Annotated in this window: 112 protein-coding genes, 2 tRNA genes and 1 pseudogene (1 of these 115 cut by a window edge); 57 read left to right on the top strand and 58 right to left on the bottom strand. The window is 68.5% G+C overall.

Annotated elements, in window-relative coordinates:
• The 5 genes from FL625_RS08455 to FL625_RS08435 all read left to right on the top strand — a co-directional run.
• On the top strand, nt 1–337 hold the 3' portion of the coding sequence (locus FL625_RS08455; protein ID WP_149588220.1) for a hypothetical protein. The gene continues 29 nt to the left of window position 1, outside the view; the window shows 337 of its 366 coding nt (coding positions 30–366); its start codon lies beyond the left edge, outside the window; its stop codon occupies nt 335–337.
• A 94-nt stretch (nt 338–431) separates the two neighbouring features.
• Nucleotides 432–1811, top strand: a complete 1380-nt coding sequence (locus FL625_RS08450; protein ID WP_149588219.1) for a PepSY-associated TM helix domain-containing protein — start codon at nt 432–434, stop codon at nt 1809–1811.
• A gap of 118 nt (nt 1812–1929) precedes the next feature.
• On the top strand, nt 1930–2433 hold the full coding sequence (locus tag FL625_RS08445) for a copper chaperone PCu(A)C (RefSeq protein WP_149588218.1): 504 nt from the start codon (nt 1930–1932) through the stop codon (nt 2431–2433).
• A 58-nt stretch (nt 2434–2491) separates the two neighbouring features.
• Nucleotides 2492–2992, top strand: coding sequence for an SAM-dependent methyltransferase (locus FL625_RS08440; RefSeq protein ID WP_149588217.1), 501 nt, complete (start codon nt 2492–2494; stop codon nt 2990–2992).
• Between the two features lie 63 nt (nt 2993–3055).
• Nucleotides 3056–4264, top strand: a complete 1209-nt coding sequence (locus FL625_RS08435) for an NAD(P)/FAD-dependent oxidoreductase (RefSeq protein ID WP_149588216.1) — start codon at nt 3056–3058, stop codon at nt 4262–4264.
• 5 nt (nt 4265–4269) lie between these two features.
• On the opposite strand, the gene FL625_RS18075 is transcribed toward FL625_RS08435, so the two are convergent.
• The 6 genes from FL625_RS18075 to FL625_RS08410 all read right to left on the bottom strand — a co-directional run bounded on the left by FL625_RS18075 (nt 4270) and on the right by FL625_RS08410 (nt 9164).
• Entirely contained in the window at nt 4270–4425 is a 156-nt protein-coding gene (locus FL625_RS18075) for a hypothetical protein (protein WP_160147756.1), read from the bottom strand.
• A gap of 223 nt (nt 4426–4648) precedes the next feature.
• Nucleotides 4649–6367, bottom strand: a complete 1719-nt coding sequence (gene metG / locus FL625_RS08430; RefSeq protein WP_149588215.1) for a methionine--tRNA ligase — start codon at nt 6365–6367, stop codon at nt 4649–4651.
• Between the two features lie 97 nt (nt 6368–6464).
• A complete protein-coding gene (locus tag FL625_RS08425) occupies nt 6465–7004 on the bottom strand; it encodes a cytochrome b (RefSeq protein ID WP_149588214.1) in 540 nt (179 codons plus the stop codon).
• A gap of 1 nt (nt 7005) precedes the next feature.
• On the bottom strand, nt 7006–7575 hold the full coding sequence (locus tag FL625_RS08420; RefSeq protein WP_149588213.1) for a YceI family protein: 570 nt from the start codon (nt 7573–7575) through the stop codon (nt 7006–7008).
• Nucleotides 7576–7658: 83 nt separating this feature from the next.
• Entirely contained in the window at nt 7659–8411 is a 753-nt protein-coding gene (locus FL625_RS08415) for an SDR family NAD(P)-dependent oxidoreductase (protein WP_149588212.1), read from the bottom strand.
• A gap of 114 nt (nt 8412–8525) precedes the next feature.
• Nucleotides 8526–9164, bottom strand: a complete 639-nt coding sequence (locus FL625_RS08410) for an ImuA family protein (RefSeq protein WP_149588211.1) — start codon at nt 9162–9164, stop codon at nt 8526–8528.
• 98 nt (nt 9165–9262) lie between these two features.
• Between FL625_RS08410 and FL625_RS08405 the strand changes: the two genes are divergently transcribed.
• Genes FL625_RS08405 through FL625_RS08395 form a run of 3 tightly spaced genes read left to right on the top strand, consistent with a single transcriptional unit; the run spans nt 9263 to nt 11412 of the window.
• On the top strand, nt 9263–10303 hold the full coding sequence (locus FL625_RS08405) for an aldo/keto reductase (protein ID WP_149588210.1): 1041 nt from the start codon (nt 9263–9265) through the stop codon (nt 10301–10303).
• Between the two features lie 57 nt (nt 10304–10360).
• A complete protein-coding gene (locus FL625_RS08400) occupies nt 10361–10933 on the top strand; it encodes a hypothetical protein (protein ID WP_149588209.1) in 573 nt (190 codons plus the stop codon).
• A complete protein-coding gene (locus tag FL625_RS08395) occupies nt 10921–11412 on the top strand; it encodes a lipocalin/fatty acid-binding family protein (RefSeq protein WP_149588208.1) in 492 nt (163 codons plus the stop codon). Before FL625_RS08400 ends, FL625_RS08395 begins: the two co-directional genes overlap by 13 nt.
• 78 nt (nt 11413–11490) lie before the next feature.
• Here FL625_RS08395 and FL625_RS08390 read toward each other — a convergent pair whose 3' ends face one another.
• A complete protein-coding gene (locus tag FL625_RS08390; protein ID WP_149588207.1) occupies nt 11491–12348 on the bottom strand; it encodes a helix-turn-helix transcriptional regulator in 858 nt (285 codons plus the stop codon).
• 144 nt (nt 12349–12492) lie between these two features.
• Between FL625_RS08390 and FL625_RS08385 the strand changes: the two genes are divergently transcribed.
• Nucleotides 12493–13449, top strand: coding sequence for a fatty acid desaturase (locus tag FL625_RS08385; protein WP_235019359.1), 957 nt, complete (start codon nt 12493–12495; stop codon nt 13447–13449).
• Here the strand turns inward: FL625_RS08385 and FL625_RS08380 are convergent.
• A pseudogene (locus tag FL625_RS08380) lies at nt 13369–13979 on the bottom strand (NUDIX hydrolase). The gene FL625_RS08385 and the pseudogene FL625_RS08380 overlap by 81 nt on opposite strands.
• Nucleotides 13972–14364 (bottom strand): DUF983 domain-containing protein, encoded by a 393-nt coding sequence (locus FL625_RS08375; RefSeq protein WP_435532704.1) that lies wholly within the window; start codon nt 14362–14364, stop codon nt 13972–13974. The pseudogene FL625_RS08380 and the gene FL625_RS08375 overlap by 8 nt, the downstream one beginning before the upstream one ends.
• Before the next feature lie 206 nt (nt 14365–14570).
• Here FL625_RS08375 and FL625_RS08370 point away from each other — a divergent pair, with 206 nt between their 5' ends.
• Genes FL625_RS08370 through FL625_RS08355 form a run of 4 tightly spaced genes read left to right on the top strand, consistent with a single transcriptional unit; the run spans nt 14571 to nt 16592 of the window.
• On the top strand, nt 14571–15092 hold the full coding sequence (locus tag FL625_RS08370; RefSeq protein ID WP_149588204.1) for an EF-hand domain-containing protein: 522 nt from the start codon (nt 14571–14573) through the stop codon (nt 15090–15092).
• 42 nt (nt 15093–15134) lie between these two features.
• On the top strand, nt 15135–15743 hold the full coding sequence (locus tag FL625_RS08365) for an RNA polymerase sigma factor (protein ID WP_149588203.1): 609 nt from the start codon (nt 15135–15137) through the stop codon (nt 15741–15743).
• On the top strand, nt 15733–16071 hold the full coding sequence (locus tag FL625_RS08360) for a hypothetical protein (RefSeq protein WP_149588202.1): 339 nt from the start codon (nt 15733–15735) through the stop codon (nt 16069–16071). The genes FL625_RS08365 and FL625_RS08360 overlap by 11 nt, the downstream gene beginning before the upstream one ends.
• 5 nt (nt 16072–16076) lie before the next feature.
• On the top strand, nt 16077–16592 hold the full coding sequence (locus FL625_RS08355) for a periplasmic heavy metal sensor (protein ID WP_149588201.1): 516 nt from the start codon (nt 16077–16079) through the stop codon (nt 16590–16592).
• 10 nt (nt 16593–16602) lie between these two features.
• Here the strand turns inward: FL625_RS08355 and FL625_RS08350 are convergent, their stop codons facing one another.
• A complete protein-coding gene (locus tag FL625_RS08350; protein WP_149588200.1) occupies nt 16603–17991 on the bottom strand; it encodes a diguanylate cyclase in 1389 nt (462 codons plus the stop codon).
• Between the two features lie 153 nt (nt 17992–18144).
• Here FL625_RS08350 and FL625_RS08345 point away from each other — a divergent pair, with 153 nt between their 5' ends.
• The 3 genes from FL625_RS08345 to FL625_RS08335 all read left to right on the top strand — a co-directional run bounded on the left by FL625_RS08345 (nt 18145) and on the right by FL625_RS08335 (nt 20800).
• The gene (locus FL625_RS08345; protein WP_149588199.1) at nt 18145–18423 is read left to right on the top strand and encodes a DUF3572 domain-containing protein; all 279 of its coding nucleotides are present in this window, start codon (nt 18145–18147) and stop codon (nt 18421–18423) included.
• Between the two features lie 24 nt (nt 18424–18447).
• The gene (locus FL625_RS08340) at nt 18448–19140 is read left to right on the top strand and encodes an HAD family hydrolase (RefSeq protein ID WP_149588343.1); all 693 of its coding nucleotides are present in this window, start codon (nt 18448–18450) and stop codon (nt 19138–19140) included.
• A 103-nt stretch (nt 19141–19243) separates the two neighbouring features.
• The gene (locus tag FL625_RS08335; RefSeq protein WP_149588198.1) at nt 19244–20800 is read left to right on the top strand and encodes a trimethylamine methyltransferase family protein; all 1557 of its coding nucleotides are present in this window, start codon (nt 19244–19246) and stop codon (nt 20798–20800) included.
• 331 nt (nt 20801–21131) lie between these two features.
• Here FL625_RS08335 and FL625_RS08330 read toward each other — a convergent pair whose 3' ends face one another.
• Together FL625_RS08330 and FL625_RS08325 are read right to left on the bottom strand one after the other, a co-directional pair.
• Entirely contained in the window at nt 21132–21578 is a 447-nt protein-coding gene (locus FL625_RS08330; protein WP_149588197.1) for an SRPBCC family protein, read from the bottom strand.
• Nucleotides 21575–21925 (bottom strand): ArsR/SmtB family transcription factor, encoded by a 351-nt coding sequence (locus tag FL625_RS08325; protein ID WP_149588196.1) that lies wholly within the window; start codon nt 21923–21925, stop codon nt 21575–21577. The genes FL625_RS08330 and FL625_RS08325 overlap by 4 nt, the downstream gene beginning before the upstream one ends.
• Before the next feature lie 170 nt (nt 21926–22095).
• Between FL625_RS08325 and FL625_RS08320 the strand changes: the two genes are divergently transcribed.
• From FL625_RS08320 to FL625_RS08295, 6 genes are all read left to right on the top strand, one after another.
• Nucleotides 22096–23382, top strand: coding sequence for a lipoprotein-releasing ABC transporter permease subunit (locus FL625_RS08320; protein ID WP_149588195.1), 1287 nt, complete (start codon nt 22096–22098; stop codon nt 23380–23382).
• A complete protein-coding gene (locus tag FL625_RS08315; protein WP_149588194.1) occupies nt 23375–24049 on the top strand; it encodes an ABC transporter ATP-binding protein in 675 nt (224 codons plus the stop codon). Before FL625_RS08320 ends, FL625_RS08315 begins: the two co-directional genes overlap by 8 nt.
• A gap of 56 nt (nt 24050–24105) precedes the next feature.
• Nucleotides 24106–24498, top strand: coding sequence for a c-type cytochrome (locus FL625_RS08310; protein ID WP_149588193.1), 393 nt, complete (start codon nt 24106–24108; stop codon nt 24496–24498).
• 238 nt (nt 24499–24736) lie between these two features.
• Nucleotides 24737–26467, top strand: a complete 1731-nt coding sequence (locus FL625_RS08305) for a DUF4153 domain-containing protein (RefSeq protein ID WP_160147755.1) — start codon at nt 24737–24739, stop codon at nt 26465–26467.
• A 95-nt stretch (nt 26468–26562) separates the two neighbouring features.
• Entirely contained in the window at nt 26563–27114 is a 552-nt protein-coding gene (locus FL625_RS08300) for a heme NO-binding domain-containing protein (protein WP_235019358.1), read from the top strand.
• Between the two features lie 15 nt (nt 27115–27129).
• Nucleotides 27130–28104, top strand: a complete 975-nt coding sequence (locus FL625_RS08295; RefSeq protein WP_235019357.1) for a GGDEF domain-containing protein — start codon at nt 27130–27132, stop codon at nt 28102–28104.
• Nucleotides 28105–28108: 4 nt separating this feature from the next.
• Here FL625_RS08295 and FL625_RS08290 read toward each other — a convergent pair whose 3' ends face one another.
• The 10 genes from FL625_RS08290 to FL625_RS08245 all read right to left on the bottom strand — a co-directional run bounded on the left by FL625_RS08290 (nt 28109) and on the right by FL625_RS08245 (nt 36318).
• On the bottom strand, nt 28109–29167 hold the full coding sequence (locus tag FL625_RS08290; protein ID WP_149588189.1) for an ABC transporter ATP-binding protein: 1059 nt from the start codon (nt 29165–29167) through the stop codon (nt 28109–28111).
• Complete coding sequence (locus FL625_RS08285; RefSeq protein ID WP_149588188.1) at nt 29164–29970, bottom strand: ABC transporter permease; 807 nt, start codon at nt 29968–29970, stop codon at nt 29164–29166. Before FL625_RS08285 ends, FL625_RS08290 begins: the two co-directional genes overlap by 4 nt.
• Nucleotides 29960–30823: an ABC transporter permease gene (locus FL625_RS08280; RefSeq protein ID WP_149588187.1), complete on the bottom strand. Its 864-nt coding sequence runs from the start codon at nt 30821–30823 to the stop codon at nt 29960–29962. The genes FL625_RS08285 and FL625_RS08280 overlap by 11 nt, the downstream gene beginning before the upstream one ends.
• A gap of 130 nt (nt 30824–30953) precedes the next feature.
• A complete protein-coding gene (locus tag FL625_RS08275) occupies nt 30954–32168 on the bottom strand; it encodes an ABC transporter substrate-binding protein (protein ID WP_149588186.1) in 1215 nt (404 codons plus the stop codon).
• A gap of 89 nt (nt 32169–32257) precedes the next feature.
• Nucleotides 32258–32332 (bottom strand) — tRNA-Glu (locus FL625_RS08270).
• 43 nt (nt 32333–32375) lie between these two features.
• Nucleotides 32376–33170: a lytic murein transglycosylase gene (locus FL625_RS08265; RefSeq protein WP_268815770.1), complete on the bottom strand. Its 795-nt coding sequence runs from the start codon at nt 33168–33170 to the stop codon at nt 32376–32378.
• 111 nt (nt 33171–33281) lie between these two features.
• Nucleotides 33282–33356 (bottom strand) — tRNA-Glu (locus FL625_RS08260).
• A 69-nt stretch (nt 33357–33425) separates the two neighbouring features.
• The gene (gene recJ, locus FL625_RS08255) at nt 33426–35165 is read right to left on the bottom strand and encodes a single-stranded-DNA-specific exonuclease RecJ (RefSeq protein WP_149588185.1); all 1740 of its coding nucleotides are present in this window, start codon (nt 35163–35165) and stop codon (nt 33426–33428) included.
• Nucleotides 35166–35322: 157 nt separating this feature from the next.
• The gene (locus tag FL625_RS08250) at nt 35323–35799 is read right to left on the bottom strand and encodes a c-type cytochrome (protein ID WP_149588184.1); all 477 of its coding nucleotides are present in this window, start codon (nt 35797–35799) and stop codon (nt 35323–35325) included.
• Nucleotides 35800–35859: 60 nt separating this feature from the next.
• Nucleotides 35860–36318 carry a cupin domain-containing protein gene (locus tag FL625_RS08245; RefSeq protein ID WP_149588183.1) on the bottom strand — a complete coding sequence of 153 codons (459 nt, stop codon included), beginning with the start codon at nt 36316–36318 and terminating at the stop codon, nt 35860–35862.
• A 106-nt stretch (nt 36319–36424) separates the two neighbouring features.
• Between FL625_RS08245 and FL625_RS08240 the strand changes: the two genes are divergently transcribed.
• Nucleotides 36425–37351 carry a LysR family transcriptional regulator gene (locus FL625_RS08240; RefSeq protein ID WP_200833912.1) on the top strand — a complete coding sequence of 309 codons (927 nt, stop codon included), beginning with the start codon at nt 36425–36427 and terminating at the stop codon, nt 37349–37351.
• Nucleotides 37352–37364: 13 nt separating this feature from the next.
• On the opposite strand, the gene glpX is transcribed toward FL625_RS08240, so the two are convergent.
• The 6 genes from glpX to FL625_RS08210 all read right to left on the bottom strand — a co-directional run bounded on the left by glpX (nt 37365) and on the right by FL625_RS08210 (nt 43252).
• Nucleotides 37365–38330, bottom strand: a complete 966-nt coding sequence (glpX, locus tag FL625_RS08235; protein ID WP_149588182.1) for a class II fructose-bisphosphatase — start codon at nt 38328–38330, stop codon at nt 37365–37367.
• Nucleotides 38331–38401: 71 nt separating this feature from the next.
• Nucleotides 38402–39691, bottom strand: a complete 1290-nt coding sequence (locus FL625_RS08230) for a homoserine dehydrogenase (RefSeq protein ID WP_149588181.1) — start codon at nt 39689–39691, stop codon at nt 38402–38404.
• A gap of 64 nt (nt 39692–39755) precedes the next feature.
• A complete protein-coding gene (locus FL625_RS08225; RefSeq protein ID WP_149588180.1) occupies nt 39756–39992 on the bottom strand; it encodes a hypothetical protein in 237 nt (78 codons plus the stop codon).
• Nucleotides 39993–40078: 86 nt separating this feature from the next.
• Entirely contained in the window at nt 40079–40687 is a 609-nt protein-coding gene (locus FL625_RS08220; protein ID WP_149588179.1) for a TadE/TadG family type IV pilus assembly protein, read from the bottom strand.
• A 4-nt stretch (nt 40688–40691) separates the two neighbouring features.
• Nucleotides 40692–41237 carry a TadE/TadG family type IV pilus assembly protein gene (locus FL625_RS08215; RefSeq protein ID WP_149588178.1) on the bottom strand — a complete coding sequence of 182 codons (546 nt, stop codon included), beginning with the start codon at nt 41235–41237 and terminating at the stop codon, nt 40692–40694.
• Nucleotides 41234–43252: a TadE/TadG family type IV pilus assembly protein gene (locus FL625_RS08210; protein ID WP_160147753.1), complete on the bottom strand. Its 2019-nt coding sequence runs from the start codon at nt 43250–43252 to the stop codon at nt 41234–41236. The genes FL625_RS08215 and FL625_RS08210 overlap by 4 nt, the downstream gene beginning before the upstream one ends.
• A gap of 352 nt (nt 43253–43604) precedes the next feature.
• Here FL625_RS08210 and FL625_RS08205 point away from each other — a divergent pair, with 352 nt between their 5' ends.
• From FL625_RS08205 to FL625_RS08175, 7 genes are all read left to right on the top strand, one after another.
• Complete coding sequence (locus tag FL625_RS08205) at nt 43605–45035, top strand: Glu/Leu/Phe/Val family dehydrogenase (protein WP_149588176.1); 1431 nt, start codon at nt 43605–43607, stop codon at nt 45033–45035.
• Between the two features lie 84 nt (nt 45036–45119).
• Nucleotides 45120–46142 carry a glycosyltransferase gene (locus FL625_RS08200; RefSeq protein WP_149588175.1) on the top strand — a complete coding sequence of 341 codons (1023 nt, stop codon included), beginning with the start codon at nt 45120–45122 and terminating at the stop codon, nt 46140–46142.
• Nucleotides 46143–46264: 122 nt separating this feature from the next.
• A complete protein-coding gene (locus FL625_RS08195; protein ID WP_149588174.1) occupies nt 46265–47515 on the top strand; it encodes a sarcosine oxidase subunit beta family protein in 1251 nt (416 codons plus the stop codon).
• Between the two features lie 173 nt (nt 47516–47688).
• Nucleotides 47689–47952 carry a sarcosine oxidase subunit delta gene (locus FL625_RS08190; RefSeq protein WP_149588173.1) on the top strand — a complete coding sequence of 88 codons (264 nt, stop codon included), beginning with the start codon at nt 47689–47691 and terminating at the stop codon, nt 47950–47952.
• Entirely contained in the window at nt 47949–50858 is a 2910-nt protein-coding gene (locus tag FL625_RS08185) for a sarcosine oxidase subunit alpha family protein (protein ID WP_149588172.1), read from the top strand. The genes FL625_RS08190 and FL625_RS08185 overlap by 4 nt, the downstream gene beginning before the upstream one ends.
• A complete protein-coding gene (locus tag FL625_RS08180; RefSeq protein ID WP_160147752.1) occupies nt 50851–51396 on the top strand; it encodes a sarcosine oxidase subunit gamma in 546 nt (181 codons plus the stop codon). The genes FL625_RS08185 and FL625_RS08180 overlap by 8 nt, the downstream gene beginning before the upstream one ends.
• Before the next feature lie 94 nt (nt 51397–51490).
• On the top strand, nt 51491–52678 hold the full coding sequence (locus FL625_RS08175) for a DegT/DnrJ/EryC1/StrS family aminotransferase (protein ID WP_149588170.1): 1188 nt from the start codon (nt 51491–51493) through the stop codon (nt 52676–52678).
• A gap of 180 nt (nt 52679–52858) precedes the next feature.
• On the opposite strand, the gene FL625_RS08170 is transcribed toward FL625_RS08175, so the two are convergent.
• From FL625_RS08170 to FL625_RS08155, 4 genes are all read right to left on the bottom strand, one after another.
• Nucleotides 52859–53806 carry a LysR family transcriptional regulator gene (locus FL625_RS08170; protein ID WP_149588169.1) on the bottom strand — a complete coding sequence of 316 codons (948 nt, stop codon included), beginning with the start codon at nt 53804–53806 and terminating at the stop codon, nt 52859–52861.
• Nucleotides 53807–53809: 3 nt separating this feature from the next.
• The gene (phaR, locus tag FL625_RS08165) at nt 53810–54364 is read right to left on the bottom strand and encodes a polyhydroxyalkanoate synthesis repressor PhaR (protein WP_149588168.1); all 555 of its coding nucleotides are present in this window, start codon (nt 54362–54364) and stop codon (nt 53810–53812) included.
• Nucleotides 54365–54597: 233 nt separating this feature from the next.
• Complete coding sequence (locus FL625_RS08160; RefSeq protein WP_149588167.1) at nt 54598–55047, bottom strand: Phasin; 450 nt, start codon at nt 55045–55047, stop codon at nt 54598–54600.
• Between the two features lie 157 nt (nt 55048–55204).
• Nucleotides 55205–56995, bottom strand: a complete 1791-nt coding sequence (locus tag FL625_RS08155) for a PHA/PHB synthase family protein (RefSeq protein WP_149588166.1) — start codon at nt 56993–56995, stop codon at nt 55205–55207.
• Nucleotides 56996–57088: 93 nt separating this feature from the next.
• On the opposite strand from FL625_RS08155, the gene phaZ reads away from it, so the two are divergent.
• On the top strand, nt 57089–58357 hold the full coding sequence (gene phaZ, locus FL625_RS08150) for a polyhydroxyalkanoate depolymerase (RefSeq protein ID WP_149588340.1): 1269 nt from the start codon (nt 57089–57091) through the stop codon (nt 58355–58357).
• A gap of 84 nt (nt 58358–58441) precedes the next feature.
• On the opposite strand, the gene FL625_RS08145 is transcribed toward phaZ, so the two are convergent.
• Together FL625_RS08145 and FL625_RS08140 are read right to left on the bottom strand one after the other, a co-directional pair.
• Entirely contained in the window at nt 58442–59185 is a 744-nt protein-coding gene (locus FL625_RS08145; RefSeq protein WP_235019367.1) for an alpha/beta fold hydrolase, read from the bottom strand.
• 135 nt (nt 59186–59320) lie between these two features.
• Nucleotides 59321–60118: an alpha/beta hydrolase gene (locus FL625_RS08140; RefSeq protein ID WP_149588164.1), complete on the bottom strand. Its 798-nt coding sequence runs from the start codon at nt 60116–60118 to the stop codon at nt 59321–59323.
• Between the two features lie 164 nt (nt 60119–60282).
• Here FL625_RS08140 and thrS point away from each other — a divergent pair, with 164 nt between their 5' ends.
• The 6 genes from thrS to FL625_RS08110 all read left to right on the top strand — a co-directional run bounded on the left by thrS (nt 60283) and on the right by FL625_RS08110 (nt 65229).
• The gene (thrS, locus tag FL625_RS08135) at nt 60283–62229 is read left to right on the top strand and encodes a threonine--tRNA ligase (RefSeq protein WP_149588163.1); all 1947 of its coding nucleotides are present in this window, start codon (nt 60283–60285) and stop codon (nt 62227–62229) included.
• A 188-nt stretch (nt 62230–62417) separates the two neighbouring features.
• Entirely contained in the window at nt 62418–62720 is a 303-nt protein-coding gene (locus FL625_RS08130; RefSeq protein WP_149588162.1) for a BufA1 family periplasmic bufferin-type metallophore, read from the top strand.
• A gap of 54 nt (nt 62721–62774) precedes the next feature.
• Nucleotides 62775–63623 carry an MNIO family bufferin maturase gene (gene bufB, locus FL625_RS08125; protein ID WP_149588161.1) on the top strand — a complete coding sequence of 283 codons (849 nt, stop codon included), beginning with the start codon at nt 62775–62777 and terminating at the stop codon, nt 63621–63623.
• Nucleotides 63620–64351, top strand: coding sequence for an HvfC/BufC N-terminal domain-containing protein (locus tag FL625_RS08120; RefSeq protein WP_149588160.1), 732 nt, complete (start codon nt 63620–63622; stop codon nt 64349–64351). The genes bufB and FL625_RS08120 overlap by 4 nt, the downstream gene beginning before the upstream one ends.
• Complete coding sequence (locus FL625_RS08115; protein ID WP_149588159.1) at nt 64348–64887, top strand: DoxX family protein; 540 nt, start codon at nt 64348–64350, stop codon at nt 64885–64887. The genes FL625_RS08120 and FL625_RS08115 overlap by 4 nt, the downstream gene beginning before the upstream one ends.
• Nucleotides 64888–65022: 135 nt before the next feature.
• Nucleotides 65023–65229 (top strand): cold-shock protein, encoded by a 207-nt coding sequence (locus tag FL625_RS08110; RefSeq protein WP_149588158.1) that lies wholly within the window; start codon nt 65023–65025, stop codon nt 65227–65229.
• On the opposite strand, the gene FL625_RS08105 is transcribed toward FL625_RS08110, so the two are convergent.
• Both FL625_RS08105 and FL625_RS08100 read right to left on the bottom strand, forming a co-directional pair.
• A complete protein-coding gene (locus tag FL625_RS08105; RefSeq protein WP_149588157.1) occupies nt 65226–65552 on the bottom strand; it encodes an arsenate reductase family protein in 327 nt (108 codons plus the stop codon). The genes FL625_RS08110 and FL625_RS08105 overlap by 4 nt on opposite strands.
• Before the next feature lie 109 nt (nt 65553–65661).
• Nucleotides 65662–66054 (bottom strand): DUF2177 family protein, encoded by a 393-nt coding sequence (locus tag FL625_RS08100; RefSeq protein ID WP_149588156.1) that lies wholly within the window; start codon nt 66052–66054, stop codon nt 65662–65664.
• A gap of 112 nt (nt 66055–66166) precedes the next feature.
• Between FL625_RS08100 and FL625_RS08095 the strand changes: the two genes are divergently transcribed.
• The gene (locus FL625_RS08095; protein ID WP_200833911.1) at nt 66167–66748 is read left to right on the top strand and encodes an REP-associated tyrosine transposase; all 582 of its coding nucleotides are present in this window, start codon (nt 66167–66169) and stop codon (nt 66746–66748) included.
• Nucleotides 66749–67071: 323 nt separating this feature from the next.
• On the opposite strand, the gene thyX is transcribed toward FL625_RS08095, so the two are convergent.
• Nucleotides 67072–67977 carry an FAD-dependent thymidylate synthase gene (gene thyX / locus FL625_RS08090; RefSeq protein ID WP_149588155.1) on the bottom strand — a complete coding sequence of 302 codons (906 nt, stop codon included), beginning with the start codon at nt 67975–67977 and terminating at the stop codon, nt 67072–67074.
• A gap of 86 nt (nt 67978–68063) precedes the next feature.
• Between thyX and FL625_RS08085 the strand changes: the two genes are divergently transcribed.
• A complete protein-coding gene (locus FL625_RS08085) occupies nt 68064–68492 on the top strand; it encodes a VOC family protein (RefSeq protein ID WP_149588154.1) in 429 nt (142 codons plus the stop codon).
• Nucleotides 68493–68532: 40 nt separating this feature from the next.
• Here FL625_RS08085 and FL625_RS08080 read toward each other — a convergent pair whose 3' ends face one another.
• From FL625_RS08080 to bchF, 15 genes are all read right to left on the bottom strand, one after another.
• A complete protein-coding gene (locus FL625_RS08080) occupies nt 68533–68979 on the bottom strand; it encodes a c-type cytochrome (RefSeq protein ID WP_149588153.1) in 447 nt (148 codons plus the stop codon).
• An 89-nt stretch (nt 68980–69068) separates the two neighbouring features.
• Nucleotides 69069–70283, bottom strand: a complete 1215-nt coding sequence (gene hemA, locus FL625_RS08075; RefSeq protein ID WP_149588152.1) for a 5-aminolevulinate synthase — start codon at nt 70281–70283, stop codon at nt 69069–69071.
• Between the two features lie 14 nt (nt 70284–70297).
• Nucleotides 70298–71095 (bottom strand): putative photosynthetic complex assembly protein PuhE, encoded by a 798-nt coding sequence (gene puhE, locus FL625_RS08070; protein WP_149588151.1) that lies wholly within the window; start codon nt 71093–71095, stop codon nt 70298–70300.
• A 94-nt stretch (nt 71096–71189) separates the two neighbouring features.
• On the bottom strand, nt 71190–72290 hold the full coding sequence (acsF, locus tag FL625_RS08065) for a magnesium-protoporphyrin IX monomethyl ester (oxidative) cyclase (protein ID WP_149588150.1): 1101 nt from the start codon (nt 72288–72290) through the stop codon (nt 71190–71192).
• The gene (locus tag FL625_RS08060; protein WP_149588149.1) at nt 72287–72583 is read right to left on the bottom strand and encodes a hypothetical protein; all 297 of its coding nucleotides are present in this window, start codon (nt 72581–72583) and stop codon (nt 72287–72289) included. Before FL625_RS08060 ends, acsF begins: the two co-directional genes overlap by 4 nt.
• Nucleotides 72584–72594: 11 nt before the next feature.
• Complete coding sequence (gene puhC / locus FL625_RS08055; protein WP_149588148.1) at nt 72595–73059, bottom strand: photosynthetic complex assembly protein PuhC; 465 nt, start codon at nt 73057–73059, stop codon at nt 72595–72597.
• Between the two features lie 9 nt (nt 73060–73068).
• On the bottom strand, nt 73069–73707 hold the full coding sequence (puhB, locus tag FL625_RS08050; RefSeq protein WP_149588147.1) for a photosynthetic complex putative assembly protein PuhB: 639 nt from the start codon (nt 73705–73707) through the stop codon (nt 73069–73071).
• Nucleotides 73708–73771: 64 nt separating this feature from the next.
• Nucleotides 73772–74536 (bottom strand): photosynthetic reaction center subunit H, encoded by a 765-nt coding sequence (gene puhA, locus FL625_RS08045; RefSeq protein ID WP_149588146.1) that lies wholly within the window; start codon nt 74534–74536, stop codon nt 73772–73774.
• Between the two features lie 17 nt (nt 74537–74553).
• Complete coding sequence (locus FL625_RS08040; protein WP_149588145.1) at nt 74554–75987, bottom strand: PucC family protein; 1434 nt, start codon at nt 75985–75987, stop codon at nt 74554–74556.
• Nucleotides 75984–76652, bottom strand: a complete 669-nt coding sequence (gene bchM / locus FL625_RS08035; RefSeq protein ID WP_149588144.1) for a magnesium protoporphyrin IX methyltransferase — start codon at nt 76650–76652, stop codon at nt 75984–75986. Before bchM ends, FL625_RS08040 begins: the two co-directional genes overlap by 4 nt.
• Entirely contained in the window at nt 76652–77554 is a 903-nt protein-coding gene (gene bchL, locus FL625_RS08030; protein WP_149588143.1) for a ferredoxin:protochlorophyllide reductase (ATP-dependent) iron-sulfur ATP-binding protein, read from the bottom strand. The genes bchM and bchL overlap by 1 nt, the downstream gene beginning before the upstream one ends.
• 121 nt (nt 77555–77675) lie before the next feature.
• Nucleotides 77676–81260, bottom strand: a complete 3585-nt coding sequence (locus tag FL625_RS08025) for a magnesium chelatase subunit H (RefSeq protein ID WP_149588142.1) — start codon at nt 81258–81260, stop codon at nt 77676–77678.
• The gene (gene bchB, locus FL625_RS08020) at nt 81250–82803 is read right to left on the bottom strand and encodes a ferredoxin:protochlorophyllide reductase (ATP-dependent) subunit B (protein ID WP_149588141.1); all 1554 of its coding nucleotides are present in this window, start codon (nt 82801–82803) and stop codon (nt 81250–81252) included. The genes FL625_RS08025 and bchB overlap by 11 nt, the downstream gene beginning before the upstream one ends.
• A gap of 181 nt (nt 82804–82984) precedes the next feature.
• The gene (locus tag FL625_RS08015) at nt 82985–84256 is read right to left on the bottom strand and encodes a ferredoxin:protochlorophyllide reductase (ATP-dependent) subunit N (RefSeq protein ID WP_149588139.1); all 1272 of its coding nucleotides are present in this window, start codon (nt 84254–84256) and stop codon (nt 82985–82987) included.
• A complete protein-coding gene (gene bchF, locus FL625_RS08010; protein ID WP_149588138.1) occupies nt 84253–84750 on the bottom strand; it encodes a 2-vinyl bacteriochlorophyllide hydratase in 498 nt (165 codons plus the stop codon). Before bchF ends, FL625_RS08015 begins: the two co-directional genes overlap by 4 nt.
• Nucleotides 84751–85161: 411 nt before the next feature.
• Between bchF and FL625_RS08005 the strand changes: the two genes are divergently transcribed.
• From FL625_RS08005 to idi, 8 genes are all read left to right on the top strand, one after another.
• Nucleotides 85162–85917, top strand: a complete 756-nt coding sequence (locus FL625_RS08005; RefSeq protein ID WP_235019356.1) for a hypothetical protein — start codon at nt 85162–85164, stop codon at nt 85915–85917.
• On the top strand, nt 85901–87307 hold the full coding sequence (gene ppsR / locus FL625_RS08000) for a transcriptional regulator PpsR (protein ID WP_235019355.1): 1407 nt from the start codon (nt 85901–85903) through the stop codon (nt 87305–87307). Before FL625_RS08005 ends, ppsR begins: the two co-directional genes overlap by 17 nt.
• Nucleotides 87308–87394: 87 nt before the next feature.
• Entirely contained in the window at nt 87395–89062 is a 1668-nt protein-coding gene (gene bchE, locus FL625_RS07995; RefSeq protein WP_149588132.1) for a magnesium-protoporphyrin IX monomethyl ester anaerobic oxidative cyclase, read from the top strand.
• Entirely contained in the window at nt 89062–89637 is a 576-nt protein-coding gene (gene bchJ / locus FL625_RS07990; RefSeq protein WP_149588130.1) for a bacteriochlorophyll 4-vinyl reductase, read from the top strand. Before bchE ends, bchJ begins: the two co-directional genes overlap by 1 nt.
• A gap of 120 nt (nt 89638–89757) precedes the next feature.
• Entirely contained in the window at nt 89758–90657 is a 900-nt protein-coding gene (gene chlG / locus FL625_RS07985) for a chlorophyll synthase ChlG (RefSeq protein WP_149588128.1), read from the top strand.
• On the top strand, nt 90654–91940 hold the full coding sequence (locus FL625_RS07980) for a BCD family MFS transporter (protein ID WP_149588126.1): 1287 nt from the start codon (nt 90654–90656) through the stop codon (nt 91938–91940). Before chlG ends, FL625_RS07980 begins: the two co-directional genes overlap by 4 nt.
• 2 nt (nt 91941–91942) lie before the next feature.
• Nucleotides 91943–93121: a geranylgeranyl diphosphate reductase gene (locus FL625_RS07975; RefSeq protein ID WP_149588125.1), complete on the top strand. Its 1179-nt coding sequence runs from the start codon at nt 91943–91945 to the stop codon at nt 93119–93121.
• The gene (gene idi, locus FL625_RS07970; RefSeq protein ID WP_435532702.1) at nt 93112–93681 is read left to right on the top strand and encodes an isopentenyl-diphosphate delta-isomerase; all 570 of its coding nucleotides are present in this window, start codon (nt 93112–93114) and stop codon (nt 93679–93681) included. The genes FL625_RS07975 and idi overlap by 10 nt, the downstream gene beginning before the upstream one ends.
• 16 nt (nt 93682–93697) lie before the next feature.
• Here the strand turns inward: idi and bchO are convergent, their stop codons facing one another.
• From bchO to crtA, 4 genes are read right to left on the bottom strand one after another with little or no spacing between them, the layout of a single operon-like run.
• Nucleotides 93698–94585, bottom strand: a complete 888-nt coding sequence (gene bchO / locus FL625_RS07965; protein WP_160147751.1) for an alpha/beta fold hydrolase BchO — start codon at nt 94583–94585, stop codon at nt 93698–93700.
• Between the two features lies 1 nt (nt 94586).
• The gene (locus FL625_RS07960) at nt 94587–96239 is read right to left on the bottom strand and encodes a magnesium chelatase subunit D (RefSeq protein WP_149588123.1); all 1653 of its coding nucleotides are present in this window, start codon (nt 96237–96239) and stop codon (nt 94587–94589) included.
• Nucleotides 96239–97288, bottom strand: a complete 1050-nt coding sequence (bchI, locus tag FL625_RS07955) for a magnesium chelatase ATPase subunit I (RefSeq protein ID WP_149588121.1) — start codon at nt 97286–97288, stop codon at nt 96239–96241. Before bchI ends, FL625_RS07960 begins: the two co-directional genes overlap by 1 nt.
• Entirely contained in the window at nt 97285–98007 is a 723-nt protein-coding gene (gene crtA, locus FL625_RS07950) for a spheroidene monooxygenase (protein WP_149588120.1), read from the bottom strand. The genes bchI and crtA overlap by 4 nt, the downstream gene beginning before the upstream one ends.
• Nucleotides 98008–98140: 133 nt before the next feature.
• Here crtA and FL625_RS07945 point away from each other — a divergent pair, with 133 nt between their 5' ends.
• Genes FL625_RS07945 through tspO form a run of 3 tightly spaced genes read left to right on the top strand, consistent with a single transcriptional unit; the run spans nt 98141 to nt 101278 of the window.
• Entirely contained in the window at nt 98141–99721 is a 1581-nt protein-coding gene (locus FL625_RS07945; RefSeq protein WP_149588119.1) for a phytoene desaturase, read from the top strand.
• Nucleotides 99718–100725, top strand: coding sequence for a 15-cis-phytoene synthase (crtB, locus tag FL625_RS07940; RefSeq protein ID WP_149588118.1), 1008 nt, complete (start codon nt 99718–99720; stop codon nt 100723–100725). The genes FL625_RS07945 and crtB overlap by 4 nt, the downstream gene beginning before the upstream one ends.
• Before the next feature lie 55 nt (nt 100726–100780).
• Complete coding sequence (tspO, locus tag FL625_RS07935; protein WP_149588117.1) at nt 100781–101278, top strand: tryptophan-rich sensory protein TspO; 498 nt, start codon at nt 100781–100783, stop codon at nt 101276–101278.
• Nucleotides 101279–101308: 30 nt separating this feature from the next.
• On the opposite strand, the gene crtC is transcribed toward tspO, so the two are convergent.
• Nucleotides 101309–102172, bottom strand: a complete 864-nt coding sequence (gene crtC / locus FL625_RS07930; protein ID WP_290426958.1) for a carotenoid 1,2-hydratase — start codon at nt 102170–102172, stop codon at nt 101309–101311.
• Entirely contained in the window at nt 102139–103704 is a 1566-nt protein-coding gene (crtD, locus tag FL625_RS07925; RefSeq protein ID WP_149588116.1) for a 1-hydroxycarotenoid 3,4-desaturase CrtD, read from the bottom strand. The genes crtC and crtD overlap by 34 nt, the downstream gene beginning before the upstream one ends.
• A gap of 106 nt (nt 103705–103810) precedes the next feature.
• Here crtD and FL625_RS07920 point away from each other — a divergent pair, with 106 nt between their 5' ends.
• From FL625_RS07920 to pufQ, 7 genes are all read left to right on the top strand, one after another.
• Complete coding sequence (locus FL625_RS07920) at nt 103811–104674, top strand: polyprenyl synthetase family protein (protein ID WP_149588114.1); 864 nt, start codon at nt 103811–103813, stop codon at nt 104672–104674.
• Complete coding sequence (locus tag FL625_RS07915; RefSeq protein WP_149588113.1) at nt 104671–105783, top strand: methyltransferase; 1113 nt, start codon at nt 104671–104673, stop codon at nt 105781–105783. The genes FL625_RS07920 and FL625_RS07915 overlap by 4 nt, the downstream gene beginning before the upstream one ends.
• Nucleotides 105784–105912: 129 nt before the next feature.
• Entirely contained in the window at nt 105913–106848 is a 936-nt protein-coding gene (bchC, locus tag FL625_RS07910; RefSeq protein ID WP_149588112.1) for a chlorophyll synthesis pathway protein BchC, read from the top strand.
• Nucleotides 106845–107846, top strand: coding sequence for a chlorophyllide a reductase iron protein subunit X (locus FL625_RS07905; RefSeq protein ID WP_149588111.1), 1002 nt, complete (start codon nt 106845–106847; stop codon nt 107844–107846). The genes bchC and FL625_RS07905 overlap by 4 nt, the downstream gene beginning before the upstream one ends.
• A gap of 117 nt (nt 107847–107963) precedes the next feature.
• Nucleotides 107964–109406, top strand: a complete 1443-nt coding sequence (gene bchY / locus FL625_RS07900; RefSeq protein WP_149588336.1) for a chlorophyllide a reductase subunit Y — start codon at nt 107964–107966, stop codon at nt 109404–109406.
• Nucleotides 109406–110887: a chlorophyllide a reductase subunit Z gene (gene bchZ, locus FL625_RS07895; RefSeq protein ID WP_149588109.1), complete on the top strand. Its 1482-nt coding sequence runs from the start codon at nt 109406–109408 to the stop codon at nt 110885–110887. The genes bchY and bchZ overlap by 1 nt, the downstream gene beginning before the upstream one ends.
• Nucleotides 110884–111117: a cytochrome PufQ gene (pufQ, locus tag FL625_RS07890; RefSeq protein WP_149588108.1), complete on the top strand. Its 234-nt coding sequence runs from the start codon at nt 110884–110886 to the stop codon at nt 111115–111117. The genes bchZ and pufQ overlap by 4 nt, the downstream gene beginning before the upstream one ends.
• Nucleotides 111118–111151: the final 34 nt, after the last annotated feature.

Genomic DNA, 111151 nt, shown 5'->3' with positions numbered 1-111151 from the left:
CCGCATGGTGCTGCTTGCCCTGGTCACGGTGGCCCTCGTGGCGACCGGGTTCGCGCATCGCATGCCCGCCCCCTCGGACGAGGCTCTGGCCTTCCTGATCGCCAACGGCGCGACGCCGGCCGACTTCTGCGCCGACGACCTGGACGGGGACGGCGCGCGCGATCCGCATTGCCTCGCCTGCCAGATCGCCGGATCGGCCGACCTGCCGCCCCCGGCGCAGATGCGGATCGACCTGGAACTGGCCTTCCACGCCGCGGTCATCGCCCCGCTGGAAACCCGTGCCCTGACCCGGGCGCGCGACCCGGCGCACCGACCCCAGGGCCCGCCCGTCGCCTGAGCGCGGCGTCCGGCCTTCCCCACGCCGCCTTTCCGTGCCGCCCGCGAGGCCCCTGCGGCCCCGCGGTACCTTCACGCATTGCAAAGGCAGACCCATGTCCACAGCTTCCGACACCGACAGCGCGCGGCCCGTGAACCGGCTCTATTTCGCCGTCTGGCGCTGGCATTTCTACGCCGGTCTCTATGTCATCCCCTTCCTGCTGATGCTGGCCGTGACCGGCCTCGTCATGCTCTGGATCAGCTCCACCAGCGAACTCCACGGCAAGCGTGCCCGCATCCAGCCGGGCGCCGCGCCGCTGCCGGTCAGCCAGTTGCAGGTCGCGGCAGAGGCCGCCGTGCCGGGCGCCCATGCCGTGCAGTACATCGCGCCGATGGGCCCCGACCGGGTGGCCGCCTTCGCCGTGGCCAGCGGAGACGAAAGGACCGGCGTCACGCTGAACCCCTATACCGGCGAGGTGGTCGAGACCTTCCCCTGGGCCGGCTGGTACGACCTGGCCAGCGACATCCACGGCACGCTGCTGATCGGCGATCTGGGCGACCGGCTGATCGAGGCGGCGGCGAGCCTTGGCCTGTTGCTGATCGCGACCGGCCTCTACCTGCACTGGCCCCGCAACGGCGCAGGATGGCGGCAGGCGCTGACCCCGCGGCGCGAGGGCGGACGCGGCTTCTGGAAGGCGCTGCACGGGGCGGTCGGGCTGTGGATCAGCCTGATCCTCGTGGTCTTCCTGGTCTCGGGCCTGAGCTGGGCCGGCATCTGGGGCGGCAAGTTCGTGCAGGCCTGGAACACCTTTCCCGCCGAGAAATGGGAGGCGCCCCTGTCGGATGCCACGCACGCCAGCCTGAACCACGGCGCGGCCAGGGAGGTGCCCTGGACGCTGGAGCAGACGCCGCTGCCGGCCTCGGGCAGTCTGGCCGGGACGGCGGCGATCGTCGGGCCCGTCACCATCGACAGCGTGACGGCCTTTGCCGACAGCCTGGGCTTCGACCGGCGCTACCAGCTGAACCTGCCGGACGGCGAGACGGGCGTCTGGACCATAAGCCATGACAGCATGTCGAACGACGGCCCCGATCCCTCGGCCGACCGGACGATCCATATCGACCGTTACACCGGCAATGTCCTGGCGGATGTGCGCTATGCGGACTATTCGGCCTATGCCAAGGCCATGGCCTGGGGCATCGCCTTCCACGAGGGCGACCTGGGCGCCTGGAACCTGGCGCTGAACACGGCCTTCTGCCTGGCGTTGATCCTGGTCTCGGTCTCGGGGCTGGTGATGTGGCTCAAGCGCAGGCCGGCGGGCGTCCGGCTGGGCGCGCCGCCGCGGCCGGCGGAGATTCCCTATGCCAAGGGCGCGCTTCTGGTCACGCTCGCCCTGGCGCTGGCCTTCCCGATGCTGGGGCTGACGCTGCTGGCGGTCATCCTGCTGGACCTCGCGGTCCTGTCCGCCCTGCCGCCCCTGAAGCGGATGGTGGGCTGATGCATCCCGTGGCCCGAGCCGCGGGAGGCGTCCCGCGATCCCTCTCGGGCCGGAACTGGCCCTGCGCGGCCGCGCGCCGCGCAGGGCCCCTTTTCCCTTTCAAACCGGAGAGAACACCATGAAACCTATCCTGTCCCTTGTCGCCGCTCTTGTCCTGGCTGCCCCCGTCCTGGCCCATGAGATCACGGCGGGCGATCTGCAGATCATCCACCCCTACATTCCCCAGCCCGCCGCCAGCGCCAAGGCGGCCGGCGGCTTCATGGCGATCGTCAACAACGGCACCGAGGCCGACCGGCTGATCGGCGTCGAATCCGACATGGCGATGAAGTCGGAAGTGCACGAAAGCAAGGTCGATGCGAATGGCGTCGGCACCATGACCCATGTCGAGTTCATCGAGATCCCGCCCGGGCAGACCGTGAACCTGGAGCGCGGCGGCTATCATGTCATGTTCATGGGGCTGAAGGAAAACCTGACCGAAGGCGAGATGCGCAAGGCCACGCTGATCTTCGAGAAGGCCGGCCCGGTCGAGGTCGAGTTCCAGATCGAGGCGCCGATGGGCATGGGCGACATGGGGCAGTCCGGCATGGACCATTCGCAGATGGGCCACGGTTCGGGCGGCTGAGCCTTGCGCCGGGGGCTTTTGCGCCGCAGCATGCGGCAGGATGGCGGAGGCCCCCGGAATGACTGACACCCCTGCGGATCGGCCCGCGCGGCCGGGCGAGGTTGCGCTGGGCTTCGACCCGGCGCTTGCAGCCGATGACGCGCGGCTGGGCTTCATCGGCCGGCTGCGCAGCCCCTGGTCGCGCGGCAACTGCCCGAAGAACCTGCGCGCGGCGCGGGAGGCGGGCGGGGAGTTCAGGGTGGAGATCGACCCGCCGTTCCGTCCCGGTCTGGCCGGTCTGACGGCGGGGCAGGCGGTGATCCTGCTTTACTGGACGGGCGGGGCGCGGCGCGACCGCATCGTGCTGCATCCCGACCATCGGGCAGAGCCGACGGGGGTCTTCGCGCTGCGCGCGCCCAGCCGGCCGAATCCGGTCGCGATCGGGGTGGTGCGGATTCTGGACATCGATGTCGGGGCGGGCGTCCTGACCGTCGATGCGCTGGATGCCTTCGACGGCACGCCTCTTCTGGACATCAAGCCCTGGCTTCCCTCGGTCGATGTCCCGCCCGGCCCCGGCTGACGGCGGATTTACCCCGCCTGCGCCCTGCGCTAGACCAGACGCCAGGGCGAAAGGCGGGCGAAGATGCAGGGATTTCGGACGGAACCGAGGCATGACAGTTATGACGTGGTCATCATCGGCGGGGCGATCATGGGATCTTCCACCGCCTGGTGGCTGACCGAGCTGGGCTTTCCCGGTCGCGTGCTGGTGATCGAACGCGACCCCAGCTATGCGAAGGCGGCGACGGCGCTGAGCTTTTCCTGCATCCGCCAGCAGTTTTCCACCGAGCTGAACATCCGCATCTCGCAGTTCGGGGCCGAGTTCGTGCAGTCCTTGCGCGCGCGGATGGGGGGCGACGAGCGGGTGCCGGAGCTGAAGATCCAGAACTTCGGCTATCTCTACCTGGCCGACAGCGAGGAGTTCGCCCGCGTGCTGCGCACCAATCAGGCGGTTCAGGCAGCAGCGGGGGCGGGGACGCGGCTGCTGTCAAGGGATCAGATCGCGGCGGAATTCCCGTTCATGACGGTGGACGATCTGGTCCTCGGCAGCCTGAACACGCGGGACGAGGGCTATTTCGACGGCTACACCGTCTTCGACTGGTTCCGCCGCAAGGCGCGCGAGCGGGGGGTGGAGTATCTGGCCGACGAGGTGACGGGGCTGGACGTTTCGGGCGCGCGGATAACGGGGGTGCGGCTGGCCTCGGGGCGCCGGGTCGGTTGCGGGATGGTGGTCAATGCCGCGGGGACGCGCGGGGCCAAGGTCGCGGCCATGGCGGGGATCGCGATCCCGATCGAGCCGCGCAAGCGGTTCAACTGGGTGCTCCAGGCGGAACGACCGCTGGACCGGCCCTTGCCCTTGACCATCGACCCCACGGGCGCCTTCGTGCGCGAGGTGGGGGGCGGCACCTACATGGCGGGCGGCCATGCCGAGGTGGACCCGGCGGTGGATTTCGACGACTTCACCATGGACCCCGATCTGTGGCTGGATCACATCTGGCCCGCCATCGCTACCCGGATCCCGGCGTTCGAGGCGGTGAAGGTGGTCAACGAATGGGCCGGGCAGTACGACTACAACCTTCTGGACCAGAACGCGATCACCGGGCCGCACCCTGAGGTGACGAACTTCCTGTTCCTGAACGGCTTTTCCGGCCACGGCCTGCAACAGTCGCCCGCCATGGGGCGGGCGACGGCCGAGTGGATCCTGCATGGGGACTACCGTGCGCTGGACCTGCGGCCGTTCCACTATGACCGCATCGCCGAAGGACGGGCGATGGTCGAGGCGGCGGTGATCTGAGGGCGCTACTCGGTGTGCAGAAGGGCGGTCGGGGACTGGACGGCGAAGATGTCCTTGGGCGCGAAAACGAAGACCAGGACACCCACATACACGGCAAGGAACAGGGCAACGGCGGCATAGTTTCTGGCGGGACGCCTTCGCGTCGGCAGAACTTGTGTCATCTCGGCTCTCCTTGACTGGGCAGACAGTCTGGCAGCGGTCCGATCGGGCAGCGAGTCGGGTCCGATGTGGAAACAATACCACCATGGCGTGTGGTGTGGCGCCCTAAGTTTTCGGGCTCGGCGGAATTCTGTCCCTGATCTGGCCGCCAAAGGCGGAAAACCGCCCGTCAGATGGCGGTTTCTGCGGGTGCGAACGAAATCTGTTCTGCCCTGCGGCGCGACCTCAGGCGCGGATGCCGGAGAAGCGCGCCTGCCAGTCGGCGCGCTCCTCGTCGGTGATCTTGCGGAAGAGGTTCTCGGGCACGGTGAAGGCATGGCCGGGAGCCAGGGTCCGCATCGCGGTCGAGGTGTCTTCCGGCCAGGTCCAGTCCTCGGACCCCACGGCCTGCATCATCGTCGCGGCGGCGTCGGGGATGAAGGGCGCCGAGAGCACGGCATAGACCCGGATCAGGTTCAGCGCCAGGCGGACGATGGCCTGGGCCTGGTCCGGGTCGGTCTTGACCACCGACCAGGGCGCGGCCGATTGCAGGTATTCGTTGCCGATGACCCAGATCGCGCGCAACTCGGCGGCGGCCTTGCGCACCTCCATCTCCTGCATGAAGCGGGTGTAGTCGGCGATCCGCGCACCGAGATCGGCGATCAGCGCGGTCTCGAGCGGGCCGAACTGGCCCCCCGCCGGCACTTCGTTGCCAAATTTCGAGACGGCGAACTTGGTGACGCGCGAGACAAGGTTGCCGAGCACATCGGCAAGATCCTTGTTCACGCTGGTCTGGAAGTTTTCCCAGGTGAATTCGCTATCCGAGGATTCCGGCGCATGCGACAGAAGCCACCAGCGCCAGTAATCGGCGGGCAGGATCGACAGCGCCTGGTCCATGAACACGCCGCGGCCCTGGGAGGTCGAGAACTGGCCGCCGTCATAGTTGAGGTAGTTGAAGGACTTGAGATAATCGACCAGCTTCCACGGCTCGCCCGAGCCGAGGATCGTGGCGGGGAAGGACAGGGTGTGGAAGGGCACGTTGTCCTTGCCCATGAACTGGTAATAGATCACGTCGGACGCCCCCTTGTCGGTGCGCCACCAGCGTTCCCAGGCGGCATCGTCCAGCCCGTGCGCATCGGCCCATTCAGCGGTGCCGGCGATGTACTCGATGGGGGCGTCGAACCAGACGTAGAAGACCTTGCCCTCCATCCCGGGCCAGGGCTGGTCGCCCTTCCTGACCGGGATGCCCCAGTAGAGGTCGCGGGTGATGCCGCGATCCTGCAAGCCGTCGCCGTCGTTGAGCCACTTCTTCGCAATCGAGGTGGTCAGGATCGGCCAGTCGGTCTTGCTGTCGATCCAGGCCTCGAGCTTGTCCTTCAGCGCGCGCTGCTTGAGGTAGAGGTGCTTTGTCTCGCGGACTTCCAGGTTGGTGGAGCCCGAGATCGAGGAGCGCGGGTTGATGAGGTCGGTGGGATCGAGCTGCTTGGTGCAGTTCTCGCACTGGTCGCCGCGGGCGGCCTCATAACCGCAGTTCGGGCAGGTGCCGGTGATGTAGCGGTCGGGCAGGAAGCGGTTGTCGTCGATGGAAAATATCTGCTTTTCCACCACTTCCTCAATGAAGCCGTTCTCGGCCAGCTTGCCCGCGAAATGCTGGGTAAGGCGATGGTTGCGCTGGCTGGATGACCGGCCGAAATGGTCGAACGACAGGCGGAAGCCTTCGGCCAGCTTCTTCTGCACCTCGTGCATCTCGGCGCAATATTCCTCGACCGGTTTCCCGGCCTTGGCGGCGGCGAGTTCCGCCGGGGTGCCGTGTTCGTCGGTGGCGCAGATGAACATGACCTCGTGCCCCATCGCCCGGTTGAAGCGGGCGAAAAGGTCGGCGGGCAACTGGGAGCCGACGAGGTTGCCCAGATGCTTGATGCCGTTGATGTAGGGAATGGCCGAAGTGATGAGGATGCGTGCCATGTCTGCGCCTTCCTTGAGTCCGGCGCTGATGTATCGCAACCGGGCGCAAAGGGCCAGCGGTGGGGCGCCCAAGAATTTTCGGCGAAAATTCTTGGGGTCAGGCCCGACCCTTCAGCATGCGGGTCAGGGTGCCGTCGCCCGCCATCTCGCGCCTGAAGGCGCCGAGCATGTGGATCGTGACAAAGGCCATCAGGAGTTTCGTCAGGATGTCGTGCAGGCGGAACCAGAAGGCCTCGGCGGCTTCGGAGGGTTCGACGAGGGCGGGGACGGTCCAGCGGTCGGCGATCATCACGTCGATGCCTGTGGCGGAACTGCCGGCCCAGCCGGTCAGCGGGATGGCAAGGAGAAGGGCGTAGATCGCCCAGTGCGCGGCGCGGGCGGCCCAGAAGGCGGGCCCGCGCGGGCCGAGCGGCGGGGGCGGCGGGCTGACGAGATGCCAGCCGATGCGGGCAAGGATCAGGGCGAGGACGGCGAAGCCCAGCGTCTTGTGCAGGCCGTAAAGCCAGAGCGTGGACAGGCCGGGTTCCAGATCGGCGATGCGCAGGCCAAGCGCAAGCTGGGCGATGACCAGAAGCATCGTCCCCCAGTGCAGGACCCGGGTGACAAGGCCGAACTCGGCGGGGCCGTTCTTCAGCATGTCAGCCCTGGGCGTCGATGCGGGCGGTGATGAGGATGCGCACCTCGTCGCCCACCATGTCCGACCAGCCCGTCGCGCCGAAGTCCGAGCGGTTGACCTTGCCGGACAGCCTGACGGTCAGATGGTCCAGTGCGTCCGGCGCGCTGCCCTTCGGGCGGGACAGGCGGGCCTGCAGCGTGACCCGCTTCGTCACCCCGCGGATGGTCAGGTCGCCGGTGACCTCGGCCGCGTCGCCGGCGCCCTTGACCGAGGTCGAGGTGAAGGTCATCCGGGGATGCGCCCGCGCGTCCAGCACCTTTGACCCCTTCAGGGCCTGGGCGGCGAAGGGAAAGCTCGCCTGTGCGCCCGTCACGTCGAGGGCCACATCCACTGTGCAGTTCCTGACATTGGCGAAGTCGAGCCTGAGATCGGCCCTTTCGAGCGGGATGGAGCCGGTGATGAGGTCCGGGCCGAAGTCGGTCTCGAAGGCGACGGTCGAGGCGGCGGGGTCCATCCTGTAGGCGACGGTCCCTGCCTGAAGCGCCGGGGCAAGCCCGAGGGCGATCAGGGCGACGAGTGCAAGGCGGCGCATGGATATCCCCCCGGTGCTCAGTTCGATGCTAGCACCAGAGGGGGATCGGCCTATTCAACCTGTCGTGCGCAGCCTTGTCGGCGTCATTGGGCGCAGTAGCCGCCGTCCACCAGATGATAGCTGCCGGTGATGAAGCTCGCACGGTCGGACAAGAGGTACTGCGTGAGATCCGCCACCTCTTCCGGGCGGCCGAGGCGGCCGATGGGATGGGCGCCGACCAGCGCCTCTTTCGCGCTGGGTGGCAGCGCGCCGAGAAGGGGCGTGTCGATGAAGGCCGGACCGATCGCGTTCACGCGGATGCCCCGGGCCGAATATTCCAGCGCGGCGGCGCGGGTCAGGCCAAGGAGGGCGTGCTTGGCCGCCGTGTAGGCCGAGGCATTGGCGAAACCGACGGAGCCCAGGATCGAGGCGATGTTGACGATGGCCCCGCCGCCGGCCTCGAGCATCCGGGGGATGGCGTAGCGCATGCCGTAGAAGACGCCGTTGAGGTTCACGTCCAGCACCCGGTGCCAGCCGTCGAGGGGGTATTCCCCGGTGGGCAGGAGCGGGCCGCCGATCCCGGCGTTGTTGACCAGAAGCTGCAGGCCGCCGCCCCAGGCGACGGCTTCGGCGACAAGGCCTTCGACGGTGGGCGCATCGGCCACGTCGCCGCCCGTGGCGCGCGCCTGTCCGCCGGCCTGGGCGATGGCTTCGGCGACACGCTGGGCGGCGTCGCGGTTCAGGTCCTGGACGAGGACCCGGGCGCCGCTGGCGGCAAGGCCCCTGGCGATGGCCTCGCCGATGCCCGAGCCCGCGCCGGTGACGAGGGCGGTCTTGCCGGGGAAGGTGATGTCCATGGTCGGTCCTCCGTTCTGTCTGGGATGCGGGGAGGATGGCATGGATGGCCCGGTCGGTCCCTGATCCGTGTCAGGCCTGCGCGCGCATGGCGCGGGTTCCGCGAGGACCGGGGATCAGACCTCTGCCAGGGGGCTGGGCTCCAGCGTTTCGCTGCCGGGGCCGAGGCGCAGCGACCAGCTGGCGGGCGGCAGGAGACGGGCGCGCAGGCGGGTGAGGGTGAAGCTGTCCTCCTCCCACCACAGAAGCGCGCGGCTGGGGGCGGGGGCCATGTGCCAGCGGCTTTCCACCCCCTGCGCCCCGCCCCGGCCGGGCAGGAGGATCAGGCCCAGCGGTGCCGGCCCCCCCTCGCGCCGGGCGGCCTCGGATCCGGCCCCGGCGGCCAGGTGCAGGCGGCGGGTGGGGGTCAGGGCGGGGGGTGCCAGGAGTTCGGCCACGACCAGCGGGGCGGCGCCCGAGCGCAGCGCCTCTTCCGCGGCCCAGAGCAGGCCCTCGTCCCGGTCGGCCTGCACCAGGATCAGCCGGGCCGGATCGGCCAGCGGCTGCAACCCGGCCGCGTTCAGCCGTTCGGGCAGCCAGCCGGGGCGGATCCAGACCACGGGACCCCGGGTCTTGCCCACGATCCGCGCGGCCAGCTGGATCCGCGAGGGCCCGCACAGCTCATGCACCCGGCCCCGGCGCAGGGTCAGCGCGCCGAACAGGGGGTGCAGGTCGCGGGCCGGATCGGCGGCCTGGTGCTGGATGGGCAGACTCATGCGGAAAAGGTAGAATGTTCGCGTAATGTTCTCAAGTCCGGGCCTTTGCCCTGTTGCCGAACCGCCCTAGCCTTGTGGCAACGAAAAGGAATCCCCCGATGCAGAAGCTGACCCTGGGCAAGACCGGCCTGACCGTTTCCGAACTGTGCCTCGGCACCATGACCTGGGGCACCCAGAACACCGAGGCCGAGGGGCATGCCCAGGCCGACATGGCGGTGGACCATGGCGTGACCTTCTGGGACACGGCCGAGATGTATCCGGTGAACCCGGTCCGGGCCGAAACCGTGGGCCGGACCGAGGAGATCATCGGCAGCTGGCTGGCCAGCCGGGGCGGCCGCGACCGGCTGGTGATCGCGACCAAGGTCGCCGGCAAGGGCCAGATCATCCGTCCGGGAGAGCCCACCACCGGCGCCACGCTGCGCGCGGCCTGCGAGGCGAGCCTCCGCCGCCTGCAGACCGACTACATCGACCTTTACCAGCTGCACTGGCCGAACCGGGGCAGCTATCACTTCCGCCAGTCCTGGAGCTATGCGCCGACCGGAATCGACAAGGTCGCCGAGACGGCGCAGATGACCGACTTCCTGACTACGGCACAGGCGCTGGTGGCAGAGGGCAAGGTCCGCGCCTTCGGCCTGTCGAACGAGACCGTCTGGGGCGCGGCGCGCTGGCTGCACCTGGCCGACACGCTGGGCCTGCCGCGCATGGCCACGGTGCAGAACGAATATTCCCTGCTGTGCCGGCAGTTCGACACCGACTGGGCGGAACTGTCCATCGTCGAGGACATGCCGCTTCTTGCCTTCTCGCCCCTGGCCACGGGGCTCCTGTCGGGCAAATATGCCGGGGACGTGATCCCCGACGGCTCGCGCCGCAGCCTGAACCCGGACCTGTCGGGGCGGATCACGCCGCGGGTGTTTCCGGCGGTGGCGGCCTATCTGGGGATCGCGGCGCGGCATGGGCTCGACCCCTGCCAGATGGCGATTGCCTTCTGCCGGACGCGGCCCTTCACCACGATCCCGATCATCGGGGCGACGACGCTGGACCAGCTGCGCACCAATATCGGCGCGGCTGCGGTCACATTGTCGCGAGAGGTGATGGACGAGATAGCGGAAACCCACCGGGCCCACCCCGCACCCTACTGACGGGACTTGCGGCGCGGGGCGGTTCGGGGCACTTCTTCCCGCGAACCGGAGATCCCGATGCCGCGTCCCCTGTCCCTCGCCGTTCTGATGGTCTGTGCCGCGACGCTTTTGTCCGCGTGCCAGCTGACCGGGGCAAAGGGGCCCGCGGCTGCCGGGCAGGACGTGACGGCCAATGCCGTGACCGGCGACCCGATCGAGGTCAAGGCGCTGGACGCCCCGCCGGCGGCGGGGGGCGCGGCCGCAACGACTGCCACCGGCACCGGCACGCAGGCCGCTGCGCCGGGCCCGGCGGTCGCCCCGGCTGATGCGGCGGCTCCGGCACCTGCGGCGGCAATGGCGGAGCCGGCACCCGCGCCGCAGCCAGAGCCGGTCGCCCCCGCGTTGCCGGCCAAGTCCGAGGCGCAGATCGCCTGCGAGAAGAAGGGCGGTGCCTGGTACAAGATCGGATCGGGCGAGAAACGCGCCTGCGTGCGGCCGACGAAGGATTCCGGCAAGCGCTGCGAGCGGGAAAGCCAGTGTGAGGGGGTCTGCCTGGCCAGGTCCGGCACCTGTTCGCCGTTCAAGCCGATGTATGGCTGCAACGAGATCTTCCAGGACAACGGCGCGCGGGTGACCCTGTGTCTCGATTGAGCCTTGCCTTCGCGCTGGTGCTGGCGGCCTGTGTCGCAAGGGCGCCGGCACCGACCGCCTTTCGCGCCGCAGAGGCGCCGATCTGGTCCGCGGCGGCCTTCCAGCCCGCCCAGGTCGCCGGCACCTGGCGGCAGGTGGCGACGTTCCAGCCCGAGGGATCGGCCTGTGGGGCGGGGTCGGTGACCATCACGCCCGAGACGGCCGGCCTGCGCCTGGACGGGACGCTTTGCCTGGCCGGGACGGCGCAGAAGGTGTCGGGCCTCGCCCCGGTCACCGGGCCGGGCCGGATCCGGGTCGGGGGCGAGGAGTGGTGGATCCTCTGGGTGGATACCGGCTATCGGACCCTGGCGATCGGCACGCCCTCGGGACGGTTCGGCATGCTGCTCGACCGGGGCGCCATTCCGGCCGACCGCCTTAAGGCCGCGCGCGAGATCTTCGATTTCAACGGCTATCGCACGGCGGCGTTGACGGCACTCTAGGCACCGCTCGTCGGTCGCTGCGCCCCTCCTCGCCGGGCGGACCTCCGCGACGAGGCAACGAAGTCGGCCGAGGAGCAGTCAGCGGACCCGCTCGAGAAGTTTCCGCAAATGACCACCCATGTCCCGGGCGCCGACCGCCGCCTCGCGCACCAGAAAGTCGAAATGCTGGGTGATCGTCTCGATCCGCGCGCTGTCGCGGAAGGCGAGATAATGGCGGCCGAGGTAGATCACCGCCAGCAGCGGCCCGAAGATCGTCACGGGTGCCGAGAAAAGCCGGCGCGCGTCGAAGAGGCAGACGCGCAGCGACGGATAAAGCTGGTCGCACAGCGTCATCAGGTGGACAAGCTGCGCCCGCCGATGCTCGGCTGGAAGTCCCTCGTAATAGCCCGTCGCGGTGGCGAAGGCTGTCAGCTCGTGCAGGGGCAGCGCGATCTCGTAATCCGACCCCGATGCGCGCATCCAGCGCAGGCGGTCCTCGAAGGCGCCGATGGCCTGTTCCGCCGTGCGGCCGAGCTGCGGCTCGTATTCCCATTCGACCACGGCGCGGGTCTTGAGCATGTCGGGCAGGGTCGCGGGGACATGGCGGATCTTGTAGCCCGCCGCCTCCTGGTGCCACGCGAAGATGCGTTCGTCGATCAGCGCCCGCGGCGCCTCGGTCAGGGTCAGCGATGCGGCGAGCAGGTCCGCGATGGGTTCCGGGCGCCCGGACAAGCCAAGAAGCCAGTCGGCGCTGATCCCCAGGGCGCGGGCACAGTCGGCCGCAAGCTGCGCATTGGGCAGCCGCTTTCCCGGTTGCAACAGCGCCGAGATCGTCGAGCGGTCCGCCCCCGTCTGCCGCGCCAGTTCCGCCTGGGTGATCCCCCGGGCCGCCATCGCCTCGGCCAGGCGAGTGCGGAACTGGGCCGCGCGGTCGCGTTTGTCGACTTTTTCCAGCATATGTCGTGTTTCCAAAACAGATGTCGTATGAAGTTGACGATACTCCGAATTCACGGCAGATGGTGAAAACGTTAGCGTCACATGGACGTTACCTAGCCGAGGACCGCCGTGCCCACCGCGACCCGGGCCACAGAATGGCCGACCGTGATCCTGTTTGTCGCGACCTATGCCCTCTGGGCGGCGGGAACCACGCTTCTCTGGCCATTGTCGCCCGTCCTGGCCCTGCTGGTCACCGGCATCGCCATCGCTCAGCTGTCGTCGTTGGCGCACGAGGTGCTGCATGGCCATCCGTTCCGGTCGCAGCTTCTGTCCGAGGCGCTGGTCTTTCCTGCCACGGGGCTGGTCATTCCCTACCTGCGGTTCAAGGATACCCACCTTCAGCATCACAACGACGCGGCGCTGACCGATCCTTACGACGATCCGGAGTCGAACTACCTCGATCCCGCGGTCTGGGCGCGGTTGCCGCGCGCGGCGCAGCTGATCCTCCGGGCGAACAACACGCTGGCGGGGCGGGTTCTGATCGGGCCGCTGGTCGGCACGGCGGTCTTCCTGGCGCAGGATCTGCGTCTGGCGCTGAAGGGCGACCGGCGGGTGATCCTGGCCTGGGCGCTGCACCTGCCGGGGCTGGCGCTGGTCATCGGCTGGCTCCGGGCGGTGGGGCAGATGCCGGTCTGGGCCTATCTGCTGGCCGCCTACATCGGGACCGCGCTGCTGAAGATCCGCACCTTCCTGGAGCACCGCGCGCACGAGGCGGCGCGGGCGCGCACGGTCATCATCGAAAGCCGGGGCCCGCTGAGCCTTCTGTTCCTGAACAACAATTTCCATGTGGTCCACCACATGCACCCTTCGGTGCCGTGGTATCGGCTGCCCAGCCTCTATGCCGCGCGGAAGGAGCACTACCAGCGCCGGAACGAGGCCTACGTCTATCGCAACTATGCCGAGATCATCCGCCGCTACCTGTTCAAGGCGAAGGACCCGGTCCCGCACCCGATCTGGCCGGTCTACAAGGGCGCGATGGGCTCAGACGAGGCGGCGGAACTGCGGGGTGGCGCCGGAATTGTCGAAGAACGGCACGCCGGGCTGGTCACCGCCCGCCACTAGCGCCGCGACCTCGGCCAGCACGACCTCGGTGATGAAGGGCAGGTCCAGTGCGCGCGCCTGCGGCAGGGGCAGCCAGCGCAGGTGAGACAGCTCGCCGGAGGCGGCGGAGAAGTCGTCGCCGTCGCCCTCCGGCCCTTCGGCATGGGCCACAAGGAAGCGCGCGTCGAACCGGCGGCTGCGGCCCGGCGGTGTGATCGCGCGGAAGACGAAGCGCAGCGAGGGGCGGTCCAACGCGGCCAGGTTCAGGCCGGTTTCCTCGGTCAGCTCGCGCAGGGCGGCCGCGACGATGGCGCCGGGCGGGGGGGGGCGTCCTCGGGAACCATCTGGCTCAGCCTTCTGACGCTATCGGGCGACAGGAACCCCTGGCCTGCGGAAGGGAGATCCTCGGGATCGACGCGACCGCCGGGGAAAACGAATTTCGACGGCATGAACACGGCGCCTTCGCCGCGCTGGCCCATCAGCACCTGCGGTCCGTCGCTGCTGTCGCGCCAGAGGACGACTGTCGCCGCCGGGCGAATCGGTTCAGTCATGCGGGGCCGCGCCGAAGCCGTGCATGCGGTTGGCCCATTGCAGTGCCACCAGCACACCCTTGAGGCGGGGCAGCAGGTAGAGCGACAGGGCCACCGTGCCGATGGTGAAACCGACCGCCAGCACCAGCGGCTCGGGCCGCCACTTGGTGTAGGTGAACAGCAGGATCGGTGCCAGCAGGTGGCCGACGATCAGGATGGTCAGATAGGCAGGGCCGTCATCGGCGCGGTGGTGGTGCAGTTCCTCGCCGCAGACCGGGCAGGCATCGCGCACCTTGAGATAGCCGCGCAGCATCGGCCCCGCGCCGCAGTTCGGGCAGCGGCGGCGCCATCCGCGCAGGAGCGCGGGTTTCAACGGGCGGTCTTCGGGCGTGCTGGTTTCGGTCATTGTCATGAGTGCGGTCCTCGGCTCCCGGGCGGGGTGGCCGGGTGCGGTGGACAATAGCGCCCTGCGCGGATGCTTCACAGGGGAAAGGTCGGTCCTGTGTCCGCGTGTCGCATATTCCCGCGACTTCCCGCGACGGAATGGCGAAGTCTTGCCGTGTGACTGTGCAGAAGGGGCCGACAGGCGGCCCCGAGGCAGGAGATGATCAGATGAACGCAGCGCGCAAGACCACTTTCGCACTTCTGGCCCTGACCGGTGCCTTGGCGGCTTCGGCAGCCCTGGCAGACCGTGGCATGGGCGGAATGGGCGGAATCGGCGGCATGGGTGGACCCGGCGGCCGGGGCGCCATGATGCTGGAGATGTTCGACGCCATTGACGCGAACAAGGACGGCAAGATCACCCAGGACGAGATCGCCGCGCACCGGGTGGCCGAGTTTGCCGCCGCCGACACCAACGGCGACGGTCAGCTTGGCTCCGAGGAGCTTCAGGCGCAGATGCTCAATCAGATGATGGCACGCCGGGCCTCCCGGATGATCGAGAACATGGACGCGGACGGCAACGGATCGCTCTCTGCCGACGAGATGCGCGAGGGTCCGCTGTCGGCGAACTTCGCCCGGATCGACACCGACAATGACGGCGCGATCTCGAAGGAGGAAGCGCAGGCCGCAGCCGAGAAGGTCGGCAAGCGCCGGGAAGGGCGCCGCCACATGATGGGCGGCACCGACAACTGACGCCTTTCCCCGCGACAGGTGCCGGGTTAGACCAGACGCAGGATGACAATGGCCTTCGATGCAGGCGGTGAGCTCTCGGACGAGGCGCTGATGGTGCTCTATGCCAATGGAGACCGCCACGCAGCACTTGCCCTCACCCGGCGCATAACCCCGCGCGTCCTGGCCTATGCAGCCCGGCTTCTGTCCGGAGACCGGGCCGAGGCCGAGGACGTGGCGCAGGAGACCATGCTGCGCCTGTGGAAGGTCGCCCCCCAGTGGCGGCAAGGCGAGACTCGGGTGACGACCTGGGCTTACCGGGTCGCCACCAATCTGTGCATCGACCGCCAGAGGGCGCGGGGTCGCAGGCGGCAGACGGCGCTGGAGGATGCACCCGAGGTTGCCGATGCCTCCCCCAACGCGGAAGGCCGCTTGCAGGAAGCCGGGCGGATGCAGGCGCTGGAGGCGGCGCTGGCCGAGCTTCCCGACCGGCAAAGGCAGGCGGTGGTGCTGCGGCACCTCGAAGGGATGACCAACCCCGAGATCGCGGCGATCATGGAGATCGGGGTCGAGGCGGTGGAAAGCCTGACGGCACGCGGCAAGCGCGCGCTGTCGGCGGCACTATCGGGCCGGAAGGAGGCCCTTGGCTATGAGGATGACGGACATGCAGGATGATGATCTGGACCGTCTGCTTTCGGCGGCGGCGTCCGCACCCGTCCGGCCCACGGACGCGCTGATGGAGCGGGTCTTGGCCGATGCGCTGGCGCTGCAGCCGGCACCGGCCACGCTGAGGCCCGGTCCCGCCCGTACGCGCCCGGGGCTGCTGGCCCGGATCGCCGCCGCGATCGGCGGGGGGCCGGTGCTGGCCGGCCTGGGCAGCGCCGCGATATTCGGGCTGGCGCTGGGCTATCTCAGCCCGACGACCCTTGATTACCTGACAGGATCCACCGTCGATGCGGCGGAATTCTTCCCCGATGCCGATTTCCTGACGACCGAAGGCTGACCGCGATGACCGAGCAACCAGGCCCCACCCAAGAGCTTTCGACGCCGCCGCAGCCGCCCGAGCCGCCCGGCTCCGGCGGCTCGCGCTGGCTGAAGCTGGCGCTGGCCGTCTCGGTCGCGCTGAACCTGGCCGTGGCGGGGCTGGCTCTGGGCGCCTGGCTGGGCGACGGGCCGCGCAAGGGCATGCCGCGCGATCTGTCCTTCGGTCCCTTCACCGAGGCGCTGAGCGACAAGGACCGCCGCGCGCTGCGCCGCGACCTCATGGGGCGGCTGGGCGAGTTCCGCACCTCGCGCGAGGCGGCGCGTGCCGAGTTCACCGGGCTTCTGGCCGCATTGCGGGCCGATCCCTTCGACCCCGAGGGCCTGAAGGCGGCACTGGCCGCGATCGAGAGGCGCAACGCCGAGCGGCTGGAAATGGGCCGCAGCCTGATCGAGAAGCGCCTTGTCGAGATGACGGTCGAGGAACGCCGGGCCTTTGCCGACCGGCTGGAACGCGGGATCCAGCGCCTGCCGAAGCCCTGAGCGGCGACGGTCAGGCCGCGCTGAGCCGGAAGGTCACCTGGTTCCGTCCGGCACCCTTGGATTCCAGGAGCGCGAGGTCGGCCTGTTCCACCAGCCCCTCGATCCCGAAACTGTCCGGACCGGCGGTCCCTGCGACCGCGACGCCGATCGAGACGGTGACCCGCAACGCCTCGCCCGAGTCGATGCGGATCGGCTCGTCGTCCATCACGTGGCACAGCCGCTCGGCAACCGCGCGCGCCATGGGCATGCCGGTGCGGGGCAGGATGGCGAGGAACTCCTCGCCGCCGATCCGCGCCAGAACGTCGGTGTCGCGCAGGTTGGCGGTCAGGCGGCGTGCGACCTCGATCAGCACCTGGTCGCCGGCCGCATGGCCGTAAAGGTCGTTGACCTGCTTGAAGCGATCAAGATCCATCACCATGACCGCGAAGGGCGCTCCCTCTGCCCGCGCCCGCTCGGCCACGGCGGTCAGCTGCGGGGCGGCGAAGCGGCGGTTGTAAAGCCCGGTCAGGGGGTCGCGCATCGCCAGGCGCAGGCCATCCTGCATCCGGGCGCGCTGCCGGTCGGAATGGCGCTTGCGCCGCAACAGACCTCGCGTGCGCAGCACCAGTTCCTCGGCGGATACTCCCGGTCCCATGGCATCGTCCGCCCCGAGGTCGAAGGCCATCGCCGCCTCGTCCCCGGCGCCGGCCGGGCCGACCACGCAAACCGCCGCATGGCGCGTCGCCTGGTGGCTTTTCAGCTCCGACAGAAGCCGCAGCGTTGCCGACGGATTGCGGCCATCGTCCTCCAGGACATAGACCTCCGGCAGCGTATCGCGTCCGGCGCGCCGGGCGATCTCGGCCAGGGCCTCGCCGCGCGAGAGCACCACCAGCCGGTCGCGCAGGCGCCCGGCCAGCGCCTCGCGCAGGGTTTCGCCGGTCTGGTGCTGTGGCGTGACCAGGGCGATCGTGGCCTGCGGTTCGAAGACGGCAGAAGCCTCGGCCAGCCCTGCCATCGCCAGGGCGTCCGGCGCGGGAAAGTCGCTTTCCGCCTTGAGGCGCAGAAGGTTGCGCAGCCGCGCCAGAAGCACGCGTTCGTTGGCGGGCTGCTCCATCACGTCGTCGGCCCCGGCCGCGAAGGCCGCCAGACGCTCCGCCGCCGTGCCGGTTGCCGTCAGGGCGATCACCGGAATGTCGCCGCAGGCCGGGTCGCGCCGCAGCCGTTGCAGCACCTCCAGCCCCGAGATGTCGGGCAGCCCCAGGTCGAGAAGGATCAGGTCGGGCCGATGGTCCTGCACCATGGCAAGGCAGGTCGCCCCGTCCTGGGCAAGCGTGACCTCGTAGAAGGCGGCGGAGAGCCGAGCCTGCTGGACGATCCGGTTCGAGGCCACATCGTCAACGATGAGAATCCGTGCGCTCATCTTCCTTGCCGTCTTGTCCATCGCCGTGATGCGGGACAGTCTGCGTGCAAGAAGGTTAAGAAATCCTTTAACACGCCCGGTAAGGTCCTGCCCTGGCGGAGCCGGACGCCAGGGAATGATCGCGAGGCGTGTTGGATGGGGGACCATGCAGGTATGACGCCGGAGAATGCGCAGGTGCTGGCCTTGCAGGCACTGGCCTGGATCGCCTCCGAGGACCAGGTCCTTCCCCTCTTTCTGGCCGCGACCGGCGCCGGGCTGGCCGATCTGCGCGCGCAGGCGGCCGAGCCGGAATTCCAGGGGGCGGTGCTGGATTTCCTCTTGCAGGATGACGCCTGGGTGGTTGCCTTCTGCGACCGTCACGGTCATCCCTACAGTGCGCCCCTCGCCGCGCGCCTGGCCTTGCCGGGCGGGGCCGAGACGCACTGGACCTGACCCTTGATCCTGGATGCACCCGCGATGATTGATGGCCTCCTGTTCGACAAGGACGGAACCCTGTTCGACTTTCGGGTCAGCTGGGGCCGCTGGGCCGGGGACTTTCTGGCTCGGATCGCCCGGGACGCGGGTCACGCGGCGCGGCTGGGACAGGCCATCGGCTTCGATAGCGCCACCGGCAGCTTTGCGCCGGACAGCCCGGTCATCGCCGCGACGGCCGCCGACATTGCCGCAGCGCTGGCAAAGGAGTTGCCGGGTCTGACGGTGGCCGAGCTGACCGAGCGCATCGACGCCAGCGCCGCGCAAGCGCCGATGTCCGAGGCGGTGCCTTTGCGTCCCCTGCTCGAGGGCCTGCGTCGCAAGGGTTTGCGGCTGGGACTTGCGACGAACGATTCCGAAGTGCCGGCACGGCAGCACCTGGCCAACCACGGCATCACCGACTGTTTCGACTTCATCGCCGGCTACGACTCGGGTCATGGCGCCAAGCCGGGACCCGGAATGTGCCTGGCCTTCGCGCGGGTCACTGGCCTCGCGCCCGCGCGGGTGGCGATGGTGGGCGACAGCCGGCACGATCTGGAGGCCGGGCGTGCGGCCGGGATGCGGACCGTCGCGGTGCTGACAGGCATCGCCCGGCGGGAGGACCTGGCGCCGCATGCCGACGTTGTCCTGGGCGATATCGGCGAGATTCCGGGCTGGCTCGCCGGTCTTGGATACTGACGATCTCGGGCCAAGAGCAAAAGCGACGCTTTTTTGTCGCGAACGCGGTAACGCCCGACGCTTCGCTTTCGCATCTTCGGACAGGCACAACGGAGATGCAACGATGACCGATGAACCAGTCCGCAGGAAGCGTGCCGGGGGCCGGGCCGGGATGAAGGTCCGTGCCGGGACCGCGGTGATCGATCAGATGCCTTGGCGGATCCCGGTCAACCCGGACGCTCCGGTCGAACCGCTGGATGCCGAGGGGGTGCAGCGGATCCACAAGACCGCCATGCGGATCCTGTGCGACATCGGGATCGAGTTCCTGAACCCCGAGGCCGTCGAGCATCTGCGCAAGGCGGGCTGCATCGTGAACGGGACCAACGTCCGGATGGACGAGGATTTCGTGATGGAGATGGTCGCCCGCGCGCCCGAGACCTTCACCATCACGCCTCGCAACCCCGAGCGGGAACTTATCATGGGCGGCAGGCACATGCTGTTCGTGAACGTGAGTTCCCCGCCGAACGCCTGGGACATGGAGCGCGGCAAGCGGTCGGGCGACTTCGAGACGTTCAAGGAATTCATGAAGCTGACGCAGTATTTCAACTGCATCCACATCGCGGGCGGCTATCCGGTGGAGCCGGTGGACATCCATGCCTCGGTCCGGCACCTCGACTGCCTGTATGAAAAGCTGACGCTGACCGACAAGGTCGTCCATGCCTACAGCCTCGGGGCCGAGCGGGTCGAGGACGTGATGGAGATGGTCCGCATCGCGGGGGGCCTTACGGAGAGCGAATTCCAGGCGAAGCCGCGGATGTACACCAACATCAACTCGGTCAGCCCGCTGAAGCACGACTATCCGATGCTGGACGGCGCCATGCGGCTGGCGCGGCGCGGGCAGCCGGTCGTGGTGACGCCCTTCACCCTGGCCGGGGCCATGGCGCCGGTCACCATGGCGGGGGCGGTCGCGCTGTCGATCGCCGAGGCTTTGGCGGCGATCGCTCTACTCGAATACATCGCGCCGGGCTGTCCGGTGGCGATCGGTACCTTCACCTCGAACGTCGACATGAAGTCGGGCGCGCCGGCCTTTGGCACGCCGGAATACATGCGGGCCACGCAGATGACGGGGCAGCTGGTGCGGTTCTACGGCGTGCCGATGCGGGCGTCGGGGGTCTGTGCGGCGAACGTGCCGGACGGGCAGGCGATGTGGGAGACCTCGAACAGCCTTTGGTCGGCGGTCCAGAGCCGGACCAACATGGTCTATCACGCGGCGGGCTGGCTGGAGGGGGGGCTGATCGCGAGCCCGGAGAAGTTCATCATGGACTGCGAGGTCCTGCAGATGATCCAGCGCTATTTCGAGGAGGCGACCTTCGCTACGCGGGACGAGGACCTGGCCTTCGAGGCGATCCGCGAGGTCGGGCCGGGCGGGCATTACTTCGGCATCCAGCACACCCAGGACCGCTATCAGCACGCCTTCTACGCCCCCTTCGTATCGGACTGGCGGAACTATGAGGCGTGGCAGGCCGATGGGGCGGTCTGGACGGTGGAGCGGGCGCACCGGATCTACAAGCAGATCCTGGCCGAGTTCGAGGCGCCCGAGATGCCGGGGGACCGGCTGGAGGAGTTGCTGCGGTTCGTGGCGCGGCGGAAGCAGGAGGGGGGCGCGCCCACCGATTTCTGAGGTGTCCACGGTGGACAAACGCGGATGGTCTTTTGGAAACAAGGACTTGGCCGCGGACGTCAGGGATTTGTCAACCATGTGATCCGGGGCCATCCCGGGTGCCCCCCCATCCCCATCCCCTCCCCACGAGGGGGAGGGGAGGCGTCCTGACGGTCGAGGTCCGGTGCGGGGCAGGCGGCGGCGGAAGGGTGCGCCTGCGGCGCAAGCCTGTTGTCTCGCCTCTGGCCGTTCCGGCCAACCGGCTCGGGTGCCTCCGGCGGGAGTATTTGGGAAAAGGGCAAGGGATGGGGCGAGCCTTCCGGGGTGCCGGAAGGGCGGGGGCGGCTGGCGGTCAGGCGGGGAAGGTCAGGTCCTCGATGCGGGCGTAGACCTCGGCGAGGCCGTCGGTGAAGCCCTGTGCGATGGCCTCGGCCCGGGCGGCGGCGTCGGGGTAGCGGAGAGTGACGGTCATCCTGGTTCCCGAGGCTTCTGGCGCAAGGGTGGTGGTGACGGTCGGGCCGCGGCTGGTGTCGCCGTTGAAATGTTCGACATGGACCATGCGGTGCGGCGGGTCGGCTTCGAGGACGGGGCCGGAGAAGAAGAATTCGGGCCAGTCGTAGCGGAAGCTGCCGCCGGGTCGGGCGTCCATCCGGCAGCCGGTCAGGTCGGGCGAGAGCCATCGGCGGATCAGGGCGGGTTCCGTCAGCGCGCGCCAGACCGTCGCGGGGGGATGCGCGAAGCTGCGGCGGAGGACGATGTCGGTCTCTTCCTCCAGCGCAAGGCGGGTGTCGGGGGTCATTCGGCTGTTCCTTTCGCAGGGGTTTCGTCGGGCTGTGGCAGGCTGTCGAGCAGGGTATCGAGGCGCTGGAACCGATCTTCCCAGAGCGCGCGATACTGGCCGAGCCAGTGCCAGAGCTGCGCCATCGCGTCGGGTTTCAGGCGTCGGGGGCGGGCGGTGCCGGCGATGCGCGTCTCGATCAGGCCGGCGTCTTCCAGCACCTTCAGGTGGCGGCTGATGGCGGGCTGCGAGATGGCGAAGGGGCGGGCGAGGTCCTGGACCGTGGCCTCGCCCATTGCCAGCCGGGCCAGGATGGCGCGGCGGGTCGGGTCGGCGAGGGCCGCGAAGGGGGCGTCGAGGTCGGGCATCGGAGCCTTTCTATTTAACGAATCATTTATATAACGAAATGTTGAAAAAGGAAAGCCCGCGCTGGCCGGCCGGAAACCGGCGCCGTAGCGGGGCCTGCCTTGACCTTTCCGCCCCTGTCCCGCAGGTTGCCGGGCACCTCAACGATGACCCGGACCGGGCGAAAAGGCAGATGGCACAGAGCACGGCGCCCTTCTCGGGCTTTGAATTCATGATCGCCTGGCGCTATCTGCGCGCGCGGCGCGCCGAGGGCGGGGTCAGCGTGATGACCTGGATCAGCCTGATCGGCATCACGCTGGCGGTCTTTGCGCTGATCCTGACTCTGGCGGTCAGGGCGGGGTTCCGGGCGGAGTTCGTCGATACGATCCTGGGCGCGAACGCGCATGTGACGGTCTATTCGTCGGGCGTGGTGGGCGAGGACGGGCAACTGATCCGCGGCTTTGTCCAGCCCGACGCGATGGCGGCGGCGATCGCGAAGGTGCCTGGGGTGACGCGGGCGGCGCCGCTGATCAAGGGCAAGCTGATGGTCTCGGACGGCGAGGACACCACCGGGGCCGAGGTCTATGGCATGCTGCCCGAGGATTTCGCCGCGATCCCGCGCATCGGGGCCGGGTCGGGCGCCATCGGCGACCTGGCGCGCTATCCCGAGGGCATCGCCATGGGCTCCGGAATCGCGCGCGAGCTGGGCGTCACCGTGGGCGACCGGGTGCGGCTGATCTCGCCCTCGGGCGTGCGGACCGCGATGGGGACGACGCCGCGGGTCAATGCCTACGAGGTCGTCTACATCTTCACCGCCGGCCGCTATGACATCGACACGACGCGCATCTACATGCCCTTCGCCGAGGCGCAGAGCTTCTTCAACAAGGAGGGGCGCGCGGACGAGATCGAGGTCATGGTCGAGAACCCGGACGCGATCGAGAGCTATGGCCCGGCGATCCTGGAGGCGGCGGGGCCGGCGGCGATGCTGTGGACCTGGAAGGACAGTTCGGGGGCGTTCCTGCGGGCGCTCGACATCGAGGACAACGTGATGTTCGTGATCCTGTCGGTCCTGGTGCTGATCGCCACGATGAACATCGTCTCGGGGCTGATCATGCTGGTGAAGAACAAGGGCCGCGACATCGGTATCCTGCGAACCATGGGGCTGACGGAAGGTTCGGTCCTGCGGGTGTTCTTCATCTGCGGGGCCTTCACCGGGGTGATCGGGACCATCGCGGGGGTGGTGCTGGGCTGCGTCACCGCGCTGAACATCGACCAGATCATGAGCTTCATCAACTGGCTGAACGGGGCCGAGGTCTGGGATCCCTCGATCCGGGGCATCTATTCGCTGCCGGCGAAGTTGCAACTGAAGGACGTGCTGGCGGCGGTGGCGCTGTCCCTGGGCCTGTCCTTCGTGGTCACGCTTCTGCCCGCGCGGCGGGCGGCGCGGATGAACCCGGTGGAGGCGCTGCGCTATGAGTGAGATGCTGCGGCTGGAGGGGATCACCAAGGGCTACAACCGGGGCAAGCCCTCCGAGGTCATCGTGCTGCGCGGGGTGGACCTGGCGGTGGCGCCGGGCGAGGTGGTGGCGCTGGTCGCGCCTTCGGGGGCGGGGAAATCGACGCTCTTGCACATCGCGGGGCTTCTGGACGTGCCGGACGAGGGCCGGGTGCGGCTGGACGGGCGCGAGATGGGGGGCCTGTCCGACCGGGCGCGGACCGAGGCGCGGCGGGGCGAGGTGGGGTTCATCTACCAGTTCCACCACCTGTTGCCGGAGTTTTCGGCGCTGGAGAACGTGGTGATCCCGCAGCTGGCGAACGGGGTGGCCAGGGCCGCGGCCGAGGCGCGGGCGCGCGAGCTTCTGGAAAAGGTCGGCGTGGGGGCGCGGGCCGGACATCGGCCGGCGGCCTTGTCGGGAGGCGAGCAGCAGCGGGTGGCCTTCTGCCGGGCGCTGGCCAATGCGCCGAAGCTGCTTCTGGCCGACGAGCCGACGGGGAACCTGGATCCGGCGACCTCGGACCAGGTGTTCGGGGTCTTGATGGATCTGGTGCGGCAGACGGGCCTGTCGGCGCTGATCGCCACGCACAATCTGGAGCTTGCCGCGCGGATGGACCGGGTGGTGCGGCTGGCGGGCGGCAGGGTGACCTGAATCAAGGCAGCCGGGCACGCGCCCAGCGAGGCTGCCGGCGAGCGAGGGAGGAAAGCATGCGGCTTGTTCTGCTGGTGGCGGCGCTGGGTCTGGCGGCCTGCGTCGAAAAGGAGCGGGTTCCGACCGGGGCCGAGGATTTCGCGACCTATTGCGCGGCCTGTCATGGGGCGGGCGGCAAGGGAGACGGGCCGGCGGCCGCGGGGCTGGACCGCAAGCCGGCGGACCTGACGCGGATCGCGGCCCGCAGTGGCGGGGCGTTTCCGGGCACCCGGGTGATGGCGAAGATCTGGGGTTACACGGGCGGGCGGAACGGCGCCTCGCCGATGCCGCAGTTCGGGCCGCTGTTGCAGGGGGAGCTGGTGCCCTATGACGGCGGCGACGGCATCGCCACGCCGACGCCGGTGCGGCTGGTGCAGATCGCCGAGTATCTGAAGACCTTGCAGGAGTGAGACGGCGGCGCCTCGCGAGACGGCTCCCCGGCCGGCGGAACCGCCGCGTCGCGCGGCAGGGTCCGAGGTCTCTGGCGGAAGCCCCCGGCGGGAGCATCTTCGGAACGGGATCCACGGCCTCTGACCGCAGGCAGGCCAGCCTGCACCCCGGCAAGGGGCTTGGCAACCGGACGGAAATCCTGACTATGCCGCCCCAAGGCCGGAGCCAATAACCGGCGGCAGGATGCAGGAGGTGCGGATGACAGGGCAGATTGCGGCGCGGTTGCAGCTTGCCGTGGCGGGCGCCCTTGGCGGGGCGCTTCTCTGGGCGGCGGCAAAGGCGGCGGGGCGGGGCTGGATCGGGGATTACCCCGCGCTGATCCTGATCGGCGCCCTGATGACGCTGTTCGCAGCGCTTCTCGGCATGGCCGGGCCGCTTGGCCTGGGACGGGCCCTGCCGCGCGCCACGGGGCTGGCGGTCGTGCTTGCGGGGCTTCTGGCGCTGAGCATGCTACGCTATGCGACCCCGGACGAGTTCCTGCGCGGCGGGCTGCCGGTGCTTGCGGCATTGACGGTGGCAGGCCTGCCGGTTCCGTTCCTGATCGCAGCCGCCAGGACGGGCTGGCGTGACTACCCGGCGCTGTTCCTGGAAGCCTGGTCGGTGGTTTTGCGTTTTGCCGCCGCGGTGGCGTTCACCGGGCTGGTCTGGCTGGTGATCTACCTGTCGAACGAGGTCCTGCGGATCGTGGGGATCAACGTTATCGGCTCGCTGCTGCGCCAGGAGCTTGTTGTCATGGTGGTGAGCGGCGCGGTGCTGGGGCTGGGCATGGCGGTGATCCATGATCTTGCCGACCTGTTGTCGCCCTATGTGGTGCTGCGCCTGTTCCGGCTGTTCCTGCCGGTCGTGCTGGCGGTTATGGTGGTCTTCCTGGTCGCCCTGCCGTTCCGGGGTCTGTCGGGGCTGGCCGGCGATCTCTCTCCGGCGCTGCTGCTCCTGACGCTGGTGGGCGGCGGCATCGCGCTGGTCTCGATCGCGGTCGACCAGTCGGACGAGGAGGCGGCCGGAAGCCCGGTGCTGCGCCGTTCGGCGCAGGCCATGGCGATCATCCTGCCGGTCCTGGCCGGCCTTGCACTGTGGGCGATCCGGCTGCGGGTGGCAGAGCATGGCTGGTCGCCCGACCGGGTCTTCGTGGCGCTGGTCGCCGGCCTCGGGGTTGCCTATGGCCTGGTCTATGCCCAGGCCGTGCTGCGCGGCGGGCCGTGGATGGAGCGGATCCGGCAGGGCAACATCAGGATGGCGCTGGTGGTCATCGCGCTGGCGGCGCTGTGGCTGACCCCGATCCTGAACGCCGAGCGCATCTCGGCGCAAAGCCAGCTGGCGCGGTTTCTTGACGGTCGGACCCCGGTCGAGGCGCTGGATGTCCAGGCCATGCGCGGCTGGGGCAAGCCGGGTGCCGAGGCTGTGGCGGTGCTGGAAGCGAAGGCGAAGGAACCGGGGCAGGAGATGCTTGCCCGGCTCTTGACCGGCGAGACGCTGGGGCCCGACGAGGCAGAGCAGGACACCCTGCGCGCGGCGGTGGCGGCGGCGCTGCAGGTGCAGCCGGCCACGGCCACGGGCACACGGGACACGTTCCTCGACGCGGCCGAGGCCTACATGCTGCGGGACTGGAACCAGGTCTGTGCCGCCGCATCCGACCCGGCAGGTCCGGCGTGTCTGATGGTCGTGGCGGACCTGATGCCCGTGCTGCCCGGCGAGGAGGCGGTGCTGTTCCTGCGGCGCGGCACCGACTATGTCGAGATCCTGGGGCTGCACCTCGGCCCCGACGGGCGGGTGGTGCAGCGTGGCGTGTCTCGTCCGGACGGTGGCTACTTCAGCGCAACCGAGGCGGCCGATCTGATGCGGGCCTACCAGGACAGTCCTCCGCCCGTGACGCCGGCCCTGCTGAACCAGCTCGGCACCGGCGAGACAGGGTTGATGATTCAGCCGTGACCCGGCGCGGATGGAGGTTCCGTTAAGACATGCGCGCTACTGTGGCTGCGAATCCGTCTGCGAGGTCGGGAATGGATGCGCTCTTGCTGCGATCCGTGCAGAACTATGTACTGGATACCTTCGGTGAGGCCCGCTGGAAGGACATCTGCGATGCTGCCGGTCAACCGGGCCCGACGTTCGAGCCGATGCTGCGCTATCCGCCGGGCCTTGCCGACCGGATCGCAGAGACCGCCGCAGAGGTGCTGGGCCGCCCTGTCCATGCGATCTGGGAGGATGTCGGAACCTATCTGGTGACGAGCCCCGCGCATGAAGGGGTTCGCAGGCTCTTGCGCTTTGGCGGGGTCTCGTTCAGCGACTTCCTGCATTCGCTGGAGGAACTGCCGGGCCGTGCGCGCCTGGCGCTTCCGGATCTGGATCCGCCCGAAATCCTGCTGAGCGAGGTGGGTCCCGACCGGTTCGAGCTGCGTTGCCGGTCGAAGCTGAAGGGGATGCCGCGCGTGCTGGCCGGCATGCTGATGGCCATGGCAGACGACTACGGGGCCCTGTGCCTGATCGAGGCCGGCAAGGACGAGGTCGTCACGATCTCGGTGCTTGACAGCCGGCACTCGCGCGCCCGTGCCTTCGACCTGGCCTTCCCGGGGCGCTGAGCGATGCGGCGCGACTTGACCGGTGCGCGACTGAAGATCGACAGCATCACGCTGGCGCGGTTCATGCCCATGCATCTTCTGCTGGGGGCGGATGGCTGCGCCCAGAGCGTCGGCCCGACGCTGGCGCAGGTCCTGCAGGACAAGGCGAGGCTCGGCACCCCGTTCGAGGAGATGTTCGAGGTGCGCTCGCCCGGTGGCGCGGTGACCGTGCACGAGGTTCTGGAACGGGCCGGGCATCGGTTCCGGCTATGGACCAGGACGGAAAGGCGCTGCGGTCTGCGCGGCCATGGCCAGAGCCTGCCCTGGGACGGCCGGATCCTGTTGAACCTGACCTTTGTCGATCCGGTCGGTGCGGTGCGCGACCACGGTCTGACCGATGCGGATTTCGCGGCCACCGACATGGCGACGGAAGTCCTGTTCCTGGCCGAGGCCACTTCCGCCGTCACGCGCGAGCTGAAGGGGCTGAACCTGCGGCTGGAAGGCGCCCGGATCGCGGCCGAGGAAGAGGCGATGACCGACCCCCTGACCGGTCTGCGCAACCGCCGGGCGGTCGATCTGATCCTCGACCGCCTGTGCGCTGCGCGGTCGAATTTCGGCCTGATGCACATGGACCTCGACCATTTCAAGGCGGTCAACGACACGCTGGGCCATGCGGCGGGGGATTTCGTCCTGGAACGCGTGGGCCGGATCCTGCGCGATCAGCTGCGGTCCGAGGACTGCGCCGCGCGGATCGGCGGCGACGAGTTCGTGCTGATCGTCGCGGGGCGTTCGGAGGCGGCGACGCTGAAGGCCATTGCCAATCGGATCATCGCGCGGGTGGGCGAACCGATGGAATTCGCGGGTCATGCCATCCGGGTTTCGGCCAGTATCGGCATCGTCCGGTCGGCGAACTGTCCCTCCGCCGAAGCCGCACAGGTGAGCGCCGCCGCGGATCGCGCGCTCTATGCGGCGAAACACGCGGGCCGGGGGCGGGCTGTCCTGGCAGACTGAGGCGTCACTCCCCGCCGGTTGCCGCCCGTCCCCGGGGCACGACCCACAGCGCAGCCGGGGGCAAGGAGATCGGCACCCTTGATCCGGGGGAGAGGGCGCGGCCGGCATCGGGAGCGACGAGAGCCTCTAGCGCCACGCCCTGCACGGTCAGGTCGATCCGGGTCTGGGTGCCAAGGAAGGTTGCCGCGCGGACCTCTGCGCCCCGCTGGTTCGGGCCGGGGCCAAGCCGGATCGCTTCGGGCCGGATCGTCAGGAGGCCCGGGCCCTCTGCGGCCGCGAAGGCCAGTTCCAGCGCCCCGAGCGCACAGTCGAACCGGCCTTCGCGGACGCTGCCGGGAAGGAAGTTCACCCCGCCGAAGAAGCGCGCCACCGCCTCGGAGGCAGGGCGGCTGTAGAGGGCCTCGGGTGGTCCGTGCTGGGCGAGCCGGCCGTCAAGCAGAAGCGCGATGCGGTCGGCAAGCGCCACCGCCTCGGCCTGGTCGTGGGTGACGACGAGGGTGGTGATCCCGGTCTCGCGCTGGAGGTCGCGGATCAGGCCGCGCATCTCGTCGCGCAAGGTGGCGTCGAGGCTGGAGAGCGGTTCGTCGAGGAGCAGCACCGCGGGTCGCAGGACCAGCGCCCGGGCCAGCGCGACGCGCTGGGCCTGGCCGCCGGACAGTTGTGCGGGCCTGCGGTCGGCGAGGTCCGACAGGCGGACGCGGGCCAGCATCGCGGCAACCTCGGCGGAAATCCGGTCGGGCGGCAGCCCGCGCATGCGCAGGCCGAAGCCAACGTTTCCCGCCACCGTCAGATGCGGGAAGAGGAGCGGGTTCTGGAACACCATCGCCACCCCGCGCCGTTCCGGCGGCAGGTCGCGGATCGAACGGTCGTCCAGCCGGATGTCGCCGGCATCGGGGGCGATCAGGCCGGCGATCAGCTTCATCGTCGTGGTCTTGCCCGACCCGGACGGGCCGAGGAGCGCGGTCAGGCTGCCGCTTTCCACGGTCAGGTCCAGCCCGTGCAGCGTGGCCGGGCCGCTGCGGGCGTAGGTCTTGGCCAGCCCTGCGAGCGTCAGCCGGGTCATGGCCGCAGGCCCTGGGTCAGCGCCGCACCGCGGCCGGTCACCTGGCGGGCGGTCAGGATCAGGACCAGAACCCCCGGCAGGATGTAAAGCAGCGCGATGGCGCCGGCGATGTCGTTCCGTCCGGCGCTGGAGAAGCTGAAAAGGAGAAGCGGGAGCGTCTGCACCCTGCCGCCGCCGATGGCGAGCGTCAGCAGGTATTGCGACCAGGAGACGAGGAAGGCGAAGAGGCTGGCGGTCAGGAGGCCGGGCAGGATCGCGGGCAGGGTCACGGCGCGGAACGCCCGGAAGGGCGTGGCGCCGAGGGTGCGGGCCTGGGCCTCGAGGTCGGGGTCGAGGCGCGAGAAGACCGCGGCCATGACCAGGGTCATGTAGGGCAGGACCGGGATCAGGTGGGCGAGGATCACGCCCGCGACCGTGCCGGTCAGCCCGAGGCGGAGGAACAGGCCGTGCAGGCCGAAGACCACGGCGATGGAGGGCAGGACGGCGGGGGCGAGGAGGAGCAGCGTGACGATGCCCTTGCCGCGGAAGCGGTAGAGCCCCAGCGCCCGGCCGGCCGGCACGCCGACGAGCGCGGCGAGGAGCGTGGTGGCGAGCGCGATCAGCGTGGTCAGGGCGAGGCTTGCCAGCACTCCCGACGCGGGGTCGAGCGCATGCGCCCAGGCCCGGCCCGACCAGGCCTGCGGCAGAAGCGCGGGAAAGCGCCAGCCCTGCGCCACCGACCAGAGCGCGAGCGGCACCAGCGGCAGGATCAGGAAGCCGGCCAGCGCGAGGCCGGCAAGGAGACGCAGCCGGTCAGCGCGCATCGTGCCCCCCCTGCCGCAGGCCCCGCGCGACGAGGGCCAAGAGCGCAAGGCCGATCGCGGCGATGACGATGGCCATGGCCATGGCCTCGGGCCGCAGGGTCAGGTCGGTGTCCGTCCAGGCCTGCCAGGCGAGCACCGGCAGCGCCTTGGGCGCGTGCTGGCCGAGGACCAGCGGCACCTCGTAGGCGCCGAAGGCGAAGGCGAAGACCAGCGCCGAGGCGGCGGCGAGGCCGGGCGCCAGCATCGGCAAGAGGACATGGCGGAAGGCCTGCCAGCGGGTCGCGCCGAGCGAGCGGGCGACAGATTCGTGATCCTCGCCAAGGGTTTGCAGGTTGGCGAGCAGGATCAGCGTGATGAAGGGCACCTCTTTCCAGACGTAGAGCAGGATGATGCCGATGGCGAAGGGGTCGTTCACCAGCGCCGGAAAGTCCGCCGGCCCGGCGATCAGCCCGCCGGCATGGGCAAGCCGGGCGAAGGCGCCGGATTGCGACAGGAGGTAGAGGATGCCGATGGCGCCCACCACATGCGGGACGGTCAGGTTCAGCTGGACGAGGAAGCTGATGAGGGCGCGGCCGGGGAAGCTCTGCCGCAGGAGAAGTGCGGCGCCAAGCGCGAGGAGGGCGGAGAGGAGCGTCGAAGCGGTGGCGATCCAGAGCGAGAGGCCGAGCGAGGCGAGAAAGCCGGGCGAGGCCAGGATCGCGGCATAAGCGGCGAGGTCGGGGTCGGTCATCCCCAGCGCGGGGAGATAGCGGAAGGAACGCAGGAGCGTCAGGCCAAGCCCGGTCAGGAACAGCCCGCCCAGCACCAGAAGCGCGGGAAGAAGGAGCAGGGCGGTGCGGGTGCGGTCGGTCAAGCGGGGCCTCTCGAAGGGTCGCGGCAGCTTGCGTCAGGGCGGGGCGGCGGGCAAGCGGGCGGCTCGTCCCGCGCCTGCGGCTTGTCCTCGCGCGGGCGACGACGCGCCAGAGGCGCAGGAGGAGCGGCCGTCAGTTGCCGACGTTCTCCGCCCAGCCCTTCTCCAGCGCCTCGAGCCAGTCGGCCTGCAATTCCGGCAGCGCGGCCTTGGCGAGGTCGGCGGCCGGCACGACCGAGGGATGTCCCTCGATCGCGGCGAAACCGGCCTGCACCTCGGGCGAGGTGCGCGCGACAACGATCGCGGGCGCGGCGCCCCAGACCTCGGTCTTGGCTTTCTCCAGCTGCGCCTCGCCGGACAGAAGCAGGTTCTGCACCACCATCGCCGCCGCCTTGCTCGGCGAGTTGAACGGGATCAGCGTGTAGTTGGTGTTGCCGATCGTCCCCGAGGCCAGCCCGAAGGAGCGCGTCGTCTGAGGCCAGGTCCCCGCCTGCACCGCCAGGCCGAACTGCGCGGGATCGTAGTTGAAGCTGAAATCCACCTCGCCATTGGCGAAAAGCTCGTTCAGCTGGGTGACCGTCGTCGGATAAGTCTGCCCCGCGCGCCAGAGGAAGGGCTCGATTTCGTTCAGGATCTCCCAGGTCCGGGCCGAGACCTCGTCGAAGGTGGCGGGATCGAAGGGGCCGATCAGGCGGTCGGGGCCGCCGGCGGCGTGGATGAAGACATGGCGCAGGAAGGCCGAGCCGGTGAAGTCGGGCGGCGCGGGATAGGTGAAGCGGCCGGGATGGGCGCGGATCCAGTCGAGAAGCGCGGCCATGTCGGCGGGCGGTTCGGGGACCACGGCGCTGTCATGGGCAAAGGCGAACTGGACGGTGTTCCAGGGCACCTCGCAGCCGTCCACCGGCACGCCGAAATCATTGGCGATGGCGGGATTGTCCCAATCGACCAGCGCATTGTTGGGCAGAAGCTCGGCATGGCCGCAGAAGGCGAGGCCCCCCTGCTTCATCGAGCGGAAGTTCTCGCCGTTGATCCAGATGAGATCGACGCTGCCCGCATCGGTGACGCCGGCCTCCTTCTCGGAGAGGATGAGGTTGACGATCTCGGCCGCGTCTGTGATCGGCACGCGGTTCAGGGTGATGTCGTGTTCGGCCTTCAGCCGGTCCGCGACATAGCCCGAGACATAGGCGTTGATCTGGTCCGACCCGCCCCACATGAACCAGTTGACGGTGCCGCCGCGGGCCTGGGCCTCGATCTCGTCCCAGGACATGGCCTTCAGCGCCTCGCCATCGGCGGTGTCGGCCAGGGCGGCGGACGAGAGCAGGAGAAGGGTGGTCAGGATGCGCAGCATCGGGGGCCTCGGGTTGCGGTGTCGCACGCATAAGAGCCGGGCCGGCCGGAAAATCCAGTCACATGGCCGTAGGCGGGTTGTAACGGAAGTGGCAGCCCGTAGGGGAGTCGAACCCCTCTTCCCAGGTTGAAAACCTGGTGTCCTAACCGATAGACGAACGGGCCACTGGCGCGCCAGATAGCCGCCGGCGCGGGGGAGTGCAAGGGGTCAGCCGTCGATCTGCGCGCCCATGATGGCAATGGCCTGCTGATAGACCTTGGCGGCGTTCCATTCCTTGATCACGGCAAAGTTCGGCTCGCCTTCCTGATAGCCCTGGCCGGGTTTCCAGCCCTTCTGGCGCAGGTAGTTGGCGGTGGTGGCCAGTGCGTCGGCCTGGTTGTACAGGTCCACCCGGCCGTCGCCGTTGCCGTCCACGCCATACTTGTAGGCATTGCCGGGCAGGAACTGGGTATGGCCAAGCTCGCCGTGCTTGGCCCCGATGGTCTTGGCCGAGATCATGCCCTTGTCCACCATCTTGAGCGCCCCGATCAGATGCGGGCGGAAGAAGTCGGAGCGGCGGCAATCGTAGGTCAGCGTGGCGATGGCCGAGACGACATTGGTGTCGCCCATGAAGCCGCCGAAGCCGGTCTCCATCCCGTGAATCGCGATCAGCACCCCGGCGGGCACGCCGTAGGCAGCTTCGAGGCTCTGGTAGAAGCCGGCGTTCTTGGCCTTGCGGCTGCGGCCCTGCTTGACGATCGTGTCGGCGCCGCGGACGCTCAGGAACTTGTCGAGGCTGTACTTGAAGCTTTTCTGGTTGCGGTCCGCCCCGATCGTGGCCTTGGAATAGGAGGTCGCCATCAGGGCGTCGATGCCGCGCTTGCCGACCCCCTCCGCCTTGGCCTCGGCCGCCATTTCGGCCTTCCAGGCCTCATATTCGCCGCCGGTGTCGCTGCACCGGGCAGCCTCGGCAGCGTAGGGCAGCGAAAATGTGATCAGGGCAATGGCAGTCAGGGAAAACAGCTTCACGTCGGGCACCTGTGCTGGTAATTTTTGGCAGTCTATTCAACGAGCCGAAACAATCAAGCACGCTGGCGTGATTGCCACTTCGCAGGGTCTGACATGTTGGTGATGTGGCAGCCCGTAGGGGAGTCGAACCCCTCTTCCCAGGTTGAAAACCTGGTGTCCTAACCGATAGACGAACGGGCCGCGCTGTCGGTGGGCGGTGTCTAAATCGGGCGCAGGGCTTCTGCAAGCGGAATCTTGCGGGTTTCCGTCTCAGGCAACCGCGGCGTCGTCGAGACGCAGTTGCACCCGGGTTCGGCCGTTCCAGTGGTTCAGCTCCAGCTTTCCGGCCAGGTGAAAGCGGCGGTGGCCGGGGTTTTCCAGTGCCGGGCCGAGCGGGCCGTCGAAGGCACCGAAGGCGATGGCGTCGAGCGCGGGGCCCGAGCCGTCGCTGACGCTGAGCTTCAGGTGGTTGTCGCCGATCCGGCGCGCGCTGACCTGGGCCGAGGCGAAGGCAAAGCGCGGAGCGGGGGCGGCGGCGCCGAAGGGGCCGGCGTTCTCGATCTCTTCCACCAGGGCCACGGTCGCGGCGGCGGTCATCAACAGGCTGTCGATCCGCAGGTCCCGCGGGCCGCCGGCGCCGGCCCCCTGGCGGGCGAGAAGCTCGGACAGACGCGCCATGGCGGGTTCGAGTTGCGCGCGCGTCAGCGAGAGGCCCGCGGCCATCTTGTGCCCGCCGCCCTTGACGATCATGCCTTCGGCCGCGAGCCGCTGGATCGCCGCGCCCAGATCGACACCGGGGACGGACCGGGCCGAGCCCTTGCCCTCGTCGCCCTCGAAGCCGATCACGACCGCGGGGCGGTTCGCGGCCTCTTTCAGCCGGGCGGCGACGATGCCGACGACGCCGGGGTGCCAGCCGTCAGCGGCCGCCCAGACGAGCGGTGCGTCGAGCCCGCGCGATTCGGCCTGGGCGAGGGCCTCGGCGCGGACGGCCTCGGTGATCTCGCGGCGGTCGGTGTTCAGCTGGTCGAGGAGGGCGGCCAGGCGGGCGGCCTCCATCTCGTCGGCGGTGGCCAGGAGCCGCGCGCCGAGGTCGGCCTGGCCGATCCGCCCGCCAGCGTTGACGCGCGGGCCGAGGAGGAAGCCGAGCGCGTAGGGAGTGGGAGCCTGGTCCATGCGGGCGACATCGGCCAGCGCGCGCAGGCCGGGGCGGTCGCGGCGGGCCATGACCTTGAGCCCCTGGCGCACGAAGGCGCGGTTGAGGCCGACCAGGGGTGCCACGTCCGCAACCGTCGCCAGCGCCACGAGGTCGAGCATCGCCATCAGGTCGGGACCCTGCCGGCCCGCGGCACGCAGGCGGCGGTTGGCCTCGACGAGGAGGAGGAAGACCACCCCGGCGGCGCAGAGATGGGCGAGGGTGCCGTCCTCGTCCTGGCGGTTGGGGTTCACCACGGCCAGCGCCCGGGGCAGCGTCTCCAGCGCGAGGTGGTGGTCGAGGATCACCACATCCGCCCCTTTCGCCGCCGCGACGGGCTCGTGACTGAGCGTGCCGCAATCGACGCAGAGGATCAGGTCGTGCGCGGCGGCGAGGCTGGTCATGGCGGGGACGTTGGGGCCGTAGCCCTCGTCGATGCGGTCGGGGATGTAAAGCGTCGCCTCGATCCCGAAGGCGCGAAGCCAGGTGAGAAGAAGCGCGGCCGAGGCGCCGCCGTCCACGTCGTAGTCGGCGAAGACGGCGATCCGGTCGCGCCGGTTCACCGCGCGCACGAGGCGGTCGGCGGCGGTGCCCATGTCCTTCAGGGACAGCGGGTCGGGCATCAGGTCGCGGAGCGTCGGAGAGAGGAAGGCCGGAGCGTCCTCGGGGGCCACGCCCCGGGCGGCGAGGATGCGGCAGAGGGGCAGGGGCAGGCTGGTTGTCTGGGCCATGCCCTCGGCCAGACGGTCGGCGGCCGGGTCGGGGCCGATCCAGCGGCGCCCGGTCAGCGAGGCGGTGACGTTCAGGAAGGCGGTCATGCGGCAAGGGGTGCCGGAAAGGGCGGCGCGGCGCAAGGGCGCTTTGGCTGCCCACGCGGGACAGCCAGGGTGCGTCCCTTGAAATCAGGTGGTTGGCCGTGGACATTTACCGCCCGGCAACCAGGATCGCCGCGCCGGTCCCGAGACCCCGCGCCGGTCAGGGCGCGGGCGGGACCACGCGCAACACGAAGTTGCCCGTCGCCTCGCCCGGGGCGAAGGGGCCGGGGACATCGTTCGCAACGGGCGACAGGGTCTTCAGGAAGGCGGCGATGTCGGAGGCGTCCCGGTCGGTCAGCGCCGCATAGTTCATCCAGGGCATCGCGGGGGCCAGCTGCCGGCCATCGGGGCGGACCCCGGTGCGGATGGCGGTGGCGATCTCGGCCTCGCTCCACCCGCCGAGGCCTGTCGGGTCGGGGGTCAGGTTCGGCCCGTGAAAGGTGCCGAGGCCGGGGATCTCGAACCCGACGTCGGACCCGCCGAGGAAGCGGGCCATGTCGGGCTGGCCGAGGAAATGGCCCGGCGTGTGGCAGTCGGTGCAGCCCATGACAGTCACGAGATAGCGGCCGTGGTCGATGTCCTGCGCCTGGGCGAGGGTGGGCAGCAGGGCGAAAAGCAGGGGGGAAAGGCGGGTCATTCGGGTCTCCGTGCAAAGGGGCGCCCGGGGAGGGCCGGGCGCCGGGGGAGCAAGGGGGGATCAGGCGGCCACGGCCGCGTCGAGGATGAAGCGCAGGTTGAACTGTTCGCCGATCCGACAGATGCGGTCCATGTCGGCGTCGGGCTCGCGCGCGGCGGCGGGGAAGAAACCCTCGAAACCGCCGGGGGTCACGATCACCATGAGCCGCCCCAGCGAGGCCCCGATGTTCTGAAAGCGATGCTCGGCGCCGCGGGGCACGCAGATCACCCCGCCCTCGGTCAGCTCGACCCGGGCGCCGTTGCACCAGAAGGCGAAGCGGCCTTCGAGAACGCGGAAGAATTCGTCTTCCTTTTCATGGACATGCAGGGGCGTGCCTTCGCCCGCGGGAACCTCGGATTCGAAACACCCGAGGTTCCCGCCGGTCTGGTCCGCGGAAATGCGGATGATGTGGCGCCCGAAGGCGAGGGCCTCGGCCCCTGCGCCGGGAAGGGAAAAGGCAGCCTGGTCGAAAGTGGTCATCTTCTGTCTCCTGATGAAATAACCGTTGCGAAATCGCTTTGCCGGGTGCGGTATAGGGCCAATCGACGGCCGGGATAAATCGCCCGGACCTTGCAGCATTGTCTGGATGATCGCACGAATGAAGACGGTGGATCCCCTGCACGGTCTGGCGGCCTTCCTGGCGGTGGCCGAGCATGAAAGCTTTACCGATGCGGCAGCGGCGCTGGGCCTGACCCGGGCGACGGTCAGCGCCCAGGTCGCCGATCTGGAGGCGCGGCTGGGGGTGCGGCTTCTGCACCGCTCGACGCGCAGCCTGCGGCTGACGCCCGCGGGTCTGGCCTATCGCGAGCGGCTGGCCGACCTGCCGGGCCGTGTGGTCGAGGCCGAGCGCGCCGCGCGGGCCGAGCAGACCGTGCCCGAGGGCCGGTTGCGCGTGACCGCGCCGCCCGATCTGGCGATGCGCTTCCTGGTGCCCTGGGTGGCCGAGTTCCTGGCCGGGCATCCGGGCATCTCGATCGAGATGGAACTGTCGAACGCTCCGCGCAACCTGATCGAAAGCCGGTTCGACCTGGCGATCCGGGGCACGCTGGTCGTGGAAGAGAACCTGATCACCCGCCCGATCGGCCAGTCGCGGCTGATCGCCTGCGCGCGGGCCGACTATCTGGCGCGGCGCGGGATCCCGCAGGCGCCGATGGATCTTGCGGACCATGACCTGCTGCACTTTTCCGGTCTCAGGCAAGGGCGCAGCTGGACCTTCCTGCGGCAGGCGGAGCGGGTGGACGTGCCGGTCACGCCCCGGCTGGAGCTGTCGGACGGCTGGGCGCTGCGCACCGCGGCGCTGGAGGGGGCGGGCGTGGTGCAGCTGCCGGCCTTCATCATCGGCCATGACCTGCGCGAGGGGCGGCTGACGCCGGTGCTGCCGGACTGGCAGGGCAGGCCGGTGCCGCTGCATGCCGTCTATCCCGACAACCGGCTGATCGCGGCGCGGGTCAAGACCTTCGTCGCCTTCCTGGCCGCCAGGGCAAAGGCCGAGGCAGACCTTCAGGCGGAGTGACCCGTGCCGCCGGTCACCGGACCGGGGTCTTGTAGGTCATCCGCCGGACCGAGCCGGTCTTGGAACGCATCAGGATCGTCTCGAGCGTCACCCAGCCCGGATCGCGCTTGATGCCGGCGAGGAGCGAGCCGTTCGTGACCCCGGTCGCTGCGAAGATCACGTCGGATTTCACCAGGTCGTCGCGGGTATAGACGCGGTCGAAGTTGGTGATGCCGGCCTTCCTGGCGCGGGCCTTCTCATCTTCGTTGCGGAACAGAAGCTTGCCGAAGAACTGCCCGCCCATGCATTTCAGCGCGGCGGCGGCGAGCACCCCTTCCGGCGCGCCGCCCGAGCCCATGTACATGTCGATGCCGGTGATGTCCGGCTCGGCGCAGTGCATGACGCCGGCCACGTCGCCGTCGGTGATCAGCCGGATCGCCGCGCCGGTGGAGCGGACCTCGGCGATCAGGTCCTCGTGCCGGGGACGGTCGAGGATGCAGACGGTTATGTGCTCGGTCGAGCAGCCCTTGGCGGCCGCGAGCGCCGAGACCCGTTCGGAGGGCGACATGGCCAGCGTCACCGTGCCGGGCTTGTGGCCGGGACCGATGGCGAGCTTGTCCATGTAGACGTCGGGGGCGTGCAGAAGCGTGCCTCGCGGGGCCATTGCGATCACGGTCAGGGCGTTCGGCATGTCCTTGGCGGTGAGCGTCGTGCCTTCCAGCGGGTCGAGCGCGATGTCCACTGCCGGGCCGTTGCCCGAGCCTACCTCCTCGCCGATGTAGAGCATCGGTGCTTCGTCGCGCTCGCCCTCGCCGATGACGACGACGCCCTTGATGTCGAGAAGGTTCAGCTGGTCGCGCATGGCGTTGACGGCGGCCTGGTCGGCGGCCTTCTCGTCGCCGCGGCCGATGAAGCGGGCCGAGGCGAGGGCGGCGGCCTCGGACACGCGGGCAAGGCCAAGGGACAGGAGCCGGTCCTGGAATTGCAGCTTGTCAGACATCTGGTCCCTCGCGCGTTTTTCCCCGTGTAGCCGGGGGTTTGCGGCGCGGCAAGCGTGGTGGCGCTAACGGGTCAGACTTCCTCGATGCGGATCGCCACGGGCTTGCCCACCAGGACCCCGGTCGCGGCGAAGCGGGTCATGGCGTGGGCCACGTCGTCGGGGGCGGCCTTGTGGGTGACGATCAGCACGGGGGCATTGGCGCCCTGATGGCCGTACTGGCGCATCTGGTCGATCGAGACGCCGGCATCGCCGAGGCAGGTGGCGATCTTGGCCAGGGCGCCGGGTTTGTCGAGCAGCGTCATGCGCAGGTAATAGGGCGCGGGCGTCGCGGCGCGGGCGGGTTGCGCGGCGGTCAGGCTGCTCGCAGGCTGGCCGAAGGTGGGCAGACGGAAGCCGCGCGCGATGTCGATGACATCGGCCATGACGGCCGAGGCGGTCGGCCCCATCCCGGCGCCGGGGCCGCGCAGGACGATCTGGCCCACGCTGTCGCCTTCGAGGACGACCATGTTGGTGCCGCCCTGCAACTGGCCCAAGGGGCTGTCGGCCGGCACGAGGCAGGGGGTCATGCGCTGTTCCAGCCCCCGGCCGGTCATCTGCGCCACGCCCAGCAGCTTGATGCGATAGCCCATGTCCTCGGCGAGCCGGATGTCGTCGATCGAGACATTGCCGATGCCTTCCAGTTCCACGGCGTCGAAGGCGACGCGGGTGCCGAAGGCGATGGCGGCGAGGAGCGACAGCTTGTGGCCCGCGTCGATTCCGCCCACGTCGAGATTCGGGTCCGCCTCGAGATAGCCAAGCTGGCGGGCTTCCTCGAACACGGTCTCGTAGGGCAGGTTCTCGGCCTGCATCCGGGTCAGGATATAGTTGCAGGAGCCGTTCATCACGCCCATCACCCGCTTGATGCGGTTGCCGGCGAGCCCCTCGGTCAGGGCCTTGATGACGGGGATGCCGCCCGCGACGGCGGCCTCGAACCGCAGGGCGAGGCCGGCGGCCTCGGCGGCTTCGGCCAGCGCCTGTCCGTGGTGAGCGAGAAGCGCCTTGTTGGCGGTGACGACATGCTTGCCTGCGGCAAGCGCGGCCTCGGTCGCGGCTTTCGCCGGACCTTCATGGCCGCCCATCACCTCGACGAAGACATCGATGTCGGGGCGGCGGGCCAGCGCCACGGGATCGGTTTCCCAGGCATAGCCGGACAGGTCGGCGTCGCGGTTCTTCGCGCGGTCGCGGGCGGAGACGGCGGTGATGACCACGGGACGGCCTGCGCGGGCGGCGATCAGGTCGGCATGGGCCTGGACGATCTTCACCACGCCGATGCCGACGGTTCCGAGACCGGCAAGGCCAAGGCGCAAGGGGGCAGCAGGCATCGGGGAACCTTCGGCAGTTGGGGCAGCTGTCTGTTAGCCGGAAGCCGGGCGGGGTGCAACGCCGTCACGATGCGGGCGGCGTGGCCTCGATCGCGGCGGCGCGCGCCTTGAGCCGGGCGGCCCGGGCGGAAAGTGCCGGGCCGGGATCTTCGGCGGTGACCTCAGCCTGACCGATCAGGCTCTCGATCGGCAGCAGCCGCGGCGGCGGCGCGGTGTCGGGGCCGAGAGCGTCAAGCTCGGGGAAAGGGGCGCAGGCGGCAAGCGCGCCGAGCACGGCAAGGCAAAGGGCAGGCGTTCGCATGGTCACCCCGGTGAAGTCCCGGCAAGATTAGCCGGGCTTACCGCCGGGGGAAAGCCGCTGCCGCTGTCCGCGGTTCGCGCCCAGGTTCAGTTGCAGGTCGTGGTGCCCTGGAGGCAGAGCCGGCGATGGCGTGGCTTGGTCACGATGAACTGGCCGTAGGTGGCGTCTTCGACGCCGACCATGAAACCCGCGATCGCGGTCTGCAACTGGGCCTTGAACTCCACCGACGTCTCGACCACGAACACGCTTTCCTGGTTGTTCAGGATGGGGATCTTGCTGGCCTTCCAGGACTGGATATCGGCCTCGGTCAGCGGCGGCACCTTGCCGCCCGGCGAGAAGGAGAACAGGAGCCGGTAGTTGCCATCGGTCGCCGTGCAGCCGCCGCCGCTCGCACCCTGACATTCGAGGCTGGTGATGCGTATCTTGACCGGGTGGCCGCCGGGCGTGAGGAAGTCCATCACGTTCTGCAAGCCGTTCGCGAAATCGGTCGAGATCGTGTCCCTCTGCCGCGACAGGAGGTCGGCGACGCCGTAGGCGGCCTTCTGGGTGACGTTGATCGTCCGGAACACGTCCCAGTAGATGAACATCGCCACCAGCGCCCAGACCACGAGCGGCAGCATCAGAAGGCCCTCGGCGAGGATCAGACCGTCCTCGTCGCGAAGGAAGCTGCGGAAACGGTGCTTGAGGCTTCTCATCACGTCACGCCCCCGGTTCGTTCACGAAGACGGAGGTCACGATCATCGCGACGGATCCGTCAGGCTGGGGCGGCATCTTCACGCTGACCGCCGAGGTCGGGAACATCGGCCATTCCTTCAGGCAGATGCGCAGCAGCATGATGTCGTTGTCGGTGCCGTAGGCGAATTCGTTTGCCGGCGGCTCGTCGGTGTTCACTTCGCTGGCCTTGTCAACGCAGGTGACCGGCGGCGCGGTCATCGCGAAGCTGGCGGTGTTGACCGGCTGCATCCAGATCCGCATCCGGTTCATGCAGGTCGTCAGGGAATCGGTCATGATCCCGCTTTCGCAGATCCGCTGCTTCAGGGTCTGATGCGTGACGTTGCGCAGGTCGCCCAGCCGGATCTGGCGGATGACCTCGTCCACGCCACGTTCGAACATGACATAACGCGCCATGTACATGCTGCTTTCGAACGAGGCGGTGAAGACCAGGAACACGATCGGGAACACGAACAGGAACTCGATCGTCGCCGTCCCGGACTCGTCTTTCAGGAAGCGACGGAAACTGGTCATTGCGTAAGCCTCAGTTCGGAGATCAGCACGGCGATCTGTTCGAAGGCGGCGTTCAGGTCGTCGGCGTTCTTGACCCAGTAGAAATAGCCGGTCCCGGGGGACGAGCAGTTCTGGATCGGGCCCGGGGTCACGTCGTCGCCCAACACGATACCGAAGATCTCGACGCCTGCGTTCTTGGCCGCGGTGCAGTTCTGGGCCAGCAGGGCGTCCATGTTGGCCGTGCCGTTCATCCAGTCGCCGACCATGGTGTTGTAGACGGTGTTGTAGTTGGTGGCGCCGGTGACGTTCGAGCGCATGAAGAGCTGCTCGATCACCCAGTCCACGGTGGCGTAGCGCCAGACTTCGGACCAGTCGAGGCGACGGACGACACCGCTGCCCGGCCATTGCGGCGCACCGCCGGTGGGCGCGATCCAGGCCCGCGGATCGCAGGCGCCGGCGACGTCGCCGCCAGTGTTGCCGTTGCCTTCCGGGCGGTTGGGGTCGGTTGTCCTGCGGACAGCGTTGGCCTTCAGGTGCGGCACGAAGAAGTTGCGCTTGACGGTAACGCCGTCGACGACCCGGTTCGCCAGCGACCAGCCTGAGCAGGAATTGACCGGACCGGGCGGGGTGGTGCCCGTCGGGTTGATCCCCGGCCGGGTGCCGCCGGTCAGGCCGATGCCGCTGTCGTTGAATTCGATCGCCATGCGGCCGTCGGTGCCGCGCCAGATGGGCGAAGGGCCGGACTTGTATGCGTCCCTGACGAACTTGCTGCTGACATGGGTCCCGTCGGTCATCAGGACGATGATCTTGCGGGTGTCATTGTCGTTGTTCGCCGCCGGCCGTCCCGCCATGGCGGGCTCGGGGACGATGTTGTCGTAGATCGGACGCGCGGATTCGTCGATCAGCGCGGTGGCCCAGCGCATGCCCGCGGCGATCGAGGTCGTCCCGCGCGGTCGGAACGAGTTGATCTGGGTCTTCAGCGCCGCGATGTTGGTCGTCGGCATGGCAAGCAGGTTCGACGCCCATTCATCGGCACCGGTGCTGGGGTTGTCGCCGTGATGGCAGGTGTAGCTGCCGTTGTTGATCTGCGGCTCCACCGCGGCGGTGTAGCCGAGGTTGACTATGCCGCCGTTGGCACCGTTGGTATTTGTCGCTCCCGGCAGCGTGATGGTCCCCACACCCGGTGCGCTGCCCTGGGTATGCGCCACGGCCTGCATCGGGATCGCGCTGGTGCGCGAAAGCGCCATCGTGCCGTAGGTGCTTTCCGGGATCTCGAAGCAGTTCGTCTTCGGCACGCCCTGGTTGGCCATGCCATCCCACGAGGAGAGATGCGACACGGTGAACTGGCTGCGCAGGTTCGCCGGGATGTTCACGCTGGACGAATAGGGCACCATCCCGATCGAGATCAGGTTGTTGGGATCCTTCGGCACCGTGTAGTTGCCACCGGCATCCTTGCTGTACTTGAGGATGGTCAGGAAGTTCGACGCCGCCTGTTTCAGCGCGGCGATCTTGGTGGTGGACCCGGACGCTTCGTTCATCGAGCCGGTGATGTCGAGCGCCATCATCACCTCGATCTTCGACACGCCCTGCTGGGCGGCTGACTTCACCGGCATGGTGAAGTAGGGCACGTCCAGCATGTGCATGAAATGGTTGTAGGACCTTACCTGCCCGACGGCCTTCGCCTCGCGGGAACTGGCGGTCGAGGTGCCGGTGAAGGTCGGGGTGCCGTAATCGACCATGAACTCGTCGTCGAGGCCGGCCACGTTGTACCAGCTCTGGCCCACGGTGATCGGGGTCTGGTCGGGCGGCAGCGAGACGTTCGCCGCGGCGAGCACCGCACGGTCGAAGGTCTGTTGGTAGGTGACGCGCCGCATCTCGGCGCGCATCACGTCGACGGCGATGCCGCCGACGAGCAGCATCATCACGAAGATCATCAGGACGAAGATCGCGATCGCGCCGCCTTCGTCGGTCCGGAAGGCCGTGACCTTGCGACGGAAGCGTGAGGAAACGGATAGCTTGGCAGCTTTGTCAAACATGGCACGATCCATAAGCAGCAATTGCCCGCCAAATACCGACGGAACCCCAAGCGTCGAGTTAGGCATAACTTCTGGCAGAAGTAAGGCAAATCCTGAGACTCCTCGCCGTGTTCGCCCTAATCCGGAAACAATTTGCCCCAAAGACCGCGGTTGACGACCGAGCGTGGAAACTTCGCCCGTCGTAAACCGTTCGGCAACACTTTGCCGGATGCCCGATTCGCAGGCAGTTGGGCTGGAACCCGCCGAGATCGGCCGGCGGCGAAAATCCGCTTCCGGGGTTCCCTCGGCCCCCTGTCGCCGGCTAGTCTCGCCGCGCCGGCGCCCCAGGCGCGGCCTGTCAGGGAGGGCCAGAATGCAGCAGACGAAAGAGCCGAGTTTCCGCGAATCCGTTGACCTGATGTTCAACCGCGCGGCAAAGCTGATGGACCTGAGCCCGGGTCTGGAGCAGAAGATCAGGGTGTGCAACTCGACCTACACGGTGCGGTTCGGGGTCCGCCTGCGCGGGAAGATCGAGACCTTCACCGGCTATCGCAGCGTCCATTCGGAACACATGGAGCCGGTCAAGGGCGGCATCCGCTATGCCCTCTCGGTCAGTCAGGACGAGGTCGAGGCGCTGGCGGCACTGATGACCTACAAATGCGCGCTGGTGGAGACGCCGTTCGGCGGGTCGAAGGGCGGACTGTGCATCGACCCGCGCCAATGGGACGAGCACGAGCTGGAACAGATCACCCGCCGCTTCGCCTACGAGCTGATCAAGCGCGACCTGATCCATCCGGCGCAGAACGTTCCCGCCCCCGACATGGGCACGGGCGAGCGCGAGATGGCCTGGATCGCCGACCAGTATGCGCGGATGAACACCACCGACATCAACGCCAAGGCCTGCGTGACGGGCAAACCCCCGCATGCCGGCGGCATCCAGGGCCGGGTCGAGGCGACGGGCCGGGGAGTGCAATATGCCCTGCGCGAGTTCTTCCGCCACAAGGAGGACATGGCCAGGGCCGGGCTGACCGGCGGCCTTGATGGCAAGCGCGTGATCGTGCAGGGCCTTGGCAACGTGGGATATCACGCGGCCAAGTTCCTGTCCGAGGAGGACGGGTGCAAGGTCATCGCGGTGATCGAGCGCGACGGGGCGCTGCTGGATCCCAAGGGGCTGAACATCGAGGACGTCCGACAGTGGATGAACCGCCACGGGGGCCTTGTCGGCTATCCGAACGCGACCCATGTCGCGGATGGCGCGCCGGTGCTGGAGGAAGCCTGCGACATCCTGATCCCGGCGGCGATGGAGGGTGTCATCAACCTGGGCAATGCCGAGCGGATCCGGGCGCCGCTGATCGTCGAGGCGGCGAACGGCCCGGTGACGTTCGGCGCCGACGAGATCCTGCGCCGCAAGGGCTGCGTCATCATCCCTGACATGTATGCCAATGCGGGCGGCGTGACCGTTTCCTATTTCGAATGGGTCAAGAACCTGTCCCACATCCGATTCGGCCGGATGCAGCGCCGCGCGGAAGAGGCGCGCAGCCGTCTTCTGGTCGAGGAACTGGAGCGTCTGAGCGCCGACAAGGGCCTGGGCTGGACGCTGGCGGAGGATTTCAAGGAACGGTTCCTGACCGGCTCGGACGAGCTGGCGCTGGTGCGCTCCGGCCTCGACGACACGATGCGCACGGCCTACCAGGCGATGCGCGAGGTCTGGCACAGCCGGCAGGACGTGGAGGACCTGCGGGTCGCGGCCTATATCGTGTCGATCGGGCGGGTGGCGCAGACCTATCGGTCCAAGGGTCTTTGACCGCGATGCGTCAGGCCGGGCTTGCGCGGCCCGGCCGCAGCGTGAAGAGTGCGGGCCAGTCGTGGCTTCGGGGACCATCGTTCGGTGCAGGACAAATCCAGGCGGGAAAGGGCCGAGGCGGCCGTCGTGGTCTGTTCCGATGCGACCTGGGCCTGGCAGGGCGCCTATGTGCTGGCCCGGTCGATGGCGCTGGACCGGTCGGGCCGGCTGGACCACCATGCCTATCTGGTGGGCGAGGTGCCCGAGGGGCTTCTGTCGGTCTATCCCGAAGGCGTGACGGTCCACCACCTGACGGAATATCCGCGCGCATTCCACTATGACGCGACCGCGCATGTGCCTGCCGCGACGATGCTGCGGCTGTTCGCGCTCGAGGACCTGGCGCCCGCCTACCGCCGGGTGATCTATCTGGACGGCGATGTCTATCAGGCCTGGGGCTCGCTGGCCGATCTGCTGGACCTGCCCGAGACCGGCCGGCCGCTGGCGGCGGTGCGCAACCGGTCGCACTGGCCGGACAGGGGGCGGCTGCACCAGCTGCGGGCCTATGTCGCGGCCCTGCATCCCGGGATCGGCGCCGATTACTTCAACGCCGGGGTGCTGGTGGTGAACGGGCCCGTCTGGGCCGAAGGCGCCCTGTCGGCCGCCGCGCTGGATTTCTTCGTCCGGAATCCGGGGCTTTGCCGCTTTGGCGACCAGTCGGCGCTGAACGCGGTCGTGGCGGGCAACTGGGACAGCCTGTCGCCCGGCTGGAACTGGCAGATCTCGCAGAACAGCTATCTGATGCTGCAGGGGCGGCGACCGCGGCTGGTGCATTTCACCGGGCCGATCAAGCCCTGGACCGACCGTCTGCGGCTTCATGACCCCGAGATCTACCGGGACATGAAGCGCTTCCTGCGCGACCGGGGGCAGTCGCATCTCCTGGACGCCGGGGCCGGGCCTGACGGCTTCACGCTGGACATGGAGCGGCGGCGGATGCGGGCGCTGGCCCATCTGGCCGACGATCCGTTGGGCAAGCGCGAGGTGGTGAAGCTGTTCCTGGATGCCCCGGCGCATGTCGATCTGGCGGCCGGGATCGCGGCCTATGACGTGGGGGCGGCCGGGTCGGACTGAGCCATGGCGACGGGGCCGAGACCGTCTCCGACATGTGATGTCGCGGATGACCAAGGAAATTGCGGCGCGGGCTTGAATATGCCGGCGGTTCCGGTTTGATGACCGGGACAGGAGGCAGAGCGATGCGCTATTCCGGGCTGAGGGTCATCACCGAGGGGCTGTTCGGCAACAGGGGCTGGACGCCCGCCTGGCGCGAGCCGTCACCCAAGGCCGAATACGACGTGGTCATCATCGGCGGCGGCGGGCATGGGCTTTCGACGGCCTATTACCTGGCGAAGAACCACGGCATCACCAACGTCGCGGTGCTGGAGAAGGGCTATCTCGGCGGCGGGAACGTGGGGCGGAACACGACCATCGTGCGGGCCAACTATTTCCTGCCGGGCAACAGCGAGTTCTACAGCCATTCGCTGAAGCTGTGGGAGGGGCTGGAGGCCGAGCTGAACTACAACGTGATGCATTCGCAGCGCGGCCTCATCAACCTGTTCCATTCCGACGGGCAGCGCGACGCCTTCGTGCGGCGTGGCAATGCGATGATCAATCAGGGCGACGATGCGATCCTGCTGGACCGCGAGGGGGTGCGGGAGCATCTGCCCTATCTCGATTTCGGCAACACGCGGTTCCCGATCTATGGCGGGCTTCTGCACCCGCGCGGAGGGTCAGCCCGGCATGACGCGGTGGCCTGGGGCTATGCGCGGGGGGCGGACCGGCGGGGCGTGGACCTGATCCAGAACTGCGAGGTCACGGGCATCGACATCGAGAACGGGGTGGTGAAGGGCGTGCAGACCACGCGCGGCGCGATCCGGGCGAAAAAGGTCGGGATCGTGGTGGCGGGGCGGTCGAGCCAGGTCGCGGCGATGGCCGGGATGCGCTTGCCGATCGAGAGCCACATCCTGCAGGCCTTCGTCACCGAGGGGCTGAAGCCGGTCATCAACCATGTCGTCAGCTTCGGCATGGGGCATTTCTACATCAGCCAGTCGGACAAGGGGGGGCTCGTGTTCGGGGGCGACCTGGATTTCTATGCAAGCTACGCCGCGCGGGGGAACCTGCCGATGGTCGAGCATGTGATGGAAGCGGGCATGACGCTGATGCCGATGATCGGGCGGGCCAAGGTCTTGCGGTCCTGGGGCGGGATCATGGACATGACGCCGGACGGGTCCCCGATCATCGACAAGACGCATGTCGAGGGGCTGTTCATCGACTGCGGCTGGAACTACGGCGGGTTCAAGGCGGTGCCGGCCAGTGGCTGGTGCATGGCGCATCTGATGGCCACGGGCGAGCCGCATGAGGTGGCGCGGAAGTTCCGGCTGGACAGGTTCGCGACCGGGCATCTTCTGGACGAAGAAGGCACCGGGTCGCAGCACAATTTGCATTGAGGGCGGGTGATGCGTGATCAGACGGCAGCCCCCCACCCCCATCCCCTCCCCATCTGGGGGAGGGGAGGCGCGTGGCATCGGGCGTCCGCGGGATCGGGTGCGCTGCGCCTGGCCGAGAGGGCGGATGCCTCCGGCGGGGATATTTTCGGACAGATGAAAGCGGGGGCCGGATCATGCGGCTGACATGTCCCTTGTGCGGCGAGCGGGACCGGCGGGAGTTCTACTACTACGGGGCGGAGGATTACCTGCGCCGGCCGGCGGAGGGCGCGCCCCTGGCGGAGTGGGATAACTACCTGCACCTGCGGGACAATCCGGCGGGTGTGACGAAGGACCTCTGGTATCACGAGGCGGGCTGTGCGCAGTGGCTGGTCGTCACGCGAAACACGGTGACGCATGAGATATCCGGCGTGGAACTGGTGGCGGAGCGGAAGGCATGAGGATCGACGGCAAGGGGCTGATCGACCGGACGAAGCCGGTCCGTTTCCGCTTCGACGGGAAGGATTACGCGGGCTACAAGGGGGATACGCTTGCCTCGGCGCTTCTGGCCAATGACGTGCGGCTGGTCGGGCGGTCGTTCAAGTATCACCGGCCGCGCGGCGTGCTGACCGCCGGGTCGGAGGAGCCGAATGCTCTGGTCGAGGTCGTGGGGCCGACGAACCAGACGCCGAACGTGCGCGCGACGATGCAGGAGGTGTTCGAGGGGCTGGTGGCGCAGTCGCAGAACCGGCTGGGGTCGCTGCGCTTCGACCTGCTGGCGGTGAACGATTACCTCGCGCCCTTCCTGTCGGCGGGGTTCTACTACAAGACCTTCATGTGGCCGCGCGTCTTCTGGGAAGGGCTTTACGAGCCGCTGATCCGCCGGGCGGCGGGGCTGGGGAGCCTGTCGGGCCGGCACGACGAGGGCACCTACGAGAAGGCCTTTGCCTTCTGCGACGTGCTGGTGATCGGCTCGGGTCCCTCGGGCCTGATGGCGGCGCTGACGGCGGGGCGGGCGGGCGCGGATGTGATCCTGTGCGAGGAAAGCCATGCATTCGGCGGGCGGCTGCTGTCGGACGGGGGCGTGATCGGGGGAGTGCCGGCGGGCGAGTGGCTGGCGCAGATCCTGGCCGAGCTGGAGGCCTTGCCGAACGTGCGGCTGATGCTGCGGACCACGGTCACCGGGGCCTATGACCACGGCACCTATGGCGCGCTGGAGCGGGTGGGGCTGCACAAGCCGGCGCGGCCGAACCTGCCGCGCGAATGTTTCTGGCGGATCGTGGCGAAGCATGCGGTCCTCGCCGCGGGCGCGCTGGAGCGCCCGGTCGCCTTCCCCGACAACGACCGGCCGGGGATCATGCTGGCCTCGGCCGTGCGCACCTATCTGAACCGCTATGGCGTCAGTCCCGGCAAGCGGGTGACCCTGTTCGCCAACACCGACCAGGCCCGGGCCGTGGCACGCGAGCTGATGGCGGCGGGGGTGACGGTGGCGGCGATCATCGACCCCAGGCCCGATGCCTCGGCGGTGGAGGACTGCCCGGTGCATCTGGGCGCCGAGGTGGTGGGCAGCTGGGGGCGGCTGGGGCTGGCCGGCATCCAGGTGCGCAAGGGCGGGGATGTCCTGCAGATCGAGACGGACTGCCTTGCCATGTCGGGCGGCTGGAACCCGACGCTGCATCTGACCTGCCACATGAACGGGAGGCCCCGCTGGAGCGAGGAGCTGGCGGCCTTCGTGCCGATGGAGGGGGCGGTGCCCGGACTGGTCGCGGTGGGGGCGGCGAACGGGTCGATGTCCACCTATGGGGCGCTGACGACGGGCCACGCGGCGGCGCAGAAGATCGTCGCCGCGCTGGGCCGCAAGGTGCAGATCGAGGTGCCGCAGGCCGAGGACGCGCCCTATGCGGTCCGCGCGCTCTGGGCGGTGGAGGGCAAGGGGCGGGCCTGGCTCGACTTTGCCAATGACGTGACGACCAAGGACGTGAAGCTGGCAGCGCAGGAAGGCTTCCGGTCGGTCGAGCACATGAAGCGCTATACCACCCAGGGCATGGCGCCGGACCAGGGCAAGAACTCGAACGTGGCGGCGCTGGCGGTGCTGGCGGATGCGACCGGGCGGGGGATTGCCGAGACCGGGACCACGACCTTCCGCCCGCCCTACACGCCGGTGTCGATCGCCGCGATGGGGGCGGGGGGCCGGGCCGAGGGCTTCGCGCCGCAACGCTTCCTGACCTCCGACCAGGCGAGCCGCGACCGGCATGCGCCGATGATCGAGGCGGGGCTCTGGTACCGGCCGTCCTATTTCCCGAAACCGGGCGAGACCACCTGGCGCGAGGCCTGCGACCGCGAGGTCGCGATGGTGCGCGAGGCGGTGGGGGTGGCCGATGTCTCGACGCTGGGCAAGATCGACATCCAGGGGAAGGACGCCGGAAGGTTCCTCGACTTCGTCTATACGAACACCTTCTCGACCCTGCCGGTGGGCCGCGTCCGTTACGGGCTGATGCTGCGCGAGGACGGGCATGTGCTGGACGATGGGACCAGCGCCCGGCTTGGCGAGGATCATTACCTGATGACCACGACCACCGCCGCGGCGGGACTGGTGATGCGGCATCTGGATTTCGTGCATCAGGCCTTCTGTGCCGACTGGCAGGTGCGCTTCATCAGCGTCACCGAAAGCTGGGCGCAGTTCGCCGTGGCCGGACCGAAGGCGCGGGCGCTGGTGCAGTCCTTCCTGGAAGAGCCGGTCGATCTGCCCTTCATGGGGGTGGCACCCGTCCGCGTCGGCGGGGTGGAGGGGCGGCTCTTCCGCATCTCGTTCAGCGGCGAGGAGGGCTATGAGCTGGCTGTGCCCACCCGCTATGGCGAGGCGCTGTTCCGCGATCTGGTCGCGCGAGCCGAGACCATGGGCGGCGGACCCTACGGGATGGAGGCGCTGAACGTGCTGCGGATCGAGAAGGGCTTCATCACCCATGCCGAGATCCACGGCCGCGTCACCGCGCATGACATCGGCATGGAGAAGATGGTCAGCGCGAAGAAGGACTGCATCGGCAAGGCGGCGGCGACGCGGCCCGGCCTCTGGGGGCCGGAGCGCGAGCAACTGGTGGGCCTGAAGGCCGGCGCCCCGATCAGTGCGGGCGCGCATCTCTTCGTGCCGGGGACCGAGATCCACCGCGAGACCGACCAGGGCTATGTCACCAGCGTCTGCTGGTCGCCCACGCTCGGGGCCTGGCTCGGGCTGGGCTTCCTGAAGGACGGCCGCGCCCGGCATGGCGAAAAGGTGCGGCTGGTCGATCACCTGCGGGGCCTCGACGTGATCTGCGAGGTCTGTTCCCCCGTGTTCCACGATCCGGAAGGGGAGAAGCTGCGTGCCTGAACTGATCGCGAAATCCGCCCTGGAAGGGCGTTCCCTGACGCTTGGCGGCGTGACCCTGGCCGAGGTGGAGGTCGGGCCGATCACCTCGGTCGCGCTGTTTCCCGGCGGGGCGAAGCTGGCGGCGAAGGGGTTGAAGACGCTGGGACTGGCCATGCCCGCGCCGAACACCTTTGTCGAGAAGAAGGGGATGCGGATCGTCTGGACCGGGCGCGAGCAGGCCTTCCTGATCGGCGTCGCCCCGCCCGCGATCGAGGGTGTGGCCGTGACCGACCAGACCGACGGCTGGACGGTCCTGTCGCTGGCCGGCGCTGCCTCGGTCGAGGTGCTGGCGCGGCTGGTGCCGGTCGATCTGCGGCTGCCGGTCTGCCCGGTGGGCACCGCGCTGCGCACACAGGTGAATCACATGAACGCGGTGATCCTGCGCACGGGGGACCATGCCTTCGAGATCCTGGTGTTCCGGTCCATGGCCCGCACCGCCTGGCACGAGCTGGAGACCACAGTATCCATGGTCGCGGCCCGGGCGGGACTGAAAATCTAGGCGGAAAGCCGCAGGCCCCGGTTTTTGTCACTGGCGTGTGATCGAAGGCGGGTTTAAACCTTTTCTTAATGCGCGATTAAGAAAAGGTGCACGAATGGCCCCCGACGGTCAGACCATCGCCCCCAATGTCTATGACGCCGAGCCGATCCCCGAGGCCGCGCGGGCCGAGATCGACCGGCTGCTGAGTTCGGGCGATCTGTTCCGCTATACCGCGCCCTCGGACGCTCCGGTCGCGCTTCTGGAACAGGAGTTCGCGGCGCTTCTGGGCGCGCGCTATGCGCTGGCGGTGTCGTCCTGTTCCGCCGCGCTGTTCCTGTCCTTGAAGGCGCTGGACCTGCCGCGGGGCGCCAGGGTGCTGATCCCGGCCTTCACCTTCGCGGCTGTCCCGTCCAGCGTGGTGCATGCCGATTGCGTGCCGGTGCTGGTCGAGGTGGGTGACAACTACCGCGTGGACATGGCGGATTTCGCCGCCAAGCTGCCGGGCGCGGATGCGGTGATGATCAGCCACATGCGCGGCCATACCTCGGACATGGACGCGATCATGGCCCTTTGCGATGCGGCGGGCGTGCCGGTGATCGAGGACGCGGCGCATTCCTTGGGCACGGTCTGGGGCGGGCGCAACATCGGCACGATCGGCAAGGTGGGCTGTTTCAGCTTCCAGTCCTACAAGCTGGTGAACGCGGGCGAGGGCGGGATCCTGATCACCGACGATCCCGAGATCGCGGCCAAGGCGATCATCATGTCGGGCGCCTACGAGACCAACTGGAAGAAGCATCCCGGCCTGACCAATTCCTGCGCGCACTGGCAGAACAGGTTGCCGCTCTACAATCTGCGCATGCAGAACCTGTCGGCGGCGGTGATCCGGCCGCAATTGCCGCTGGTGGCCGAGCGGGTGGCCAAGGGCCGCGCCGGGCATGACCGGGTGGCGGCGCAGTTGAACCTGTCGGCGCATCTGGCGGTGCCCGAGGCCCTGGGACCGGAGGAGCGCGCGCCGGATTCGATCCAGTTCAACCTGGTCGGCGGCTGGACCGACCGCGAGGCGGTGGAGTTCCAGGCCGCGGCAAAGGCGCGCGGCGTCGGCGTGCAGGTCTTCGGGTTGAGCGAGGGCAATGCGCGGGCCTTCTGGAACTGGCAGTTCCTGGGCGAGGTGCCGGACCTGCCCAGGACTCGCGCCATGCTGATGCGGGCCTGCGACGTGCGCCTGCCGACCCGGCTGACCGAGGCCGAGCTGGACTTCATCGCCCGGGCGATCGTCGAGGCGGCCGCCGAAGTGCGCGGCTGATCCGGCCGGGCGCCCGCGACGACACAGGGGCGCCCCCCCTCCCCCATCCCCTTTCCCCACGAGGGGGAGGGGATGATTGTGTTTTTGCCATTGTCTCGAGCCTGCGACGGCCGTTCCCGGGGCGGCGGGCGGATGCCTCCGGCGGGAGTATTTGGAAAAGGGCAAGAGCCCGGCGCAGTGCTAGAGGACGCGCAGGTCGGGGGCGAGCCAGGGCTGGTCGGCCAGGGCGGGGGCGATGACCTCGGCGGCGATCAGGGGTTTCAGGTGCCGGGCGATCCGGGCCGGCATGTCCTGAAGGATGCCGGCGCGGGCCGAGAGCGACAGGGTGCGGCCGAGCGGCGGGACGGGCAGGGGCTGGACCTCGACCTGGGCGCGGAAGGCGCGGGCCTGGTGCAGGGCAAGGGGCGTGAGGATCGTCCAGCCCTCGCCGCCCGCGACCATGGCCAGGATCGCGGCGTAGCTGTCGAGTTCGAAGCGGTGGGCGGATTTCACCCCGTGACGCGCGAGATGCGCGGCGATCTGTCGGCCCATCAGGTGCCGGGCGGTGTACTGGATCAGCGGCAGGTCCCCGATCCCGCGTCCCCTGGGGGCGACGGCGACGAAGGGTTCGGCAAGGATCGGGTGCACCTCGCGCCAGTCTTCGGGCGCCTGTTCGGCCCCGGAATCGGCCGCGATCACGATGTCCAGCGCCCGGGTATCGAGCTGGTCGAGCAGCCGGTGGCTGGCGCCGGTTTCGAGCAGGAAGCGGCAGCCCTTCAGGTCGCGCGCGAGCAGCGTGAGGAGATGCGGCGTCACGTCGCTGTCGAAATCCTCGATCACGCCTAGGCGCAGCGTCGTCATGCCCGACAGGTCGGCCATGGCCAGCTCCGCCCGCGCCTCGGAGGCGGCATTGAGGATGGTCTGGGCATGGCGGCGGAACATCGCCCCTGCGGGCGTCACCTGCACAGGGCGGCTGGCGCGGTCGAGCAGTGTCGCGCCGAGCGCGGTTTCCAGCGCGCTGATCTGCTGGCTGATGGCGGAGGGGCTGACGCCAAGGCGGCGCGCGGCGGCCGAGATCGAGCCTTCCTCGGCTGACGCGACGAAGACCTCGATCCCCCAGAGCGTGACGCGGCCTTCGGTTTCGGCCATGGCTCAGAGCTTGGAGAGTTTCTTCTGCAACTCGGCCAGTTGCTTCTTGATCTCGGCGATGTCGTCCGCGGCGGTGGGGGCGTCCTCCTCCTTGGACGGGCCCGAGCCACCCCAGCCGGGCATGCCGCCCATCATCGACTTGAGGAAGGCCTCCTGCTGCTTGCGCAGCGCCTCGAAGCCCGGGACGGCGGCCATCGGGTTCGGAAAGGCGGAGAGGTTCTCCATCATCTTGGCCTGGCTGTCGCGCAGCATCTCGAACGAGGAGGCGAGGAACTGCGGCATCACCGCCTGCATGCCAGTGGCATAGCTGCGCACGAGGTCGGTCAGGACATCCATGGGCAGCACGCTTTCGCCCTTGGATTCGTGTTCGGCGACGATCTGGAGCAGGTATTGCCGGGTCAGGTCGTCGCCGGTCTTGAGATCGACGATCTGCACCTCGCGCCCCTGGCAGATGAAGCCCGCGATGTCTTCGAGCGTGACGTAATCCGAGGTCTCGGTGTTGTAGAGCCTGCGGCTGGCGTAACGCTTGATGAGAAGCGGCTTGTCGGTGTCGGCCATGGTTCCCCCCCGGGATTATGCGCTTGCAGAGAAGCTTAGGGGAGGGTGCAGCGAAAAGCAAAGCTTTCGCAGCGGTCTTTCCGGCCGTGCCGCATCGGCGAAGATCCCGATGGCCGTCGCACGGTGGCGAGGCCTTTCGGCGGGGGCGGGCCGAATGAAAACGGCCCGGAGTCGCCTCCGGGCCTTTGACGCGTCTTGGGGGACGCCGAACTCGTCACGAATACGGGTGCGACTTACTTCGCGGCCGCAGCGGCCTTCTTGGCGACCGAGGTCACGTCCGCGGTGGCTTTCTTGACGGCGGCGGTGGCGTCTTCCGACATGTCCTTGCCCGCGGCCAGCATCAGCTCGACGGTTTCCATCTGCACTTTCTTGGCCACTTCGGCGAAGGCGGCCAGGTTCTCGGCGGCCATCTCGGCGGCGGCCGAAGCGAAATCGGTCATCGACTTGGTGTAGTCGGCCGGCTCGGCCTTGGCCTTGGCGATCTCGCCAACCTTGGCCAGCGCGTCCTTGGTCCACTTGGCCGAGATTTCGGTCGACTTCTCGGCGGCTTCGATCGCCACTTTCGAGAACTTCTCGGCGAAGGCGGCCTGGGTCTTGAACGCGTTCTGGAACGCCGAGGCGTCAACCGGGAACGAAGCCATCATGTCCTGCATGACTTTGGTGAAATCCGGGGTCTTGGTCATCTGATCACTCCGATCTGAGGGGTTATCGGTATCGGGGATGCTACCCCGGCTTGATGACAGACATATAGATGCTGCGGCGCAGCATTTCAAGTCTTTTTCTGCGATGCAGCAAAACTGCAGGTTGCTCTGCTTAACCCTGCGGAAATCGGCTGAAATGTCAGGAGGCGGGGGTCGCCACCACATAGGTTCCGGGCGCAGGGCAAAGCGAATCGGCAGGAATCCGCGCCTTGACCAGGGGACCGGAGTGCCCCGCCAGCCAAGCCCGCCAACGCGGCCACCAGCTGCCCTTGTGGAAGGTGGCGCCCTTCAGCCAGGCATCCGGATCTCCTGCCACGGGGCCGTCGTTGGTGTAATGGCCATACTTGTCCTTGGACGGCGGATTGATGATCCCGGCTATGTGGCCCGATTCGGAAAGGATGAAGGTCTTGTCCTTCGAGCCCATCTGCTTGATGCCGTTGAAGCTGCCCCGCCAATGGGCGATGTGGTCCGTCTCGCAGGCGACGGCGCAGATCGGCAGGGTGATGTCGGACAGGCTGACCGGGCGGCCGAATACCTTGAACTCGCCCTTCGCAAAGCCATCCTGCTGGCAGAGGCCGCGCAGGTATTCCACGGCCATCTTCGCCGGCAGGTTGGTGCCGTCGCCGTTCCAGAACAGCAGGTCGAAGGCCGGCGGCGCCTCGCCCAGCATGTAGGACTTGATGGCGGGGGTGTAGATCAGGTCATTCGAGCGCAGGAAGCTGAAGGTTCGGCTCATGAAGAACTTGGACAGGATTCCGTCATTCGCGGTCTGGCGCTCGATCCCGTCCACGAAATCGTCGTTCAGGAACACGCCCACCTCTCCAGGGTCGGAGAAGTCGGTCAGCGTGGTGAAGAAAGTAGCGGTCTTGATGCTGTCGTCACCCGCCTTGTGCAGGTGCGCCAGCGTCAGGCCCAGGGTGGTGCCGGCGATGCAGTAGCCGACGGCATTGATCTGCTTTTCGCCGGTGATCCGGCGCACCTCGGCCATGGCGCGGAGGTAGCCGTCCCGGATGTAGTCGTCCATGCCCGTCCCGGCGTAGCTCGCATCGGGATTGACCCAGGACACGACGAACAGGGTGAAGCCCTGGTCCACGATCCACTTGATCAGCGAGTTCTGGGGCTTGAGGTCCATGATGTAGAACTTGTTGATCCAGGGCGGGAAGATCAGCAAAGGTGTCTTGTGGACCTTTTCGGTCGTGGGCTCGTACTGGATCAGTTCCAGCATCCGGTTGCGATAGACGACCGCGCCCGGCGTGGTGGCGATGTTCTGGCCGACGTGAAACGCCTCCTTGTCGGCGAGCGTGACCAGCAGTTCCCCCTGGTTGGCCTCGATGTCGCGGACCAGATTCTCCAGGCCCTGAACCAGGCTTTCGCCGTCGGTCTCGACCGCCCTTTCCAGCGCCTCGGGATTGGTGCCGAGAAAGTTCGTCGGGCTGAACATGTCAACGATCTGTCTCGTGAAATACTCCACCCGGCGGCGATCCTCGGGGGAAAGCGTCTCCATGTCGCCGACGGCCGTCGAGATTGCCTCGACGTTCAACTGGTACTGCTGCTTGAGGTAGTTGAAGAAGGGATGCGTCTCCCACAGGGGGTTCTGGAAGCGGCGGTCCTTGGGGTTCGGATCGGGGGGGGCCTTGAACTCGCCCTTGGCAAGCACCTGCTGCGCCTCGAGATAATGCTTCAGCGTCTTGCCCCAGTAGTTGACCTGGTGCTCGACCACCTTCGCCGGATTCGAGACCAGCCCGGCGAACCAGGCGGCGGCGGCCTTCATGTAGACGTCGGGCGCGGGGCCGTTCAGCGAGGGATCGACCGTCCGGCGATGGGTCAGCGCGGCGGTGAGGCGCTTTGACAATTCCTCAAGCTTTTCGAGGTTGGCTTGCAACCGCTCGGCTCGTTCATTGGTCGGGGGGGTGTTGTCTTCTGTTGTCATGCTAACCATTCCCCCTTATCGTCGCCGCTGTGCAGCATTGCGGTCGTCCCTGCCCGCCATGCGACATCCGACCGACCGGGGCAAGGAGACATGATGAAGTATATGTACACCTATGACCTGATGGAAAGCGCCCGCAACACGAATGAGTGGCTGGGCGCGACCGCCAGGGCCTTTGCCAGTTACCCGGCCTTCGCCATGTCGCTGAACCCGGTCCTGCCGCTGATGGCCGCCTGGGGCGAGGTGACCGAGCGCACGTTCGGTCGGATGGTGGCCAAGCCCGACTGGGGGATCCGGTCGATCGTCGGGCCCGATGGCCAGGATCACCTGGTCGATGTGAACCCGGTGGTGCAGAAACCCTTCGGCGACCTGGTGCAGTTCTTCGTCCGCCGCCGCGCGCCCATGCCGCGCAAGGTGCTCCTGGTCGCGCCGATGTCGGGGCATTATGCCACGCTGTTGCGGTCCACGGTCGCCTCGCTGTTGCCCGATGCCGATGTCTATGTCACCGACTGGCACAACGCCCGCGACATTCCGGTCTCGGCCGGCAAGTTCGACATCGAGGATTACACGCTCTATCTTGCGGAATTCATGAAGGTTCTGGGGCCGGACACGCATGTGATCGCGATCTGCCAGCCCGCGCCGCTTACGCTCGCCGCGACGGCCTATCTTGCCGCCGAGCATCCCGAGGCGCAGCCGCGGTCGCTGGTCCTGATCGGCGGGCCGGTCGATCCCGATGCGGCGGCGACCGAGGTGACCGACTTCGGCCGCCGTGTGACGATGGGCCAGCTTGAACACATCGCGATCCAGCGCGTCGGCTTCAAGTACAAGGGCGCGGGGCGGCTGGTCTATCCGGGGCTTTTGCAGCTGCAAAGTTTCATGGCGATGAACGCCGAACGCCATGGCAAGGCTTTCGTCCAGCAGATCTTCCGCGTCGCGCAGGGCGAGGCGTCGGACCACGACGCGCACAACCGGTTCTACGACGAATATCTGGCAGTCATGGATATGACCGCGGAATTCTACCTTTCGACCGTCGAACGCATCTTCAAGAAGCGCGAGATCGCCCGGAACGACTTTGCCGTGGCCGGTCGCAAGGTGGACATGGGGGCGATTACCAGTGTGTCGGTGATGACGGTCGAGGGCGCGAACGACGATATCTCGGCGCCTGGTCAATGCGTTGCGGCGCTGAAGCTGCTGACGGGACTGTCCGACGACAAGAAGGGCCACCATGTGGAGCCGGGCGCGGGCCACTACGGCATCTTCGCGGGCAAGAGCTGGCGGTTGAACATCCGTCCGCTGGTCCTGAACTTCATCGACCGGGCGGCCGGCACGCCCAAGGCCAAGATCGCGCTGGCGTCGGCGCAGTAGCCGCGAGGCTGGGCTCGTCGAGCACTTCGCGCACTCCTCGCGTGGGGGCGCGGCTCCGACGCCTGCATGACATGCTTGACGAGGCTACTTCAGCATCAGCGTGGGCAGGCGTCCCGCGAGGAAGGTTTCAAGCACCTTAGTCACCGCCTCGGGCTGTTCCAGCTGTGGCATGTGACCGGCCTCGGGGATGATCTCCAGGCAGCCCTGCGGCATCATCGCGGCCAGGAACTCGGCCCGGCGACGGGGAATCAGCGTGTCGCTGGCGCCGGTAAGGATCAGCGTCGGGATGTTGGCCTTGCGCAGCGTCTTCTGCTGGTCGGGCCGGCGCTGAAGCACGCGCAGGTGGCGCTGGAACTGCCTGGGGCCCAGGGTTTCGGCCATGTCCATGACCAGGGCCATCACCTCGTCGCGCCAGGGCGCATCGTGCAGCGCCGTCGCCGGCAGCATCTGGGCGATGCAGGCCCGCAGATGCCCGGTCTTGGCCGCCACCAGCAGGGCCTCCTGCTGCGCGGCGAGCTGAGGCGGTTCCGGCAGCGGATCGGTCGAGATGAGCGCGATGCGGGTCACGGCACCGGGACGCTTGCGCAGGATCTCGATGGCGATGTTGCCGCCGAGGCCATGCGCCACCACGGCAAAGCGCGGCGGCAGGTGCGGGGCATGTTCGGCGACGATCTTCTCGAGACTGTCGCCGAGACCCGGACCCAGCAGGATCACCTGCCGGTCCGCCCCCAGCCGGGCAAGCTGCGGCATGAAGCTTCGGGCATCGGCCATGAAGCCGGGGATCAGCACCAGCGGTTCGGGAGGGGTCGGGTCTCGCAGGACGAGCATGTTCACGGGCGCGGGCCTTCAACGCAGGGTTTCTGCAAGCGGCTGTTCCTGGTCTTTCGTGAACGGTAACCCACAAGGCTCTGGATTCAAATCCAGTTTCCATCCAACTTTCGCAAGACTGGCGGAAAGGTCACATCAGCGAAGGTTCGATACCTGCAAGCCCGCCGCATCCTCCACGGGCAATGCCTCGCGGGCGAGGATCACGTCCTCGACCGCGTCGGTGATCATGGCCAGGCAGGCAGGGCTGGAAAACCGGTGGTCGGCATCCTTGACCAGGGTCAGCCGCAGGTCGGGGCTGGCGATCTGGTGGAAAAGCTGGATCGCCACCGCAGGCGGCACATCGGCATCTGCGCTGCCCTGCAAGAGGCGGACCGGCATGTGCAGAGGCAGCGGTCCGTTCATCACCAGGTTCTGCCGGCCGTCCTCGATCAGGCGCAGGGTGATCGGGTAGGGGTCGTCGGAATAGTCGGAGGGCCGCAGGAATACGCCCTCTTCCAGCAGGGCGGTCCGCTCGGCCAGGGTGAATTCGGCCTCCCACATCCGCTCGGTGAAGTCGGGCGCCGCGGCGATGCCGACGAAGCCGCCAACCCGATCCGGCATGTCGCGCGCCAGCAGAAGCGCGATCCAGCCGCCCATGGACGACCCGACCAGGATCTGCGGCCCCTCGGTCAGCACCTCGATCACCGCCGCCGCGTCCTCGCGCCAGTCCGAGATCGCGCCATCGACGAAGGCCCCATGCGAGGCGCCATGGCCCGAATAGTCGAAGCGCAGGAAGGAGCGCCCCGTGGCCTCGGCCCAGGCCTGCAGGTGCAGCGCCTTGGTGCCGGTCATGTCGGATCGGAACCCGCCGAGGAACACCACGCCGGGACCGCGGCCGGGCGTGTGGCTATAGGCGATGTGACGGCCCTGCGGGGTGGTGAGAAAAGTTGTCATGGGCAGAAGATAGCAGGCCCAGGCAGCTTTGGTCAGTGTTGCCGCATCCGGCGGGCGAAGAACCGCGCATGGCTTGACTTGCAGCGCGGCCAGGGGCAAGACGGCGCCCGATACAACCCGCAACCGGGCGTTTCGTGGGCGCCAAACCGACGAGGAGCAGGCCGATGGCCCAGATTTCCCTGACATTTCCCGACGGCAACAAGCGTGTCTATGACGCGGGGGTGACGCCTGCTCAGGTGGCGGCGTCGATCGCGCCCTCGCTGGCCAAGGCCTCGATCTCGGCGATGGTGGATGGCAAGCACTGGGATCTGCAATGGCCGATCACGCGCGACGCGACGATCAGCCTCAACACGATGAAGGACGAGGCCCCGGCGCTGGAGCTGATCCGGCACGACCTGGCCCACATCATGGCCCGTGCGGTGCAGGAGCTCTGGCCGGACGTGAAGGTCACGATCGGGCCGGTCAGGGACCAGGGCTGGTTCTATGACTTCGACCGGGAAGAGCCGTTCACGCCCGAGGATCTGGGTGCGATCGAGGCGCGGATGAAGCAGATCATCAACGCGCGCGATCCGGTGCGGACCGAGGTCTGGGACCGCGCCCGCGCCGTCGAATACTACCGGGGCCGGGGCGAGCCCTTCAAGCTGGAACTGCTGGACCGGATCCCCGAGGGCGAGGACATCCGCATGTACTGGCACGGGGACTGGCAGGACCTGTGCCGCGGTCCGCATTTGCAACACACGGGCCAGGTTCCTGCGGATGCCTTCAAGCTGACCCATGTCGCCGGGGCCTACTGGCTGGGCGATGCGTCCCGCCCCATGTTGCAACGCATCTACGGCGTGGCCTTCCGCAACCGCGACGACCTGAAGGCGCATCTGACGATGCTGGAAGAGGCCGCCAAGCGCGACCACCGCAAGCTGGGCCGCGAGATGGAGCTGTTCCACCTCCAGGAAGAAGCGCCCGGCATGGTGTTCTGGCATCCGAACGGCTGGACGATCTACCGCCAGCTCGAGGATTACATGCGCGGCCGCCTGCGCCAGGCCGGCTACAGGGAGATCCGCACGCCGCAGGTCGTGGACCGCATCCTGTGGGAGAAGTCGGGCCACTGGGAGGCCTACCGCGAGAACATGTTCATCGTCGAGGTGGACGAGGAAGGCGCCAAGGAAAAGCGCATCAACGCGCTGAAGCCGATGAACTGCCCCTGCCATGTGCAGGTGTTCAACCAGGGCCTCAAGAGCTACCGCGACCTGCCGCTCAGGCTCGCGGAGTTCGGGTCCTGCCATCGGTATGAGTCGAGCGGCTCGATGCACGGGCTGATGCGGGTGCGCGGCTTTACCCAGGACGACGCGCATATCTTCTGCACCGAGGACCAGATCGAGCAGGAATGTGCGGGGTTCATCTCGCTTCTGTCCAGCGTCTACAAGGACCTTGGCTTCGACAAGTTCGACATCAAGCTCTCCACCCGGCCCGATGTCCGCGTGGGCAGCGACGAGATCTGGGACAAGGCCGAGAACGCACTGCAGAAAGCCATCGAAGGGCTGGGGTTGCCTTACGAGATCAACCCCGGCGATGGCGCCTTCTATGGCCCGAAGCTGGACTTCAAGCTGACCGACGCCATCGGGCGCGAATGGCAGTGCGGCACCTTCCAGGCCGACTTCAACCTGCCGGTCCGGCTGGATGCGGAATATGTCGGCGAGGACGGGATGAAGCATCGCCCGGTCATGCTGCACCGCGCGGTCCTCGGCTCCTTCGAACGCTTCATCGGCATCCTGCTGGAGAACTACGCCGGAAAACTCCCCTTCTGGCTCGCGCCGCGGCAGGTGGTGGTGGCCTCGATCGTCTCGGACGCCGATCCCTTCGTGCATGAGGTGGTGGCCGCGCTGCGCAAGGCCGGGGTCCGCGCCGAGGCCGACGTGCGCAACGAGAAGATCAATTACAAGGTCCGCGAACATTCGGTCGGCAAGGTTCCCGTGATCCTGGCGGTGGGCATGCAGGAGGTCGAGGCGAGAACTGTTTCAATGCGCCGCCTGGGCGAGACCCGGACTGAAACGATCTCCCTCGATCAAGCCGTGGCGACCTTCGGCCTGGAAGCGCTGCCGCCCGCCGGTAGTTGACCGCAAGCCATTGATCTGATTTCAAAAGACCCGGATGGCCGTCGGGGCATTCGGCATCGCTGCGCCTGCGACATCCTGTCACGATGCCGTGCCTCACGGCGCCGTGGGTCGCTTGTGATCGTAGCCTGCCCTTATCCCATTGGCAGTCGCAAGGGATGCGACGCTCACTGGAGGAGGGAACTGCACACATGTCCTGTCAATCGAACACCCTGGTCATCGCCGGTGCGCTGGCTGCCGCCCTGTCGGTCGCGGGCGCCGTCTCGGCCCAGGAAAACGAGAAGTGCTACGGCGTGGCGCTGGCCGGCCAGAACGACTGCGCGGCGGGTGAAGGCACCACCTGCGCCGGAACCTCGAAGGTCGACTACCAGGGCAATGCCTGGAAGCTGGTCCCGGCCGGCACCTGCGAGACGATGGAACTGCCCGCGGGCATGGACGGGATGGCACGCAAGGGCTCGCTGACGCCGCTGGAGCGCGACCTGCCGAAGGCGTGACGCCCCTCGCCCCTCCGGCCGATCTGCCGGAGGGGTATCTCCCTGGAGGACACCATGCTTGACCAGAGCCTGACCGCACTGCCCGCGAAACCCGGTGTCGGCTACAAGCCGCAGCACTTCGCCGCGATCCTTGCCGACCCCGGCCCGGTCGGCTGGCTGGAAGTGCATGCCGAGAACTACATGGGCGCGGGCGGGCGTCCGCTGGCGCAACTGCGGCACCTCGCGGAACGCTTTCCGATCTCGGTCCACGGGGTGGGCCTCTCGATTGGCGGGGAGGGACCGCTAGACCGCGATCATCTGATGCGACTGAAGCATCTGTGCGAGTGGCTGAACCCCGCAAGCTTTTCCGAGCATCTGGCCTGGTCCACCCATGACGGCGCCTATCTGAACGATCTTCTGCCCTTGCCCTACACCGCAGCCACCCTGGCCCGCGTCGCCGATCATGTGGACGAGGTGCAGGAGGTTCTGGGGCGCCGGATGCTGCTGGAGAACCCCTCGACCTACATCGCCTTTGCCGAGACGGCGATGGACGAGGTCGATTTCCTGGCCGAGGTCGCGCGGCGGACGGGCTGCGGGCTGCTGCTCGATGTCAACAACGTTCATGTCTCGGGCACGAACCAGAACCGTGACCCGGTGGCCTATCTGGACGCTTTTCCGCTGCATCTGGTGGGCGAGATCCACCTGGGCGGCCACGACGAGGACCGCGACGACAGGGGGCGGCCCTTGCTGATCGACAGCCACGGGGCCGAGGTGGCCGATCCGGTCTGGTCGCTGTTCGCGCGGGTGATCCGGCGGGCCGGCGCGATCCCGACGCTGATCGAATGGGACAACGACGTGCCCGAGTGGCCAGTGCTGGCCGCCGAGGCCACCCGCGCCGCCCGGATCCTGGAGCCGGTCGCATGAGCCAGTCCGCCTTTGCCCAGGCCCTGCTGGACCCGGACGCGGCGGTCCCCCCCGGACTTGTCGGACCCGACGGTCTGCCGGCCCCGAAACGCTTCTCGGTCTATCGCAACAATGTCGCCCTGTCCCTGACCCGCGCGCTGGAGGCGGGCTTTCCCACGGTGCGCAAGCTGGTCGGGGACACGTTCTTTGCCGCCATGGCCGGGGTGTTCCTGCGCGCGCATCCGCCGCGGTCGCGGCTGCTGATGCTCTACGGTGCCGAGATGCCGGAGTTCCTGGAGCGTTTCCCGCCGGTGGCGCATCTGGGTTACCTGCCCGACGTGGCGCGGCTGGATCAGGCGATGCGCGAAAGCTATCACGCGGCGGACAGCCGGCCCCTGCCCGAAGCCGATTTCCAGCGGCTGATCGGCGAAGACCTCGGCGAGCTGCGCCTGTGCCTTGCGCCCGCGCTGCGCCTTGTGCGGTCGGCCTGGCCGATCGTGTCGATCTGGCGGGCCAACAATGAAGGCGCTCCGCCGCCGCGTCCCGCGGCCGAGGACGCCCTGATCCTGCGGCCCGAATTCGACCCCCGACCCGAGGCGCTGCCGCCCGGCGGAGGGGCCTTCCTCGCCGCCTTGCTGGCCGGGCACAGGCTGGGCGAGGCCGTCGCCTCGGCAGTGCCGGGGCTCGACCTTGCCGCCAATCTGGCGCTGCTGATCCGGGGCCGTGCCATCATCGGAGTATCGCCATGACCGCCTTGGCACGCCTTGATGCCCGGCTGTCGCGGCTGTGCGAGGGGCAGGCCGACTGGCTGCTTCCGACCCTTGCCCGTCTGGCCTTTGCCGGGGTCCTCATGGTCTATTTCTGGTCCTCGGCCATGACCAAGTTCGACGGACCCTTCACCCCATCCCCCGGAGCCTACGCCCAGATCTTTCCGCGGGCCTTTGAGGCCGCCGGTTTCGATCCGGGCGGGCTGGGCCTTTGGCCGCGGATGGTGGTGCTGGCCGGGTCCTGGGCCGAGGTCATCCTGCCTGCGCTGATCGTCCTGGGGCTGATGACCCGGCTTGCGGCCCTGGGAATGGCGGGGTTCGTGCTGGTGCAGAGCCTGACCGACATTCTCGGCCACGGGGCAGGGGCAGGACGCTGGTTCGACCGGGCCTCGGATGCGGCGATTCTGGACCAGCGGGCGATGTGGCTGGTGCTGCTTGCCGTTCTGGTGTGCAAGGGGGCGGGACCGCTTTCGGCGGATCGTATCCTCGGGGTTGCGCCGGCTCGCCTTGCGGCTTGATTTATTGCGAATCCTTGGCATCATCCCTTCAGTGACGACAGAATTCCTGCACGGCTCTCGGATCGAAGCCCTGGAAGACCTGGTGGCACGACTTGCGGTAATGGCGCCGCAGGGGGTTCTGAGAGGAGAAGCGGAATGCCGACAGGCACCGTGAAATGGTTCAATTCGACCAAGGGCTACGGGTTCATCGCGCCGGATGACGGCGGGAAGGACGTCTTCGTGCACATCTCGGCGGTGGAGCGCGCCGGGTTGAAGGGCCTGAGCGACAACCAGAAGATCGGCTACGAATTGCAGTCGGGCCGCGACGGCAAGATGTCGGCCGGCGACCTGCGCCTGCTCTAGGCGGTCAGCGCGGCTTCGGTCGCGCTGTCCCACCCCAGATACCAGCGATCCCCGTCCTGGATGACCGGCCGTTTCATCACGGTCGGTTGAGCCATGATCTGCGCCTCGGGGTCGGATGCCTTCAGGAAATCGTTGAAGCTGCGATAGGTGGTGGACTGCCGGTTTACCGCCCGGTCCCCGAATTCCTGCACGATGCGCTCGACCTCTGCTTGCGTGAGCGGTGTGGCCCGGATGTCGCGGAAGGTCACGTCCTTGCCCGCGGCTTGCAGCGCCTTGAGGGCCTTCTTGCAGCTGTCGCAGGTGGGAATGCCGTAGAGGATCATGCTGGCCTTTCTGTCCACGGTGGACATTTCCGGATTCGCTATTCGTTTCAGACGGTTGCCCGTAGGCGTTTACCGGGTGGTAACACAGATTCCGGGGGCCGCAAAGGGATCAGCCGTGGATCATCCGGGTGATCGCGACCCCGGCCCAGGCGGAGAATGCGGTCAGCGTGCCGCCCCAGAGCGTGTCGGTCGCCACCATCGTCCAGTGCCAGTCCTTCATCACCGCCCAGGAGGTGAATTCGTAGGTGCCGTAGGCCATCAGGCCGATGATGAGCGCAGGCAACAGCAGCGGCGCGCCGGTCTTCAGCGCCGGCAGCGAGACGAGATACACGAGGCCGCCGACATAGGCGAGGTAGAAGAGCGCGGCGGGGGCGAGGCGGATGGGTTCCGCCAGGAGCGGGCCGATATGGCGGGTGAAGAGCGGCTTCATCACCAGCGTCAGCATGATCGCGTCGAGGATCAGGAAGACGGCGGCGGTGACGACGTAGAGGGTGAGGGTCATGGCGGTCTCCTTGGGGGAGGGAGGTAGGGCGGGAGGCGGCGAGGGGTAGGGTGCGCTACAGCGCACCATCGTCGGAAACCCCCGATTAACCAACCCCGGCGATGATCGCCGCATGTCCAGCTACATCCGCCCCAGGGTTCCCGGCGCATCGGTGTTCTTCACCGTGAATTTGGCTGACCGCAGTGCATGGACGTTGGTCGAGCATGTCGATGCATTGCGCGTGGCGGTGCGGCTGACAAAGGCCGAGCGGCCGTTCCGGATCGACGCATGGGTGGTGTTGCCCGACCACATGCACGCGGTCTGGACATTGCCGGAGGGGGATGCCGATTATTCGGTGCGAATGGGGGCGATCAAGGCACGGTTCACGCGGGCATTGACCGGTAGGGTGGGGTTCCACCCCACCATGGTCGAGGATGACCGGGGCATGTCTCGGGTGGTTGCTGTGGGTGGTGGGGTGGAACCCCACCCTACGATAAATGGCAGGCCGCGTTCCAAGTCGAAGGTCATGAAGGGCGACGGGCGGGTGTGGCAGCGGCGGTTCTGGGAGCACCACATCCGGGACGACGAGGCGTTCGCGGCTTGCGTCCGGTATTGCTGGATCAATCCCGTGAAGCACGGGTTGGCGGAACACCCGAAAGATTGGCCGTTTTCATCACGGCACCGCGATGCCGGGGCTGATGCGGGGATACTGTAGGGTGGGGTTCCACCCCACCATGCGACGGTGAGACCGGGCGGGGCGTTTGGGTTCGGGCGTGGGAAGTGGTGGGGTGGAACCCCACCCTACGGGCGCCCGTTGACACATCGATTGGTCGGGAGCCGTATTGATCGTGGCACCGCGATGCGGGCGGCGATCCGGGTTCGTAGGGTGGGGTTCCACCCCACCATCCGACGTTGTAACCAGGCGGGGTGTTTGGGATCGGGCGTGGGGAGGGTGGGGTGGAACCCCACCCTACGGGCTTCATCGGTAATAATTTGCATCCAAAACCCTGGGTAATTGTTTTTCCTTCTCTTTGCCGTCTAACCCCAAACCTCCACAAACTCCCGCCACTCGCCCTTGCTCATCCCCGAGGCCTCTTGCGTGACCGTCTCCCCGGCCAGCCGCCGCTTCAGGACCGCGATGGCCTTCGCCGACAGCGTCACTCCCCCCATCCGGTAGTCCTCGAACGCCCCGTAGGCCAATGGCACCCAGTCCTTCACACAGGCCGCAATCGCCTCGGCATAGACCCTGATCTCATACTGGGCGTGGGGGTCGGCGCGCAGCCGCAGGAAGTGGAAGAGGTTGTGCAGGTCCACCTTCCAGTACCACTGGGTGTAGATGTTGGCCGGCAGGTTCATCCGGGCGAGTTCGCGCGCGAGGCCCTGCTGGCCGTCCTGGCTCAGCATCGCCTCGTAATGGTCATAGGCGCGGTTGGCGTCGGATTTCAGGATCTCCAGCACGCGGGCGGCTTCCTCGCCGGTCAGCACCTCGCCCCGACCCTGGTTGTTGACGGTGCTTTGCGCGGCCAGGTGTTCGGGAGCGGGGATGTAGAACTCGCGGTCGAGGATCGAGTAGCGGGCGGAGTATTCGTTGACGTTCGCGGTGCGGTGGCGGATCCACTGGCGGGCGACGAAGACCGGCAGTTTCACATGCAGCTTGATCTCGCACATCTCGAATGGGGTGGAGTGCCAGTGCCGCATCAGGTAGCGGATCAGGCCTTCGTCGTTCTGGACGTGCTTGGTGCCCGCCCCATATGAGACACGGGCGGCCTGGACGATGGCGCTGTCGTCGCCCATGTAGTCGATGACGCGGATGAAGCCGTGGTCGAGGACGGGATGGGCGCGGTAGAGATGCGCCTCCATGCCGGGGCTGACGGCGCGGAGCGTGGGGCGGGGCGTGGCGCGTGCGGCCTCGATCTCGGCCTGTTGTTCGGGGGTCAGCGGCATGGCGGGCTCCGTAATGACGAGTCGGTTGTGACTATAGCTTGCGTGTGCGGGGCGTGATACCGCTAGATGAATGGATGGAGGCAAGGATGACGATCAGGTATCTGCACACGATGGTGCGCGTGAAGGATCTGGAGAAGTCGATGGCGTTCTACCGGCTTCTGGGCCTGAAGGAGACGCGGCGCCACGAAAGCGAGCAGGGGCGGTTCACGCTGGTGTTCATGGCGCCTCCGGGGCAGGAGGACTGCCCGATCGAACTGACCTACAACTGGGACGGCGATCCCGGCCTGCCGTCGGACAGCCGACACTTCGGGCACCTGGCCTATGAGGTGGACGACATCTATGCGATGTGCGAGCACCTGCAGAAGCACGGCGTTCTGATCAACCGGCCGCCGCGGGACGGGCGGATGGCCTTTGTCCGCAGCCCGGACAACGTGTCGATCGAGTTGTTGCAGAGGGGAGCGGCTAAGCCGCCGGCCGAGCCCTGGGCCAGCATGGCCTCGACCGGCCACTGGTAGGAGGCAGGCCCGCCGCCGCGGGAGGCGGCGGGCCGCAGGATCAGTTCGTGGCCGGGGCGGGCGAGAGCGAGGCGATGTAGGCCCAGACGTTGCGCGCGTCCTCTTCCTTCGGCAGCTTGAACGTCATCTTGGACTTGGCCTTCTTGTCGCCAAGCTTGTCCTCCAGGAATTTCGCGGGATCGGCGACATAGGTCACGAAATCCGCTTCGTTCCAGGCAAAGCCCGTGGCACCCAGGGCGACGATCGAGTCGCCATACTTGAAGTCGGGGTAGGTGCCGGCGGTGCGGCCCGGCAGGCCATAGAGGTTGGGGCCGGTCTTGCCAGCCTTGCCGGCCAGCACTTCGCCGGCCTCGTTCACCACCATGTGGCAGGTCTGGCACTTGTTGAAGACCTTTTCTCCGGCCGCGGCGTCGCCGGTGGGGGCGTCCTGCGCGAAGGCGGGGGCGGCGACCAGGGCAAGGGCTGCGGCGGTAAGCGAGAGTTTCATGGGTTCCTCCGGGGGTATTGGCGGCATTATCAGATGTTCCGCCTTTGATTGAAGGCAAGGGGTGCGCGAGCACTTCGGCGCGAGATGGCCTATGCGACCGCGTGGGCGAGGGCGCAGCGGCTCCAGAGCGAGGAAAGCGCGGCGATGAGGTGCGCGATGTCCTCGGCCGAATGCAGCGGACCGGGGGTGATGCGCAGCCGTTCGGTGCCCTTGGGGACGGTCGGGTAGTTGATCGGCTGGACGTAGATGCCCCAGTCGGCCATCAGCATGTCCGAGATCATCCGGCACTTCACCGGGTCGCCGATCATCACCGGGATGATGTGGCTTTCGTTGCGCATGTGCGGGATGCCGTGGGCATCGAGCTGGGCGCGGACCTTCGCCACGTTCGCCTTCTGGCGCGCGCGTTCCTGATCCGAGGTCTTGAGGTGGCGGATCGAGGTCGCGGCGGCCGCGGCGCAGGCGGGGGGGAGCGCGGTGGTGAAGATGAACCCGCTGGCAAAGCTGCGGACGAAGTCGATCAGTTCGGCGCGGGCGGCGATGTAGCCGCCGACGACGCCGAAGGCCTTGCCGAGCGTGCCCTCGATCACGTCGATCCGGTGGGCGAGGCCGCGTTCTTCCGACACGCCGCCGCCGCGCGGGCCATACATGCCGACGGCATGGACCTCGTCGATGTAGGACAGCGCGCCGTGCGCCTCGCAGACCTCGACGATCTCGCGGATGGGGGCGATGTCGCCGTCCATGGAATAGACGGATTCGAATGCCACGATCTTCGGGCGGTCGCCGACGGCGTGAAGCTTGCGGTCGAGGTCGCGCCAGTCATTGTGCTTCCAGATCACCTTGTCGGCGCGCGAGTGGCGGACGCCTTCGATCATCGAGGCGTGGTTCTTTTCGTCCGACAGGATCACCGCGTTCGGGATTTGCGCGCCGAGCGTGGACAGAGCGGCCCAGTTCGAAACGTAGCCCGAGGTGAACAGCAGCGCGCCCTCCTTCCCGTGCAGGTCGGCCAGTTCGCGTTCCAGCATGACGTGGTGGTGGTTGGTGCCCGAGATGTTGCGGGTGCCGCCCGCGCCGGTGCCGCAGGTCTGCACGGCCTCGACCATCGCGGCCACCACGTCGGGGTGCTGGCCCATGCCCAGGTAGTCGTTCGAGCACCAGATCGTCACTTCATCCTTGGTCCCGTCGGGGCGGTGGCGTTCGGCCCTGGGAAAGCTGCCGCAGCGTTTTTCCAGGTCGGCGAAGACGCGGTAGTTGCCCTCGGACTTGAGGGCGGCGAGGCGGTCCTGGAAGTAGGTGGCGAAGTCCATTGGCGTGCTTCCTGTCAGGTGTCTTGCTTCGTGGCTTGGGCAGCGGGGGCTTCGGGAAGCATCCAGCGCCAGAGTTTCTGGTCGGGGATCGGCACGACCATGAAGAGGTGTTCGATCAGGGCAAGGGCGGTGAGGACGGAGAGGAGGAGGTAGCCGATGAAGCTGGCATCCTCGGTCGCGTTGGCGGCCTGGGCGGCCCACCAGCCGGTGGCGAGCGCGAGCGCGGCGATGGATAGCGGCAGGAGGGCCGTCGCGCGGGCCTTGCGGAAGTGGCTGGCGATATGGGCGAGCGGTTTCGGCAGGAATTCCACGTTGATGCGCGGCGCGCCGAGGAAGAGGTTAAGCTTGGCCAGGACCCGGGCGAAGAACAGCGTGGCGAAGGTCAGCGCCGAGAAGGGGTTCGGGGCGTTCAGCGTGAGGTGGGTCAGCGCCAGAAGGCCCGCAATCAGCGCGAATTCGTGCCAGAGGATCGAGCCTACGGCGCGCCAGATGCGTTCAGGCAGTTTCGCGTCGGGCGGGCAGGGCTTGCGGTGCGGGCCGGTGACGATGCCCGACAGGAACGCAAGCTCGATCCAGCCCCAGAAGGCCAGCGCCGAGAGAAAGCCCATGTAGACCGACCCGACGGTCAGGCTGCCGGCCGAGGCATGCGCGCCCGCGACCCCGCCGACGAGGAGCGGCAGCCCGAGGAGGACGGACCAGAGGTGGTCGTCCGGTCCACCCAGATCGGCCTTGCGCACGCGCCAGAGGATCAGCCCCGTCGAGGCCCACCAGAGGAAGATGGCCGAAAGGGCGATGATCCAGGGATTGGTCATGTGCGGCACCCCCGAAGGGATGCCGCACAGGATGCCGGGACGCGCCCATCCCGCATCCTACCGGCCGCTTGCGCGGCGGTATGATCCTGTGCGGTCAATACGACGGCTCCAGCCGCACCGAGACGGGCGGCGTGTTGGCCTTGACCGGGATCAGGTAGAGCCGCGCGAAGGCAAGCATCGCGCGCAAGGAGGCGAGGGCGTGCCGGGTGCGGCCCGAAAGCCCGCCCTTCTTCTTGCCCTTCTCCATGTCGATCATCGCGGCGTTCATGGCGCGCAGCGCCGGAATCCAGGCCGGGTGGTCGATGTCGATCTCGATCGGAAAGACCTGCCGCGCGATGGTCGAGGTCTTGCGGAACACTTCCTGGTCGTACCAGTCGATGTCCACCCCCAGCGCCTTGTGGAAATCCTTCCGCGCGTGGTCGCGGACCCACATCGTCGAATAGACGGCGACCAGGAAGAACTTGATCCAGAGCTTGTTGTTCCAGCTCTGGGTCAGTTTCGGGTCGGTCCGCATGAGAAGCGCGAAGGCCTCGCCATGGCTGAACTCGTCGTTGCACCATTCCTTGAACCACTTGAAGATCGGGTGGAAGCGGTGCTCGGGGTGCGCCTCGAGGTGCCGGAAGATGGTGATGTAGCGGGCGTAGCCGATCTTTTCCGAAAGGTAAGTGGCGTAGTAGATGAACTTCGGCCGGAAGTAGGTGTATTTCTTCGCCTTGGTCAGGAAGCCCAGGTTCACCGCCACCCCCGCCTCGCGCAGGGCGTCGTTGATGAAGCCGGCGTGCCGCGCCTCGTCGCGCGACATGTAGCTGAACAGCTCGCAGATGTCGGGGTTGGTGCCGCGGCGCTTCATTTCCTTGTAGAGGACACAGCCGGAAAACTCGGCGGTGCAGGAGGAGACGAGGAAGTCGATGAACTCGGCGCGGAGCGCGGGGTCCATGCCTTCCCAGTCCACATGGTCCCAGTCGGCGGTCTTCTTGAAATGGCCCTTGTTCGGGTCGGACTTCATCTGCGCCAGCAGCGCGTCCCATTCCTTGCGGACGGGGGTCACGTCGATCTTGTCCATCTCGTCGAAGTCGGTGGTGTAGAAGCGCGGGTTGAGCAGCGTCGTCTCCGTGGCCATCGCGGTCGTGTCGAAGCGGTCGGCCAGTTCGGAGTGCAGTTCCCCGTGCGTGGTGTCGTGTGCCGTGTCCTTCATGCCGTCAGCTCCTCTGAGAAGGAGAATTCGCAAAGCTCCATGAAGCCGAAGTCGCCGGTCATCCGGGTCCAGAGCCGTTCGAGGGCCGTGGCGCGGGTGATGGTGGCGGTGCGGCGTTCGACGATGACCTCGCCATAGGCCGCCATGATCGGCGCGCCATGGACGAGGACTTCGTCGCCGGGGTTGACCACGGCGCCGTTGTCGAAGCGGACGTGGGCATGCAGGCTTTCGAAGCGGTGGCTGACTTCGACCGTGCAGGGCACGGTTTCCTTGGTTCTGGTGAAGAGTGCCATGATTTCGTTCCCTATGGTTGGTCGAGAAGCCGCTCTGCGGCGGCCTTGTTGTCGTTCCCGAAGGCGTAGAGTTCGATCGACGCCCCCGAGGCGGGGTCTTCGGCCACGAGGCGGCCGTTGTCGTAACGCACCAGCCGGATCGGCGGGTTTCCCTTCACGCGCGCCACGGTGCGGGCGCGCTGGATGGCGTTCTGGATGACGGTGACGAAGCCGCCGTGGTCCATGTCGGCAATCAGGGTGCCGTCGGCCGCATAGACGGTGACGGCCTGGGCCGAGCGGCCTTCCAGGATCAGCGCGCGTTCGGCGACGATCTTGCCTGGGGCGGGCTGGCCCACGGGAGGGCGGCCGGTGAGGACCGCAAAGCTGGTGATCGCCAGCGCCGAGAGCGCAAGCGCGAGCATGGCCCAAAGGAGCGCCCGCGGGATCATCTCGCGTTCGGGGCTGGGGCGGTCGGAGAGGGCCTTGAGATAGGACATCTGAACCCCCTATTCCGCGGCCAGCGCGCCTTGCGGCGCGAAGGCGACGACGGGTTCGTTGACGCGGGTCTGGGCGGCGTCGGACAGGATCCGCGCCACGCGCGCGGCATCGGGGATGCAGCGGAAGGCGGGCTGGACCTTGCGGGCAAAGCCGGGCCTGAGGTGCGGCCAGAGCGCGAGATACGAGATGTGCTGCCCCTCGACCAGTTCCAGCGCGATGGTCCCGGTACCGGTCACCGGGCGGACGGACAGCGAGGCGGCGGCGATCTTCGCGAAGGGAATGGTCCAGGTCACCTGGAGCGCCGCCCCGATGCGCAGGATCACGCGGTGCGTGGTGATGGAATAGATTGCGGCCTTCGCGACGGCACGGGCCAGCAGGCGGATCAGGCCATAGCCGACCAGCGCCAGCACCAGATAGGGCAGGAACACCGCGACCGACCGGCCGAAGCCGCCATCCGCAAAGGCGGCAGAGGCGCGCCAGACGGCGAGGATCAGCAGGTAGCCGAGGATCCAGTTCGCCTTGAACGCCTCACGCGCCAGAGCGGCGGGATCGGGGGAGCCTTGCCAGAGAAGGTCTTCTCCGGGGGGCAGGGGTTTCGGAAGGCCGGGTTGCGGCTCGAAGTCGAAGTCCTTGTCCTGGTCTGACATGGCAGACCCTTTCGCATCAGGGGTAAGACGAAGCGGCGCGGGCGCGCGCCGCTTCCCTCAGCTTCTAGAACCCGCGCTTGCGGCCCTTGGCATACATCCAGCCCGAGGCGACATAGGCGGAGATCTTGTCCTCTTCGAGCTTGGTGACCGAGGTCAGGCTCTTGGTGGCCGGGATCCCGTCGAACAGGTCCGAGGTCAGCGCGTTGATCCGCACCCGGTCGGCCCAGATCTTGCACATGGTCATCGGCACGAGGCGCGAGGAGCCGGAGTTCAGGTCGATCTCCAGGTAGCGCACCAGCTGTTCCGGCACGTCCACCCACATCTCCTTGACCCGGCCGACGACCTCCAGATCGCCCGCCTGCACCGGCAGTCCGCGCGGATCCCGCCCGGCGCTGACGATCATGTCTTCGACCTGGGACATCGGCTTCAGCTTGGCGTGGCCGTGCGCGTCCAGCTCCGGCTCGTCCCGGCGCGGCACCCAGGAGGCGGGGCCGACGCCGTCGAGCATCGGGTTGCCGGTGGGGATCAGCGGGAAGCCCTCGGACCCAGAGGGGACGAGTGCGAGGTCGGTGCGGCGATGCGCGGCCTCGTTCTCCGCGGAGGGAACGGTGACGGTCCCCCTGCCCAGCGGCAGGAGGAAGGTCTTGGGTTTCGGCAGCGGATAGATCGCCTGGTTCGAGGCGGGGGTGCCGTCCTCGTTCTCGAAGGGGAAGCCTTCGCGCATGTTCTCGGTCTGGAGATAGTAGATGAGCAGCGCGAAGAAGCCCCAGAAGAGCCAGATCGCCAGCGAGGCGAGGTCGAAGTTTCCGAAGAAAGTGACACCAACCATTCAGAGGTCCTCCGTTGTCAGGTTGGGAATTCGGTCAGCCGCAAGCCTGGCTGGCCTTGGTCCGGTTTGGATTGGGGAACGCCGATCCGGACGAGCGGTCCAAGCGCGGCGAGGGTCAGGAAGAGAAGCGCGATCTCGACGTGGTAGACCACGGTGTAGCCAAGGCTGACATCGTGCACCGGGCCGAAGAGGCCCCCGTCGACAAGGTGGTTGACGGCATCGCGCAGGATGCCGCCGGTCAGGATGGCAAGCCCCGCGGCGGTGGCCTGGGCCGATCCCCAGGCGCCGAGGATGAGGCCCGAGCCAAGCGCGCCCTGCGTGCGGGCCATGGCGGCGTTCAGGGTGGAAAGCCCGAAGACCCCGTTGCCAAGCCCGATGGTGAAGGCGCCGACGTAGAACAGGGGCCAGCTTTCCAGCGGGCTGGCGAAGATCACTGCCGAAAAGGCGGTGATACCGATCAGGAGGCCTATGGACACCTGCCGGTAGGGATCGGCTCCGCGACCAAGGCGGCGGGTGGCCCAGAGAAAGCCGCACAGCGCCCCAAGCGCCCACATCGCGGTCAGGACGGTGGTGGCCGAGACCGACAGGCCCAGGACCTGGCCGCCGTAGGGTTCGAGGAGCACGTCCTGCATGTTGAAGGCGAGCGTCCCGAGGAACACGACGACCAGCAGGCGGCGCGCGCCGTCCTGCTGCATCAGGTCCCTCCAGGCGCCCTTGAACGAGGGCCGCGGCGCCTCGCGTTCGGCCCTGGACATGGGGCGGACACGCTCTTGCTTCCAGAAGGCGATGATGTTGAGGATCAGCGTCGCCGCGCCGCAGCCCTGCACGACCTGCACCAGCCAGAGCGGTTCGTAGTTCCTGAGGAGCAGCCCCACGATCAGGGCCGAGATGCCCATGCCGGTAAGGTAGAGGATGTAGAGCATGGCGACGACGCGGGGCCGCGTCTCCTCGGTCGCGCGGTCGGCGGCGAGCGCAAGGCCCGCGGTCTGGACCATGTGCATCCCGAGGCCCGCCATCAGGAAGGCCAGGGCCGCAAGGACTTCGCCCGCCCAGGCGGGCCCCTTGAACTGGTCGCCCGACAGGACGATCAGCGCGAAGGGCATGACGGCAAGGCCCCCCATCTGCCAGAGCGAGCCGAACCAGAGATAGGGGATGCGCTTCCAGCCGAGCGCGGAGCGGTAGGTGTCCGACCGGTGGCCGAGAAGGGCGCGGAACGGGGCGACGAGGACCGGGATCGAGATCATCAGCGCGACGACCATCGCCGGCACCGACATTTCCACGATCATCACCCGGTTCAGCGTGCCCAGAAGCAGCACCTGCGCCATGCCGACCGAGACCTGGAACAGCGCCAGCCGCCAGAGTTGGCCCAGCGGCAGGTCCTCGGAGGCCGCATCCGCGAAGGGCATCCAGCGGGCCCCGAGTTTCGCGATGTCCTTGCGGCGCAGGATCATGACCGATGCTCCAGACATTCCGAGATGTAGAAGCCCGAGGTGATGCGACCGACCCTGGCCAGGGTGCCGGGGCAATGCCGCGCAAGGCGGGCCGCGTCGTGCGGGACCATGGTGGGCGAGCGGTCCGAGCGAGGGAAGACCTTGCCCAGCGTCCAGAAGGCCATCAGGAAGGGCGTGCGGGGCGCGACGGTGAAGACGATGGACTGCGCGGTGCGGGTGGCGAGGTTGCCCACCACGCGGCCGATGTCGGCGTCGCGGTAGTAGATCAGGCTGTCCATCGCCATCACGAAGTCGAAGCGGCCGAGCGAAGGGTCCGACATGTCCCCGGCGCGGAAGTCCACGCTGTCGGCGAGCGCGGGGTGCAGGCGGCGCCGGGCGATGTCGATCAGCTGGGGCGAGATGTCCACGCCGACCACCTGCGCCCCGCGCTGGGCAAGTTCGGCGGCCATCGCCCCGGTGCCGCAGCCGGCATCGAGGACCCGCGCGCCGCGCAGATCCTCCGGCAGACGCGACAGCATCAGGGCACGCATCCGGTCGCGGCCCTTGCGCACGGTTTCGCGGATGCGGCTGACCTTCTCATGGCTCGTCAGCCGCTCCCAAGTCTGGGTCGCGGTGCGGTCGAAATAGGTTTCGACGCGGTCGCGGGTGAGGCCGTAGTCGGACATCAGTCGAATCCCAGCAGTTCGAAGATTTCGCGGTCGGGCAGCGGTTCTGGCGAGGAGCCCTCGCCGCCCACGGACCGCCAGAGCGTGTCGGCCAGCCGCAGGTATTCGGCGCGGGCGGCCAGGATGTCGGGCTCGTCGTCCATCTCGAACAGCGTCTTCTTCTTCAGGCGCGAGCGGCGGATGGCGTCGATGTCGGGCATGTGGGCGAGGCGGTTGAAGCCGACGCGCTCGCAGTAGCGGTCGACCTCGTTGGTCTCGCGGCTACGGTTGGCGACGCAGCCGGCGAGGCGGACCTTGTAGTTGCCGGACTTGGCCTGCACCGCGGCGATGATGCGGTTCATCGCGTAGATCGAGTCGAAGTCGTTGGCGGTGACGATGACGGCGCGGTCGGCGTGCTGAAGAGGGGCCGCGAACCCGCCGCAGACCACGTCGCCGAGCACGTCGAAGATCACCACGTCGGTGTCTTCCAGCAGGTGGTGCTGCTTCAGCAGCTTCACCGTCTGACCCACGACATAGCCGCCGCAGCCGGTGCCGGCGGGCGGTCCCCCGGCCTCGACGCAACGCACGCCGTTCCAGCCCTCGGCGATGTAGTCCTCGGGGCGGAGTTCCTCGGCGTGGAAATCGACTTCCTTCAGGATGTCGATCACGGTGGGTTGCAGGCGGCCGGTCAGGGTGAAGGTGGAATCGTGCTTGGGGTCGCAGCCGATCTGGAGGACACGCTTGCCCATGACGGAGAAGGCGGCGGAGAGGTTCGACGAGGTGGTGGACTTGCCGATCCCGCCCTTGCCATAGACGGAGAAGACCTTGGCGCCCTCGATCTTGAGCGCGGGGTCGAGGTGGACTTGCACCGAGCCTTCGCCGTCGAGGCCACGGAGGTTCGGGATTTCGTCGCGCGGGCTCATGCGGTGGCCCCTTTCATGGGTGAGACCCCGCCCCGGACTTGATCCGGGGCCTCTGGGTGATGCGGGAGGCCCCGGGTCGGGCCCGGGGCGGGTTCGGCTTGGGGAAGGGTGTGCGCTTGCGTCATTCGGCGGCGATCCCTTCCAGGCGATCCTCAAGCTCGTCCGCGGCCTGTTGCAGCGCGGCGAGCGTGGCGGGATCGGGTGTCCAGTAGGCGCGGTCCGAGGCTTCCAGGAGGCGCTGGGCCATGCGCGAGGAGGCTTCGGGGTTCAGCGCGGCGAGTCGGCGACGCATGGCCTCATCCGTGACGAAGGTCTCGGTCAGGCGCTGATAGACCCAGGGTTCGACGGTGCCGGTGGTGGCCGACCAGCCGAAGGTGTTGGAAATCTGCGCCTCGATCTGGCGGACGCCCTCGGCGCCGTGGCGCAGGAGGCCCTCGAAGAATTTCGGGTTCAGCGAGCGCGCGCGGGTTTCCAGCGCGATCTGGTCCGACAGCGTGCGGACCACGCCGCCGCCGCGCGTCTGATCGCCGATATAGACCGGCGTGTCCTGCCCGCCGCGCGCCCGCTTCACGGCGCGGGCGATGCCGCCGAGCGTGTCGAAGTAGTGATCGACCGAGGTGACGCCCAGTTCCACGGATTCGAGGTTCTGGTAGGCGAGGTCCACGTCCCGCAGCGCCTTCTGCAACAGCGCGGGGTTGCCCTTGGCCTTGCCGTTCACGCCGTAGGCAAAGCTCTTGCGGTTCTGGTAGGCGTCGGCCAGTTCGTCTTCGTCCCCGAAGGCAGAGGAGCCGACCAGCACGTTGACGTTCGACCCATAGGCGCCTTCGGCGTTGGAAAAGACGCGGAGGGCGGCGGTTTCCATGTCCACGCCCATCTCGGCCGCATAGGCCAGCGCATGGGCGCGGATGAAGTTGAGATGTTCGGGTTCGTCCGCGGTGGCGGCCTTGTAGGCGGCTTCGGCGAGCATTCTCGTCTGGAGGGGGAGAAGGTCGCGGAAGATGCCGGAGAGGGTCATCACCACGTCGATCCGCGGGCGGCCGAGGTCTTCCAGCGGGATCAGGTCGGCCCCGGCAAGGCGGCCGTAGCTGTCGAAACGGGGCTTCGCGCCGATCAGGGCAAGGGCCTGGGCGATGGGGCCGCCGTCGGACTTGATGTTGTCCGAACCCCAGAGGACGAGGGCCACGGTGCGGGGCAGGGTGGGGTGCGTGGCGAGCAGGCGGTCGGCCTGGGCCTTGCCATCGGCCAGCGCGAAGGCGGTGGGCATGCGGAACGGGTCGAAGGCGTGGATGTTGCGGCCCGTGGGCAGGATCTGCGGCGAGCGGATCAGGTCTCCGCCGGGGACCGGAGAGATGAAGCGGCCGGAGAGGGCGCGGAGGAGGGCGGGGATTTCGGTTTGGGTCTGGAGGTGCTGGGCTGCTTGGGCGCGGGCCTCTGCGTCGTCGGGCATCAGCGCGAGGTATTCGGCGCGCTGGGCGTCGGTGAAGGGGCGGCCGAGGACGTGGAGGCCGTCGGTGATCAGGGCGCCTTCGGTTTCCAGGAGTTTCAGCCAGAGGGTTTCGAGGTCGAAGGCGTCCATGTCGACGGCCTTCGCCTGTTCGGCGATGAGGAGGCTCAGGTCGTCGCGGTCGGGGGCGTCCGGCGAGAGCGCGCGGAAGCGGGTGAGGCTGTCTTTCAGGTCCGCAAGCCCCTTGTAGAGGCCGGATTGCGCGAGCGGCGGGGTCAGGTGGGTGACGGTGACGGCGTTGGACCGGCGCTTGGCCAGCGTCGCCTCGGACGGATTGTTCGCGGCGTAGAGATAGACGTTCGGCAGGTTGCCGATCAGGCGGTCGGGCCAGCATTTCTCGCTGAGGCCCGCCTGCTTGCCGGGCATGAATTCCAAGGCGCCATGCATGCCGAAATGGAGCAGCACGTCGGCGCCGAAATCGCGTTTCATCCAGTCGTAGAAGGCGGTGAAGGCGTGGGTGGGGGCGAAGCCTTTCTCGAAGAGAAGGCGCATCGGGTCGCCTTCGTAGCCGAAGACGGGCTGGATGCCGACGAAGACATTGCCGAACTGACGCCCGAGGACGAAGACATCGGCCCCGTCCGATTGCGCGCGGCCGGGGGCGGGGCCCCAGACCTTTTCGGTCTCGGCCAGCCAGCGGCTGCGGCGGACGATCTCGCGTGCGGGGATGCGCGCGGCGACGTTGGCGGGCTGGCCGAAGGCTGCGGCGTTGCCGTGCAGGACGGCGTCGCGGAGGGCCTCGACCGTGTCGGGCGGGGCGACGTCATAGCCCTCGGCCCGCATGGCGTGGAGGGTGTTGAGCAGGCTTTCGAAGACGCCGAGATAGGCGGCGGTGCCGACAGCCCCGGCATTCGGCGGGAAGCCGTAGAGGACGATGGCGACCTTGCGCTTGGCGACCTCGGACCGGCGGAGCGAGGCGAGGCGGAAGACCTTTTCGGCCAGCGTCTCGATCCGTTCCGAGCAGGGGGCCATCACGCGCGAGGTCGCATCGGCGGGGGCGGGGCAGTTCCTGGCGCAGCCGGTGCAGCCGCCGGCGTCGTGGCGGCCGGCGAAGACGGTGGGGTTGGTCGCGCCGTCGATCTCGGGCAACGCGATGAGCATGGTGGTTTCCACCGGGCCGAGGCCGCCGTCGGTGGCGGCCCATTGGCCGAGTGTCTGGAATTCGAGCGGATGCGCGGCGACGTAGGGCACGTCGAGGGCTTCCAGCGCGGCGATGGCGGCGGGGCTGTCGTTGTAGGCGGGGCCGCCGACGAGGGAGAAGCCGGTGAGGGAGACGAGGGCGTCGATCCGGCCGCCCGACATGAAGGCGTCGATGGCGGGGCGTCCGTCGAGGCCCGAGGCGAAGGCGGGGACGCAGGCAAGGCCACGCGATTCGAGGGCGCGGATGACGGCGTCGTAATGCGCGGTGTCCGAGGCGAGGATGTAGGAGCGCAGCATCAGGAGGCCGACGGTGGCCACGGGCTGATCGGGGCGCGGAAGCTGGGCGGGGTCGGTGAAGACGCGGGCCGGATGGTCGGGGTGGTAGAGGCCGACATCGGGGTAGTCCACGGGGGCGGCGGCCTTGACCTTGCGCCAGTCGCGATTGGGCGCATAGCGGCTGACGAGGAAGCGGACCATGCTTTCGATGTTGTCGTCGGACCCGCCGAGCCAGTACTGCATCGACAGGAACCAGGCGCGCATGTCCTGGGCCTTGCCGGGGATGAAGCGGAGGATCTTCGGGAGCCGGCGCAGCATCGCCATCTGCTTTTCGCCCGAGGAGCCGGAGGGGGATTTGGTGCCGCGCAGCTTCTTGAGGAAGGCCATTGCCCCCGAGGCCGGGAGCGACATGTCGAGGTCGCCCATTTTCGTGAGTTTCACGATCTGCGGGTCGGAGATGATGCCGACGCAGGCGTCGAGCTGGTCGCGGCGGGCCTGGATCTGGGGAAGGATCCGGGTGAGGTGTTCTTCCAGGAAGATCAGGTTGGCGACGATGATGTTGGCTTGCGCTATGTCGGCGTGGGCGCGGGCGAGGGCGGCGGGGTTCTCGGCCCATTCGGCGGCGGCATGCACGGAAATGGCGATGCCGGGAAAGTCTTTCGCCAGCCGTCCGGCGACGCGCTGGGCGGGGCCTGCGGCATGGGCGTCGAGGGTGACGATGACAAAGCGGTAGAGGTCCGCCGGGGCGGTCTTCTTCAGGTCCGGCGATGTGTAGCGGTCATCGCGCATAATGGGCCTTGGCCTCGTAGAGGGTTTCGATGCTGATTTGCGTCACGCCCTTCTCGGCGGCGTATTTCTCGGTGTTGCGGCGGGCCTTGGCGCGGACGAAGAAGGGGATCTTCTTCAGCTCGCGTTCGGCATCCGGCAGCCAGTGGAGCGCCTGGGCCAGGGCCTGTGCGGCCTCGATCATCTGGGCGGCGGCGTCGGCGGTGGGTTCGAGGATCGGGGCGGGCGGTGGCGCGGCCTTCCCGCCATGGTGGCTGGGGCCGGCGGCGTCGTGGAACTCGAAATCCTCGCGGAACATGGTGAGGAGGTGTTCTTCGAGGCCCATGACGAGGGGATGGATCCAGGTGTCGAACAGGACGTTGGCGCCCTCGAACCCCATCTGCGGCGAGTAGCGGGCGGGGAAGTCCTGGACGTGGACCGGGGCCGAGATCACGGCGCAGGCGATGCCGAGGCGCTTGGCGATGTGGCGTTCCATCTGCGTGCCGAGGATCAACTCCGGTGCGGCGGCGATGATGGCGGCCTCGACCTCGAGATAGTCGTCGGTGATCAGCGCCTCGAGGCCGTAGTCCTTCGCGGCGCTGCGGACGACCCGGGCGAATTCGCGGTTGTAGCAGCCAAGGCCCACGACCTCGAAGCCGATCTCGTCGCGGGCGACGCGGGCGGCGGCGATGGCGTGGGTGGCGTCGCCGAAGATGAAGACGCGCTTGCCGGTGAGGTAGGTGGAGTCGACCGAGGCCGACCACCAGGGTTGGCGGAGGTTCCGTTCATCCACCTTGGCGCTGACGCCCGCGAGGGCGGCGACCTCGGCGATGAACTCGCGGGTGGCATGGGCACCGATCGGGATGATTTTCGTCCAGGGCTGGCCGTGGGTCTTTTCCAGCCAGCGGGCGGCGCCCTCGCCCGTTTCGGGGTAGAGGAGGACGTTGAAATGCGCGGCCGGAAGGCGGGCGAGATCCTCGGGCGTCGCGTCGAGAGGGGCGGCCGCGTTCACCGCGATCCCCATCTGCGCGAGGATGCCGGTGATCTCGGCCACGTCGTCGCGGTGGCGGAAGCCGAGGGCCGTCGCGCCGAGGATGTTGCAGGAGACCTCGGCGGTCCGGTCGCAAGGCCGGGCCAGGGCGCGGGTGAGGGCGAGGAAGGTCTCGTCCGCGCCGAAGTTTTCCTTGCGGGAGTAGGAGGGCAGGTCCAACGGCACGACCGGGCAGGGCAGGCCCAGGGTCGAGGCTAGGCCGCCGGGGTCGTCCTGGATCAGCTCGGCCGTGCAGGAGGCGCCGACGATCATCGCCTGCGGCTGGAAGCGGTCGAAGGCCCCTTGCGCCGCGCGTTTGAAGAGCGTGGCGGTATCGGCGCCGAGATCGGAGGCCTGGAAGGTGGTGAAGGTGACCGGCGGGCGGTGGTTGCGCCGCTCGATCATCGTGAAGAGGAGGTCGGCGTAGGTGTCGCCCTGCGGGGCGTGCAGGACGTAGTGGACGCCCTTCATTCCCGTGGCGACACGCATCGCGCCGACATGCGGGGGGCCTTCGTAGGTCCAGAGGGTCAGCTTCATAGCCTGGCCCCCTTGGTCGATGGTGCGCCTGGGGCCGGCCGGGTGCCCCCCCACCCCATCCCTCCCCCACCGGGGGGGAGGGAGGCGCGGGTTGCGGCGGTCTCGGCCGACCGGATGCGGCAGGCGGCTCCCCTCCCCCCGGTGGGGAAGGGATGGGGGTGGGGGGCGTGCCGGAGAGCGGTCATTCTGCGGCCCCCTGAAGCAGCGCGCGGCGGCGGAGGGGGCGGGAGAAGAGGCCCGCAAGGTCGCCGGCCTGTTCGTAGAAATGCACGGGCGTGAAGACCAGTTCGATCGCCCATTTCGTCGCGTGGCCGGCGGCTTCCAGCGGGTTGGCAAGGCCAAGGCCGCAGACGGTGAGGTCGGGGTTGAGTGCGGCGTGGCGGTCGAGCTGGGCGTCCACGTCCTGACCTTCGGAGAGGACCGTGTTGGGCAGAAGCGCGAGTTCCGGTTCCATCAGGCCGCGGTGGAGGTAGGGGGTGCCGACCTCGACCGGCACCATGCCGCATTCGCGGGCGAGGAAGCGGGCCAGCGGGATTTCAAGCTGGCTGTCGGGGAACATGAACAGCGTCTTGTCGCGCAGCGTCTCGGCATGGGCGGCGACGGCCTTGCGGGCGCGGGCACGCGGGGCGGCGGTGACGGACTCGAAGGTCTCCAGGGTGACGCCCTGGGTCTTGGCAACGGCGCGGAGCCAGTCGGTCGTGCCTTCCTCGCCGAAGGGGAAGGGGGCGCTGATGCGCTGGGCGCCCCGGCCTTCGAGGGCATGGGCGGTGTCGGCCAGGAAGGGCTGGGTCAGGACGAAACGGGTATTCGGGCCGACCTTCGGCGCGCCGGAGGCACGGCGGGAGGGCAGGAACGCCACGTTGCCGATGCCCATGGCGGTGAGGAGCGACAGGCATTGGTCCTCGACCACGTCGGGCAGGGCGCCGACGACGAGGAGGTTCGCCTCGGCGGTTTCCTCCAGGCCCGGGACCATCGCGGCAAGGCAGGCATCCTCGCCCTGGGTGAAGGTCGTCTCGATGCCCGAGCCCGAGTAGTTGTAGACCCGAACCGAGGGTCCGTGGCGGGCGTTCAGGCGTTCGGCGGTGCGCGAGAGGTCAAGCTTGATGACCTCGGACGGGCAGGAGCCTACCAGGAAGAGCTGGCGGATGTCGGGACGGCGGGAGAGGAGGCGTTCGACCTCGCGCTCCAGCTCGACATGGGCGTCGGCGAGACCGGCGAGGTCCTTTTCTTCCAGGATCGCTGTGCCGAATCGCGGCTCGGCGAAGATCATCACCCCGGCGGCCGATTGCAGGAGATGGGCGCAGGTGCGGGAGCCCACGACGAGGAAGAAGGCGTCCTGCATCTTGCGGTGCAGCCAGATGATCCCGGTGAGGCCGCAGAACACCTCGCGCTGGCCGCGCTCGCGCAGGACGGGGGCGTGCAGGCAGCCGGTGGTGGGGGTGTCGAGGCTCATGCCGGCTGGCCCTCCGGTTCGGATGTGTCCAGACGGGCGCGGCGCAGCTTCAGAAGGAACTGGGTCGCGTTGACGAAATAGGTCGCATAGGCCGCGAGCGTGACCGCCATCAGCTGGTGCGGCGTCAGAAGGCCCGTAAGCAGGCCATAGAGATAGAGGCTGTGCAGCCCGATGACGGCGAAGCTGACCACGTCCTCCCAGAAGAAGGCCGGGGCAAAGAGGTACTGGCCGAAGACCACCTTCTCCCAGATCGCGCCGGTGACCATGATCGTGTAGAGAAGCGCGGTCTTGGCGAGGATCGAGACGGTCGCGGCCTGGTAGCCTTCGCCGGTTGCGAGATAGCGCAGGACGAGGACCAGCGACACGGCGCAGACCAGGAACTGCACCGGTGCAAGCACGCCCTGGACCAGGGTCCAGACGGTCGCATCGCGCCGGGCACGCTGGCTGGGTGTGTACAGCGGGCGGCGGCGCGGGGCAGAGGCAGTCGCGGACATCCTAACGCCTCGAGTTCAGCCACATTGACATCAAACCTAGTCAGGCCGCATTGTCTGTCAACGTAAATTTACACTACTTCGCGACCCAGACGCATGACCGGGCGAACGGATTATCGTGATGATCGTCGCGCTGCGACACAAAATATCATTGTAAGACAATACTTTAAATGGATCCAGCGCGGCTGGCGGGTTCGGAGTGTCAATTTTTATGGACATAAGGTGTGGATTGGAGTGTCATGAAATACGCGAGTCGCGGTCTTCTCATTGCCAGGGGGCAATGGTAAAGTGGCCGGGCATCAGCGCCACCGCACGGAAGGGTTGCCGATGCGTGACAACGGAATATCCGATGCCGAGGTCGACTGCGGTCATGATACCTTTGCCGGCCTTGCGCGGGAGGCGCTGAACCGTTTGGTGTCGGAGCGCAGCTGTCAGAACGTTTCGGTCAGGCGCGAGCATCTGGACCACTTGATGCAGGTTCTGGCGAAGCACCGGGCATTCGACGCGACGCAGGTCCTCGACGAGATGGGGCTGTTGCGCATCGACCCGGCCACCGTCGCCTGCGCCTATGTGCCCGAGGCGGCACGGTCCCTGGGCGAGCAGTGGGCGGCCGATCAGGTCAGCTTCGTCGATGTGACGGTGCGCGTCGAGCGGCTGCACGAACTGGTCCGCCGGGTGGACGAGATCCTCGATGTGGCCAGCCCGATTTCCGGGCCCACCGCGCTGGTGCTGGTGGCCGAGGCCGAGCAGCACACCTTGGGCGCCTTCGTCGTGGCCCTGCGCCTGCGGGCGGCGGGATGTGGCGTCGTGGTCCGGGTGGCGCCGGTCGCTGCTGAATTGACGCAGCTGCTTGCGGCGAACCGCTTCGACCTGGCGCTGGTGTCGGTCGGCTGCCAGGCGGCGCTTGAGTCGGGCGCTGCGCTGGTCCGCACGCTACGGCTTCTGTCGCGGGCCGAGATGTGCATCTTCGTGGGGGGGGCGATCCCGCTTCCGGACGACGGATTGCTGCGCGAAACGGGCGCCGACCGCGTCCTGCGCGATGTTTCTGCACTGCTCGCGGAGTTTGAGGAGTGCAAGCAGGACCTGACACTTGATCGTGGGGTGCGCAAGACCCTAAAGCTGCGCAGAATGTCTGCCGCGAAAGGGGATGGAGTTGAAACGTCACGGTGACTTGGGATCGGACGCGGGTGCCGTCTCGGGCGAGGTTCGGGCCGTCCTGGACCTGCTGGGCGCCGCGTCCGATCTTGTGCTGGTCATCGGACCTGACCGCGTCGTCGAAAGCGTCGTGGCGAACCCGCAATCCGGACTGGCAGGGTTGGCGGTCGGCTGGGAAGGCCGCCCGCTGCAATCCCTGTTCGCCGAGGACAGCTGGGCCAAGCTGAGCGCGCGGCTGGACCAGCCGGACGGCGGACCGGCGATGGAGCTGAACCACGCGGGGCCCATCCAGTACGAGTTTCCTGTGCGCTACACCCTGCGCAGCTGGCAGGGGAAGGTACTGATGATGGGGCGCGACCTGCGCCCGCTGGCCGAGGTGCAGCAGCAACTGGTGCTGGCCCACCGCGCGATCGGGCGCGACCACGAGGCGCAGCGCGAACTGGAAACGCGGTATCGGGTGCTGATGGAGGAGAATTCCTTCCCGCTTATGATCGTGTCCGAGACCACGGGGCGGATCGTCGATCTGAACAGTTCGGCCGCGCGGCTTCTGGGGGCGGCGCGGAACGACCTGCTGAACGCGCCCGTCGCGCAGGAGTTCGACGGCCGGCGGCGGGGCGAACTGATCGAGTCGCTCTCGCGCAATGCGACCAGCGACGCCACAAGTTACCTGGACCTGACCGTCCGGCGCACGGCGCAGCGGGTGAAGATCAACGCCAAGCTGTTCCGCGCCGCGCGCGACCGGCTTCTCCTGTGCCGGATCGGCCTGTCGGAAAGTGCCCAGTCGCAGGAAAGCGACCGCAGCCTGATGTTGCAGAACCTGTTCGAGAAGGGCACCGACGCCATCGTCTTCCTGGACGGCAACGGCACGATCAAGGCCGCGAACGAGGCCTTCCTGAACCTGACCGACAGCCACAGCCAGTCGGTGGTTATCGACCGGGCCTTTTCCGATTTCCTGTCGCGCGGCGCGGTGGACCTGAAGGTGCTGCTCGACAACGTCAAGCGTCTGGGCCACCTGCGGCACTACCGGACCCGGCTGAACACCGATTACATGGGCGAGGTCTCGGTCGAGCTGTCGGCCAGCCTGTTCCAGGACCGCGGCAAGCAGATCATCGCCATCGTCGCCCGGGATTCGGTGCTGAAGGACAGCATCGTCTGGCCCTCTGCCCCCGGCGCCGAGAACGAGGGCCTGCGCAACGTGATGCGGCTGGTCGGTTATTCCACGCTGAAGGAGATCGTGGACGAGACGACCGAGATCATCGAGAAAATGTGCATCGAGGCGGCGCTGGAAATGTCCGGCAACAACCGCGCGGCGGCGGCCGAGCTTCTGAGCCTGTCGCGCCAGTCGCTCTATGTGAAGCTGCGCAAGTTCGGCATCCTCAACAAGGAATCCAGCGACCAGGCTTGATCTGGGTCAAGTCGCGCTGACGGAAATCTGTCAATCTGGATTGACACCGCTGCTCCCGGCGGGTGCCTTGGCATAGAAGGGGCCGCCATGCGTATCGTCTTCATCCATCCGAACTATCACTCCGGCGGCGCCGAGATCGCGGGGAACTGGCCCCCGGCCTGGGTCGCCTATCTGGCGGGCAGCCTGAAGCGGGCGGGGTTTCAGGACATCCATTTCCTCGATGCGATGACCTATCACCTGGGGCCGGAGGTGCTGCGGGCGAAGCTGGCTGAGTTGCAGCCCGACATCGTGGGGGTGACCGCGATCACGCCCTCGATCTACGAGGCCGAGGAGGTCTTGCGGATCGCGCAGGAGGTGGTGCCGGGGGCGCTGCGGGTCTTGGGCGGGGTCCATGCGACCTTCATGTTCCGGCAGGTGTTGAGCGAGGCGCCCTGGGTCGATGTGATCGTCCGGGGCGAGGGCGAGGAGATCATGGTCGCCCTTGCCGAGGCGGTGCGGGATGGCCGCTGGCCTGCGGATCGTCGCAAGATCAAGGGTTTGGCCTTTGCGGAGGGTGGGGAGATCGTGGCGACGCAGGCCGCCTCTACCGTCAAGGACCTGGACGGGATCGACCCGGACTGGTCGATCCTGGACTGGGACAGCTACATCTACATCCCCCTGGGCGTGAAGGTCGCGATCCCCAACATGGCGCGGGGGTGCCCGTTCACCTGTTCGTTCTGTTCGCAATGGAAGTTCTGGCGCGACTATCGGGTGCGGGACCCGAAGAAGGTCGCCGACGAGATCGAGCGGCTGGTTACCGATCATGGCGTGGGCTTCTTCATCCTGGCCGACGAGGAGCCGACCATCAACAAGAAGAAGTTCGTGGAGTTCTGCCAGGAGCTGATCGACCGGGGGCTCAACAAGCGGGTGAAGTGGGGGATCAACACGCGGGTCACGGACATCTACCGGGACCGGGATCTCTTGAAGTTCTACCGCGAGGCGGGGCTGGTCCATGTCAGCCTCGGGACCGAGGCGGCGGCGCAGCTGAAGCTGGATCTGTTCAACAAGGAAACCACCGTCGCGCAGAACAAGGAGGCGATCCGGCTGCTGCGCGAGGCGGACATCTTCACCGAGGCGCAGTTCATCGTCGGCCTCGACAACGAGACGCCCGAGACGCTGGAAGAGACCTACCGGATGGCCTGGGACTGGCAGCCGGACCTGGCGAACTGGTCGATGTACACGCCCTGGCCCTTCACGCCGCTCTTCCAGGAAATCCGCGATCAGGTCGAGGTGTTCGACTTCTCGAAATACAACTTCGTGACGCCGATCATGAAGCCCGCCGCGATGACCCGCGGGGCGCTGCTGGAGGGGGTGCTGAAGAACTACCGCCGCTTCTACATGAAGAAGGCGCTGTTTCATTACCCCTGGAGGGGGACGGGGTTCCGGCGGCGGTATCTTCTGGGGTGCCTGAAGGCCTTCCTGAAGGCGGGGGTGCGGCGCAGCTTCTATGACCTTGGCAAGCATGGCTATTTCAGGCCGGTGAAGCGCGACAACCTGGAATTCGGCTTCGACACGACCCGTACCATCGCCGAGGCGCAGATGGCCGACTGGGAGGCCAGTGCCGACCGCGCCGCGCGGGCAGCGGAGCGGCGCGCTGCGGTGAAGGCGCAGATGAAGGCCCGTTCGGACGACCGTGCGGCCGAGCGCGCGGTGCCGGACCTTGGGCCGATGGCTTGCGGCGGGGGCCGCGAGCAGATGCAGGAGCCGGCGGAGTAATGGAGCCCGGCCGGATCGGCCCCAACGCGATCCTGCAACTGGTCGATGTGCTGGAGCGGCGCGGCGAGGGGGCGCTTCTGTCCGCCGTGCTGGCCGAGGCACGGGTTCCCCGTCCCCCGCGCGATGCCGGGATGCTGCCCGAGGCCGATTGCGCGGCGGTGCATCAGGCGCTGCGGCGACTGTCTCCCTCCGCCGGGCAGTTGCTGGAGGAGGCGGGCACGGCGACAGGGGATTACATCCTGACCTACCGGATTCCGAAACTGGCGCAGCGCGCCTTGCGGCTGATGCCGGGCGCCCTGGCCGCGCCGGTCCTGACGCGGGCGATCGCGCGGCATGCCTGGACCTTCGCGGGGACCGGGCTCTTCCGGGTAGAGGCGTCGCGGCCCCTGGTCCTGTCGGTCGCGCGCAATCCGCTGGTGGCGGGCTGGCGGGCGGAGCGCCCCCAGTGCATCTGGCATGTCGCGGTGTTCCGCAGGCTCTACGGGCGGCTCGTCTGGCCGGGCGTCGAGGTGCGCGAGACCGCCTGTTGCGCCTGCGGCGATCCGGCCTGCCGGTTCGAGCTCATTGCGGGCTAGCCCCCCCACCCCCCCATCCCCTCCCCACGAGGGGGAGGGGAGGCGCGATGCGCGGCGGTGCGGCAGGGGCGCGGCAATGTAATCCTTGCCAGACTCGAAAGTGTCAGGCTTAATTGACACATGAGCGACGCACTCATCCACCCCCCGCAAAGCTGGCCCGAGCCGCGCGCGATGCTGCGGCTGATCAAGCCGATCACCTGGTTCCCGCCGATCTGGGCCTTTCTCTGCGGCGCGGTCTCCTCGGGCGTGCCCCTGGGCGCGAATTGGGGGACGGTGCTTCTGGGCATGGTGCTGGCCGGCCCCATCGTCTGCGGGATGAGCCAGGCCGCGAACGACTGGTGCGACCGGCATGTGGACGCGATCAACGAACCCGACCGGCCGATCCCCTCGGGTCGGATCCCCGGGCGCTGGGGCCTCTGGATCGCCCTGGCGATGACGGTCCTGTCGCTGGCGGTGGGCTGGCTTCTGGGACCCTGGGGCTTCGGGGCGACCGTGGTCGGGGTGATCGCGGCCTGGGCCTATTCGGCCGAACCCGTGCGGTTGAAACGGTCGGGCTGGTGGGGGCCGGGGCTGGTGGGGCTGAGCTACGAGGGCCTGCCCTGGTTCACCGGTGCGGCGGTCCTGCTGGGCACGGGGCCGCGGTTCGAGAACCTGGTGATCGCGGGACTTTACGCCTTCGGCGCGCACGGCATCATGACGCTGAACGATTTCAAGGCGCTGGAGGGCGACCGGCAGCACGGGGTGCGCTCTCTGCCCGTGGTGCTGGGGCCGGAGGTGGCCGCGAAGATCGCCTGCACGGTGATGGGCATGGCGCAGGTGCTGGTCGTCTGCCTGCTGGCGATCTGGGGCAAGCCCTGGCATGCGCTGGCGGTGCTGGCGGTGCTGCTGGCCCAGGTCGCGGCGATGCGGGTGCTGTTCCGCGACCCGAAGGGCAAGGCGCCCTGGTACAACGGGACGGGCGTGGTGCTCTATGTCACCGGCATGATGATTTCCGCCTTTGCGATCCGGGGGTTGGCATGACCTTGTCCTGGGTTCAGATCGCAAGGCTCGGGCTGGTGCAGCTGTGCATCGGCGCGGTGGTGGTGCTGACGACCTCGACGCTGAACCGGCTGATGGTGGTGGAACTCGCCCTGCCGGCGATGCTGTCGGGGGCGCTGGTGGCGCTGCATTCCTTCGTGCAGATCACCCGGCCGAGCTGGGGCTTCCTGTCGGACGCGCAGGGCAACCGGACGCGCTTCATCATCGGCGGGATGGCGGTGCTGTCGGCGGGGGCCGCGCTGGCATCCTGGCTGGTGGCGCTGGGCATTGCCGGGCATGGGGTCGGGCTGGTCCTGTCCGTGCTGGCCTATATTCTGATCGGGATGGGGGCGGGGGCCTCGGGGACCTCGCTGCTCGCGCTGCTGGCAAGCGGTTGCGCCCCCGGCCGGAGGGCGGCGGCGGCGACGATCACCTGGCTGATGATGATCTTCGGGATCGCGGTGACATCCGGGGTCATTGGTGCACTGCTGGACCCGTATTCTCCGTCCCGGCTGATGGCGATTGTCGCGGTGGTGACGCTGGGGGCGGTGGTCCTGACATCGCTTGCCATCTGGGGCATCGAGCGGCGGGTGATCCCGGCGCGGCTGCCCGACGAGACCCCGCTGCGGCAAGGCCTGGCCGAAGTCTGGGGCGAGCGTCGGACGCGGGTGTTCACGCTGTTCATCTTCCTGTCGATGACCGCCTTCTTCCTGCAGGAGCTGATCCTGGAACCCTATGCGGGCCTGGTCTTCGCCTATACGCCGGGTGCGTCCACAAGCCTTTCGGGGGCGCAGCACGGCGGGATGTTCGTGGGCATGCTGGCCGTGGGCATCGCGGTATCCGGGTTGAAGATCGGGTCCCTGCGAGCCTGGGTCGTGGGCGGTTGCCTCGGGTCGGCATTCATGCTGGCGGTGATCGCGGTGCTGGGGCAGGTCAGCGTCGATCTGCTCACACCGGCGGTGGCGGTGCTGGGGGTGTTTTCCGGCATGTTCGCCATCGCCTCGATCGGGGCGATGATGCAACTGGCGGGTCAGGGCCGCGCGGGGCGCGAGGGGACGAGGATGGGCGTCTGGGGTGCGTCGCAGGCGATCGCGCAGGGCCTTGGCGGGTTCGCGGGCGCGGCGCTGGTCGATGCGCTGCGGCTGGCGGGGTCCACCGCCAATGCCTTCGGGATCGTCTTCGCGCTGGAGGCGCTGTTGTTCCTCGCAGCCGGGCTGATGGCCTGGCGGATCATCGACGGGGGCCGCCTGCGCGCGCCCGCGCCGAACCTAGTTCCGGGAGAATAGGCATGTATGACGCATTCGTGGTGGGCGGTGGACCTTCGGGCGCGACAGCGGCCGAGGATCTGGCCCGGGCGGGCTACAGGGTGGCCCTTCTCGACCGGGACGGGCGGATCAAGCCCTGCGGAGGGGCGATCCCGCCCCGGCTGATCCGGGATTTCGACATCCCCGATCGGCTGCTCGTCGCCCGGATCAGGACGGCGCGGATGATCTCGCCCACGGGGCGGGCGGTCGATATCCACATCGAGGGCGGCTATGTCGGCATGGTGGACCGCGAGGATTTCGACGAATTCCTGCGCGACCGCGCGCGGATGGTGGGGGCAGAGCGGCTGACCGGCACTTTCCTGCGGGTGGAGCGGGACGCCCAAGGGACTCATGTCGTCTGGCGCGAGAAGGCCTCGGGGCAGGAGCAGCGGTCCTTGTGCCGTGTGGTCATTGGCGCGGATGGGGCGAAGTCGGGGGTCGCGCGGGCCGAGGTGCCGGGGGGCGACAAGATCCCGTATGTCATTGCCTACCATGAGATCATCAAGGCCCCGGCGGACAATGCCGGCTATGACCCGGTGCGGTGTGATGTCGTTTACGATGGGCAGATTTCCCCCGATTTCTACGGCTGGGTGTTCCCGCATGGCGACAAGGCCTCCGTGGGCATGGGGACCGAGGACGGGGCGGTGGACCTGAAGAAGGCCACGGCGGATCTGCGGGCGATGTCGGGGTTGTCCGACTGCGAGACGATCCGGCGCGAGGGCGCCCCGATCCCGCTGAAGCCCCTGGACCGCTGGGACAACGGGCGGGACGTGGTGCTGGCCGGGGATGCGGCGGGTGTGGTGGCGCCGTCCTCGGGCGAGGGCATCTATTACGCGATGGCGGGGGGGCGGGCTGCGGCGACAGCGGCTCAGGCCTTCCTGCGGACGGGTCGGGCCAGCGAGCTGAAGATGGCGCGGAAGTTGTTCCTCAAGGAGCACGGGACGGTCTTCAAGGTCTTGCGGTCGATGCAGAATGCCTATTATCGCAGCGACGACCGGCGCGAGCGGTTCGTGAGCCTGTGCCACGACATCGACGTGCAGCGGCTGACCTTCGAGGCCTACATGAACAAGAAGCTTGTGGCGGCGCGCCCGCTCGCCCATCTGAAGATCGGGGTGAAGAACGTGATGCACCTGATGGGAGTGGTCAGTCCGAAATGGTCGTGATGGAGCCGATCGACCTGCCGATCCCGGCCTGGGGTCCCGACGGTGCCTTGCAGCCCGTGGGCAAGCTTGCCGTGCACCGGCAGGGTCTGCGGCATCCGGCGGTGTCGGTCTTCGTGCTGCGCGGGTCTGAGATCCTGATCCAGCAGCGGGCGGCGGGGAAGTATCACACGCCCGGGCTCTGGGCGAACACCTGCTGCACGCATCCGAACTGGGGCGAGGCCGCGTCGGACTGCGCGGTGCGGCGGCTGGGGCAGGAGCTGGGGATCACCGGGCTGGCGCTGCGGCATGTCGGGCAGGTGGAGTATCGCGCCGAGGTGCCGGGCGGCCGGGAGCCGCTGATCGAGCACGAGGTGGTCGAGGTCTTCGTGGGCGAGGCTGGCTGGCCCCTGGACCTGGAGCTTGACCCCGACGAGGTTCAGGCGGTGCGCTGGGTGTCGCTTGATGCCTTGCGGGCCGAGATTGCCGCCAAGCCGGAGGCCTTCACGCCCTGGCTGCGGATCTACCTGGAACGGCACGCTCCGATGATCTTCCGGGCTTCGGAGATCGCCGGTTCAGTCTGAGTTGACGCGCCCCGGATCAGGTCCGATGCGGAGTCCCGGTCGATCCGTCGCGCGCAAGCGTGTCCAGGATCAGGCCCGAGAGTCCGTCCGGTGTTTCCTCATGCGCAAGGTGGCCGAGGTTCGGCAGCAGGTGCAGCCTTGCGCCGGGGATGCGCCTGGCCGCATCGATGGAGACCTGGGCCGGGACGGCGCGGTCGCCTTCGCTGGCGATCAGGGTGACTTTCGTGGTCGTCTGCGGCAGGCGGTTCAGCAGGGGTTGCAGCCGCCAGTCGGCCATCATGCCGAGCACGCCGGTGACATGGTCGGGGTCGCGGACGAGCCTCAGGTATTGCGCGCGGCCCTCCGGGTCGAGGGGCGAGCCGGTGCCGGCAAGGATGCGGTCGACCGTGCCGGGGCGGCCGAAGAAGGCGGTGATGGCACTGGCCGCGAAGGGAAGGGTGGCAAGGCCCCTGGCGATGATCGGGAAGAGGAAGGCGGCGGCGCCGTCGAATTCCCCGAGTGCGGCGTTCAGGCCGATGACCTGCGGGACGGGACGCAGTTCGGCCATGCGCAGGCTGATCGCCGCGCCGGCGGAATGGCCGATGATGGCCGTGGGCCGCACTTGCAGCGTGTCGCAGAGGGTCCAGAGATCCTCGGCCATCGCGTCGAGGCCGAGGCGGCCCCGGAATCCTGCGGCCGAGCAGCCGTGGCCGGGCAGGTCGGGGATGACGGTGCGGTAATGCTGCGCCAGGCCGGGGGCGGTGCGGCGGAAGCTGTGGCCGGAGGCGCCGGTGCCGTGGAGGAGCAGGAGCGCGGGCGCCTCCTTCGGGCCGATGTCGGCGACCCAGAATCGGTGGTGGCCGGACTGGATCAGGCTTGATCGGGCCTTGAATGGCCAGTCGGCGGGCAGGGCGGCGGGGGTCATCTCAGGCCAGGGTTGCTGCAATCGCCCGGGCGTCGGCGCGGGGCAGGGGGACATAGCGGCTGTTCATCAGGCCGGACAACTGGGCCAGCGCCGGCTGCGGGCGGTTGGCGACATCCAGCGTGACGGCAGCGATGCCGGCAGCGCGGATGGCGGTGGCGATCTGTTCCGCGTCGGCTTGGGCCTGGGCGCGGTCGGGCTGGCCGTTCAGCGCGATATTGGCGCGGCCGTCGGTGAGGAGGGCGAGGCTGGGGGTCATCCCATGGCGTCTGGCGCGCAGGGCAGTGTCCAAGGCGGTGGCCAGACCCGAGGCGAGGGGGGTGCCGCCTCCCCCCGGCAGGCCGCGCAGCCGGGCCTTGGTGGTGGTCAGGCTGCGGGTGGGGGGGAGGATGAGTTCGGCCTGTGCCCCGCGCAGCACGACGAGGGCGACATGGTCGCGGCGGCTGTAGGCCTGGGCGAGCATCAGTTCGACAGCCCCCTTGGCCTCACCCAGACGGGCCATGGCCGAGGAGCCGGAGGCGTCGACGACGAAGATCAGGACGCGGTCGGACACCTCCTTGTAGCGCTTGAGGCGCAGGTCGGAGCGGTGGACGATCAGGGCGCGGTCGTGCTGGTCGGTCCGTTTGCGGAGGACCTGCCACGGGGCGGCCTGCCGCAGGGTGGCGACGAGGTCGATGCGCGAGCGGCCGTCGGGGCGGCCGGGTCTTGATGGAAGCGGGCGGCCGCGGCGGTTGCCCGCCTTGGCGGCGCCGGTGCCGGAGGCGCCACGGGCCGCGCGGGTGGCGCGGTCGGACTGGAGTTTCGCCAGGATGTCGGGCGGGAGGGCGGCCTGGGCGGCCTCGATCAGGAGGTCGGCGAGGGATTGGAGGTCTTGCTCTTGCGGCTGCTGGTCCGGCTGGTCCTGCTGGTCCGGCGGTGGTTCGGAGGGCTGGTCGGGCGGGGCCTCGGCCGCGGGCTGGGCTCGGTGGGCGAGGCCGAGTTCGGCGGCCCGGATCAGGTCGGCCTCGGTGACTTCGGCGCGGCCGTCGAGCGCCGCGATGGCGCGGGCGGCGCGGCGGGTGGTGAGGAGGGCTCGGGTCGAGGTGATGCCGAGGCGGGCGGCGAGCTGGGCAAGGGCCTGGGTCAGATCATCGGGCAGGGTGACGAGGTGGTAGAGGGTGCGGGCCTTGGCGAGGCGGCGGCGGCCTATGGGTCTGGGGAGCACGCGCGGGCTGCGCTCGCCGTCGAGAGTGACGAAAAGGCCGAGGCGGTCGGAAAGGGCAGAGGGGAGGCCCTCGCCGTCCTCGGCGGCCTCGTCCAGCGCGATCAGGGCGTGCTGGCCGCGGTCGAGGGCTTGCGCGAGGCGGGCGGTGAGGGAGGGGGGCGCGGAGTCCGCCATGGGGAGGATCAGGACCGCGCGGTCTGACAGGAGGCCCGGGCGGTGGACCGGGCGGCCGGCGGCAAGGGTGGCGGCGGGGTCGGGGCCGCCCAGCAGGGCGAGGTCGTCGATGCTGGCCGAGAGGCGGCGCTGAGGGCGGTCGAAGGGGGTTTCGCTCAGCGCGGTCGTGGCGATGTCGCGGATGGGGCCGGCGCGGGAGCGCAGCCAGAGGCCGCCAAGGCCCACCGGATCGACGGTGAGGATGCGCAGCGCGAGGGAAAGGCGCGCCCAGGGATCCATCAGGGCAGCGTTTCGCTGACGGCGCGGGCAACGCGGTCCGAGGCCCCGGCCTCGTCCAGCGGATCGCGGCGCAGGCGGTGGCCAAGCGCCATGGCGGCCACGCGGCGGAGGTGGTCGCGGGTGACCTTGGGCGCTGCCTCACTGGCCGCCAGCGCCCGGGCGGCGCGGAGGAGGGTGAGTTCCCCCCGCACGCCGTCGGAGCCAAGCGCGATGCAGAGGGCGGCGCAGTCTTCCAGCGCGGCGCGGGGCGTCTGGACCTTGGGCAGGGCGGCGCGGGCGGAAAGGATGGTGGCGCGGAGTCTGGCTTCCTCCGGTCCCCAGGTGGCGGCGAATGCGATGGGGTCGGCTTCGTAGGCTTCGCGGCGGAGGACCACCTCGACGCGGGTGGCGATGTCGCGGGGGGAGCGGACTTCGACCGAGAGGCCGAAGCGGTCGAGGAGTTGGGGGCGAAGGTCGCCTTCCTCGGGGTTGCCGCTGCCCACGAGGACGAAGCGGGCGGGGTGGCGGATCGACAGGCCGTCGCGTTCGACCACGTTCTCGCCGGACTGGGCCACGTCGAGGAGGAGGTCCACGATGTGATCCTCCAAGAGGTTCACCTCGTCGATGTAGAGATAGCCCCGGTTGGCGCGGGCGAGGAGGCCGGGCTCGAAGGCCTTGACGCCTGCGGCGATGGCGCGTTCGACGTCGAGTGCGCCGGTGACGCGGTCCTCGGAGACGCCGAGGGGCAGGTCCACGACCGGGGTGGGCTTGTCGATGACGGTGGCGTCGGTGATCGCGGCCCAGGCGGGGCACTGGTCAAGCGAGGCGCTGTTGACCGGGCAGGAGGCCACGGCGCGGATGGGGGGCAGGAGCGCGGCGAGGCCCCGGACGGCGGTGGACTTGCCGGTGCCCCGGTCGCCGAAGACGAGGACGCCGCCGATCATCGGGTCGATGGCGGTGAGGACCATCGCCAGGCGCATGTCGTCCTGGCCCACGATGGCGGTGAAGGGGAAGGGCGGCTTGCCGGTGGCGGCTTGCGCGGGGGCCTTGTCGCGGTGCAGCGCGGTCATGCGGCGTCCTTTCTTGCGTCCCAGGCCCCGGCGAGGGGGTCGGTGCCGTTCCATTTGCCTTGTGTCTCAAGGACATGGAAGCGGGCGTAGAGTTCCTCGGCGAACCAGCCGTTGTCGCGGGCGGCCTGCATCGCCTCGGCATGGGGGCCCATGTGGCGGGCGAATTCGGCCATCCGGGCGGCGTCGGGCCAGATCGAGAAGGTGACCTGATGCAGCAGCGGCACCTCGCCGATGCCGATCTTGAACAGCACATTCCGGTCCGCGCCGATCCGGGCCGAAATGTCGGGCACGCGGCGCCAGAAGGCGGGGGCGTGCTGCGGCTTGACCGTGGCGCGGGTCAGGGCGGCGATGGGGCCTGCCTGGGTCTTCGGGTCCACGGTGTCGGTCAGCGGATTCACGCCCGCCCAGCTGCCTCTGGCCGAGAAGGGGGCGAGGAAAACCGTCCAGTCCTCGGCCGCGCGGGCGCGCCAGCGGGTGATGACCCTGTTGGTGGCGATGTGGTCGCGGGCGCGGGCCAGGTCGGGCCAGACGGCGAAGATCGCCCAGACGGACCAGTTGGGTTTCGGGGTAAAGCCCTCGCCCGTGCCCGAGCCGCAGAGTTTCACGAACCGCGCCCCGGTCCAGAGACCGCGCGACCGCGCAAGCGCCATCTGCCCGATCACCCAGAGCCGGCTGGCCGGGGTGGAAAAGCGGAAGAGGCTGAGCGTGGCTACGGAAATGAGTCGATCCCCCGGGCGCAGGTGTCAGGACAAGATTACACTTAATGCAGCCGCAGGGAAGTCAAATCGGCCTTGTTTCCTGCGGCATAAAAGCCAAGTTGTAAATCTGGATGGACAGTATAGGCTGATCCGCATGACACAGTCCTCAAGGTCCGGGCAGGTCGAGAGCCTGCCGAACGTGAAAGCCGGTCAGGGCCGGGCGGTGGTGATCGGCGCGGGGCTTGGCGGCCTTGCCTCGGCGATGCGGCTGGGGGCGAAGGGCTGGCAGGTGACGGTGGTGGACCGGCTGGACCGGCCGGGGGGGCGGGGGTCTTCCATCACCCAGGGTGGCCACCGCTTCGACCTCGGGCCGACCATCGTGACGGTGCCGCAGACGCTGCGCGAACTCTGGGCCGCCTGCGGGCGCGACTTCGACCGCGATGTGCGGCTGGTGCCGATGGACCCGTTCTACAGGATTCTGTGGCAGGACGGATCGAGTTTCACCATGCGCCCGGGCGACGAACGGATGGAGGCCGAGGTGGCGCGGCTTTCCCCCGGCGATCTGCCGGGGTTCCGGCGGTTCCTGAAGGATGCCGAGGCGCGCTACTGGTTCGGCTTCGAGGATCTGGGTCGGCGGTCGATGCACAGGTTCCTCGACCTGGTGAAGGTCCTGCCGAAATTCGCCTGGTATCGCGCGGACCGCTCGGTCTACGCCCACGCGGCGCGGCGGGTCAGGGACGAAAGGCTGCGCTTTGCCTTGTCCTTCCATCCGCTGTTCATCGGGGGCGATCCGTTCCATGTGACCAGCATGTATGCCCTTGTCAGCCATCTGGAGCGGGCCTTCGGGGTGCACTACGCGATGGGCGGCGTGCAGGCGATTGCCGAGGCCATGGCACAGGTCGTGAAGGACCAGGGCGGGGTCGTCGTGCAGGGGGTCGAGGCGGATGAGGTGCTGGTCGCCGGCGGCCGGGCGTCGGGGGTGCGGCTCGCCGACGGGCGGGTCCTGCCTGCCGAGGTTGTGGTGTCGAACGCCGATCCGGCGACGACCTACACGCGGCTTCTGCGCCGCCAGCCAGTGAAACGCTGGACCGCGCCGCGCCTGATTCGGTCGCGCTGGTCGATGAGCCTGTTCGTCTGGTATTTCGGGACCAGGGGAACCAAGGGGATGTGGCCCGAGGTCGGGCATCACTCCATCGTCGTGGGCCCGCGCTATCGCGAGCATATCCGCGACATCTTCCAGACCGGCAGGCTGGCCGAGGACATGAGCCTTTACGTCCACCGGCCCTCGGTCACCGACCCTTCGGTCGCGCCCGAGGGCGACGACACCTTCTATGTCCTGTCGCCGGTGCCGCATCTGGGGCACGTCAACGGGGTGGACTGGGCCAGGGAGGCCGAGCCCTACCGGCTGAAGATGCTGAAAGTGCTGGAGGATCGGCTGTTGCCGGGGCTGTCCGCCAGGGTCGCCGAAAGCCTCGTCTTCACGCCCGAGACCTTCCGCGACCGCTATCTGTCGCCGCACGGGGCGGGCTTCTCGCTGGAGCCGCGGATCCTGCAATCGGCCTGGTTCCGGCCGCACAATGTGTCGGAGGAACTGCCGGGGCTGTATCTCGCCGGGGCCGGAACGCATCCCGGCGCGGGCGTACCGGGGGTGATCGGGACGGCCGAGGTGCTGGCGACGCTGGTGCCGGATGCCCCGGTGCGGGCGGCGGCGCCGTTGCCGATGGCGGCGGAATGATCGCGCCGGGGGACATGGCGGCCTGCCGGGCGATGATCCGCACCGGAAGCCTGTCGTTCCATGCCGCCTCGCGTCTGCTGCCGGCACGGGTGCGGGACCCGGCGCTCGCGCTCTATGCCTTCTGCCGGGTGGCCGACGACGACGTGGACGAGGTGCAGGACAAGGCGCATGCCGTCCTTCGCCTGCGCGAGAGGCTGGACCTGATCTATGCCGGGCGGCCCGAGCCGCGCTCCTCGGACCGGGCCTTCGCGGCGGTGGTCGAGGGGTTCGACATGCCGCGCACGCTGCCGGATGCGCTTCTGGAGGGGCTGGCCTGGGATGCGATGGGGCGGCGCTATCGCACGCTTTCGGACCTGCATGCCTACAGCGCCCGGGTCGCCTCGGCGGTGGGGGTGATGATGTGCGTCCTGATGCGGGTGCGCGACCCCGATGCGCTGGCGCGGGCGGCGGACCTGGGGCTGGCGATGCAGCTGACCAACATCGCCCGCGACGTGGGCGAGGACGCCCGGGCGGGGCGGTTGTTCCTGCCTCTGGACTGGCTGGCCGAGGCCGGGATCGACGTGGATGCATTCCTGGCCGACCCCCGGCCCTCGCCGGCGCTGGCGGGGGTGGTGCGGCGGCTTCTGGCGGTGGCCGAGGATCTGTACCTCCGGGCGGGGGCGGGCGTCTCGGCGCTGCCGTCGGATTGCCGGCTGGGGATCGCGGCGGCGCGGCACATCTACGCGGCGATCGGGTCCGAGGTCGCGCGGGCCGGCCATGACAGCGTCACCCGCCGCGCGCGCACCTCGCGCGGGCAGAAGCTGGTGCTGATGGGCAAGGCCGCCGGGGCTTCCCTGCTGACCCACCTGATGCCACAGCCTGCGCAACTGCACGCCCGTCCGGTGCCCGAGGTGGCCTTCCTCGTCGAGGCGGCAGGCCAGCGCCCGGCGCGCGCGCAGCGCTCCGAGACGCTGCTCGCGATCCTTTCCCAGCTCGAGGCGCGCGACCGGCGCGGCGCGGTCTGAGGGAACCGGACCGCCTGCGCTGGCGTTTCCGGGGCGCAACCGCTAGGATCGCGCCATGGATATCTGGGTCTTCCTCGTGTTTCTTCTGGCCTGCGGGCCGGCCGCCGCAACGGGCGCGATGTTTTCGCCCGGCGCTTGGTACGAAAGCCTGAAAAAGCCCAGTTGGACCCCGCCGAACTGGCTGTTCCCCGTGGCCTGGACCACGCTTTACCTCTGCATGTCGCTGGCCGCCGAACGGGTGGCGCGGCAGGCCGGCGTCACCCCGGCGGTCGGCATGGCGCTGGCGCTTTACACCTTGCAGATGGGGCTGAACTGCCTCTGGACCCCGGTCTTCTTCGGACTGAAACGGATGCGGGCGGGGATGCTGGTGCTGGCGCTGCTGTGGGTCGCGGTCGCCGCGACGCTGGTGGCCTTCTGGCGGGTGGACTGGATCGCGGGGCTTCTGTTCCTGCCCTATATCGCCTGGGTCAGCATCGCGGCGGCGCTGAACTGGTCGGTGATGACGCTGAACCCGGACCAGGCGAAGAGGCCGGTGGCGGAGACCACCGTCTAGACCCAAGAATTTTCGCGGAAATTCTTTGGCTTACGGCCAGCGCGCGCGGCGGGGGACGCGGACGGCGAGCATCGGTTTCAGCAGCGGCTGGCGGAAGCGGACAAGGTCCAGCGCCTCGTGCATGCCGATGGTCCTTTCGCCCTCGATCTGCGTCTCCACCAGCGCGCGCGAGTAGAACGGGGCCTCCAGCAGCGACAGGTGCGGGCGCGGCGTGGTGCCGGGGTCGGCGCGGGTCTCGCGGCGGACGGCCCAGGGGTTGCGGCGGAACCGGGTGCGGGGCGGGGCCGTGGTCTCGCGGACCTGGCCGTCGGGGGTGATCTCGACCGCCAGGTCGAAATGCCCGCCGTCGCGCAAGGTCGCGTCGTAGAAGCAGAGAGCGCGGTCGCGCAGGGGATATCGGCCCCAGGTCCAGAAGCTGAAGTCCGTCTCAAGCGCGCGGGTGCCGAAATTGGCGTCGAAATAGCCGTGGCCGCGCCAGCGGTGGCCCTGGGTCAGGTCGACCTCGATGTCCGCGATGGGGGCGAAGGGGCGCCAGAGATGGGCGCCGTCGGGCGTCAGCCAGACCTCGGCCCCTGTCACCGCGCGGGGGGTCAGGGTGATGCGCCCCTTGACCGGCGTCACCATCGGCGGCGCGCCCCATTCGTTGACCTCGATCACCAGCTGGCGACCGGTCCAGGTGACGCTGGAGGGGCCGATTTCCAGCCTTTCGGGGGATTGTTTCAGGGCGGATCGCCCGCGGTCGGTCATGGTGAAGCGGCCGTTCAGGCCCGAGGTCACCACGTTGAGGCAGCAGTGGTTCTGCGGATCCCGCCGGCCCGACCACTTGTACCAGGGCGAGAAGACCGACCCGATGAAGGCGATCAGCGAGACGGCCTTTGTGCCGTCGTCCGAGATGCCGTCGACATACCACCAGGCATAGCCGTCCGGCCCGACGGGGAGGGAGAAGTCAGGTCCTGAAGCGCCTGTAAGGCGGCTTGCCGGCCGGACAAAAGCGCCATCGGCACCCCCGCCCCCGGATGCACTCCGCCCCCCGCGAGGTAGAGCCCCGGCAGGCCCGTCCGCGCCACCGGGCGCCGGAACGCCGCCAGTGCCCCCTCGGGCGAGGCGCCATATATCGCGCCGAGGGAGGCCGGGAGTCGTTGCGCCAGGTCTTTCGGTCGGGTCAGCGCCTCGGGTCCCGGCGGGGGCGAGAAGGTCAGGCCCATGCGTGCCAAGGGCGGGAAGCTGCGGTCGTGGCATGAGGGGTCCTCGTTCGGATGGTCGGGGCGGTTTGCGGGCGCGTTCAGGATGATCTGGAAACGTTCTGTGGCCGGGGTCGGGCCAAGCTCGCGGTCCTGGGCGTTGAGGTAGAGCGTGGGGCTTTGCGGCATCTCGCCCCGGCCGATGGGGCCGAATTCGGCATCCGGGTCGGCGGTGAAGAAGAGGTTGTGGTGCAGGAGGTCTGCGGCGCGCGGGCCTTCGGGCGTGGCGGCGAAGGACCAGACCCAGGCCGAGAGGCTGGGCTTGCCGGGGGGCTTCAGCGCCGATTGCGCGGCCTCGCCCAGCAGGCCATCTGTCAGGGCGCGCGGGTCGCCGTTGAAGACGACGATGTCGGCCGGGTGGTGGCCCTGGTCGGTCTCGACATGGGCGACGCGGCCCGACTGGCGGGTGATGCGGCGGGCCTGCGTGGCAAAGTGGAAGCGGACGCCCAGCCGTTCTGCCGCGCGGGCCAGCGCGGCGGCAAGGGCCTGGATGCCGTCGGTCACGGCCCAGACCCCCTGCGCCTCGGCCTGCCAGACCAGCGACAGGACGGCGGGGGTATGGGCCGGGCGGCCGCCGACATAGGTGGCATAACGGCCGAACAGCTGGCGCAGGCGGGGGTCGCGGAAGAACCGGCCGAGCCAGCGGTCGAGCGTCATGCCGGGCAGGAGCGCGGGCCAGAGGTTCGGCCGGCGCAGCGCGGTGCGGGCGATGGCGGCAAGGTCGGGCTTCGGGGCGCGCATCACGGGCGTCTCGAAGGCGTCGTAAAGCGCGCGGGCGGCGGTGTCGAACCGGGCGAAACCCTGCGCCTCGCGCGGGCCGGCGAAGGCGAGGATCGCCTCGATGTTGGCCTCGCGGTCGGGAAAGAGGTCGAGCGGGCCGGACCCCGGCCACCAGTGGCGGGCGAGGCGGGGCAGGCGGGTGATCCCGACCTCGGCCTCGGTGGTGGTGCCTGCCAGCGCGAACAGGGCATCGACCTCGGCTTTCAGCGTGAGGACGGTGGGGCCCATCGCGGCGGGCCCGGCGAGGGTCGCGCGGGAGCGGGCCTTGCCGCCGGGAGTCTCGGCGGCCTCCACGACCGTCACGCGGCAGCCCCCGGCGGCCAGCCGGATCGCGGCGGCAAGGCCCCCCATGCCCGCCCCGATCACCACCGCGCGGGGCTGTCCCTTGATGTCGGCGGCAGGCATTGCGGGGGACCTCTTGTCAGCTTCATATGACAAACTAGTGTAAATTCAAGTTTACACATGCCGGTCGCAATGCCAAACTGAATCGACAGGCCCCAGGAGTGCGCCCATGCCGTTCGCCGAACGTATCGAGAAGGCCCTGCACGACAGCCTTGCCCCCCTGAACCGCAAGGATGCCCCGCCAAGGCTGGCGGCCGCCATTCCCTACGCGGTCTTTCCCGGTGGGGCGCGGATCCGGCCGACGATCCTTCTGGCGGTGGCCACGGCCTGCGGCGACGACCGGCCCGAGATCGCCACGGCGGCGGCGGTGGCGCTGGAGCTGATCCATTGCGCAAGTCTCGTGCATGACGACCTGCCGGCCTTCGACGATGCCGACCTCCGGCGCGGCAAGCCCACGCTGCACCGGGCCTTCAGCGAACCCCTGGCGGTGCTGGCCGGCGACAGCCTGATTGTCCTTGCCTTCGAGGTGCTTGCGCGGGCCGGCCACGCGGCGCCCGACCGGGCCCTGGCGCTGACCGGGGCCCTCGCGCGGCACACCGGCGCGCCCTTCGGCATCTGCGCGGGGCAGGGCTGGGAAAGCGAGCCGAAGGTGGACCTTCTGGCCTATCACCGGGCCAAGACGGCGGCCCTCTTCGTCGCGGCGACCCAGATGGGCGCCATCGCGGCGGGGCAGGAGGCCGAACCCTGGGCCGAACTGGGTGACCGCATCGGCGCGGCCTTCCAGGTGGCGGACGACCTGAAGGACGCGCTGCTGACCAGCGACCAGACCGGCAAGCCGGCGGGGCAGGATGCGGCGCATCTGCGGCCCAATGCCGTGGCCCAGATGGGGGTCGAGGGGGCGGTGGCGCATATGAAGGACATCCTCGCGGGAGCCATCGCCTCGATCCCCTCCTGCCCGGGCGAGGCGATGCTGGCGGGTCTGGTCACGGCCTACGCCCGCAAGATGACCGTCCTGCCCGAGACCGCCAGATGAACGCCGAGCCGCGCCCGCCGCCCGCGCGGCCCGGGGCGCTGGGGCTCCTCACGCGCCTTGCGCTGTCGCCGCGCTTTCACCGCCTGGCCGCGCGGATTCCGGGATTGCGCTGGAAGGCAAGGCGCGAGGGGGCGGAGCTGTTTTCCATCCTGTCGGGCTTTGTCCAGTCGCAGGCCCTGGTCGCGCTGGTCGAGGGGCGGGTGCTGCATGTCCTGGCTTCCGGCCCGATGACGACAGAGGACCTGTCGCGCCGCTGCGCCATCCCGCCCGCGCCGCTTGTGGTGCTGTTGCGCGCGGGCGCGGCGCTGAAGCTCCTGGCCGGCGACCGCAAGGGGCGCTGGCATCTGGCCCCGCGCGGGGCGGCCTTCCTGACCGTGCCGGGGCTGGAGCCGATGGTGCGGCACCACCATGTGCTTTACCGCGATCTGACGGATCCGCTGGCGTTCTTCCGGGGTCAGACGGAAACCGAGCTGGCCGGGTTCTGGCCCTATGTCTTCGGCACGCTGGCGCAAGAGGATGTGGGGCTCGCCGCGCGCTATTCCCGCCTGATGGCCGAAAGCCAGGTGCTGGTAGCCGAGGACACGCTGCGGCTGGTGGACCTGTCGCAGCGCAAGCATCTCCTCGACGTGGGCGGCGGCACCGGGGCCTTCCTGGCCGAGGTCGGCCGCGCGCATCCGGGGCTGACGCTGTCGCTCTTCGACATGCCCGCGGTGCTGGCCGGGGTGCCCGCCGCCCTGCGCAGCCGGCTGCGGCTCCATCCCGGCAGCTTCCGCAGCGATCCCCTGCCGGTGGGCGCCGACACGATCAGCCTGGTCCGGGTGCTGTACGACCATGACGACGCGACCGTGGCGGCGCTCCTCGCCAAGGTCCACGCCGCCCTGCCGCCTGGTGGCATGATCCTGATGTCGGAACCCATGTCGGGCGGCGACCGTCCCGATCCCGCGACGGACGTCTATTTCGCCATCTACACCCTGGCCATGCGGACCGGCCGCACCCGGTCTGCCGCCGAGATCGCGGGCCTTCTTGGTGCAACCGGTTTCACCGAAATTCGGCCGAGACCGGGCGACAGGCCCTATGTGACCTCGGTCCTGACCGCGATCCGGGGATAGCAAACGCGGTTTATTTGCCTTCGATCCCCCCGAATGCCGAAAAAGTGTCCAATTAATTTGACATCCTAAACTGTCAGTCTAGACTTACACCTAGTGCGGAGTCCGCATGATTCAGGAAGGCTGCAAGTCGTGGACACCAATGCCGTCATCCTCTCTGGCCCCAAGTCCCTGGAACTGGGCACGGTCGGGTTGAAGGCTCCGGTCGCGGGGGACGTTGTCGTCCGCGTGCGGCACTCGGGAATCTCGACCGGCACGGAAAAGCTGTTCTGGCTGGGCACGATGCCGCCCTTCCCGGGCATGGGCTATCCGCTGGTGCCCGGCTATGAAGCCTTCGGCGAGGTGGTGGAGACCTGCGGCGAGACCGGCCTTGCGGTCGGCGATGCGGTCTTCGTGCCGGGCGCCAACTGCTATGAGGGCGGGGTGCGGGGCTTGTTCGGCGGGGCTGCGGGCCTCTTGGTGACGCCCGCCGCGCGGGTTGCCAGACTGGACGGCGGCCATGGCGCCGAGGGCGCGCTCTTGGCGCTGGCCGCAACGGCCCATCACGCGCTGGCCGGCGGGGCGCTGCCCGACCTCATCATCGGACACGGGACGCTGGGCCGGCTTCTGGCCCGCATCGCGCTGACCATGGGTGCCACCCCGACCGTCTGGGAAATCGACCCGACCCGACGCCTGGGTGCCGACGGCTATCAGGTCATCGCGCCCGAGGACGATCCGCGCCGCGACTACCGGGTGATCTTCGACGCCTCGGGGGCCTCGGGCCTGCTGGACCAGCTGGTCCCGCGTCTGGCCAGGGGTGGCGAGGTCGTGCTGTGCGGCTTCTACACCGAGGCCATCAGCTTCGCCTTCCCGCCCGCCTTCATGAAGGAGCTGCGGCTGCGCATCGCCTCGGAATGGCAGCCGGCCGACCTCGACGCCACCCGGCGCCTTCTGGACGAGGGGCGCCTGTCGCTTGCCGGCCTCATCACCCACCGCGCGGCTGCGGCGGATGCCGGGGCGGCTTACGAGACCGCCTTCACCGACCCCGCCTGCCTGAAGATGATCCTGGATTGGAGTGCCTCTGCATGACCGAAGTTCCCAATCTGAAGGATTTCGACGCCCGCCTGCGCGACGAGGCATCCGAGGAGCCTTCGCTGGAGATCCCCCAGGATCCGCCGTCGAAGAAGGCCCAGATCATCGCGATCTACGGCAAGGGCGGGATCGGCAAGTCGTTCACGCTGGCGAACCTGAGCCACATGATGGCCGAGATGGGCAAGCGCGTGCTGCTGATCGGCTGCGACCCGAAGTCGGATACCACCAGCCTGCTGTTCGGCGGCAAGGCCTGTCCGACGATCATCGAGACCTCGACCCGCAAGAAGCTGGCTGGCGAAGAGGTGAAGATCGGCGACGTCTGCTTCAAACGCGGCGGCGTCTTCGCGATGGAGCTGGGCGGGCCCGAGGTCGGCCGCGGCTGCGGCGGGCGCGGGATCATCCACGGCTTCGAGCTGCTGGAGAAGCTGGGGTTCCACGACTGGGACTTCGACTATGTGCTCCTGGACTTCCTCGGCGACGTGGTCTGCGGCGGCTTCGGCCTGCCCATCGCGCGGGACATGGCGCAGAAAGTGATCGTGGTCGGCTCGAACGACCTGCAATCGCTGTATGTGGCGAACAACGTCTGCTCGGCGGTCGAATATTTCCGCAAGCTTGGCGGCAATGTCGGCGTCGCGGGGCTGGTCATCAACAAGGATGACGGGACCGGCGAGGCCGCGGCCTTCGCCAGGGCGGTGAACATCCCGGTGCTGGCCAGCATCCCGGCGGACGAGGATCTGCGCCGGAAATCCGCGAATTATCAGATCGTTGGCACCAATGCGACGCAATGGGGCCCGCTGTTCGAAACCCTTGCCGCCGCCGTGGCCGAGGCCCCGCCGCTGCGCCCGAAGCCGCTGACGCAGGATGCGCTCCTCGGCCTTTTCGATGCCGAGACGACGGGCAAGGACTTCGTGCTGGAGCCCGCCTCGGACGCCGACATGCGCGGGTCCTTCGCCGCCGTGAAACCCAGCCTGGAAGTGGTCTACGACAATGTTTGACCTCGACGCCCTTGCCATCATCGAACAGGCGCTGAAGGCGCGGGAGGGTCGCAAGTGACCGACCTCTCCGCCACCCCTCCGGTTGACGGACTGGGTTGCCACGCCGGCGCGGGGCAGATGGCGGAAGCCGCGCGCGCGGCGGGCAACTCCGAGGTGCTGGACCGTTACGCGGCCGACTATCCGCAGGGCCCGCATGACAAGCCGCAGTCGATGTGCCCGGCCTTCGGCTCGCTTCGCGTGGGCCTTCGGATGCGGCGCGTGGCGACGGTGCTGTCGGGATCGGCCTGCTGCGTCTATGGCCTGTCGTTCGTCAGCCATTTCTACGGCGCGCGCAGGTCGGTGGGCTATGTGCCCTTCAACTCCGAGACGCTGGTCACGGGCAAGCTCTTCGAGGACATCCGCGACGCGGTGCATGAACTCGCCGACCCCGACCGCTATGACGCGGTGGTGGTGACGAACCTTTGCGTGCCCACCGCATCGGGCGTGCCGCTGCGGCTGTTGCCGAACGAAATCAACGGCGTGCGGATCATCGGCATCGACGTGCCGGGCTTCGGGGTGCCGACCCATGCCGAGGCCAAGGACGTGCTGGCGGGCGCGATGCTGGCCTATGCGCGGTCCGAGATCGAGGCGGGGCCGGTGGCGGCCCCCGCTGCGGGTCGCTCCGACCGTCCGACGGTCACGCTTCTGGGCGAGATGTTCCCCGCCGACCCCATGATGATCGGCGCGATGCTGGCGCCCATGGGCCTTGCCGCCGGGCCGGTGGTGCCCTGCCGCGAATGGCGCGAGCTTTATGCGGCGCTGGATTCGGGCGTCGTGGCGGCGATCCACCCGTTCTACACGGCGGCGATCCGCGAGTTCCAGGCGGCGGGGCGGACCATCGTCGGCTCGGCCCCCGTGGGGCATGACGGCACGATGGACTGGCTGGCGGCGATCGGGGCGGCCTGCGACGTGGCGCCCGAGCGGATCGCGGCGGCGCAGAATGCCTTTGGTGGGGCGATCAAGGGCGCCCTGGCGGCCAATCCGATCAGGGGCCGGATCACGCTGTCGGGCTACGAGGGCAGCGAGCTGCTGGTCGCGCGCCTGCTGATCGAAAGCGGGGCCGAGGTGCCGTATGTCGGCACGGCCTGCGCGCGGAACGAATGGTCCCAGGCGGATCGCGACTGGCTGGAGGCCAGGGGCTGCGTGGTGAAATACCGCGCGAACCTCGAGGACGACCTGGCCGCGATGGAGGCATTCAAGCCGGACCTGGCGGTCGGGACGACTCCGGTCGTGCAGAAGGCCAAGGAGCGGGCGATCCCGTCCCTTTACTTCACCAACCTGATCTCGGCGCGGCCCCTGATGGGACCGGCGGGGGCAGGGTCGCTGGCGCAGGTCGTCAACGCCGCGATGGCCAACAGGACCCGGATGGAGGGCATGAAGGCCTTCTTCGAAGGGGTCGGCTCGGGCGATGCCGCCGGCATCTGGGAAGGTGCGCCGAACCTGCGCCCCGATTTCCGGGCGATCCACCAGAAGAAACTCGACAAGGCGGCCAAGGCTGCCAAAGCCGAGGAGATGATCTGATGCTGGTGCAGGATCATGACCGGGCGGGTGGCTACTGGGGGGCGATCTATGCCTTCTGCGCCGTCAAGGGGTTGCAGGTGGTGATCGACGGCCCGGTGGGCTGCGAGAACCTGCCCGTGACCTCGGTCCTGCACTACACCGATGCGCTGCCGCCGCATGAACTGCCCATCGTGGTGACGGGCCTCGGCGAGGAGGAACTCGGCCGCGACGGCACCGAAGGGGCGATGAAACGGGCGTGGAAGACGCTCGACCCCGCGCTGCCGGCGGTCGTCGTGACCGGCAGCATCGCCGAGATGATCGGCGGCGGGGTCACGCCGCAGGGCACCAACATCCAGCGTTTCCTGCCGCGCACCATCGACGAGGACCAGTGGCAGGCCGCCGACCGGGCGATGACCTGGATCTTCACCGAATTCGGCATGACCAAGGGCCGGATGCCGCCCGAGACCCCGCGTCCCGATGGATCGAAGCCGCGCGTCAACATCCTGGGCCCGATGTATGGCACCTTCAACATGGCCTCGGACCTGCACGAGATCCGCCGTCTGGTCGAAGGCATCGGGGCCGAGGTGAACATGGTGATGCCCCTGGGCGCGCACCTGGCCGAGATGCGCAACCTGGTGAATGCCGACGCCAACATCGTGATGTACCGCGAATTCGGCCGGGGACTCGCCGAATGTCTGGGCAAGCCCTACCTGCAAGCGCCGATCGGGCTCGAGTCGACCACGCTGTTCCTGCGGACGCTGGGCGAGATGCTGGGACTGGACCCCGAACCCTTCATCGCGCAGGAGAAGCATTCGACGCTGAAGCCGCTCTGGGACCTCTGGCGGTCGGTGACGCAGGATTTCTTCGCCACCGCCAGCTTCGCCATCGTCGCGAACGAGACCTACACCCGTGGCATCCGCAAGTATCTCGAGGAAGACCTCGGCCTGCCATGCGCCTTCGCGGTGCCCAGACTCGCGGGGCAGAAGACCAACAACGAGGGCGTCCGCGCGCTGATGAAGCAGCACCGGCCGCTGATCGTGCTGGGGTCGATCAACGAGAAGATGTACCTGGCCGAGCTGAAGGGCGGGCACGGCCCCGCGCCCAGCTTCATCCCGGCCAGCTTCCCCGGCGCCGCGATCCGCCGCGCCACGGGAACGCCGTTCATGGGCTACGCCGGCGCGGTCTACCTCTTGCAGGAGGTCTGCAACGGGCTGTTCGACGCGCTGTTCCACATCCTGCCGCTCGGGTCGGAGATGGACAGCGCCGCCGCGACGCCCACGACGCTGCGCCGCGACATGCCCTGGGACACCGACGCGCAACTCGCGCTGGACCGCATCCTGCAACAGCACCCGGTGCTGACCCGCATTTCCGCCGCCCGCACGCTGCGGGATGCGGCCGAGAAAGCCGCGCTCGACCACGGGGCCGAGCGGGTCGTCCTGGAATTCGTCGAACCCCTGGCGGGGGGAAGTGCCGCCGGGGTCGAAAGGGGAGAGAGAGCATGAGCGACCAGAGCTACATTTCTCACGTGCAGCCCAAGGCGGCGCATCACAGGCGCACGCCGAAGGCGGAATACGCGACCTATTTCGCGCTGATCCTGATCCTGGCGCTGCCGGTACAGTGCCTGGCCTGGCTCGGCTCGGCGCTCCGCCACATGCGACTTCCGGCTGTTGGTCCGCTCGCCCGCGCGCTGCGCGACGCCGAGGAGATCACGCCCTCGATCTTCCGCCCCTGAACGGGCGGAGCAGAAGACCCGACGCGGTGCGCCC

Origin of the sequence: Tabrizicola flagellatus (assembly GCF_008271465.1) — a bacterium.
In the GTDB taxonomy this organism is placed as follows: Bacteria; Pseudomonadota; Alphaproteobacteria; order Rhodobacterales; family Rhodobacteraceae; genus Tabrizicola; species Tabrizicola flagellata.
The sequence above is the reverse complement of the archived record's forward strand: the minus strand, read 5'-3'. Positions and strand labels throughout refer to the sequence as shown.

Coding starts and splice junctions, on each gene's coding strand:
- FL625_RS08085 (WP_149588154.1), top strand. CDS start 68,064: ATGACGATCAGGTATCTGCACACGATGGTGCGCGTGAAGGATCTGGAG.
- FL625_RS08120 (WP_149588160.1), top strand. CDS start 63,620: ATGAGCCAGTCCGCCTTTGCCCAGGCCCTGCTGGACCCGGACGCGGCG.
- bufB (WP_149588161.1), top strand. CDS start 62,775: ATGCTTGACCAGAGCCTGACCGCACTGCCCGCGAAACCCGGTGTCGGC.
- FL625_RS08130 (WP_149588162.1), top strand. CDS start 62,418: ATGTCCTGTCAATCGAACACCCTGGTCATCGCCGGTGCGCTGGCTGCC.
- phaZ (WP_149588340.1), top strand. CDS start 57,089: ATGAAGTATATGTACACCTATGACCTGATGGAAAGCGCCCGCAACACG.
- phaR (WP_149588168.1), bottom strand. CDS start 54,364: ATGGCCGACACCGACAAGCCGCTTCTCATCAAGCGTTACGCCAGCCGC.
- FL625_RS08015 (WP_149588139.1), bottom strand. CDS start 84,256: ATGAGCCTCGACACCCCCACCACCGGCTGCCTGCACGCCCCCGTCCTG.
- puhE (WP_149588151.1), bottom strand. CDS start 71,095: ATGACCAATCCCTGGATCATCGCCCTTTCGGCCATCTTCCTCTGGTGG.
- FL625_RS08410 (WP_149588211.1), bottom strand. CDS start 9,164: ATGAGTCTGCCCATCCAGCACCAGGCCGCCGATCCGGCCCGCGACCTG.
- hemA (WP_149588152.1), bottom strand. CDS start 70,283: ATGGACTTCGCCACCTACTTCCAGGACCGCCTCGCCGCCCTCAAGTCC.
- FL625_RS08195 (WP_149588174.1), top strand. CDS start 46,265: ATGCGCTATTCCGGGCTGAGGGTCATCACCGAGGGGCTGTTCGGCAAC.
- bchL (WP_149588143.1), bottom strand. CDS start 77,554: ATGAGCCCGCGCGACGAAATCCCGAACCTCCGTGGCCTCGACGGCGAA.
- FL625_RS08230 (WP_149588181.1), bottom strand. CDS start 39,691: ATGCCTGCTGCCCCCTTGCGCCTTGGCCTTGCCGGTCTCGGAACCGTC.
- FL625_RS08140 (WP_149588164.1), bottom strand. CDS start 60,118: ATGACAACTTTTCTCACCACCCCGCAGGGCCGTCACATCGCCTATAGC.
- crtD (WP_149588116.1), bottom strand. CDS start 103,704: ATGCCTGCCGCCGACATCAAGGGACAGCCCCGCGCGGTGGTGATCGGG.
- FL625_RS08100 (WP_149588156.1), bottom strand. CDS start 66,054: ATGACCCTCACCCTCTACGTCGTCACCGCCGCCGTCTTCCTGATCCTC.
- FL625_RS08335 (WP_149588198.1), top strand. CDS start 19,244: ATGACCGATGAACCAGTCCGCAGGAAGCGTGCCGGGGGCCGGGCCGGG.
- FL625_RS08305 (WP_160147755.1), top strand. CDS start 24,737: ATGACAGGGCAGATTGCGGCGCGGTTGCAGCTTGCCGTGGCGGGCGCC.
- FL625_RS08155 (WP_149588166.1), bottom strand. CDS start 56,995: ATGACAACAGAAGACAACACCCCCCCGACCAATGAACGAGCCGAGCGG.
- FL625_RS08095 (WP_200833911.1), top strand. CDS start 66,167: ATGTCCAGCTACATCCGCCCCAGGGTTCCCGGCGCATCGGTGTTCTTC.
- acsF (WP_149588150.1), bottom strand. CDS start 72,290: ATGAAGGACACGGCACACGACACCACGCACGGGGAACTGCACTCCGAA.
- FL625_RS08185 (WP_149588172.1), top strand. CDS start 47,949: ATGAGGATCGACGGCAAGGGGCTGATCGACCGGACGAAGCCGGTCCGT.
- FL625_RS08390 (WP_149588207.1), bottom strand. CDS start 12,348: ATGCTGGAAAAAGTCGACAAACGCGACCGCGCGGCCCAGTTCCGCACT.
- glpX (WP_149588182.1), bottom strand. CDS start 38,330: ATGTCTGACAAGCTGCAATTCCAGGACCGGCTCCTGTCCCTTGGCCTT.
- FL625_RS08025 (WP_149588142.1), bottom strand. CDS start 81,260: ATGCGCGATGACCGCTACACATCGCCGGACCTGAAGAAGACCGCCCCG.
- FL625_RS08220 (WP_149588179.1), bottom strand. CDS start 40,687: ATGAGAAGCCTCAAGCACCGTTTCCGCAGCTTCCTTCGCGACGAGGAC.
- FL625_RS08275 (WP_149588186.1), bottom strand. CDS start 32,168: ATGCTGCGCATCCTGACCACCCTTCTCCTGCTCTCGTCCGCCGCCCTG.
- FL625_RS08240 (WP_200833912.1), top strand. CDS start 36,425: ATGATCGCACGAATGAAGACGGTGGATCCCCTGCACGGTCTGGCGGCC.
- FL625_RS08420 (WP_149588213.1), bottom strand. CDS start 7,575: ATGCGCCGCCTTGCACTCGTCGCCCTGATCGCCCTCGGGCTTGCCCCG.
- puhA (WP_149588146.1), bottom strand. CDS start 74,536: ATGGTTGGTGTCACTTTCTTCGGAAACTTCGACCTCGCCTCGCTGGCG.
- FL625_RS08175 (WP_149588170.1), top strand. CDS start 51,491: ATGGCCCCCGACGGTCAGACCATCGCCCCCAATGTCTATGACGCCGAG.
- FL625_RS08355 (WP_149588201.1), top strand. CDS start 16,077: ATGACCGAGCAACCAGGCCCCACCCAAGAGCTTTCGACGCCGCCGCAG.
- FL625_RS08405 (WP_149588210.1), top strand. CDS start 9,263: ATGCAGAAGCTGACCCTGGGCAAGACCGGCCTGACCGTTTCCGAACTG.
- FL625_RS08245 (WP_149588183.1), bottom strand. CDS start 36,318: ATGACCACTTTCGACCAGGCTGCCTTTTCCCTTCCCGGCGCAGGGGCC.
- FL625_RS08160 (WP_149588167.1), bottom strand. CDS start 55,047: ATGACCAAGACCCCGGATTTCACCAAAGTCATGCAGGACATGATGGCT.
- FL625_RS07960 (WP_149588123.1), bottom strand. CDS start 96,239: ATGGATCCCTGGGCGCGCCTTTCCCTCGCGCTGCGCATCCTCACCGTC.
- FL625_RS08320 (WP_149588195.1), top strand. CDS start 22,096: ATGGCACAGAGCACGGCGCCCTTCTCGGGCTTTGAATTCATGATCGCC.
- thrS (WP_149588163.1), top strand. CDS start 60,283: ATGGCCCAGATTTCCCTGACATTTCCCGACGGCAACAAGCGTGTCTAT.
- bchM (WP_149588144.1), bottom strand. CDS start 76,652: ATGTCCGACTACGGCCTCACCCGCGACCGCGTCGAAACCTATTTCGAC.
- FL625_RS08060 (WP_149588149.1), bottom strand. CDS start 72,583: ATGGCACTCTTCACCAGAACCAAGGAAACCGTGCCCTGCACGGTCGAA.
- FL625_RS07945 (WP_149588119.1), top strand. CDS start 98,141: ATGACACAGTCCTCAAGGTCCGGGCAGGTCGAGAGCCTGCCGAACGTG.
- FL625_RS08190 (WP_149588173.1), top strand. CDS start 47,689: ATGCGGCTGACATGTCCCTTGTGCGGCGAGCGGGACCGGCGGGAGTTC.
- FL625_RS08110 (WP_149588158.1), top strand. CDS start 65,023: ATGCCGACAGGCACCGTGAAATGGTTCAATTCGACCAAGGGCTACGGG.
- FL625_RS07905 (WP_149588111.1), top strand. CDS start 106,845: ATGACCGAAGTTCCCAATCTGAAGGATTTCGACGCCCGCCTGCGCGAC.
- FL625_RS08285 (WP_149588188.1), bottom strand. CDS start 29,970: ATGCGCGCTGACCGGCTGCGTCTCCTTGCCGGCCTCGCGCTGGCCGGC.
- tspO (WP_149588117.1), top strand. CDS start 100,781: ATGGATATCTGGGTCTTCCTCGTGTTTCTTCTGGCCTGCGGGCCGGCC.
- bchJ (WP_149588130.1), top strand. CDS start 89,062: ATGGAGCCCGGCCGGATCGGCCCCAACGCGATCCTGCAACTGGTCGAT.
- FL625_RS08365 (WP_149588203.1), top strand. CDS start 15,135: ATGACAATGGCCTTCGATGCAGGCGGTGAGCTCTCGGACGAGGCGCTG.
- FL625_RS08450 (WP_149588219.1), top strand. CDS start 432: ATGTCCACAGCTTCCGACACCGACAGCGCGCGGCCCGTGAACCGGCTC.
- FL625_RS08290 (WP_149588189.1), bottom strand. CDS start 29,167: ATGACCCGGCTGACGCTCGCAGGGCTGGCCAAGACCTACGCCCGCAGC.
- FL625_RS08375 (WP_435532704.1), bottom strand. CDS start 14,364: ATGACCGAAACCAGCACGCCCGAAGACCGCCCGTTGAAACCCGCGCTC.
- FL625_RS08400 (WP_149588209.1), top strand. CDS start 10,361: ATGCCGCGTCCCCTGTCCCTCGCCGTTCTGATGGTCTGTGCCGCGACG.
- FL625_RS08415 (WP_149588212.1), bottom strand. CDS start 8,411: ATGGACATCACCTTCCCCGGCAAGACCGCCCTCGTCACCGGCGCGGGC.
- FL625_RS08170 (WP_149588169.1), bottom strand. CDS start 53,806: ATGGCCGAAACCGAAGGCCGCGTCACGCTCTGGGGGATCGAGGTCTTC.
- thyX (WP_149588155.1), bottom strand. CDS start 67,977: ATGCCGCTGACCCCCGAACAACAGGCCGAGATCGAGGCCGCACGCGCC.
- FL625_RS07915 (WP_149588113.1), top strand. CDS start 104,671: ATGAACGCCGAGCCGCGCCCGCCGCCCGCGCGGCCCGGGGCGCTGGGG.
- FL625_RS08205 (WP_149588176.1), top strand. CDS start 43,605: ATGCAGCAGACGAAAGAGCCGAGTTTCCGCGAATCCGTTGACCTGATG.
- FL625_RS07975 (WP_149588125.1), top strand. CDS start 91,943: ATGTATGACGCATTCGTGGTGGGCGGTGGACCTTCGGGCGCGACAGCG.
- FL625_RS08040 (WP_149588145.1), bottom strand. CDS start 75,987: ATGATCCTGCGCCGCAAGGACATCGCGAAACTCGGGGCCCGCTGGATG.
- bchE (WP_149588132.1), top strand. CDS start 87,395: ATGCGTATCGTCTTCATCCATCCGAACTATCACTCCGGCGGCGCCGAG.
- bchO (WP_160147751.1), bottom strand. CDS start 94,585: ATGACCCCCGCCGCCCTGCCCGCCGACTGGCCATTCAAGGCCCGATCA.
- FL625_RS08345 (WP_149588199.1), top strand. CDS start 18,145: ATGACGCCGGAGAATGCGCAGGTGCTGGCCTTGCAGGCACTGGCCTGG.
- bchF (WP_149588138.1), bottom strand. CDS start 84,750: ATGTCCGCGACTGCCTCTGCCCCGCGCCGCCGCCCGCTGTACACACCC.
- FL625_RS08315 (WP_149588194.1), top strand. CDS start 23,375: ATGAGTGAGATGCTGCGGCTGGAGGGGATCACCAAGGGCTACAACCGG.
- puhC (WP_149588148.1), bottom strand. CDS start 73,059: ATGTCCTATCTCAAGGCCCTCTCCGACCGCCCCAGCCCCGAACGCGAG.
- FL625_RS08340 (WP_149588343.1), top strand. CDS start 18,448: ATGATTGATGGCCTCCTGTTCGACAAGGACGGAACCCTGTTCGACTTT.
- recJ (WP_149588185.1), bottom strand. CDS start 35,165: ATGACCGCCTTCCTGAACGTCACCGCCTCGCTGACCGGGCGCCGCTGG.
- FL625_RS07980 (WP_149588126.1), top strand. CDS start 90,654: ATGACCTTGTCCTGGGTTCAGATCGCAAGGCTCGGGCTGGTGCAGCTG.
- FL625_RS08145 (WP_235019367.1), bottom strand. CDS start 59,185: ATGCTCGTCCTGCGAGACCCGACCCCTCCCGAACCGCTGGTGCTGATC.
- FL625_RS08360 (WP_149588202.1), top strand. CDS start 15,733: ATGCAGGATGATGATCTGGACCGTCTGCTTTCGGCGGCGGCGTCCGCA.
- puhB (WP_149588147.1), bottom strand. CDS start 73,707: ATGTCAGACCAGGACAAGGACTTCGACTTCGAGCCGCAACCCGGCCTT.
- metG (WP_149588215.1), bottom strand. CDS start 6,367: ATGGCACGCATCCTCATCACTTCGGCCATTCCCTACATCAACGGCATC.
- FL625_RS08115 (WP_149588159.1), top strand. CDS start 64,348: ATGACCGCCTTGGCACGCCTTGATGCCCGGCTGTCGCGGCTGTGCGAG.
- pufQ (WP_149588108.1), top strand. CDS start 110,884: ATGAGCGACCAGAGCTACATTTCTCACGTGCAGCCCAAGGCGGCGCAT.
- FL625_RS08330 (WP_149588197.1), bottom strand. CDS start 21,578: ATGACCCCCGACACCCGCCTTGCGCTGGAGGAAGAGACCGACATCGTC.
- FL625_RS08225 (WP_149588180.1), bottom strand. CDS start 39,992: ATGCGAACGCCTGCCCTTTGCCTTGCCGTGCTCGGCGCGCTTGCCGCC.
- chlG (WP_149588128.1), top strand. CDS start 89,758: ATGAGCGACGCACTCATCCACCCCCCGCAAAGCTGGCCCGAGCCGCGC.
- FL625_RS08435 (WP_149588216.1), top strand. CDS start 3,056: ATGCAGGGATTTCGGACGGAACCGAGGCATGACAGTTATGACGTGGTC.
- FL625_RS08370 (WP_149588204.1), top strand. CDS start 14,571: ATGAACGCAGCGCGCAAGACCACTTTCGCACTTCTGGCCCTGACCGGT.
- FL625_RS08080 (WP_149588153.1), bottom strand. CDS start 68,979: ATGAAACTCTCGCTTACCGCCGCAGCCCTTGCCCTGGTCGCCGCCCCC.
- bchB (WP_149588141.1), bottom strand. CDS start 82,803: ATGAAGCTGACCCTCTGGACCTACGAAGGCCCCCCGCATGTCGGCGCG.
- idi (WP_435532702.1), top strand. CDS start 93,112: ATGGTCGTGATGGAGCCGATCGACCTGCCGATCCCGGCCTGGGGTCCC.
- FL625_RS08325 (WP_149588196.1), bottom strand. CDS start 21,925: ATGCCCGACCTCGACGCCCCCTTCGCGGCCCTCGCCGACCCGACCCGC.
- FL625_RS08105 (WP_149588157.1), bottom strand. CDS start 65,552: ATGATCCTCTACGGCATTCCCACCTGCGACAGCTGCAAGAAGGCCCTC.
- FL625_RS08445 (WP_149588218.1), top strand. CDS start 1,930: ATGAAACCTATCCTGTCCCTTGTCGCCGCTCTTGTCCTGGCTGCCCCC.
- FL625_RS18075 (WP_160147756.1), bottom strand. CDS start 4,425: ATGACACAAGTTCTGCCGACGCGAAGGCGTCCCGCCAGAAACTATGCC.
- FL625_RS08215 (WP_149588178.1), bottom strand. CDS start 41,237: ATGACCAGTTTCCGTCGCTTCCTGAAAGACGAGTCCGGGACGGCGACG.
- FL625_RS08210 (WP_160147753.1), bottom strand. CDS start 43,252: ATGTTTGACAAAGCTGCCAAGCTATCCGTTTCCTCACGCTTCCGTCGC.
- FL625_RS08425 (WP_149588214.1), bottom strand. CDS start 7,004: ATGCTGAAGAACGGCCCCGCCGAGTTCGGCCTTGTCACCCGGGTCCTG.
- bchZ (WP_149588109.1), top strand. CDS start 109,406: ATGCTGGTGCAGGATCATGACCGGGCGGGTGGCTACTGGGGGGCGATC.
- FL625_RS08250 (WP_149588184.1), bottom strand. CDS start 35,799: ATGACCCGCCTTTCCCCCCTGCTTTTCGCCCTGCTGCCCACCCTCGCC.
- FL625_RS08440 (WP_149588217.1), top strand. CDS start 2,492: ATGACTGACACCCCTGCGGATCGGCCCGCGCGGCCGGGCGAGGTTGCG.
- FL625_RS08350 (WP_149588200.1), bottom strand. CDS start 17,991: ATGAGCGCACGGATTCTCATCGTTGACGATGTGGCCTCGAACCGGATC.
- FL625_RS08310 (WP_149588193.1), top strand. CDS start 24,106: ATGCGGCTTGTTCTGCTGGTGGCGGCGCTGGGTCTGGCGGCCTGCGTC.
- bchY (WP_149588336.1), top strand. CDS start 107,964: ATGGCGGAAGCCGCGCGCGCGGCGGGCAACTCCGAGGTGCTGGACCGT.
- FL625_RS07920 (WP_149588114.1), top strand. CDS start 103,811: ATGCCGTTCGCCGAACGTATCGAGAAGGCCCTGCACGACAGCCTTGCC.
- crtB (WP_149588118.1), top strand. CDS start 99,718: ATGATCGCGCCGGGGGACATGGCGGCCTGCCGGGCGATGATCCGCACC.
- bchI (WP_149588121.1), bottom strand. CDS start 97,288: ATGACCGCGCTGCACCGCGACAAGGCCCCCGCGCAAGCCGCCACCGGC.